Annotated in this window: 100 protein-coding genes (2 of these 100 cut by a window edge); 60 read left to right on the top strand and 40 right to left on the bottom strand. The window is 39.8% G+C overall.

The features are described 5' to 3' along the window. On the bottom strand, positions 1-912 hold the 5' portion of the coding sequence (locus EMK97_RS08690) for a BamA/TamA family outer membrane protein (protein WP_211342289.1). It extends 798 nt beyond the left edge of the window; the window shows 912 of its 1,710 coding nt (coding positions 1-912); the start codon lies at positions 910-912; its stop codon lies beyond the left edge, outside the window. A gap of 361 nt (positions 913-1,273) precedes the next feature. Then, the gene (locus EMK97_RS08685) at positions 1,274-2,854 is read right to left on the bottom strand and encodes an amidohydrolase family protein (RefSeq protein ID WP_130601298.1); all 1,581 of its coding nucleotides are present in this window, start codon (positions 2,852-2,854) and stop codon (positions 1,274-1,276) included. A 98-nt stretch (positions 2,855-2,952) separates the two neighbouring features. On the opposite strand from EMK97_RS08685, the gene EMK97_RS08680 reads away from it, so the two are divergent. The 6 genes from EMK97_RS08680 to EMK97_RS08655 all read left to right on the top strand — a co-directional run bounded on the left by EMK97_RS08680 (position 2,953) and on the right by EMK97_RS08655 (position 10,088). After that, complete coding sequence (locus EMK97_RS08680; RefSeq protein ID WP_130601296.1) at positions 2,953-3,351, top strand: acyl-CoA thioesterase; 399 nt, start codon at positions 2,953-2,955, stop codon at positions 3,349-3,351. Between the two features lie 236 nt (positions 3,352-3,587). Further along, positions 3,588-4,262 (top strand): single-stranded DNA-binding protein, encoded by a 675-nt coding sequence (gene ssb / locus EMK97_RS08675; protein ID WP_281274967.1) that lies wholly within the window; start codon positions 3,588-3,590, stop codon positions 4,260-4,262. Positions 4,263-4,411: 149 nt separating this feature from the next. Beyond that, complete coding sequence (locus EMK97_RS08670) at positions 4,412-5,755, top strand: tyrosine-type recombinase/integrase (RefSeq protein WP_130601292.1); 1,344 nt, start codon at positions 4,412-4,414, stop codon at positions 5,753-5,755. Beyond that, entirely contained in the window at positions 5,745-7,352 is a 1,608-nt protein-coding gene (locus EMK97_RS08665) for a site-specific integrase (protein ID WP_130601290.1), read from the top strand. The genes EMK97_RS08670 and EMK97_RS08665 overlap by 11 nt, the downstream gene beginning before the upstream one ends. Beyond that, on the top strand, positions 7,345-9,591 hold the full coding sequence (locus EMK97_RS08660) for a hypothetical protein (protein ID WP_130601288.1): 2,247 nt from the start codon (positions 7,345-7,347) through the stop codon (positions 9,589-9,591). Before EMK97_RS08665 ends, EMK97_RS08660 begins: the two co-directional genes overlap by 8 nt. After that, positions 9,591-10,088, top strand: coding sequence for a hypothetical protein (locus EMK97_RS08655; protein WP_130601286.1), 498 nt, complete (start codon positions 9,591-9,593; stop codon positions 10,086-10,088). Before EMK97_RS08660 ends, EMK97_RS08655 begins: the two co-directional genes overlap by 1 nt. A gap of 113 nt (positions 10,089-10,201) precedes the next feature. Here EMK97_RS08655 and EMK97_RS08650 read toward each other — a convergent pair whose 3' ends face one another. Next, positions 10,202-12,877 (bottom strand): PKD domain-containing protein, encoded by a 2,676-nt coding sequence (locus EMK97_RS08650; RefSeq protein ID WP_130601284.1) that lies wholly within the window; start codon positions 12,875-12,877, stop codon positions 10,202-10,204. Positions 12,878-13,051: 174 nt separating this feature from the next. Here EMK97_RS08650 and EMK97_RS08645 point away from each other — a divergent pair, with 174 nt between their 5' ends. Genes EMK97_RS08645 through EMK97_RS08635 form a run of 3 tightly spaced genes read left to right on the top strand, consistent with a single transcriptional unit; the run spans position 13,052 to position 16,230 of the window. Continuing rightward, entirely contained in the window at positions 13,052-13,615 is a 564-nt protein-coding gene (locus tag EMK97_RS08645; RefSeq protein ID WP_130601282.1) for a recombinase family protein, read from the top strand. Positions 13,616-13,618: 3 nt separating this feature from the next. Then, positions 13,619-14,059, top strand: coding sequence for a hypothetical protein (locus tag EMK97_RS08640; RefSeq protein WP_130601280.1), 441 nt, complete (start codon positions 13,619-13,621; stop codon positions 14,057-14,059). Further along, positions 14,056-16,230 (top strand): ATP-dependent DNA helicase, encoded by a 2,175-nt coding sequence (locus EMK97_RS08635; protein WP_145963107.1) that lies wholly within the window; start codon positions 14,056-14,058, stop codon positions 16,228-16,230. Before EMK97_RS08640 ends, EMK97_RS08635 begins: the two co-directional genes overlap by 4 nt. Positions 16,231-16,514: 284 nt before the next feature. Here EMK97_RS08635 and EMK97_RS08630 read toward each other — a convergent pair whose 3' ends face one another. Then, complete coding sequence (locus EMK97_RS08630; protein WP_130601276.1) at positions 16,515-17,411, bottom strand: LysR family transcriptional regulator; 897 nt, start codon at positions 17,409-17,411, stop codon at positions 16,515-16,517. 104 nt (positions 17,412-17,515) lie between these two features. Here EMK97_RS08630 and EMK97_RS08625 point away from each other — a divergent pair, with 104 nt between their 5' ends. From EMK97_RS08625 to EMK97_RS08610, 4 genes are all read left to right on the top strand, one after another. Beyond that, complete coding sequence (locus tag EMK97_RS08625; protein ID WP_130601274.1) at positions 17,516-18,124, top strand: glutathione S-transferase family protein; 609 nt, start codon at positions 17,516-17,518, stop codon at positions 18,122-18,124. 209 nt (positions 18,125-18,333) lie between these two features. Next, a complete protein-coding gene (locus EMK97_RS08620) occupies positions 18,334-19,461 on the top strand; it encodes an efflux RND transporter periplasmic adaptor subunit (protein ID WP_130601272.1) in 1,128 nt (375 codons plus the stop codon). A gap of 344 nt (positions 19,462-19,805) precedes the next feature. Then, the gene (locus EMK97_RS08615; protein WP_130601270.1) at positions 19,806-23,075 is read left to right on the top strand and encodes an efflux RND transporter permease subunit; all 3,270 of its coding nucleotides are present in this window, start codon (positions 19,806-19,808) and stop codon (positions 23,073-23,075) included. Between the two features lie 7 nt (positions 23,076-23,082). Beyond that, entirely contained in the window at positions 23,083-26,163 is a 3,081-nt protein-coding gene (locus tag EMK97_RS08610; RefSeq protein WP_170176819.1) for an efflux RND transporter permease subunit, read from the top strand. A gap of 76 nt (positions 26,164-26,239) precedes the next feature. Here the strand turns inward: EMK97_RS08610 and EMK97_RS08605 are convergent, their stop codons facing one another. The 6 genes from EMK97_RS08605 to aroQ all read right to left on the bottom strand — a co-directional run bounded on the left by EMK97_RS08605 (position 26,240) and on the right by aroQ (position 30,089). Continuing rightward, positions 26,240-26,503, bottom strand: a complete 264-nt coding sequence (locus EMK97_RS08605; RefSeq protein ID WP_130601266.1) for a hypothetical protein — start codon at positions 26,501-26,503, stop codon at positions 26,240-26,242. Positions 26,504-26,686: 183 nt separating this feature from the next. Further along, complete coding sequence (locus EMK97_RS08600) at positions 26,687-27,313, bottom strand: hypothetical protein (RefSeq protein WP_130601264.1); 627 nt, start codon at positions 27,311-27,313, stop codon at positions 26,687-26,689. Positions 27,314-27,405: 92 nt separating this feature from the next. Continuing rightward, on the bottom strand, positions 27,406-27,582 hold the full coding sequence (locus EMK97_RS08595; protein ID WP_130601262.1) for an oxidoreductase-like domain-containing protein: 177 nt from the start codon (positions 27,580-27,582) through the stop codon (positions 27,406-27,408). 154 nt (positions 27,583-27,736) lie between these two features. After that, positions 27,737-29,083: an acetyl-CoA carboxylase biotin carboxylase subunit gene (gene accC / locus EMK97_RS08590; protein WP_130601260.1), complete on the bottom strand. Its 1,347-nt coding sequence runs from the start codon at positions 29,081-29,083 to the stop codon at positions 27,737-27,739. A 22-nt stretch (positions 29,084-29,105) separates the two neighbouring features. Then, on the bottom strand, positions 29,106-29,567 hold the full coding sequence (accB, locus tag EMK97_RS08585) for an acetyl-CoA carboxylase biotin carboxyl carrier protein (RefSeq protein WP_130601258.1): 462 nt from the start codon (positions 29,565-29,567) through the stop codon (positions 29,106-29,108). A gap of 75 nt (positions 29,568-29,642) precedes the next feature. Beyond that, entirely contained in the window at positions 29,643-30,089 is a 447-nt protein-coding gene (gene aroQ, locus EMK97_RS08580) for a type II 3-dehydroquinate dehydratase (RefSeq protein ID WP_130601256.1), read from the bottom strand. A 334-nt stretch (positions 30,090-30,423) separates the two neighbouring features. On the opposite strand from aroQ, the gene EMK97_RS08575 reads away from it, so the two are divergent. Genes EMK97_RS08575 through EMK97_RS08565 form a run of 3 tightly spaced genes read left to right on the top strand, consistent with a single transcriptional unit; the run spans position 30,424 to position 34,519 of the window. Then, the gene (locus EMK97_RS08575; protein WP_211342288.1) at positions 30,424-30,822 is read left to right on the top strand and encodes a hypothetical protein; all 399 of its coding nucleotides are present in this window, start codon (positions 30,424-30,426) and stop codon (positions 30,820-30,822) included. After that, positions 30,800-32,044 (top strand): TonB-dependent receptor, encoded by a 1,245-nt coding sequence (locus tag EMK97_RS08570; protein WP_211342287.1) that lies wholly within the window; start codon positions 30,800-30,802, stop codon positions 32,042-32,044. Before EMK97_RS08575 ends, EMK97_RS08570 begins: the two co-directional genes overlap by 23 nt. A 15-nt stretch (positions 32,045-32,059) precedes the next feature. Further along, positions 32,060-34,519: a putative bifunctional diguanylate cyclase/phosphodiesterase gene (locus EMK97_RS08565; RefSeq protein ID WP_130601252.1), complete on the top strand. Its 2,460-nt coding sequence runs from the start codon at positions 32,060-32,062 to the stop codon at positions 34,517-34,519. 49 nt (positions 34,520-34,568) lie between these two features. On the opposite strand, the gene EMK97_RS08560 is transcribed toward EMK97_RS08565, so the two are convergent. Together EMK97_RS08560 and cutA are read right to left on the bottom strand one after the other, a co-directional pair. Next, positions 34,569-36,422: a protein-disulfide reductase DsbD gene (locus EMK97_RS08560; RefSeq protein WP_130601250.1), complete on the bottom strand. Its 1,854-nt coding sequence runs from the start codon at positions 36,420-36,422 to the stop codon at positions 34,569-34,571. 5 nt (positions 36,423-36,427) lie between these two features. Beyond that, positions 36,428-36,739, bottom strand: a complete 312-nt coding sequence (gene cutA / locus EMK97_RS08555) for a divalent-cation tolerance protein CutA (RefSeq protein ID WP_130601248.1) — start codon at positions 36,737-36,739, stop codon at positions 36,428-36,430. Positions 36,740-36,949: 210 nt separating this feature from the next. Between cutA and EMK97_RS08550 the strand changes: the two genes are divergently transcribed. The 3 genes from EMK97_RS08550 (at position 36,950) to groL (ending at position 39,728) form a co-directional block, all read left to right on the top strand. Continuing rightward, complete coding sequence (locus tag EMK97_RS08550; protein ID WP_130601246.1) at positions 36,950-37,450, top strand: FxsA family protein; 501 nt, start codon at positions 36,950-36,952, stop codon at positions 37,448-37,450. Positions 37,451-37,604: 154 nt separating this feature from the next. Beyond that, positions 37,605-37,895, top strand: a complete 291-nt coding sequence (locus EMK97_RS08545; RefSeq protein ID WP_130601244.1) for a co-chaperone GroES — start codon at positions 37,605-37,607, stop codon at positions 37,893-37,895. Positions 37,896-38,078: 183 nt separating this feature from the next. After that, a complete protein-coding gene (groL, locus tag EMK97_RS08540) occupies positions 38,079-39,728 on the top strand; it encodes a chaperonin GroEL (protein ID WP_130601242.1) in 1,650 nt (549 codons plus the stop codon). 637 nt (positions 39,729-40,365) lie between these two features. Here groL and EMK97_RS08535 read toward each other — a convergent pair. Further along, on the bottom strand, positions 40,366-41,664 hold the full coding sequence (locus tag EMK97_RS08535) for an Ig-like domain-containing protein (protein WP_130601240.1): 1,299 nt from the start codon (positions 41,662-41,664) through the stop codon (positions 40,366-40,368). 52 nt (positions 41,665-41,716) lie between these two features. Then, complete coding sequence (locus EMK97_RS08530) at positions 41,717-42,247, bottom strand: outer membrane beta-barrel protein (RefSeq protein ID WP_130601238.1); 531 nt, start codon at positions 42,245-42,247, stop codon at positions 41,717-41,719. 374 nt (positions 42,248-42,621) lie between these two features. Here EMK97_RS08530 and panP point away from each other — a divergent pair, with 374 nt between their 5' ends. Further along, positions 42,622-44,256 carry a pyridoxal-dependent aspartate 1-decarboxylase PanP gene (panP, locus tag EMK97_RS08525; RefSeq protein ID WP_130601236.1) on the top strand — a complete coding sequence of 545 codons (1,635 nt, stop codon included), beginning with the start codon at positions 42,622-42,624 and terminating at the stop codon, positions 44,254-44,256. Positions 44,257-44,336: 80 nt separating this feature from the next. Here the strand turns inward: panP and panC are convergent, their stop codons facing one another. Genes panC through pcnB form a run of 4 tightly spaced genes read right to left on the bottom strand, consistent with a single transcriptional unit; the run spans position 44,337 to position 47,868 of the window. Beyond that, positions 44,337-45,209 (bottom strand): pantoate--beta-alanine ligase, encoded by an 873-nt coding sequence (gene panC, locus EMK97_RS08520; RefSeq protein WP_130601234.1) that lies wholly within the window; start codon positions 45,207-45,209, stop codon positions 44,337-44,339. Between the two features lie 14 nt (positions 45,210-45,223). After that, positions 45,224-46,018 (bottom strand): 3-methyl-2-oxobutanoate hydroxymethyltransferase, encoded by a 795-nt coding sequence (gene panB, locus EMK97_RS08515; RefSeq protein WP_130601232.1) that lies wholly within the window; start codon positions 46,016-46,018, stop codon positions 45,224-45,226. 59 nt (positions 46,019-46,077) lie between these two features. After that, positions 46,078-46,572: a 2-amino-4-hydroxy-6-hydroxymethyldihydropteridine diphosphokinase gene (folK, locus tag EMK97_RS08510; protein ID WP_130601230.1), complete on the bottom strand. Its 495-nt coding sequence runs from the start codon at positions 46,570-46,572 to the stop codon at positions 46,078-46,080. A 6-nt stretch (positions 46,573-46,578) separates the two neighbouring features. Then, complete coding sequence (gene pcnB, locus EMK97_RS08505; RefSeq protein WP_246028937.1) at positions 46,579-47,868, bottom strand: polynucleotide adenylyltransferase PcnB; 1,290 nt, start codon at positions 47,866-47,868, stop codon at positions 46,579-46,581. 390 nt (positions 47,869-48,258) lie between these two features. On the opposite strand from pcnB, the gene EMK97_RS08500 reads away from it, so the two are divergent. Further along, positions 48,259-50,028, top strand: a complete 1,770-nt coding sequence (locus EMK97_RS08500; protein ID WP_130601226.1) for a GGDEF domain-containing protein — start codon at positions 48,259-48,261, stop codon at positions 50,026-50,028. 43 nt (positions 50,029-50,071) lie between these two features. Here the strand turns inward: EMK97_RS08500 and EMK97_RS08495 are convergent, their stop codons facing one another. The 7 genes from EMK97_RS08495 to EMK97_RS08465 form a co-directional block, all read right to left on the bottom strand. Next, complete coding sequence (locus EMK97_RS08495) at positions 50,072-50,737, bottom strand: SDR family oxidoreductase (RefSeq protein ID WP_130601224.1); 666 nt, start codon at positions 50,735-50,737, stop codon at positions 50,072-50,074. Between the two features lie 22 nt (positions 50,738-50,759). Further along, positions 50,760-51,674 (bottom strand): tRNA glutamyl-Q(34) synthetase GluQRS, encoded by a 915-nt coding sequence (gene gluQRS / locus EMK97_RS08490; RefSeq protein WP_130601222.1) that lies wholly within the window; start codon positions 51,672-51,674, stop codon positions 50,760-50,762. 25 nt (positions 51,675-51,699) lie between these two features. Further along, positions 51,700-52,146 (bottom strand): RNA polymerase-binding protein DksA, encoded by a 447-nt coding sequence (gene dksA, locus EMK97_RS08485; RefSeq protein WP_130601220.1) that lies wholly within the window; start codon positions 52,144-52,146, stop codon positions 51,700-51,702. Positions 52,147-52,446: 300 nt separating this feature from the next. Then, positions 52,447-53,184: a DNA/RNA nuclease SfsA gene (gene sfsA, locus EMK97_RS08480; RefSeq protein WP_130601218.1), complete on the bottom strand. Its 738-nt coding sequence runs from the start codon at positions 53,182-53,184 to the stop codon at positions 52,447-52,449. 52 nt (positions 53,185-53,236) lie between these two features. Next, positions 53,237-53,686 (bottom strand): hypothetical protein, encoded by a 450-nt coding sequence (locus tag EMK97_RS08475; protein ID WP_130601216.1) that lies wholly within the window; start codon positions 53,684-53,686, stop codon positions 53,237-53,239. A gap of 129 nt (positions 53,687-53,815) precedes the next feature. After that, on the bottom strand, positions 53,816-54,349 hold the full coding sequence (gene thpR / locus EMK97_RS08470) for an RNA 2',3'-cyclic phosphodiesterase (protein ID WP_130601214.1): 534 nt from the start codon (positions 54,347-54,349) through the stop codon (positions 53,816-53,818). Next, on the bottom strand, positions 54,346-54,831 hold the full coding sequence (locus tag EMK97_RS08465; protein WP_130604432.1) for an acyl-CoA thioesterase: 486 nt from the start codon (positions 54,829-54,831) through the stop codon (positions 54,346-54,348). Before EMK97_RS08465 ends, thpR begins: the two co-directional genes overlap by 4 nt. Positions 54,832-54,990: 159 nt before the next feature. Here EMK97_RS08465 and hrpB point away from each other — a divergent pair, with 159 nt between their 5' ends. Together hrpB and mrcB are read left to right on the top strand one after the other, a co-directional pair. After that, positions 54,991-57,564, top strand: coding sequence for an ATP-dependent helicase HrpB (gene hrpB, locus EMK97_RS08460; RefSeq protein WP_130601212.1), 2,574 nt, complete (start codon positions 54,991-54,993; stop codon positions 57,562-57,564). Positions 57,565-57,573: 9 nt separating this feature from the next. After that, positions 57,574-59,886 carry a penicillin-binding protein 1B gene (gene mrcB / locus EMK97_RS08455; RefSeq protein ID WP_130601210.1) on the top strand — a complete coding sequence of 771 codons (2,313 nt, stop codon included), beginning with the start codon at positions 57,574-57,576 and terminating at the stop codon, positions 59,884-59,886. A 98-nt stretch (positions 59,887-59,984) separates the two neighbouring features. Here mrcB and EMK97_RS08450 read toward each other — a convergent pair whose 3' ends face one another. Then, entirely contained in the window at positions 59,985-60,329 is a 345-nt protein-coding gene (locus EMK97_RS08450) for a DUF3718 domain-containing protein (protein WP_130601208.1), read from the bottom strand. Positions 60,330-60,697: 368 nt separating this feature from the next. Next, positions 60,698-61,042 carry a DUF3718 domain-containing protein gene (locus tag EMK97_RS08445; RefSeq protein ID WP_130601206.1) on the bottom strand — a complete coding sequence of 115 codons (345 nt, stop codon included), beginning with the start codon at positions 61,040-61,042 and terminating at the stop codon, positions 60,698-60,700. Between the two features lie 459 nt (positions 61,043-61,501). On the opposite strand from EMK97_RS08445, the gene EMK97_RS08440 reads away from it, so the two are divergent. From EMK97_RS08440 to EMK97_RS08395, 10 genes are all read left to right on the top strand, one after another. Further along, on the top strand, positions 61,502-61,858 hold the full coding sequence (locus tag EMK97_RS08440) for a YebG family protein (RefSeq protein WP_130601204.1): 357 nt from the start codon (positions 61,502-61,504) through the stop codon (positions 61,856-61,858). Positions 61,859-61,869: 11 nt separating this feature from the next. After that, on the top strand, positions 61,870-62,589 hold the full coding sequence (locus tag EMK97_RS08435) for a M48 family metallopeptidase (RefSeq protein WP_130601202.1): 720 nt from the start codon (positions 61,870-61,872) through the stop codon (positions 62,587-62,589). Positions 62,590-62,986: 397 nt separating this feature from the next. Continuing rightward, entirely contained in the window at positions 62,987-63,352 is a 366-nt protein-coding gene (locus tag EMK97_RS08430; RefSeq protein ID WP_130601200.1) for a response regulator, read from the top strand. Beyond that, the gene (locus EMK97_RS08425; protein ID WP_130601198.1) at positions 63,349-63,957 is read left to right on the top strand and encodes a chemotaxis protein; all 609 of its coding nucleotides are present in this window, start codon (positions 63,349-63,351) and stop codon (positions 63,955-63,957) included. The genes EMK97_RS08430 and EMK97_RS08425 overlap by 4 nt, the downstream gene beginning before the upstream one ends. Then, positions 63,957-64,949 carry a GGDEF domain-containing protein gene (locus tag EMK97_RS08420; protein WP_130601196.1) on the top strand — a complete coding sequence of 331 codons (993 nt, stop codon included), beginning with the start codon at positions 63,957-63,959 and terminating at the stop codon, positions 64,947-64,949. Before EMK97_RS08425 ends, EMK97_RS08420 begins: the two co-directional genes overlap by 1 nt. Before the next feature lie 301 nt (positions 64,950-65,250). Beyond that, a complete protein-coding gene (gene thrA, locus EMK97_RS08415) occupies positions 65,251-67,737 on the top strand; it encodes a bifunctional aspartate kinase/homoserine dehydrogenase I (RefSeq protein WP_130601194.1) in 2,487 nt (828 codons plus the stop codon). Further along, positions 67,719-68,732 carry a homoserine kinase gene (gene thrB, locus EMK97_RS08410; protein WP_246028915.1) on the top strand — a complete coding sequence of 338 codons (1,014 nt, stop codon included), beginning with the start codon at positions 67,719-67,721 and terminating at the stop codon, positions 68,730-68,732. Before thrA ends, thrB begins: the two co-directional genes overlap by 19 nt. Before the next feature lie 30 nt (positions 68,733-68,762). After that, on the top strand, positions 68,763-70,079 hold the full coding sequence (gene thrC / locus EMK97_RS08405; protein WP_130601192.1) for a threonine synthase: 1,317 nt from the start codon (positions 68,763-68,765) through the stop codon (positions 70,077-70,079). 6 nt (positions 70,080-70,085) lie between these two features. Further along, on the top strand, positions 70,086-70,769 hold the full coding sequence (gene ung, locus EMK97_RS08400) for a uracil-DNA glycosylase (protein ID WP_130601190.1): 684 nt from the start codon (positions 70,086-70,088) through the stop codon (positions 70,767-70,769). A 76-nt stretch (positions 70,770-70,845) separates the two neighbouring features. Continuing rightward, the gene (locus EMK97_RS08395) at positions 70,846-71,145 is read left to right on the top strand and encodes a hypothetical protein (RefSeq protein ID WP_246028914.1); all 300 of its coding nucleotides are present in this window, start codon (positions 70,846-70,848) and stop codon (positions 71,143-71,145) included. 51 nt (positions 71,146-71,196) lie between these two features. Here the strand turns inward: EMK97_RS08395 and EMK97_RS08390 are convergent, their stop codons facing one another. The 5 genes from EMK97_RS08390 to trxA form a co-directional block, all read right to left on the bottom strand. Beyond that, positions 71,197-71,772, bottom strand: a complete 576-nt coding sequence (locus EMK97_RS08390) for a GNAT family N-acetyltransferase (RefSeq protein WP_130601188.1) — start codon at positions 71,770-71,772, stop codon at positions 71,197-71,199. Between the two features lie 41 nt (positions 71,773-71,813). Then, entirely contained in the window at positions 71,814-74,282 is a 2,469-nt protein-coding gene (locus tag EMK97_RS08385; RefSeq protein WP_130601186.1) for an Ig-like domain-containing protein, read from the bottom strand. 119 nt (positions 74,283-74,401) lie between these two features. Continuing rightward, positions 74,402-75,364: a D-2-hydroxyacid dehydrogenase gene (locus EMK97_RS08380; protein ID WP_130601184.1), complete on the bottom strand. Its 963-nt coding sequence runs from the start codon at positions 75,362-75,364 to the stop codon at positions 74,402-74,404. A 137-nt stretch (positions 75,365-75,501) separates the two neighbouring features. Then, positions 75,502-76,707 (bottom strand): NnrS family protein, encoded by a 1,206-nt coding sequence (locus EMK97_RS08375; protein WP_130601182.1) that lies wholly within the window; start codon positions 76,705-76,707, stop codon positions 75,502-75,504. Between the two features lie 154 nt (positions 76,708-76,861). Further along, positions 76,862-77,176 (bottom strand): thioredoxin, encoded by a 315-nt coding sequence (gene trxA, locus EMK97_RS08370; protein WP_130601180.1) that lies wholly within the window; start codon positions 77,174-77,176, stop codon positions 76,862-76,864. Positions 77,177-77,320: 144 nt separating this feature from the next. On the opposite strand from trxA, the gene EMK97_RS08365 reads away from it, so the two are divergent. Together EMK97_RS08365 and EMK97_RS08360 are read left to right on the top strand one after the other, a co-directional pair. Next, entirely contained in the window at positions 77,321-78,241 is a 921-nt protein-coding gene (locus EMK97_RS08365; protein WP_130601178.1) for a LysR family transcriptional regulator, read from the top strand. 52 nt (positions 78,242-78,293) lie between these two features. Beyond that, the gene (locus EMK97_RS08360; protein WP_130601176.1) at positions 78,294-79,187 is read left to right on the top strand and encodes an SEL1-like repeat protein; all 894 of its coding nucleotides are present in this window, start codon (positions 78,294-78,296) and stop codon (positions 79,185-79,187) included. A gap of 4 nt (positions 79,188-79,191) precedes the next feature. On the opposite strand, the gene EMK97_RS08355 is transcribed toward EMK97_RS08360, so the two are convergent. The 3 genes from EMK97_RS08355 to EMK97_RS08345 are packed head-to-tail and all read right to left on the bottom strand — an operon-like array spanning position 79,192 to position 82,594. Next, a complete protein-coding gene (locus EMK97_RS08355) occupies positions 79,192-80,553 on the bottom strand; it encodes a sigma 54-interacting transcriptional regulator (protein ID WP_130601174.1) in 1,362 nt (453 codons plus the stop codon). A gap of 9 nt (positions 80,554-80,562) precedes the next feature. Then, positions 80,563-81,105, bottom strand: coding sequence for a hypothetical protein (locus EMK97_RS08350; RefSeq protein WP_130601172.1), 543 nt, complete (start codon positions 81,103-81,105; stop codon positions 80,563-80,565). Position 81,106: 1 nt separating this feature from the next. Continuing rightward, on the bottom strand, positions 81,107-82,594 hold the full coding sequence (locus EMK97_RS08345) for a HAMP domain-containing sensor histidine kinase (RefSeq protein WP_130601170.1): 1,488 nt from the start codon (positions 82,592-82,594) through the stop codon (positions 81,107-81,109). Positions 82,595-82,977: 383 nt separating this feature from the next. Between EMK97_RS08345 and EMK97_RS08340 the strand changes: the two genes are divergently transcribed. Next, positions 82,978-83,298: an EF-hand domain-containing protein gene (locus EMK97_RS08340; RefSeq protein ID WP_130601168.1), complete on the top strand. Its 321-nt coding sequence runs from the start codon at positions 82,978-82,980 to the stop codon at positions 83,296-83,298. A gap of 382 nt (positions 83,299-83,680) precedes the next feature. Beyond that, positions 83,681-85,861 carry a M3 family metallopeptidase gene (locus EMK97_RS08335; RefSeq protein ID WP_130601166.1) on the top strand — a complete coding sequence of 727 codons (2,181 nt, stop codon included), beginning with the start codon at positions 83,681-83,683 and terminating at the stop codon, positions 85,859-85,861. Between the two features lie 78 nt (positions 85,862-85,939). On the opposite strand, the gene EMK97_RS08330 is transcribed toward EMK97_RS08335, so the two are convergent. Next, entirely contained in the window at positions 85,940-86,197 is a 258-nt protein-coding gene (locus EMK97_RS08330) for a DUF2164 domain-containing protein (RefSeq protein ID WP_130601164.1), read from the bottom strand. 175 nt (positions 86,198-86,372) lie between these two features. Between EMK97_RS08330 and yegD the strand changes: the two genes are divergently transcribed. The 4 genes from yegD (at position 86,373) to EMK97_RS08310 (ending at position 89,691) form a co-directional block, all read left to right on the top strand. Then, on the top strand, positions 86,373-87,731 hold the full coding sequence (gene yegD, locus EMK97_RS08325) for a molecular chaperone (RefSeq protein WP_130601162.1): 1,359 nt from the start codon (positions 86,373-86,375) through the stop codon (positions 87,729-87,731). A gap of 137 nt (positions 87,732-87,868) precedes the next feature. Continuing rightward, entirely contained in the window at positions 87,869-88,813 is a 945-nt protein-coding gene (locus EMK97_RS08320; RefSeq protein ID WP_170176737.1) for a putative porin, read from the top strand. A gap of 114 nt (positions 88,814-88,927) precedes the next feature. Continuing rightward, positions 88,928-89,332, top strand: a complete 405-nt coding sequence (locus EMK97_RS08315) for a hypothetical protein (RefSeq protein ID WP_130601158.1) — start codon at positions 88,928-88,930, stop codon at positions 89,330-89,332. A 68-nt stretch (positions 89,333-89,400) separates the two neighbouring features. Next, positions 89,401-89,691 carry an NTF2 fold immunity protein gene (locus tag EMK97_RS08310; protein WP_130601156.1) on the top strand — a complete coding sequence of 97 codons (291 nt, stop codon included), beginning with the start codon at positions 89,401-89,403 and terminating at the stop codon, positions 89,689-89,691. 221 nt (positions 89,692-89,912) lie between these two features. On the opposite strand, the gene EMK97_RS08305 is transcribed toward EMK97_RS08310, so the two are convergent. Continuing rightward, positions 89,913-90,365 (bottom strand): hypothetical protein, encoded by a 453-nt coding sequence (locus EMK97_RS08305; RefSeq protein WP_130601154.1) that lies wholly within the window; start codon positions 90,363-90,365, stop codon positions 89,913-89,915. A gap of 595 nt (positions 90,366-90,960) precedes the next feature. Between EMK97_RS08305 and EMK97_RS08300 the strand changes: the two genes are divergently transcribed. Beyond that, positions 90,961-91,698 (top strand): DUF2189 domain-containing protein, encoded by a 738-nt coding sequence (locus tag EMK97_RS08300; RefSeq protein WP_130601152.1) that lies wholly within the window; start codon positions 90,961-90,963, stop codon positions 91,696-91,698. Between the two features lie 259 nt (positions 91,699-91,957). Here the strand turns inward: EMK97_RS08300 and EMK97_RS08295 are convergent, their stop codons facing one another. Continuing rightward, a complete protein-coding gene (locus EMK97_RS08295) occupies positions 91,958-93,586 on the bottom strand; it encodes a cytochrome-c peroxidase (protein ID WP_130601150.1) in 1,629 nt (542 codons plus the stop codon). A 183-nt stretch (positions 93,587-93,769) separates the two neighbouring features. Here EMK97_RS08295 and EMK97_RS08290 point away from each other — a divergent pair, with 183 nt between their 5' ends. Both EMK97_RS08290 and EMK97_RS08285 read left to right on the top strand, forming a co-directional pair. Beyond that, positions 93,770-95,275, top strand: coding sequence for an ATP-binding protein (locus tag EMK97_RS08290; RefSeq protein ID WP_130601148.1), 1,506 nt, complete (start codon positions 93,770-93,772; stop codon positions 95,273-95,275). 22 nt (positions 95,276-95,297) lie between these two features. Continuing rightward, a complete protein-coding gene (locus tag EMK97_RS08285; RefSeq protein ID WP_130601146.1) occupies positions 95,298-95,978 on the top strand; it encodes a response regulator in 681 nt (226 codons plus the stop codon). A 5-nt stretch (positions 95,979-95,983) separates the two neighbouring features. Here the strand turns inward: EMK97_RS08285 and EMK97_RS08280 are convergent, their stop codons facing one another. After that, entirely contained in the window at positions 95,984-96,442 is a 459-nt protein-coding gene (locus tag EMK97_RS08280) for an Lrp/AsnC family transcriptional regulator (RefSeq protein ID WP_130601144.1), read from the bottom strand. Positions 96,443-96,607: 165 nt separating this feature from the next. On the opposite strand from EMK97_RS08280, the gene cysK reads away from it, so the two are divergent. The 15 genes from cysK (at position 96,608) to EMK97_RS08205 (ending at position 113,461) form a co-directional block, all read left to right on the top strand. After that, positions 96,608-97,582, top strand: a complete 975-nt coding sequence (gene cysK / locus EMK97_RS08275) for a cysteine synthase A (protein WP_130601142.1) — start codon at positions 96,608-96,610, stop codon at positions 97,580-97,582. Between the two features lie 344 nt (positions 97,583-97,926). Next, the gene (iscX, locus tag EMK97_RS08270; protein ID WP_130601140.1) at positions 97,927-98,133 is read left to right on the top strand and encodes a Fe-S cluster assembly protein IscX; all 207 of its coding nucleotides are present in this window, start codon (positions 97,927-97,929) and stop codon (positions 98,131-98,133) included. Positions 98,134-98,550: 417 nt separating this feature from the next. Continuing rightward, positions 98,551-100,239 (top strand): NAD-dependent malic enzyme, encoded by a 1,689-nt coding sequence (locus EMK97_RS08265; RefSeq protein ID WP_130601138.1) that lies wholly within the window; start codon positions 98,551-98,553, stop codon positions 100,237-100,239. A 35-nt stretch (positions 100,240-100,274) separates the two neighbouring features. After that, the gene (locus EMK97_RS08260; RefSeq protein WP_130601136.1) at positions 100,275-100,511 is read left to right on the top strand and encodes a hypothetical protein; all 237 of its coding nucleotides are present in this window, start codon (positions 100,275-100,277) and stop codon (positions 100,509-100,511) included. Positions 100,512-100,711: 200 nt separating this feature from the next. Further along, positions 100,712-101,143 carry a nucleoside-diphosphate kinase gene (gene ndk, locus EMK97_RS08255; protein WP_130601134.1) on the top strand — a complete coding sequence of 144 codons (432 nt, stop codon included), beginning with the start codon at positions 100,712-100,714 and terminating at the stop codon, positions 101,141-101,143. A 328-nt stretch (positions 101,144-101,471) separates the two neighbouring features. Beyond that, complete coding sequence (gene rlmN / locus EMK97_RS08250) at positions 101,472-102,608, top strand: dual-specificity RNA methyltransferase RlmN (protein ID WP_130601132.1); 1,137 nt, start codon at positions 101,472-101,474, stop codon at positions 102,606-102,608. Between the two features lie 55 nt (positions 102,609-102,663). Next, positions 102,664-104,736, top strand: coding sequence for a type IV pilus biogenesis/stability protein PilW (gene pilW / locus EMK97_RS08245; protein WP_130601130.1), 2,073 nt, complete (start codon positions 102,664-102,666; stop codon positions 104,734-104,736). 10 nt (positions 104,737-104,746) lie between these two features. After that, positions 104,747-105,736 carry a RodZ domain-containing protein gene (locus tag EMK97_RS08240; RefSeq protein WP_130601128.1) on the top strand — a complete coding sequence of 330 codons (990 nt, stop codon included), beginning with the start codon at positions 104,747-104,749 and terminating at the stop codon, positions 105,734-105,736. Between the two features lie 39 nt (positions 105,737-105,775). After that, on the top strand, positions 105,776-106,894 hold the full coding sequence (ispG, locus tag EMK97_RS08235; RefSeq protein WP_130601126.1) for a flavodoxin-dependent (E)-4-hydroxy-3-methylbut-2-enyl-diphosphate synthase: 1,119 nt from the start codon (positions 105,776-105,778) through the stop codon (positions 106,892-106,894). Between the two features lie 163 nt (positions 106,895-107,057). Then, positions 107,058-108,302 carry a histidine--tRNA ligase gene (gene hisS / locus EMK97_RS08230; protein ID WP_425462191.1) on the top strand — a complete coding sequence of 415 codons (1,245 nt, stop codon included), beginning with the start codon at positions 107,058-107,060 and terminating at the stop codon, positions 108,300-108,302. A gap of 23 nt (positions 108,303-108,325) precedes the next feature. Beyond that, the gene (locus tag EMK97_RS08225; protein ID WP_130601122.1) at positions 108,326-108,982 is read left to right on the top strand and encodes a YfgM family protein; all 657 of its coding nucleotides are present in this window, start codon (positions 108,326-108,328) and stop codon (positions 108,980-108,982) included. Positions 108,983-108,993: 11 nt separating this feature from the next. Continuing rightward, entirely contained in the window at positions 108,994-110,235 is a 1,242-nt protein-coding gene (gene bamB / locus EMK97_RS08220; RefSeq protein ID WP_130601120.1) for an outer membrane protein assembly factor BamB, read from the top strand. A gap of 99 nt (positions 110,236-110,334) precedes the next feature. Then, complete coding sequence (gene der / locus EMK97_RS08215) at positions 110,335-111,804, top strand: ribosome biogenesis GTPase Der (protein WP_130601118.1); 1,470 nt, start codon at positions 110,335-110,337, stop codon at positions 111,802-111,804. 134 nt (positions 111,805-111,938) lie between these two features. Continuing rightward, on the top strand, positions 111,939-112,622 hold the full coding sequence (locus EMK97_RS08210; protein WP_130601116.1) for a PilZ domain-containing protein: 684 nt from the start codon (positions 111,939-111,941) through the stop codon (positions 112,620-112,622). Positions 112,623-112,792: 170 nt separating this feature from the next. Then, positions 112,793-113,461 (top strand): PA14 domain-containing protein, encoded by a 669-nt coding sequence (locus EMK97_RS08205; RefSeq protein WP_170176736.1) that lies wholly within the window; start codon positions 112,793-112,795, stop codon positions 113,459-113,461. A gap of 89 nt (positions 113,462-113,550) precedes the next feature. On the opposite strand, the gene xseA is transcribed toward EMK97_RS08205, so the two are convergent. Then, positions 113,551-114,891: an exodeoxyribonuclease VII large subunit gene (gene xseA / locus EMK97_RS08200; RefSeq protein ID WP_130604428.1), complete on the bottom strand. Its 1,341-nt coding sequence runs from the start codon at positions 114,889-114,891 to the stop codon at positions 113,551-113,553. A 190-nt stretch (positions 114,892-115,081) separates the two neighbouring features. Between xseA and guaB the strand changes: the two genes are divergently transcribed. Next, positions 115,082-115,343, top strand: partial view of an IMP dehydrogenase gene (gene guaB, locus EMK97_RS08195; RefSeq protein ID WP_130601114.1) — the 5' portion only. Its footprint extends 1,211 nt past the window's final position; 262 of the gene's 1,473 nt are visible here — the first part of the coding sequence; it begins with the start codon at positions 115,082-115,084; the stop codon falls past the right edge of the window.

The raw sequence follows: 115,343 nt of genomic DNA, 5'->3' as shown, positions 1-115,343 counted from the left end.
GTGCTTATCTTGGGTGATACCAAAAGTATACCTGAGTAGTCGCTCATCATTGTTAAAGTTGAGCCAGCCATAGTTGGCTTCTAAATAATTAATATCATGAGCGAAAATGCTTTGCTCATCGCCGTTTTGAAAAATTGTGTCATCGCGTGAGTCGTCATTAAAGCCGACTTTATAAGCATAAGGAATATGAAAGCCAGCAAAGCTTTTTTCTAGAAATAGTGCTCTTTGTTGACCGTCATCGTTATCAGCAAAGCGTAATTTTAAATCGGTATTTTGCTTTTGAAAAAGCGGAATGGTACTGACTAGCTTATAACCAGAGCGTTGCGAATTTTTATACGATTCAATTTCAGCATCAATGCCTAAGCCAAGTAAATTACGCTCTTTTATACCGAAGCTGTAGGTATTTACACCGCCTTTTCGACCAAAGCTGATTGTTGGCATTAAAGACCAATTGTCCCATGTGGTTACGGTGATTTTTTCCATATTGTCATCTGCGCTGACATTGGCATCTCGAATATATTTTTTACTGCGTAAATGCCGCTCAAGCTCAGCCATATCAGCGCGGGTTTTGGTGCATTTATTTAAAAAGAATGCCGCTTCATTTTCTAGGGTAATGACCTTAGTATCAATATGAATTGCATTGGCCCAACGATGTAGAAAGACAATGCCGTCTTCGCTTTCATCGAAAATGCTTTGTGGATTAAATATCACTTCAGGTTGTTCGAACAGACAAGGTTGGTCATGCAGGTTAGCTGTTGTATTCACTGTTTTATTGGTGTGGTTATTTATTTCATCGGCAGTAACAACTAAAGAGGCTAATAATAAAATACAAGCCGAAAGCAGCTTTTGACCAAAAAAAGGCTTTTTGGCTAAACGAGGTAGCTGAATTTTTGTTGTTATTATTGAGAGCAAGAGTACTACACGCCTTTTGTTTTTAATGGCAATAAAGCAGGTGAAACAGATACGTTATCTTTTTTAACCTTACTTTAACTATAGCGCTAACTTTTAACTATTGTTGAGTTTTTTTAAAGGCTTTACTCAATTTATTAAGATGAATTATCGAATATCATACTGTGACGTTAGCTAGATTGCATGGTCTCGAAAAATGGCTGAGGATACGCTAGGTTGGCTGTTCTTTATTAAAGGAAAAAGTTAAAGGAAAAAGTTGAAGGAAAAGGTGGCAGGAAAAAGTTGAAGGAAAAGGTGGCAGGAAAAACAGCGCACTGAGTTTTTGCTTGATGTACGCTGTTATTGTGTATTAACTTGTTTGACTTTAGTGGTTATCAGCCTTGTTACTTTCAGCTTGCTTAGCCTGTTTAACCATGTCGCGTACTTCGGCTAATAATGCTTTAGCATCATAAACAATTCCGTCTTTAATGGTGTAATTAACACCACCAACACGTGTTGGTTTATTATCATCACTTAAACGAAAATGTCCTGTACCATACAAAACTTTAAAGTTACGTAGCGGGTTTTCATTAACGATAACTAAATCAGCCTTTTTACCAACGCGAATTGAGCCTATCTCATCACTTACACCCAGCGCCTCAGCACCATTAATGGTTGCCGCTTGAATCACTTCTAAGGCATTAAAGCCAGCTTCTCTTAATAGCTCTAGTTCGCGTATGTAGCTAAAACCATAGATTTTAAAAATATAACCAGAATCTGAGCCAGCGGTGACACGGCCACCTTGGTTTTTATAATCATTAATAAAGGTCATCCATTGTTGGTAATTTTTCTTCCAAGCAATTTCATCATCTGTGGTCCAGTCGAACCAGTATGAACCATGAGCATAGCGGCTAGGTTGGAAGAAGTTCCATAAGGTAGGTAAGGTGTAGTCTTTATGCCAATCGGCATTCATATCACGCATTAAATCTCGGCTTGCTTCATAAATGGTGAAAGTAGGGCTTAAGGTGAAATCAAGCGCGAGTAATTCATCTCTAACAGTTAACCATTTTTCGCTACCTTGTTTGGCTGCTTGTTGCCATAATCTGCCCGCTTCACCAAATCGGTCTTGTTCATTATTGTAGTTATACTCTGGTGAGTAATTTTGAATATGCTGATGCTCAAATAGCGCTTCTGGCAAACCGTACCAATGCTCCATTGAGGTTAAGCCTAATCTTGCTGAGTCAACAACATTCATATTAGTCACTTCTAACTGGGCGTGATGCATCATGCTGCCTAAGCCTTGTTTTTTGGCCTCGGTTAATGCCGCTGTCATGATCTCGAGTGTAGCGCCAAAGAACTTAATGCCTTTTGCGCCTTTTTTCGCAATAGATTTCACCCATTTTTTCGCCTGTTTTGCTGTGGTGATATCGTCATCTAATCCTAAGCCAAAAACGAAATAAGGAAATATTCTTGGTGCGGCAATGGTGTTTTTCGCACTACGTTGAGTGTGATCCATAACCCAGTCTATACCGTTAAAGCTACCTGCTTCTCGCACTGTGGTGATGCCGTGCGCTAACCAGAGTTTAAACACGTATTCAGCAGGGATATTTGGCGCGCTGCCGCCAATATGGGCGTGCATATCAATAAAGCCGGGTAAAATATATTGCCCTTCAACGTTCAGCTCAATATCACCTTCTTTGGCTACTGGTCTTTTGTTAGGTTTAATTGGTACGCCGGGGTGGCCAACACTGACTATTTTTACGATACGATCATTCTCAATAACAATATCCATTGGCCCTCTAGCAGGTGCACCTTCACCTGATACAACAATACCGCCGCGCAAAATTAAACGTTTATAGGGGCCATCACCAACACTTCGTTCAGGTGCGCTAGCATCGGCCAAAACAGAGGTGTTTGCTATTAAAGCACTCAAAAGCAGAGTAAAAAAGAATGAACGTAGTAGCATGATAGTGTCTCGATTAGGCTGTTATTGATTTAACATACTATAGCCTTGATTAGATTGGTATATGATAATGCGTTATTCATTTTAATAAGAGAAGCGCCATGTTTAGTGAAGTAATTAACCCCAGATTTAGCGATACCGATGCATTAGGTCATATAAATAACACCCGCGTAGCGGCTTGGTTTGAAGGTGGCAGGGAAGGTATATTTCGATTTTTTACGCCTGACTTAGATCCAAAAAAGTGGCGCTTAATTATTGCGAAAGTTGAAATTTCTTATCATGGGCAATTATTCTATGGGCAGCCAATAGAGATGCGTACCTTTATTAAACGTATTGGTGGCGCGTCTTTTGAAGTCTATCAAGAGCTTTGGCAGCATGAGCAAATGTGCGTATCTGGCATCGCAACTATGGTGCACTTTTGTTACCAAGAGCAAAGCTCGGTAAAAATTCCTGACGATATTAGAGCGCAATTAGCAGAGCATATGTTAGCTGCAACATAAGCGTTATCGAGTTAAGATCAATAGAATCAATAAGCTAAAATTACTATTATTTAGTCTTGTTTTTTCAATGTGATTTTTAATTAATCGCTTAGTTAAAATAATTGGGAAATTACCAAAAAATCGCTCGAAAACTTTCGCTAGTCGCTATAGAATTGCCCTCTTAACTTAATTTCTCAAACGAGGCCGATTACCGTTGCGTAACAGGCGCTCATTTGCACAATCAATAGGATATTTTCATGGCAGGTGTAAATAAAGTAATTCTTGTAGGTAACTTAGGTAAAGATCCTGAGGTACGTTTTATGCCAAATGGTGGCGCAGTAGCTAATATTACTGTGGCAACGTCTGATTCATGGAAAGACAAGCAAACGGGTGAGCAGAAAGAGAAAACTGAATGGCACCGTGTGGCAATATTTGGCAAGTTAGCTGAAATTGCCGGCGAATACCTTAAAAAGGGCTCAAAGGTTTATATTGAAGGTCAATTACAAACACGTAAATGGCAAAACCAGCAAGGTCAAGACCAATATACAACTGAAGTGGTTGTACAAGGCTTTAATGGCACAATGCAAATGTTAGATGGCCGTAATCAAGGTGGTCAACAAGCAGGTGGCTTCGCTAATCAAGGTCAACAACAAGGTGGTTTCCAGCAGCAAGCTCCTCAACAGCAGGGCGGCTTCCAGCAACAGGCTCCACAACAACAAGGTGGCTTCCAGCAGCAAGCTCCTCAGCAAGGTTTTAATAAGCCACAACAGCAAGGTGGTTTCTCTAACCAAGGTCAACAGCAAGGTGGTTTCGCGCCTCAGCAACAGCAAGCACCTCAACAAGGTGGTTTCGCGCCTCAGCAACAACAGCAAGCACCTAAAGTGAACCCGCAAGAACCATCAATTGACTTTGATGATGATATTCCGTTTTAACCAAAGACAAAAATAAGAATGTTGAAAAATTCTCTAGAAAGCCGCTAATAAGCGGCTTTTTTAGTTTTATTAGAAAATTAATGTTGAAAAGTTAAAAATATCCATTATATTACTTTATAACAAATATAAATGTTTATTAGTGGGTGTTCATGAAAGTTGCTGTAAAGAAATTTAAAAGTGGAGAGCGCTACGCCTTTTTATTAGGAGAAGATGGCGTTCCCGATTTTTGGGTCACTCATTTTGTTACGCAAAAACTGCGAATGACTAAAGCTGCAACATCAATTGAGCAATACCTGAAAGACATTAAACATTTGAAACGCTGGGAGGAGATTAACGGTAGGGATCTGCTTGAGGAAATATATAACGGTAAAGTACCTAACCTTGATGATATTAATAAACTTAAAGAGCACTGCTCATATCAGGCTAAGGTGGTTAAAGATAAACCAGTAAGTAATGTGGTTGATATGGGAAAGTTTCATTTATCAAAATCACAAGATAAACCGACTATTGGTAAATCTCAATATATATCCCGTATAGCTCACATTGCAGAGTTTCTTCACTTTATAGGGCAAGAAAGAGTCAAGCATAAGCCAGCAGCCGAAGAACTTCTGGAGGCGCTGGATAAGATGAAAACTCGACTTAAGAGTGGTAAGCCAAAAGGAAAATCGAAGAAAGTTTCCTTAGATAAATCTGGTATTCCAGATGATGTATTTGATGACTTTGTTGAGGTAGCTAAGCCTGATTCACATTACAACCTGTTTAAAAACCCTGTTGTAAAGTTTAGAAACTATCTAATCGTACAAGTGTTATATGAGACTGGATTTCGATGTGCCGAGTTATTAGCGCTTCGGATCAGCGATATTGGAACAGATATTGACAATCCAACATTGTCAGTTGTTAGAAGACATGACAGTAAGGATGATCCTAGGTTGAAAGAGCCAACAGCAAAGACCCTCGGCAGAGCTGTTTCTATTACAAAAGAGCTAAGAGACTTGTTAAATACTTATATAAAGGTTCATCGTGCGGATACGAAAGTAGCGAAAACACACCCATTTATTTTTGTTTCTCACAAAGATAAGGAGGGACATTACCAGTCTGGACAACCGCTCATTCAACAAACAATTAACGATGTATTTAAAAGCATTAAAGGTGTGAACCCTGAGCGTTTCTGGGCTATTACACCTCATTCTTATAGGCATTATTTTAATGATCAACTGTCAGATCAGATTGATGAGGAAAGAAGGGCTGTCAGGCAAGAAGTAAAACGATTGGAACAGGCGGGGTTGCATCAAGCTGCAAAGCAATATGCAGACGAAAATAAGATTACAAAGCAGCGAGAGCTGGAGATAAGAGCTGAATTAAATGGACATTCATCTCTTAAATCAGGTGAGATTTATCTCAAGCGAACTGCAAGAAAACAGGCACAAAGGATACGCCAAAGAATGCAATCGCGGATGAAGCACAAAACAGACGAGGGTTATCATGGTAGCTAAAGCAAAAAAATTACACGGCTCAAAAAGCGCTAGAACAAAATCGGATAAGCGATACAGTAAAGCTAACTATGAATTTGATGTGTATGACGATCTTTGGCAATTAGATGCAAATAAGTCACTGAATTTTGATTTACTGGCCCCTCTAAATTTAGACCCAAAGTTCGAAATTAACTTCAAACTAGCCTTGGCTGACTATGCTTCAGAATTTTCGTCTTCTTATGCGTTGAATATATTCATGTTTAGCCGATTGCTTTTTGCAATTGGCGTGAGTGATGCTGTTCGAGAACAGCATATAGTGAATTTCAAAGCGACCCTGACTAAAAGCACTGAATACAAGCTTGGTTATATTCGTGCATTTTTACTGGACTGGCACGACAAAGAGATCAAAGGAGTTGATAAAAAGGCGGTTGAGTTACTTAACTCACTTAAACTTTCTGGTAATGAAAAAGGAAAAGCTGTTGCTTTAGGCTGCCCTTTTAGCGGAGCGTATTCATTTGAAGAACAGACAGCCTTTATAAACTGGTACGTGGATGCCTTTACTGAAAAGCTGATCTCGTTGACTGATTACGCCTTTATCATGGCACTCCAACAAACGGGTGCCCGTCCTGTTCAACTCACTTATCTTTACTATGGAGATTTAATAACAAGGATTGAAGAAGGTGTTGAGCATTTTGATTTACAACTCCCAAATGCTAAAAAACGTGATGAACATTTTAGAGGCTCTTTTCAACTCAAGAAGGACACTGGTGAAGATTTAATGCTGGTGCTAACAACGCAGGCAAATCAATCCATCAAGGCTGTTGAAACACAATTTGATATTAAATTGAAATCCAGCCAAAAGAACCAAATTCCTATTTTCCTCAATACACGAGAAATGTCTAAACTCGCTAGTTTTGATGAATTTGAACAGCTACAACAAAAAACGCCTGACTTATTGTGTATACGGATGAAAGGAGCAAATCCTTCTATTGGTGAAATGATCAGGCGTTTGTCTCGACTTTGCCCTTTAAAAACAACACGGATTAAGTTAGATGATGGGTTTGGTGATTTGCATATCAATCCCAGACGATTCCGCTATACCCATGCAACCAATATGGCAATGTTAGGAGCAAGCGATTATGCAATAGCCGAAGAACTAGGCCAGTCGGATACCCAACAAGTAAAAGTCTACACTGAGTTCAACGAAGAAATGGCCGACAGAATTGATGAAGCATTGGCATCTGATTTAACGCCATTAGCGCAGGCATTTTCAGGTACTTTAATAGATAGCGAAAAAGACGCAATTCGAGCCAATGATCCTCGTAGCCGAATTAATAACAATGATGGCAATCCTGTCGGAAATTGTGGCAAGTTTGGCTTTTGTGCTAATGGCACAATTCATTGTTACACCTGCAATAAATTTCAACCTTGGCTGAATGCCCCCCATGCTGAAGTCCTGAAAAGTGTTATTTCTGAACGTGATCGAAAGCGTAAAATGGGTGCAAGTGAGTTTGTGTTACAAGGCCATAATCGCAGTATTAATGCAATCAAAGTAGTCATTCAAAAGTGTCATGTTAGAAGGCAAGAGCTAGAAAAAGAAGGAGCGTTAAATGTCTGATGTATTGGTATTTACACCGAAGCATAAGCTCGATTACCAGAAAAACTATGCGGACTTCATAGCATTCGCAAAAAATGACTTAACACTTTTTGGTGATCATGAGTTTAAAGCTCCTCTAGGAACTCAGAAAGGATGGGAATGCGATAAATGGTCTTGGGACACAGCAAGAAGCAAGAAATTAACCATCGTATTTGGAAACAGTGTAAACCATTCCAAATATATACCATTCAAACAGCCATTTGCTGACTTTGCCAAAGCCTATGTACGTTATGAGCAGTCACTGAATCATAAAGATTCAACCGCTTGGGCTTCATCTTTAGTGTGGATCTATAATGCGCTAGAAGAAAGCGCGGCTCAAAATGATAGAGCTGATGTTGATATTATGCACCTCAATAACACAGTGATAAATCGTGTTGAGGAACAGATTAAGAACAGTAAATTAGGTGCTGGAGCAAAGCGCAATATAGGTCTGTCATTTGAAAAAGTATTGAAGTTTATTAAGGACAAGCGATTCAAGCTAGACTTACAAGACTGGTTAAATCCTTTCCCTCGTCCATCCGATTCCAGAATTAAACTTGATGAAGACAGTCGTAAAGAAGAAGTGGAGAAATGTCCTTCTGACTATCAAATGCTTCAAGTGGCGGATGCCTTTCATAAAGCTAAAACACCTCGTCAAAAATACTTCTCCAGTCTATGTGTAATGTTGATGTGCCAGCCGAGCAGAAATACAGAACTTAATGGTTTAACCATAAACTCACTACAAAGAAGTGAAAAGGGACGTTTATATCTAATGTGGCATCCTGCAAAAGGTGGAGATCCCGTTAAAAAGTGGGTGCCTAAACTACTAGAGGATGTCGTACAGCAGGGATTTGACAGACTCATTGATATTTCCGAACCCGCACGAACTGCTGCGAAATTTGCTTTTGAAAATCCCAACATTTTCATGATGCATGACAAGTGCATTACACCTACTGATTTCCCGCAAGACAAACCGTTAACATATAATCAATTTGCAAAAGCAATATGCTTTAAGACTGGTCTGGATTCCAATGGCACGCAGATGAGTTGGACACATAATGGTTCAATAAAATGGTTACGTAATTTAATAAGCCAAATCAATCATGTGGCAGACTGGAAAAAGGATTTATTGAATGGGTGTAAAGTTTCGCAGGACAACGAAATACTGACCAAACACACTCATAACCCTACAGGGATTAGTATAAAATTCCCTAGTTATAGAGATCTTCGCTCTGTTGTTGACCAAAAATATAAAACAAAAGACTTTCCCAATTATGGTGATGTGAAGCTTTGGGATTGCATTACCTTAGTTCGTGAGAATGAGTTTCACAAAGAATTTGATGTTAAGCCGTTTTCTTGGGTAATGGTCGGTCATGGACCTGTGAGTGATGCTTTGGGTTCAGATCGCCCTTCAGGAGAAGAAACAATCGAGTCAATCTTTGATGAATTGGCAATCACAGACGAAGATGGCACTAGGTTACAATTGAATACACACCAGCCCCGGCATTGGTTAAATACTAAGTTGAAACTGGCAGGTGAAGAAGATTGGTTGATTGCCAAGTGGTCAGGTCGCGCGGATATAGAGCAAAACAAAGCTTACGATGGCAGAACTCAAGAGCAAAAGTCACGGTTAACTAAGCGTATAGGCCATGTTGCAAATGGTGAAGGTGTCATGACGGTTGCTCAAGCTAATCAGTTTTTATTGCCATACACATCAGAGTCGCCACCTCCTGCAATTGTGTTGCATGATTTGGGCTTACCAGTCTCTCTCAAGTCACTTGGAATTAATCGCTCAGGTGTCGCTCAGTTCACAGGGTTAGGTTATTGTGTTCACAATTATGCAGAAAGCCCGTGTGTTAAAAATGGCGATTGTGCGGTCTGTAGCGACCATGAATGCCTTAAGGGGCTGCCAAACACTCTAGAAGAGCTTAAAAACCTTGAGAAGCTTAATGAGGAGCAATTAGAGGATGCAATCGTCAAAGCAGGAGATAAAGTTTTCGGTGCTGATCGTTGGGTAACTGCCTCAGGCTTTAGATTATCAAAGATTAAAACCATTATTGCTATGATGGAAGATCCAAACAGACCTGATGGTACACCCATCAGAATTCCTGACGAATTAGACCCTTCTCCTGTTAAACGTTCACTCAATATTGATGAGCAAAATGTTATACCAATCTTCGACCTTACTGCCTTGGCACTATCTGATATGGAGGAGTCATAATGGCTTTTGTAACAGACAACAAAGAAACGATTCTAGCGATCATTGATGGTTGGAGCGGTAAACTTACATATGATCTTCTTTCAGAAAGGCTTCAATCAGAGTTGGGCTTAAAACGTCCCCCATCAAGGCACACCTACACAAAGCATGATGAAATAAAACATGCATTTGACTTAAAGAAAGAAGAGCTTAGATCTAAAAAATCTGCTGCAATCGAAGAAGCCAAATCGCTATTTGATAGCTCTGATAAATTAAGCCAGCTATTGGAAAACTTGGACAATGATGATGCAACTATTGCCGAACTTATAAAGCGAGTTGAAAAGCTTGAAAACGAGAATGAAAGGCTAACCTCGGAGAACAACAGGTTAAGTACCCATAATGACATGTTGCTTGAAAGGTTTGCTAGGTGGCAACATAATCTTCAGAAGATGGATGGTGTTGATTTGAATAAGCTTGCTACAACTATTGATAGTGGGTTACCTGCCAAAAATCGAGATTAAGTGTATAAGGTTACTAATCTAGGTAGCGTTAATCATCCCCAAAAAAAGGGGGAGCAAACATTACGTTTCTCCCCGACTAATCTGCGCCCGGCCTTTTCGGACACTCATATATTTTATTTATTAGTAGCTATTGATACCCAACCACACGATGTGCAAAGTGACGGAATATTGGTTCTATTTAACTGCTCACCATTTAAGTTTAGTTCGTACAGATCGCCCGTATCTTTATCTAAAACTCTTATTACGTCATTGGTGTCGATATCAATATCATGCACATTAATATTTGGAGTAATAGTGGCTACAAACGTTGTTACACCTGTATCGGTATTTATTGTAACTAGCTGTCTGCTTGTAAATCCAATACCATACAAAGTGCCATCTGATGAATAGTCGATACCAAAAATAACATCTTCGTGACCACTAAAATCAAGTTCACTTAGCACGGTTCCATCTTTTTCCAAGTGATAAAGTTTAGTCCTTTGGTTACCAGATGTTATTAAATCAGATGTTCCCCAAAATTTTCCATTACTATCGATTGCTAAGCCATGCATTTTCCTAGGCTGAGGGCCTTGTTCGATACATAACGGTTGGCTTGGATCTACAGCTTGGATTGCCTGTGACTGCACTGTACTGACAGAATAAAGAATACCCTCTTCATCAATATCTAAAGCTCCCACATACCAACAAGCAGTTGTTTGAGCTTGCAACACCTCATCATAATTACTGCCAGAAAAACCATGATACTTAGATCCAGCCACAATGATTAAGTCGATATTTTCTGATATTGGATTTACGCCTTCAACCACATTAAGAGTAATTGATGAAGGTTCACTGTCTTCTGTCCCATCATTTACGACAAGTGAAATGAGGTACTCGCCAGCCTTATCCACCTTAATACTTGGTGTCGCTGTTGTCGCATTGTTTAAAGATGCAAAACTAGTAAATGGCTTAGAATCCAACGACCAGATATAAGTCAATTGATCGCCATCATCATCATAGCTGCTAGTACCGTCTAATTGTACGGTACTACCTGTATTTATGGATTGGTCTTGACCTGCATCTGCAACAGGTAACGCTGTAGGTGGAATATTATCTGCTAGAGTAACGGTAATATTTTTTTCTGTTTGAGCGCCATATTGGTCAGTTGCATAAGCCGTTAAAGCATATTCTCCTGCGGCTTGGTCTGTGTCGATTGAGGTTTGACCACTCAATGTAACTGTGTGCCCCTCAGGATCGGATACATCACTCTGTTCAACGAGAGTTATAATGCCTTGATTCGTATTCAATGAAATTGAATTTGGTACTTCAACACTAAAAGCGGGTGCTTGATTTTTTACTATTTGATAAGACTGAGATTGATTGACTACGCTATTGTCTGAGCCATCAGTAACGGTTTGAGTTACATGGTAACTACCCTCAATGTTTTTTAGTTCTAGACAGTATTGATTTGCGTCATTCTTTTGTCCAAAAGCAATGTTTTCAGCCAATCCATCACTGGAAGTTAGTTCAAGCGCTTCTGATACGTAGCCGCTATTATCTTCAACCGTAGTGGAAACACAGATATTCCCAACATCTAATCCACCATTATCATAAGGGACTGAGAAAGATATTTCATTAATAGACCCTACAGGATCTAATGCATCAATTATAACTTTTTCGCCTGCAATCTTACCAATCAGGCTAGAGTTGAACGTTGTACCTTCAAATTCAACGGTTCGTGAACATTCCAGAGTAAATTTATTGTTATCATCAATCAGTTCATCAATATCATTAACTATTTCATCCACATTTAGCAAATAAGTCGAGTTTGTTTTTGATAAGGTGTAATTGCCACATATCACATCATGCATATTTCCTTCTAATGTGATTCCAGATCCTGTTGATGTGGATGAGACAGTAGTCCCATCAACAGTCGTTTTAATTGTGACCGTAATATTCTGCGCTGTATATTCTAAGTTGGAGGTCGCGCTTGAATAGCTTGAAATTGCTGTTTGAGCTTTTAATAATTTTTTATTGACGCTTTTTGCTTGAGTGGTAGTAAAACATTCCATTGGATATACTACGTCTGAGCTAGGTACGGTTACTCCTGAAGTATCTTTTTGAACTTCTAAAAGCTTGTGTGGGACAGAAGATCCACATACGCCATAAGGGGATTCGTTTTGAGCTAATTGTTTGTCATTTAGTGGAATGTCTAGGTAACCAAGGTTGACATTACTTGCACTTGTTGAAATACCAAGTAGTTCAGTACCTTCGTAGCTACCGCCACTGACGAATCCGCTAACGCTATTTTCTAAATGAGAGATAACATCTTCGGTGTTTGGCAGAACACTTAAGTCAACATTAGATGTTGTTGAAGCTCCTTTGCTGTCATTAGCTTTAACTGAAACCTTATAGTCACCTGCTTCAGGTGCAACAAAGCTAGCTTGATGGGTGAAATTAAGCTCACCAGAGTATTTTTCAAGGTTTACTTCTACATTGCCCAATTCGGCAGTCCCAGATATAGAATCACCATCACTATCTATTATTGTTAATAAGACTGTAAAATTATCGTTTCTTTCAATAGCTGTGCTATTTGCTTCATCAACGACAGAGCTTGTTGGGCTTATTACAGGAGCTTGGTTTACAGGAGGAGTTGTTACTTCTTCATTTCCTCCAGAACTACCACCGCCACACGCAGTTATATTAAGAATAGCTAATGAAATTGCTAATTTTGGGAATGCCGACTTCATAATTAACTTCCTTATTGATTGTTGATTCCATTGTGAAATCTTAAATTTTTTATCACTCATTATTTAACCATGAAAAAGTCTGCTTGCATAGTTAGCAAATCCACTGAGTCTGAGGTGAACTAAAAAAATAACTATAAAAAAGTACATGAACTAAATTTATATTGACTATTTAAGTGCAAATTATAATAAAGTTGAACTAAACTTATAACTTAGGTTCATGTTAAGAGGCTGGAGATGGCGTTAATAGGGTATGCAAGAGTTAGCACGCAAGAACAAGATCTAGAAGCTCAAGTTGATGCATTAGAGCGTCATGGCTGCGAGAAGGTATTCTCTGGCAAGCAAGGCGGTAACTCTTTGGATAATGTAAAAAAACTAGACGACCTTCTCGATTACATCCGTGAAGGTGATGTTGTATGCGTTACAAAGCTTGACCGTTTGGGCAGAAGTCTTAAAGGGATCATGACTACAATTGATGGTATTCATTCAAAAGGCGCTGCTCTTACAACACTTGATGGAGTTATTAACAGTGCTGATGATTCGCCCTTTGGAAAAGCTGTTCTTCATGTTATTGCTGTTTTTGCTGAGCTAAACAAGAGCCTGATCATCAAAAATACCACTGAAGGCCGTGAACGGGCTATTGCTCAGGGGAAGCATATGGGCAGGCCAAAGACTATTCCTGACTCTGATAGGAAAAAGATCCGTAAGTTAGTGCAATTAAAGCAGAAATCTCAGAACCAACTCTCAAAGGAGTATGGCGTTAGCAGGACTACGATAAAACGCATCGTGGAGGGGAGTTAATATATGAGTAAAGAAAGAGGTCAACGTAACAGAGACTTATTCCTTGGCTGGGTGGCTGAAATGAAATCAAAAGAGTCGCCTAACTGGTTGGATTATTGGCATGGCGATACGTTAAGTCCCAAAAAAATTGCTGATGAGCTTGGTTTTGATTCCTCTGCATTTAAGGAAAAAAGAAATAAAAAGCTCTTTGATTTGTTGCAAGAACTTAAACAAGAACTTGCTACCTCAGGTGTGTACCAGCAACGTAAGAAAAACCTACCTCTCGATAAAGAGATCATTGATGTATCAAAAGAAACTGACGAAGACATCAAAGATAGCGCTAGAGTCAGAGACCTAAAAAGAACAAACCGAAGACTACAAAACGAAAATGCTAAGTTAGCTGCCGAAGTTGCCAAGCTATCTGAATTTAAAGATGTACTGATTGGAATGGGCTTGTGGAAATGAAGAGTAGTGCTTATCTGGTAAGGATCACCAGAATATACCAGTACCACCCGGATAATGTCCGGCTGGGAGCTGTTTTTGTTAACCACAAAGCAGGTGCGCATCGTATTGAGATTCTGACTACTCAAGACAAGTTAAATATTGATCCGAAAGTCGGGCAGCAATGGAAAATTCTCAAAGAACAAAATTTCAGCATTAGGCAGCAACAAGTCAGTACGGGTGGTTATGTTGATGTCTGGCGCTTTATGGAGCCGACACTGAAATGTGTTATGCCTGATAATGGCCTTGGCTTTGTAACCTTTTTAAGCACTGAGAAAGCGTTTGAAGGCATTGGTAAGGTAAGCGCACAATTTCTTTGGAATGAATTTAGAAGCGATATATTTAACATACTTGAATGTGATAAATATGCGCCATACAAACAAGACCAGTCAATAACGAATTTTCAAGCTGTTAGGAATGTTCTGCTTGGTGATAAAGCCGTGCATGGATTATGGGATGGCTATAAAGAGTATTCCAACTTAAAACACTCAGCTCAATTGGTTGAGTGGGAAATAGAAGCCCCTATCCAGCGCCAGTTGTTCAGATTTGCAGATCAGGATGCGATCAATTTTCTTACACAGAACCCATACCGCTTATTTTCACTGGGGATGCGATTTAACAAGGTAGACGCTATTGCTCAAAAACATTTCGGTATCAAACAGGATGATGAAGTCAGACTGATAGCAATCGTTGAACAAGCATTGAGATTATGGAGCGATCAAGGCAATACGGTTGCAGATTGGCAAGATATTGAATCGTCTGTTTCTAAGCTGTTGAACAAAGACCAACGGCTAGTTGCAAGGGCAAGTGAGCTAGATGGCGATATCGTTGGGTTTTTTAAGCAAAACAACCAATATTTTGTTTCAGGCAATTATATATTTGAGAAAACGATAGCCAAACGTTTTGGTAACCTCAGAAAATCACACAACCGTTGGTCGAGCGAGTTAGAAGAGGCATTTATAACCTCATTCCCTGCCGATTGGCCCATTGAAAAAGCACAAGAACGTGCCGTAAGGACAGCATTAGTCAGCCATGTCTTCGCCCTAACTGGCGGAGCTGGAACAGGCAAAACAACGACTACTAAGCTGATTGTAAATGCTTATCAAAAACTAGGTTATACGATATACCCCGTTGCGCTATCAGGAAAGGCAGCCCGTAGACTTCAACAATCAATCGGTAGTGAAACGAAGACGATTGCAAAACTGTTGCGAGAAACTGATCTTGATACAGATAAGGCTGTATTGCTTGTGGATGAAGCTTCCATGTTGGATGCATATACCATGTGGCGTTTAGTTACTTTGTTTTCTGATAAAGTTCGAATCTTGTTAATTGGTGATCCTTATCAGCTTCCACCGATTAATGCAGGTTTCATTTTAAATGATGTCATTAAAAGCGGTGTAATAAACCATGTGGAACTTGATGTCGTGAAACGACAGGGAGTAGATAGTAGTGTACCTACATATTCCAATGCTATACGGCACGGCATAATGCCAGAGTCATTAACTACCGCTGACATTAAGTTCCAAGAATCAACAGGCGATATTCTGCAAGACGCAGTTACTGCGTATTCTGAGTATGACAAGGCCATGATAGTCGCCCCTACCAATGACACGGTAAGAAAAGCCAACATCATACTGCAAGGTGTTGTGAACCCTAATGGCAAGCTTCTTGACCTTACGGATATGCCAATTACCAAAGGAAGCTATGACTTCAGAGAAGGTGACCCGATTGTCATTACCTTAACCAGTTATAAACACAATGTTCAGAATGGTACTCTGGGGATCATAAAGAGTGCAGAACCTACTGATGAGTATGCTTGCGTAATTGAACTTGAAGACCTTGATGAAAAAGGTAACAAACGTCTGTTAGAAGTCGATTGGCAATTATTTGAATATATCGATCTCGCTTACTGCTTAACCTTGCATAAATTGCAGGGGTCACAAGCTCCTAATGTGATTGTTTTGCTTGAACGAGGAAGGTTGCTTGATCGTAGTTGGTTGTATACGTCTGTGACAAGAGCAGAAGATAAAGTACATATTATTGGCAAGGAAACGGATTTTCGTTATGGTGTTAACAAACAAGGCGCAGTTGATACTCGTAAAACCGCCTTGGCAGAAATGTTGAGAAATGTTTAAATTTAACCGTAATTGGTAGAAAATAGCGCAGTTTATCTACATTTTCATATTTTAATGTTTAAAAGTAAATTAGGGTCACTTGGTGAAAGCTATTACCAGTAAAGGATGTTGCCACTGTACTGCCCCTGAATTCATGTGTTTTGTCTTAGATAACCTTTCTAAGCAAAACAAATTTAAAAATGTTGAGTGAAATTATCAAGGGTCTGTATTTACAGGCCCTTTTTATTTTCTATGACAACACTAAATAGATAATAAAGTAGCTGGTTATGCTGTAACTATCACAGCTAGTTGATAGGTCCTTGCCAATAATGTGAGGACTGCCCAGAAAAAGCACTGGCATACTTTGTTAAGTGCTCAATTAAAAAATCTTTAACCACCGTTACTTTTGCGGCTGATTTTAGATCAGAATGATAAAGTAGCCACAGGTTCCAAATGGAAGGTTTTAACGGTAAATCTAGACGATATAGCGTTGATGAGCTGTCATTATCAATGAGGCCACAGGGTAATTTCGCAATACCTAAGCCATTTTTTGTCGCAGTAATTAACGGCCCTAGTTGATCAAACTTTGCTACCACCTCAGTTGCTGCGAAACAGTTTGAGTACCAGTTTGGATCAAATTCTAATTGCCATAATAGTAATCTGTGCTGTTTTGGCAATTGCTGTAAATAAGCCGCGCTGGCATACACTCCCCAGTTAGAGCTAAATAATTTTTTGCCGATTAAATCACCTTGCGTAGGTGTCGGGGTAAATCTTAAGGCAATATCAGCTTCTCGCGCATAAAGATCTTTATGGTGAGAGTCCATGAGCAAGTTAATCTGAATATTGGGATAACGAAAGTTGAGTTCATTTAAGGCCGGTATAACATAGTCATTCGCTAACTCAGGTGTCAGCGTTAAATTCACTTCGCCGCTAAGCTGGTTATCGTGACCAGCAAGTTTTCGCTCAATATTAAGCTGTTGTTCTTTTAATAGGCTAATGTCAGGTAAGACACTGAGACCAGCCGAGGTTAATTGGTAGCCTTTAGGCACACGTTCAAACAGTTTAACATTAAAGCGTGCCTCGAATGCCTGAATACGCCTGGCAACTGTGGTGTGATTAACATTAAGTTGACGCGCTGCGGCAGACAAACTTCCTGTTTCACTCAAGGCTAAAATGTATTGATAATCATCTTCTATGCTCATCGGTGCATTATTGCACAGTTAAATTGCAAACATCACTAATTTATTTTCTATAGATATTTCGTACAGTTATAGCAACTTTTAAACACGTTAAAGGAAATAGCATTATGTACACCTTATATCACTTTCCAATTAGTTGCTCGAATGTCGTTAAAATTGCCTTAGAGCTGATTGATGTTGAACACCAAGCGGTTATTGTTGATTTATTTCAAGGCGAGCAACAAACGCCTGAGTTTCTGCGCTTGAACCCTTTAGGCAAAGTCCCTGTACTTGTTGAAGGAGATCAGGTGATGACTCAGGGGGCAGCGATATTAATTCATTTAGCCCAGAAATATCCTGCGGCTAAGTTAATGCCTGAGTTAGCATCACCTGCAGGTATGACAGCATTACAATGGTTTGATTTTATTGCCAGCAGTTTGCATGGAAACTTTGAAAAATTATTTCATCCAGAGCGTATCGCCAATGAAGCAGAAACGGTTAAAGCCAATGCTGAAGAGCTACTGGTGAAGCAATTTACTTATATAGAAGATAGACTATTTGAAAGTCAGTTTTTAGCTGGCGAGCAACCTTCACTTGCTGATTATTACTTTGTCGTTATGCTTGGCTGGGGACAAGTATTAAGTTTTGATTTATTTGCGCGTTATCCTGCCTTTGCTAAGTTTAAGGCGAGATTAAAAGCGGTTAGTGTTGGCTCTCAATCATTACAGGATCTGTGATTTTAAGTTGGCATTATAGTGATGCTGATAGAAGTTGGTTAATTTTACAAAATTACTTAATCAAATTAACCAACCTCTTAGTCAATATCACTAATCATTTTAGGTTTAAATATGTAACTTTTCTGTAACTTGTTGTTACACATGCAAAATAACCGATTGGCATAGCCTGTGCTATTTTTAATGCAATGTTAAAAATATAGATATGTCCAATGCTTAATTTAAACAAGAACTTATTAATTACCTCAGTTATTGCAGCCAGCCTTATGTTAACTGGTTGTTCAGAGCCACAAGCAAAACAAGAAGAGAAAAAAGAAGCGGAATATGCCATTCCAGTAACTGTTGCCAGTATTGAGCGCGGTAATGTTTCTTCAAACTTTCATACCACAGCGACATTAGAGTCTCGTAATGAGGCAGATATTATTACTCGTGTTACAGGTATTGTTGAGCAGTTAACAGTTGAAGAAGGCGACTTTGTTGAAAAGGGACAAGTCTTAGCCAAAATTGATCCGCGTCGTTATCAGTTAGCATTAGATAAAGCCAATGCCGAATTAGCAGGTATTGAGCAAGAATTGCAGCGACTTTCACAAATGGCTGAAAAGCAGCTTGTCAGTGCACAGGCGTCAGACAAATTAAAGTATCAATATCAAGCGGCACAAGCAGCACGTGAGTTAGCCGCGTTAGATTTAAAAGATAGCCAAATTGTTGCACCAATTTCAGGTTATATCTCAAAACGCTATGTTAAAGCCGGTCACTTTACTCAAGGTTATCAAAAGCTATTTCATATTGTTGACCAATCAAGCTTACAAGCCGTGGTCTACTTACCTGAACATCAGCTAGGCAATATTGAATTAGAGCAAGCAGCAACAATGCACTTTACTGCACGTAAAGGGCAAACGTTTGCGGCGCAAGTACGTTCAATTTCGCCCATTGTTGATAGTCGTAGTGGTACATTCAAAGTGATTTTATCATTAGAAAATGACAACTTGCAGTTAAAGCCGGGCATGTTTGCGCAAATTGCTTTGACTTTTGATACCCATGAAAACACGTTAACCATTCCAAGTGATGCCATTATCACTTTAGATAATCAAAGTAAGGTGTACTTAGTAAAAGATAATAAAGCGGTAGAAGTACTGATTGATAAAGGTTATGTGCAAGAGCAACTAACGGAAGTAAGTGGCGAACTGGCAGAAGGCGATATGGTGGTTATTAACGGCCATCACAATCTAAAAGCTGATTCATTGGTGGAAGTACTAAATGCTGAGCCAAGCCTTGATGAAGTATTATCTGATGATGAAGTGTCAACAGATAAGAAAACAGCTATTGCTAAGAATCATTAGTGAGTAATTGAATGAACACTATAAAGTCATTTTTAACTCAATGGGTGTATCGATCAGCCGTGACGCTAATGTGCACCTTTTCAGCAGTATTAATCAGTATTGTCAATACGGTAGGAGCATTCTCATGAACTTAACAGATTTTGCTATTAAGCACCCAAGTGCAGTACTTGTAAGCGCATGGTTATTTACCTTTAGCGTTATGTTTGTCAGCTTTATGGGAGTTATTTCATGAACTTAAACATGAGCTTAACAGAATTTGCCATAAAGAACCCTAGTGTTGTCCGTGTAGGAGTTTGGATGTTTACCTTTGCTGTAATGTTTGTCAGCTTTAGTGGAGTTAGCGCATGAGTTTAGTAGATACCGCGATTAGAAGACCTGTCACAGTTTGGATGTTTACCTTCGCCGTTATGCTATTTGGCTTGGTTGGTTTATCAAGATTAGCGGTGAACTTATTACCTGAGCTGTTTTATCCGACCTTAACGGTAAGAACCAATTATACTGGTGCAGCGCCTGCTGAGGTCGAGCAATTAATTACTAAGCCGATTGAAGAGGCGGTGGGTGTTGTAAAAGGTCTGCGTAAGATTAGCTCTATTTCAAAAGCCGGTCAGTCTGATGTGCTACTAGAGTTTGAATGGGATGTTGCTATGGACATCACCAGCTTAGAAGTACGCGAGAAATTAGATCTGATAAGCTTGCCTTTAGATGTACAAAAGCCACTGATTTTAAAATTTAATCCATCGTTAGATCCTATTATTCGTCTTGGTTTACAAACCAAAGACAACTCAGTTACTGGGCTTACTAAACTAAGAACCTTTGCAGAATACGATATTAAGCGCCAATTGGAGTCTTTATTAGGCGTAGCTTCTGTGAAACTAGGTGGTGGTTTAGAGCAAGAGTATCAAGTACTGATTGATCAATATAAACTGGCGCAGTTAAATTTAAGCAGCCAAGAAATTATTAATCGCATTAATGCGGAGAATATCAATGTTTCTGCGGGTAAGCTTATTGAAGGAAATACCCAATATTTAGTGCGTACGCTAAATCAATTTACCGATATCAAGCAAATTGGTGAGCTAGTGGTTTATCGTGAAAATGAGCAAATTGTCACTTTAAATGATATTGCCACCATAGTTGATGGTTATAAAGAGCGTACCGATGTAACCCGTATTAATGCCCAAGAAGCGGTAGAGCTAGCCATATATAAAGAAGGCGATGCCAATACAGTGCAAGTAGCGGGCTTGGTTAAATCGCAACTAGATAATATTCGCAAACTGGTTGGCGATAAGTACCAGCTAACTGTGGTTTATGATCAGTCTACTTTTATTAGTAATGCCATTAGTGAAGTGAAATCTGCGGCTATTGTTGGTGGTTTATTGGCTATGGTGGTGCTGTTCTTATTCTTACGCTCCATTGTGCCAACCTTGATCATCTCGTTATCTATTCCTGTGTCAGTGATTGCCACCTTCAACATGATGTATGGCAATGATATTAGCTTAAATATTATGTCACTTGGCGGTGTTGCTCTGGCAACTGGCTTATTGGTTGATAATGCCATTGTTGTACTGGAAAACATTGCTCGCTATAAAGAGCAAGGCTTAGGAGTGGTTGAAGCGGCGCGTAAAGGTACTAAGGAAGTAAGCGGTGCTATCGTTGCTTCGACGTTAACAACACTCGCTGTGTTTGTGCCGTTAATTTTTATTGAAGGGGTTGCAGGCCAGCTGTTTGCCGATCAAGCGATGACGGTGGCTTTTGCTTTAGTTGCCTCATTATTTGTTGCTTTAACCTTAATTCCTATGTTGGCATCGCGGCAAATGCGTAAGCTAGCGCCGGAAGAGCAAAGTAAAACTGAAAAAACTTCATTTAAGTCATTAACATGGCAAAAGAAAATTGGTTTTGTTCTAAGCTTGCCGTTTAAAGTGCTATTTGTTTGGTTGCCTATGTTAGTGGTTCGTCTAGTGCTGGTGCTATTTCATGCGCTAACTAAGTTGATGTCGTTAGTAATGAAACCAATAACAGCAGGCTTTAACTACTTATTTGATCAGTTAACCAAACTTTATCAATGGTGTTTATCGGCATCACTTAAACATAGTATTTTAACCTTGCTTGTCAGCTTTGGCTTTGCCAGCTCTGCCGTGTTTATTTTACCTAAAATTGGTGTCGAATTATTACCGCCGCTATCGCAAGGTGAGTTTTACTTCGATTTAGAATTAGCACCGGGCACGCCGCTAGCAGTTACTGATAAAACCATTAATCAAATCGCGCAAACGCTAAAAGATGATAAGCGCGTGAAAAGCACCTATTCATTAACAGGTCGTGGTAGTTTGATGACTAGCAGTGCCGATAAAGGTGGCGAACATCAAGCACGCTTACAAGTCATGTTGCATGATGCCTCTGATGAAGCGGCAGTAATGAATGATATCAGACAGCAAGCAAAGCGTTTAGTTGGTGCGACTACTCAGTTAAATCAACCGGAATTATTTACTTTTAGCAAGCCGATGAGTATTGAGCTAGCAAGTTATGATTTAGGCTTATTGGCTAAGTACAGTAAACAACTGACTGAGCTAATGGAGCAAGATAGTCAATTTGTTGATGTCGCCAATAGTCAACGTAAAGGTCAGCCAGAGTTAGCGATTCACTTTAATCAACAGAAGATTGCCCAACTTGGCTTAAGTGCGCCAGAAGTGGCTAAGTTACTAGCGGTGAAAATTGGCGGTAACATTGCCAGTAAATATACCTTGTTTGATCGCAAGATTGATATTTTAGTGCGCAGTGGCGAAGAGCAACGCAACTCTATTGATGACTTACGTGAGTTGGTGATTAATCCAAATAGTGATTATCCGATTACCTTAGCCAGTATTAGCGATATTGTTGAAACGGTCGGCCCTGCGCAAATTAATCGTATTAACCAACAACGGGTTGCGGTGATCAGCGCCAATATTACTTCGGGTGATCAAAATATTGCTATTGCGCAAGCAAAAGCATTAATCGAGCAAATGAACTTGCCGTTATCTGTGGTTGCTAGTTTTGGTGGTCAAAGTGAAGAGATGCAACAATCATTTGATTCTATGATCATGGCGTTAACCTTGGCAGTTTTCTTAGTTTACTTAGTCATGGCGTCACAATTTGAATCTTTGTTACAGCCATTTCTAATTCTATTTAGTGTGCCGCTAGCCGGTGTTGGTTCTATTTATGGTTTATACCTATTTGGTACCAATATCAGCGTGATTGTCTTTATTGGCTTGATAATGCTGGCCGGTATTGTTGTTAATAATGCCATTGTTCTACTGGATAGAATTAACCAGTTACGTAGTAAAGGTATTGATAAGTTAGCGGCCATAGAGCAAGCAGCACAATCTCGTTTACGTCCAATTATTATGACTACCTTAACAACGGCGCTAGGTTTATTACCTATGGCGATTGGTTTAGGCGAAGGGGCAGAGCTGAGAGCGCCGATGGCGATAACTGTTATTAGCGGCTTAGTGTGCTCAACCTTGCTGACGTTAATTGTTTTACCTTCGTTGTATTTGCTATTTGATAGAAAACAGTTTGAAGATGTTGTGACAGAGGCATCTACTGATGAGTCATTAGCTTTGTCGGAGCCGCAAAATGTCTAAAAAACGGATTAACTTAACGGCACTGGCAATTAAAAAGCCAGTGACGACCATGATGTTGTGTTTGACCATGCTGATGATGGGCATTGCCGCAAGCCAACTATTACCGCTAGAGAAGTGGCCTGGTATTGATATCCCTGAAATGGTGGTGAATGCCCCGTATCAAGCATCAACGCCAGCAGAAGTTGAACGTTTGGTAACTAAGCCTTTAGAAGAAGCATTATCAACTATGGGCGGTATTCAGCGGTTAAGCTCGCACTCGACAGAGCATGGCGTTGAGATAGGTATTGAAGTGGCTTGGGAGACTAGTTTAACGGGTAAGGCAATTGAGGCGCGTGAAAAAATAGATGCTATTCGCCATCTGCTACCAGATGACTTGAAACGTATTTTTGTTCGTCAGTTCTCAACCGCTGATATGCCAGTACTGACATTACGTATTTCAAGCGAGCGAGAGCTTAAAAATAGTTATCAATTATTGAATAATTATTTGAAAAAACCACTGGAGCGCTTACAAGGTGTATCTAAGGTTGAGTTGTACGGTGTTGATCCAAAGCAGATCTCTATTCGTTTACTAAGCGATCGTATGGCTGCGCATAATATTGATGTGCAAGCGTTAACTTTCATCCTTGAACAGCATAACTTTACTATCAATGCTGGCGCATTGCGTTCAATCTCAAATACCATTCGCGTTAGCCCGAAAGGGGAGTTTACCAATTTAAATGATATTCGAGCGATTCGCGTTAGCGATAATGTTTATGTCGGTGATATTGCGGAAATTGGTTTTGAACAACCAGAGCGTGTTGATGGCAGACACTTAGATCGCACCTACGCTATTGGCGTTAATGTTTTTAAAGAGTCGAGTGCGAACTTAGTTGAAGTCGCTGGCCGTGTGATTACTTTAGTTAACGAAATATCTGACAGTCCTCAGTTTAATGGCATTAATATTTTTATGATGGAAGATCAGGCTAAAGGGGTGACTGACTCTTTATCTGATTTACTTATGGCTGGTGCTATTGGCGCGTTATTATCTTTTATCGTGCTGTACCTGTTTGTGCGCAATACCACGGCAACCTTGTTGGTGGTTGCCTCAGTACCCTTTTCTATTTGTATTACCTTAGCGGTAATGTACTTCTTAGATTATTCACTTAATGTACTTTCAATGATGGGCTTATTGCTTGCTGTTGGTATGCTAGTTGATAACTCTGTGGTTATTACCGAATCAATCGCCGCACAGCAGCAAAAAACACCGGCAAGTGATAAACAGGGCAAAATCAGCAATATTTTATTGGGCGTTGATAAAGTCTCGCTGGCGGTAATGACAGGCACCTTGACCACCATGATAGTGTTTATGCCTAATATTATTGGTGAAAAGGTACAGTTAACCGTGTTTTTAGAGCATGTTGCTATTGCTATTTGTATTTCGCTGGCTGCGTCATTGTTAATTGCGAAAACACTATTACCTTTATTGCTTAGTAAAATATCGTTAGATGATATTGGCGCCAAAAAAGCCGCTAAGCAGTCAGCTAATAAGCCAGAGGCAAAGGCTAAAACCCGTTATAAGAAAAGTTTATCTTGGGTATTAGCGCACCCGAAAACTACTGGCTTTGTCGCCTTATTAATACTGGCAAGTACGGCAATTCCTATGGGGGTTATTACTTCTGATAATAATGATAACCAAGATGGTACGCGCTTGTTTATGCGTTATCACGTGGAAGGGCAATTTCCACTGGAGCATGTTGAGGCTATGGTTGATCGCATGGAAGAGTATTTGTATCAACACAAGGAAGAGTTCTATATCGACTCAGTTTATAGTTATTACAATGGCGAGCGCGCTTCATCAACCTTATTGCTAAAAGAAGATAGAGATATCTCGATGAACGCTTTAAAAGAACGTATTCGTAAAAATATGCCGAGTTTTGCTGAAGCAAAGCCTGATTTTGGCTGGCAAAGTGCAAAAAGCGGTGGCGTTTCTATTACTTTACTAGGGCCAGCAACCGAAAGGCTAATGCAGTTATCTGAGCAAATTGTGCCACTACTTGCTCATGTTGATGGTTTGGCTGATGTTAAAAGTGATGTATCTCAACACCAAAAAGAAATGGTTATTGTAATTGATCGCTTTAAAGCCAACCAATTGGGCTTAGACTCACGTCAAGTGGCACAAATTGTTGGTACTGCGCTTAGAGGAGTGGAGTTAAGAAGTTTTCGCCATGATCCTAATGGCGAAGTTGATATTCGTTTACTCTATGATGAGGATTTAAAGTATTCCTTAACCCAGTTGCAGAAGTTACCTATCACGCAAATTGATGGTCAAATCATTACCTTGGAAAGTGTTGCTCGCTTTGATACTCAGCCTAGGTTAGCTGCTATTTATCGAGAAAATAGGCAAACCGCTTTAACCATAGGTGCCAACTTAAATGATATTACTATGGAACAGGCAAGAGAGCGCATTAAGCAAGTGATGGATAAATTGGACTTTCCTTCAGGCTACAAATGGAAACTTGGTCAAGGCTTTGATAGGCAACAACAAGAGCAAAACATTATGTTGGTCAATATGCTATTGGCAATTGCCATGATTTATATTGTTATGGCGGCGCTGTTTGAGTCTTTATTATTGCCTGCCGCCATTATTAGCTCGATTATTTACTCGATTGTTGGTGTATTTTGGTTCTTTTTAATTACCGGAACCAGTATGTCGGTTATGGGCATGATAGGCATTTTGATTTTAATGGGCATAGTGGTTAATAACGGCATTGTCTTAATTGATCAAATTAACCAGATGTCGCCGAAAATTGATGAATTAGAGCAAGTAATTGCCGATATTTGTGTTACCCGTTTGCGCCCTGTCTTAATGACAGTAGCCACAACTGTTTTAGGCATGGTGCCTTTAGCCCTAGGTTCAACGCAAATTGGTGGTGATGGTCCATCGTATTCGCCACTGGCTATCGCGATTATTGGCGGCTTAGTCTTCTCAACGGTGACTAGCTTGTACTTGGTGCCATGGTGTTATTTGATGCTGACTAAGTTAGCGCGCAACAGTAGTATTGGTTTTGCCAAAGCTAACCTATTTGCTAGGCGCATTATTAAAGTCTAAATTTCATATGGGCTAGCACGTTATTGCTAGCCCATATTTCAATGGCGTAACTTTAATGGCTTTTAATGGCGCAACTTTAGTGTCGAAGGGAAATATTTGGCGTTACGTTAATTAAGCCTTCTTCGTTGATGGTCGCTACTTTATCGTCAAGGGTTAAAATGGCTAAGCATCTATCATTGATTTGACGAACATAGTTGAGCATATAGCCAAATTGCCCTAAGCTACAAACGGAAAATTGCTGGCTTAGGTTGAGTTTATCCCACAGCTCTTCTAGGTGGTAGTTTTGTTTTCTTTGTTCTACAACGTCTGTCGCTAGATGGCTTTGTCTTAGTTCGAACATAACTCGTACCTCGCTAATTTCATCGGTTTACTTATCAAACTTGATGAAATAGTACTCGGTGTAAAGAAAAGATACTGTGCTGTTATGTAAGTAGGATGTAATAGTTTGTATGGGGGGATAAAAACCAATGCTGGAAATTAAAAAGCCAGCTGTTAAAGCTGGCTTTTCTTGAATTCTGGTAAATTATTTAATGACTTTTACCAGCTCACCTTTGTCATTGAATTCAAGGATGTGCCTAACCCAACGATTGATCCAGTAAGTCCATAAATCGCCTTCTAAGTCAGGTGTGGCATGAATTGGTGGGCGACCCATAGCAAGTAAAACACCTTCTTTTGTCATGCCTACAATTGGCTTACCACGTTTGATGCCTTTTTGATCAACTTCACTAAGTGTTTTTACTTTAGCTTTAGCTTCGTCACATGATTCACCGAAGAATAACATAAAGTTCTCTTCTAGTGATTGGCCTGCTTTTTTGGTGTGTCCATCCCATACATAATCATACTCTAAACCTTTATAGGTTAACTCGATTACCTTAGTGCTGATATCTTGAATAACAAACTCACTACAAATAGGTAGCATTTTAGGCAATTGGTAGTTCATTGCATAAAGCTTGTTTTTTGGTGAATCTGAATGCAAGTTTACAATGGCATAAACTTTAGCACCTTCAGCAAAGCCTTGAGCTGGTACTGCTGAGTTAGTGTCGGCTGCTGCCGAGCTAGTACCTGATGAACTAGTCATATTACAGCCAGATAATGCCGCTGTAGCGACAACAACTGCAGAAGCAGTAAGCATAGTTTTGATAGCTTTCATTATTGTTATTCCTTTGTCCTTAAAATGATCGTGTGATTGTTTTACTGCATGATTTTGACAATAAATAGCCGTAAAGGCAACACGTTAGCGTTTTACTGTGATGGTTTTTCTTCGTTGTTTTGTTGTTCTTCTTCACGAAGTTGGGCTTGCTCTATGCGCCACTTTTGCAAACGGGCATAATAGTTGTCCCATACGCAAGGGTTACAGGCGCCGCCACCGCAGCAGTCATCATCAGCAGGGGGCGTTGGTTTTTTTAATGGTCTAGGCATCAAACATCTTATCTTAAAGGTTGAGTCATCTTCATTTTACTGCAATCAAGGTGAAATGAGCAAGCATAGTGGGGCAGTGTACAAAAAAGGGTGGGGCAGGTACAAAAAAGGCCCACCATGTGAGCCTTTAAATTATTTGAACATTGAGCTGTGATTATTCAATTTCAGCTAGTTTATGCTCTAAGTAGTGAATGTTAGCGCCACCGTTAACAAAACCTTGGTCATTTAAAATATCTTGATGCAAGGTGATGTTGGTTTTAATACCATCAATAACTAATTCAGACAGTGCATTGCGCATACGAGCAATGGCTACATCTCTGTTGTCACCCCAAGTGATAAGCTTGCCTATCATAGAGTCATAATGTGGTGGTACTGAGTAATCAGCGTAAATATGAGAATCCCAACGTACACCTAAACCACCTGGTGGGTGGAAGCGTGTAATTTTACCCGGTGAAGGAATAAAAGTACGTGGATCTTCAGCATTAATACGACACTCAATAGAGTGACCTGATATCTTGATGTCTTCTTGTGTGCAAGAAAGCGGTAAACCCGCAGCAACACGTAATTGTTCTTTAATTAAGTCGATACCTGTGATCATTTCTGTAACAGGGTGCTCAACTTGAATACGGGTATTCATCTCAATGAAGTAGAACTCACCGTTTTCATATAAGAACTCGAAAGTACCGGCACCGCGGTAGTTAATTTCGATACAGGCATTACAACAACGCTCACCAATTTTAGCACGCATTTCTGGCGTGATACCTGGTGCTGGTGCTTCTTCAACAACTTTTTGGTGACGACGTTGCATTGAACAGTCACGCTCACCTAAGTGAATTGCGCCACCTTGACCGTCAGCAACAATTTGAATTTCAACGTGACGCGGGTTTTCAAGGAACTTCTCCATGTAAACCATTTCATTCTTAAAGAAGGCACCGGCTTCTTTCTTGGTAAGGTTGATTGAATCAATCAACTCTTCTTCAGAGCGAACAACACGCATACCACGGCCACCACCGCCACCAGCAGCTTTAACAATTACTGGATAACCAATACGTTTGGCGTGTGCTTTATTTAGCTCATCATCATCGGTTAATGGACCATCAGATCCAGGCACGCACGGTACGCCTGCTGCTTTCATCGCTTTAATGGCAGATACCTTGTCACCCATGATGCGAATGCTTTCAGCTTTAGGGCCAATAAAGGCAAAGCCTGATTTTTCTACTTGCTCGGCAAAGTCAGCGTTTTCCGCTAAAAAGCCATAACCTGGGTGAATAGCAACAGCATTGGTTACTTCAGCAGCAGTAATGATTGAAGGAATGTTTAAGTAACTTTCCATCGCCGGCGCTTTACCAATACAGATGGTTTCATCTGCTAGTAATACGTGCTTAAGGTTTTTATCAGCTGTTGAATGTACCGCAACTGTTTTAATCCCTAGCTCTTTACATGCGCGTAAAATTCTTAGCGCAATTTCGCCACGGTTGGCGATAACAACTTTATCTAACATGGAATTACCCTCTAAGCTGGGCTTATTCAATGATGAATAGCGGTTGGTCAAATTCAATAGCGTCTTCGTTTTGCGCTAAGATTTCTTTAATAACACCAGACTTGTCAGCTTCAATTTGGTTCATCATTTTCATTGCTTCAACAATACATAAAGTATCGCCAGCGTTTACGTGTTGACCAACTTCAACAAATGCTGGTGCATCAGGTGAAGCTGAAGAGTAGAACGTTCCAACCATTGGAGAACGAACAACGTGACCAGATAACGCTGGCGCAGCTGCATCAGTTGTTGGTGCTGCAGCCGCAGGAGCTGGCGCAGCAGCTGGTGCTGAAACGGCAACTGGCGCTGATTGCATAACTGGTGCAGTTGCTACGACTGAACCGCCACGGCTAATGCGTACTGATTCTTCACCTTCAGCAATTTCTAATTCATTGATGCCAGACTCTTCAACTAGTTCGATTAATTTTTTGATTTTACGAATATCCATTTGAACACCTTAATTTATAATACTATTTCGGTTAATACTAAGTTAGCGAACGACAACTAACTGTTAAAATTTGTTTTACTTTTGCAAATAACTTGCTGCAGAGCTCAAGGCATAGCTATAACCTTGTGCACCTAAACCACATATCACGCCCACCGCTTTATCTGATAAGTAAGAGTGCTGTCTAAATGATTCTCTAGCGTGTACATTTGATAAATGCACCTCGATAAAAGGAATATCAACAGACAATAGTGCATCTCTTAAGGCAACGCTTGTATGTGTAAACGCTGCTGGGTTGATAATGATAAAATCTACGGTTTGATATGCTTGATGGATTGCATCAATTAATTGGTGCTCTGCATTAGATTGCACATGCGATAATTCTATTTGGTGTTTTTTCGCTTCTTCAGTTAACTGTTCAATAATGTCAGTTAAGCTTTGGCTACCATAAATGCCTGGTTCACGCTTACCTAGCATATTTAAATTAGGGCCATTAAGTACTAAAATCTTTAAATTTGCACTCATCTTCTTTAAAAACACCGTTAAAGTTAAATAAAGCATCATACTTACACAAAAATTCAGTTCTGTGAAATAAAATATAAACTTTTTTCAACTTGTTTCAATTTTGCCGAATATTATAGTGTTTTCGCAGAATATAGCAGCAAAATACTGGTCTAATCACTTGGTGGAATAGTTTGACTGGCATTTTTTTTAATATTGTCTACAATTGAATTAATAAATTAGCTGTATTATTTATTTGATTTTTAAGGTTATTTGAATTGTTTGGGCTGTTGTTCTTTTCTGTTACAGGGATCGTATTATCAAAAAATTCCATTTAGCATGCATTTTTGTCACCACTTTGGCACTCTCATTTACAGTATTAGCTGTGGATGTTATTGCGCACGCCTCAGTGAAAGAGCAAACATTAACGGCGTCTCAGTTACGGCGCATTTATACTATGCGACAACTGCGTTGGTCTGACAATTCTACTATTACTGTGTTTGTTTTACCTAGTCAACATCAGCTGCATCAACGTTTTTCTAAAGAAACATTACAAATATTTCCTTATCAGTTAAATCGAATTTGGCACAAGCTGACCTATTCAGGTCTTGGCGTGGCCCCCATTATTGTTCAAACCCCACAGGCACTGATAGAAGCAGTAAATTCAACTCCAGGGGCGATTGGTTATGCAGAAGGCGATGCAGTAAAAGGTAGTGAAAATGAAGGAGCAGTGCATGTTGTTAAAATTGAAAAGTGATACTAAGGCCTATATTAGTACACTGTTATTAGCCTTTGCTGTTTTACTGTTATCTGGTCGTGCTTATGGCAAAACCAATGATGACTATTTTAATGCTAAAAATTTACAACTGCATGGCTTTATTGCCCAAGGTATTATTGATGTAAATGGTAGTGACTTTGTTAATGATGACGGCGAGTTATCAACAGAGTTAACTGAAATTGGTGTTAATGCTTCTTATCAGCTGAGCTCAAATTTTAGGCTTGCTGGGCAAGTAGTATATCTTGATGGTGGTAATCGCTATGAAAAAGGTGTTCGGGTAGATTATGCGCTATTGGATTGGACGGCTTACGCAGATGAAAACTGGCAATTGAATTTGTATTTTGGTCGTTTTAAAAATAACCATTGGTTGTACTCTAGTTCGCGCACGGTTCCTTTTGCTCGACCTTCGATAATCTTACCGCAATCGGTTTACTTTGATGGCTTTAGGGATATTGCCGTTGGCAGTGATGGTGGGGCATTAAAGCTCAGTCATAGTGACGATGAATATGGTAATTTTGATTTCAACCTAAGTTATGGCAGTTCACCTATTTCAGATGAGCAGGCCAAAAACCTGCTGAGTGAGTTTGCTACCGGTACGGCTGAGCAGGACTATGATTTGCAATCTAGCTTTTACTGGCAACCAGCCTTTTCACAATGGCGTTTTGGTCTATCTTTATTAGACTCTGATTTTACTTATTACAGCGCAAGGCCAGAAAAGCCAGATGCGTTTTTTGATGCAGAATTCTCTTTCCAGTTTTATACCGTTAATGCTTTATATGAGGGAGAATTTTGGGAATTTAGCGGTGAAATTTATCAGTCTCGATTTTTGACTGAAGGCTTTTATGTACCCCAGTATCATAGTGACAATATTGCACGCGGCTTTTATGTGCAGTCTCGCTATAAAGTCACTTCAGATATGACCTTACTTGCTCGCTATGAGGACTTTTATCTTAACAAGGATGATAAAGATGGCAAAAAGCTCGAGGAAAATAGCGGTGGTTTAATTCCTGCCTATTTTGCTTTCCATAAAGACATAACGCTAGGTTTGAACTACGATTTTACCAGTAACTTTAGTTTACGGTTAGAGTATCACTGGGTTAAAGGTACAGGGCGTTTAACACCGGTGGTTGTGCCAAACCCGCAAATTAACGACTCTGAATACTGGCAAATGTGGGCTGCTCAGCTTATGTACTGGTTTTAGGAAGGTAGAGATAATATGGCTAAGAAGTTTGTTGGCGTTCCTACCCAGCTATTAGTGCTTATTATAACCACGCTGTTGTTATTAGCAGTTGGCTTTAGCAGTTTGTCTTTATGGCGGCTCCAGCAGGATTATCATCAGTTCCGCCAAAATGCTTTAGAGCAAGGGCGCGTTCAGGTGGAACTGCATAATAATATTTTACGTACTAAGCTGACCTTGTGGATAGAGTCTTTTACCGATTTAATTAAACTGTCGCAACAAGATGATTTTTCATTATTTACTCAGCAATTAGAGCAGCAATTTGATGCACTGCAATTACACCTTAATGTTGAAAATGTTTGGCTAGTAGATAGCAATAAAGAAATCATGATGGCGACGAACAGCTTCCCTATTGTGGTGCAGGAAAATATTGCTCGAGTGTTTGAAACGCAAGAGCCTAGTGACAGGATTTATTGCTTAGAAAGTTGCCAGCTATTGTTGAGCTTGCCAGTGTTAAATAGGCAAGGGGATATGGTGGTGGTTACTATGAGCGCATCTTTAGTCGATACCTTATTTGCCATTAAAACCTCACTAAATCGAGAAGTTGCTGTGGTGAGTTTCTCTTCGAAAAATGCACAAACACTTGAGTTTGGTATGGGAGAAATTGTCTCGGCCTCTGACAGGGCATTAACGCAAATGTTATTTAATGCTCAAGCTAATCAAACATCGGTAGATTCTGTACTCACTCAAGGCTTACAAGTTGATCAGCAACAAGCAAGTTATTTATCCAACTTACTCTTGTTGGCCAAAACCAAGCATAAAGACTTTTACTTACTCTTGATTGATGATGTTACCGAATATAGAGATAAAAACGTCACCTATAGATGGCATTTCTTATTGTCTATGAGTGGTATTTTTATTGGTTTAGCTATTTTGGTCTATATTATCTCCAGTCCGTTTACCAAGCGTTTGTTACAGCTATCTAATGCGCTGCCGCTTTTATCGCATAAGAAGTTTGATCAATTTCGACAGGTGAAATTTAATGGTCAACGTATTTTTGCTGATGAGTTGGATATATTATCTGACTCAGCTGTTAAGTTAAGCTTTGAATTAGAACAGCTTAACCTTGAAGTAGAACAAAAAACCAAAGAGCTTGAAAATATTGCCATGTTTGACCTGCTAACAGGCTTACCGAACCGTAATATGCTCAATTACCAACTGCGTAAGTCCATTGCTAATATTGCCCGCCATCATGGCGGTGTTGCCGTGTTGTTTTTAGACCTTGATGACTTTAAAAAAGTTAATGATAGTAATGGTCATAATATCGGCGATAAGTTATTAATGCAGGCGTCAGAACGGGTCAGGTTAAGTATTGGTGATATTGATATTGCCTGTCGTTTCGGTGGTGATGAATTTGTTGTGGTATTAAGTCATTTAACCGTTGTTGAAGAAGCCATTGATGTTGCGGAAAAAATACTTAAGCAATTTAAAGATCCTATTAAGTTAGATTCAAGTATTTTCTACGTTTCTACAAGTATCGGTATTGCATATACTGAGTTAGCTACTGAAAAGGCTGATGATTTGGTCAGTCATGCTGATATCGCCATGTACGAAGCTAAAGAAAATGGCGGTAGTCAATACCATGTCTACCATCAAGAAATGTTCCAACGAGTTGCGCACCGAGTCTTATTGGAAGGCGAAGTAAGACAAGCGTTAGCACGCGAGCAGTTTAGCATGAGCTTACAGCCACAGCTTTGTGCTAAGTCGAAAAAATTGTATGGCTTTGAAGCCTTAATTCGCTGGAAGCACCCTGAACGCGGTATGATTTCACCAGAAGACTTTATTCCAATTTTGGAAAACTCTCAGCATATGATTGAGTTAGGTTATTGGATTATTCGCCGCTGTTTTGAAACCGCTGTAGCACTAAAAGACTATGGTTTAGAAGATGTACGTATAGCAATTAATTTATCTGCAGGGCAATTTGTTGATGCCAATTTGCCACACTTTTTACAGTCACTGTTAGCTGAGTTTTCTTTAGACGCGCAGAATTTTGAACTAGAGCTAACAGAGCAAACCTTAGTGAAAGATATTGACCATACCATTGCTATGATGGAAGCTTTAAAAGTCTTAGGCTTTAGTTTTGCTATTGATGATTTTGGTACCGGCTATTCTTCGTTAGCTTATCTTAAAAGGTTACCGGTTGATGTTATTAAGATAGATAAGAGTTTTGTTTTTGGTATGTTAGAAAATCATTCAGATTATCAGATTATCAAATCAACTATCGCCATGGTGAAAAACTTAGGGTTAACAGTAGTGGCTGAAGGGGTTGAAACGCAAGCGCAATTGTTGAGTTTGACGGAAAATGATTGTGATTATATCCAAGGCTACTATTACTCTAAACCTGTGCCTGATGTGGATTTATTTACCTTTATTGATAAGCATATTAGCAACGGCCATTGGAAAGTTAGAGCAGAAACAGGCTCGATTAAATCAGCTTGAGTATGTAGCGATATAGCTTTTGCTACATACTCAATTTAACCGCAATTAGTTAAAAGAATGAGTTGATATGGGCAGCAAACTCTTTTGCTCCCATAAAACCTGTGGTTCTTTGTTTAGTTAACTCATTACCTTGTAAATCAAAGAACAAAATAGATGGTAAGCCGAGAATGGTATAGTACTTGGCTATTTCATCGTTTGCTGGTGAGTCAAACTCAGTCATATCGATTTGTACCCATAAAGTATTGCTTAGCGCTTGTTGCACCTCTGGCTCGACAAAAGTATATTTTTCAAATTCTTTACAGGCAATACACCAGTCGGCGTATAAGTCCACCATCACAGTTTGACCATTTTCGTTGGCGCGAGCAACAACCGACTTTAACTGTGCCAGAGTTGAGACTTGCTCAAATTCTGGGTGAGCCTTGCTGCTAGTTGATGTTGATGCATGGTTTTCTGGCATGATTGATTGATAAGCGAATGTTGCACCAAAGAATAGCATTAAGAAAATAACGAGCGAGCGAATGCCGTACCAAAAGCCTTTATTGTTGGTAGAGTTCTGGTTGGCGACATAGAAGTATGTTGCGCTAGCTAGTAGCAAAGCTGCCCATAGCAGCTGACTTACTAGTTCAGGGATCAATCGCTCGAGTAGGAAAATTGGCACGGCGAGTAACAATAAGCCAAATATATTTTTGATAACGTTCATCCAAGCGCCTGCTTTTGGTAGTAATTTACCGCCTGAGCTACCTAACACTAATAAAGGTAAGCCCATACCTAAACTTAACGCGTACAGAGCTGAAGCGCCTAACACTAGATCGCCAGTTTGCGATATATAAAGCAATGCGCCTGTTAGTGGCGCAGTGGTGCAAGGTGAAGCGACTAAACCTGAGATCACGCCCATCATAAGAACTCCAGTAATTGAACCGCCTTTTTGTTTGTTGCTCAAATTATTCAATTTATTTTGCCAGCTTGCAGGCAAGGCTAGGTTGAAAACACCAAACATAGATAAGGCAAGAAATATAAATAATACGCTTAAGCTAATCAGTACAGCTGGATGCTGAAAAGCCGCTTGAAATTTAGCACCAGCAAGAGCTACCACCACACCTAATAAGGTGTAGGTAATTGCCATACCCTGAACATAAATAAAAGATAAGCTGAAGGCTTTTTTATTGGTTAATTGCTTGCCTTGACCAACAATGATCCCCGTTAAGATTGGGTACATAGGAAAGACACATGGCGTAAATGATAACAGTAAACCACCAACAAAAAATGCTGCTAGCGTTAACCATAGGCTATCTTGCTTGAGCATCTCAACCAATTGATGCTGTTCACTTTTTGGAACTTGGCTTTGGCTCAGGTTAGTTGCTAGGCTATCAGTTGAGTTTTCGTTTTCTGGCTCACTGCCTAGCGCCGTTAATACATTGGCGTTTGTACTGCTATTTTTGCTAACTTGGCTTAGCTCAATTGATTTGCTTTCAGGCGGGTAACATAAGCCTTTCTTGGCACAACCTTGATAACGTACCGTAAAGGTTGCCCCTTCTTCAGCTTCAATAATATTGACAGTAAAGTTAAGCTGTTCGGTATAAATTTGTTGTACACCAAAAAACTCGTCTTCATGCTCTATGCCTTGTGGTAGTTCAAGCTCAGAAAATGTCGCGCCTTTGCCTGAAATCTTAAACTGATGACGGTACAGATAATAACCCGGCTCGACATCAAAGGTAATGTTAAGTGCATTACCTTGTTGATGGAAATTAAAAATAAAGGCTTCGTCTACTTTTAAAAACTCATCGTCATTACTAAACAGAGAGCTGCTTGAAATATCGAAAATTGAGTTCTGTGCCATTACTTTGGCAGGCAAAGAAAACAGGCTAATTACCGTGATTAGGTAAAGGGAAATAAGTTTTTTCATTAAGTTTACTTCAACGTTTCTGATATCCAGTTCAAGTAATGCTTATCACCTTGCTGGATGTTCAAGGCAATAATTTCAACCACTTCATAAGGATGTAACTGATTTATTTTTTCATTTAATTCAGTAAATTTGTCTTGGGTTGTTTTAATTAATAATTGTACTTCTGTGCCGATCTGCATTTCACCTTGCCAGCTATAAATCGAGGTAAGGTTAGGCACTATATTGACACACGCGGCTAACTGGCTTGAAACTAATTGCTTCGCTAGCTCTTTAGCAAAGGTTTCATCTGGGCAGGTTGTTAATACTAATTGATACAAAATTGTTACCTAAGAATGAATTAATCGCTGCTATTATAGCCTGAGACCTTAGCAAAATTTAAGGCTTATGTGAGGCTGAGGTTAGCTAGATCAAGATGTCGTCATCTACTAAGCGTCGCCTTGCCTGTTGAAAAAGACCTGCAAGACCCAATATAAGTTTCATCTGTAGTCGAAAAACTCTGTTTTGGACTACACCAGCAAGGAAATTTTATGTTTCAAGTATTATTTGTTTTATTTATTTTGGTGCCAATTATAGAAATTACCGTCATTATGCAAGTTGGTGCGTTACTTGGTGTTTGGCCCACCGTGGCTATCGTGATTTTAAGTGCTTGGTTGGGGGCAAAATATGTGCGCCAACAAGGTTTGGCAACATTACAATCAGTGCAAACTAAGATGGCGCAAGGGGAAATGCCATCAAGCGAGATTGTGACTGGCTTAATGTTACTTGTCGCTGGGGTCTTATTAGTTACACCTGGCTTTGTCACCGATATTTTTGGCTTGTCTTTACTTATACCTGCTGTGCGTAAAGCCATAGCTGAGAGCGTACAAAAGCATATGGTAGTAAAGCAATTTTCAGCGGGTGCTAGTTATACTCATACCACAAAGGGGAATGTTTATGAGCATGAAGCAGACCCTTTTACCGCTGAGCAAAAAACAATGTCGCACCATCAAGGGGATACAATTGAAGGTGAATTTCAACGTAAAGAGTAGTCTAGTTGTTTAGCTGATGAGAAAAAAATAAACAAAAGACTTGTGAAGTCCGTTTTAATCCCCATTAATCAAACAAGAGAATTTTTAGATGCTGTGCTTACCTTGTATTCACAGCTAAATATATTTGTAAACCAGAGATCTCAGGAGAGAATAAATGAGCATTCGTCCACTACACGATCGTGTAATTATTAAACGTAAAGAAGTTGAGTCAAAGTCTGCTGGCGGCATTGTATTAACAGGTAGTGCAGCGGAAAAATCAACGCGCGGTGAAGTAGTTGCTGTAGGTAAAGGCCGTATTCTAGAGAACGGTGAAGTTCGTGCTCTTGATGTACAAGTTGGCGACCAAGTAATTTTCAGTGAAGGTTACGGCGTGAAAACTGAAAAAATTGATGGTGAAGAAGTGTTGATTCTTTCTGAGTCTGACATCTTAGCGATCGTAGAATAATTTTTTAGATTTGCTTGTCGCTATTTCATCTTAATAGCGACACCTAAAGTGCTCACTTACTCAGGTAAGTTCAGCCCTTTCTTTACTCTTGAGCTGTCTCGCTTAAGGTAAAGTCTTAATAGATAACTTAGTTAACATTGTTTTAAAAACGGTGTAATAAACAAAATTATAGGAATAAATAACATGGCTGCAAAAGACGTATTATTTGGTAATGACGCACGCGTAAAAATGCTAAACGGTGTAAATATTTTAGCGGACGCGGTAAAAGTAACTTTAGGCCCTAAAGGTCGTAATGTAGTATTGGATAAATCTTTTGGTGGTCCAACAATCACTAAAGATGGTGTTAGTGTTGCTAAAGAAATCGAACTTGAAGACAAGTTTGAAAACATGGGCGCACAAATGGTGAAAGAAGTTGCCTCTAAAGCCAATGATGAAGCAGGTGACGGTACAACAACTGCAACTGTTTTAGCGCAAGCGATTGTTACAGAAGGTTTAAAATCAATTGCTGCGGGTATGAACCCAATGGATCTTAAGCGTGGTATCGATAAAGCTGTTGTTGCTGCGGTAGAAGAGTTAAAAGGTCTTTCACAAAAATGTGCAGACAACAAAGCAATTGAACAAGTAGGTACTATTTCTGCCAACTCTGATGAAACTGTAGGTCAAATCATTGCTACAGCAATGGATAAAGTAGGCACTGAAGGTGTTATCACTGTTGAAGAAGGTCAAGCATTAACAGACGAATTAGACGTAGTTGAAGGTATGCAATTTGATCGCGGCTACTTATCGCCTTACTTCATCAACAATCAAGAAAGTGGTGCGGTAGAGTTAGAAAACCCATTCATTTTATTAGTTGATAAAAAAGTTTCAAATATTCGTGAATTGTTAACAACGTTAGAAGGCGTTGCTAAAGCAGGTAAGCCGTTATTAATTATCGCTGAAGATGTTGAAGGTGAAGCACTAGCAACATTAGTAGTGAATAACATGCGTGGTATTGTAAAAGTTGCTGCTGTTAAAGCGCCTGGTTTTGGTGATCGTCGTAAAGCTATGCTTCAAGATATCGCGACATTAACAGCGGGTACTGTGATCTCAGAAGAGATTGGTATGGAGCTTGAAAAAGCGACTTTAGAAGATTTAGGCCAAGCTAAGCGCGTTGTAATCTCAAAAGATAACACCACTATAATCGATGGTATCGGTGAGCAAGCTGACATTGAAGCTCGTGTAGCGCAAATTCGTGGTCAAATTGAAGAGTCTTCTTCTGACTATGATAAAGAAAAGCTGCAAGAGCGTTTAGCTAAGCTTGCTGGCGGTGTTGCAGTAATTAAAGTCGGTGCTGCGACTGAAGTTGAAATGAAAGAGAAAAAAGCACGTGTTGAAGATGCATTACATGCAACGCGCGCGGCAGTAGAAGAAGGTGTTGTTGCCGGTGGTGGTACTGCTCTTGTTCGCGTTGCTGATGCAATCAAGAACTTAGAAGGTATCAACGAAGACCAAACTCACGGTATCAATGTTGCAATTCGCGCTATGGAAGCACCACTTCGTCAAATCGTAACTAACTGTGGTGATGAAGCGTCAGTTGTACTAAATGAAGTACGTAACGGTACAGGTAACTTTGGTTACAATGCAGGTAACAGCACATACGGTGACATGTTAGAAATGGGTATTTTAGATCCAACTAAAGTAACACGTAGCGCATTACAATTTGCCGCATCTGTAGCTGGCTTAATGTTAACAACAGAAGCTATGGTTACTGATGCACCACAAGATGCAGCAGCTCCTGCTATGCCTGATATGGGCGGCATGGGTGGTATGGGCGGCATGGGTGGTATGATGTAATTTATGCTTGCCTAAATGCACGATAGCTACGTTATGGCTGCGCTCGCATAAGAACAAACTATGCGTCGCTAGCCAAGCCTTGCTCTAGTGCATTTATTCTGCGCATAAAGCATTCGCTTCTTAGCTTATACAGATAGAAAACTCGTTTCGGCGAGTTTTTTTGTGCCAGTTATTAGAGTAAGTAACTATTTGTTAGGTTGTATAAATGCGTTTATATAGTAGCTTTAACGGAGCCAGAATATGGCTGGCTTTTCGCAATATAAACAAATTATACCAATTTGATTAAATATTTAGTCACTTAGAGTTACAAGAATAGCATTAGAACAAACAAGATTTATGAAGATATAGTCGTTCTACATCAAATAAATATTGTGTAGTTATCATGTTATTCTTGAACTCCCAAAGGGCGAGTTTAAAAGGCATATATGCAGCGTTGCTAATTTTAACAAGGGAATAACCATTCTTTGCAATTAGCGCCTTGCCTATAAGCCTTTTAATTCTCGCTAAATGATCAAATACTTAATCAATTTGGTATTATTATTGAAAAGCGGGCTAGTGTAATTTAGTGCTTATTGATGGTAAAAAACCGCCGAAATGGCGGTTTTATCATGGGAGTGTAGCAAATTTTAGTCAGTGATTACTGAATTACTATTTTTACCGTAGTAGTAATATCGTCATAAATAGCAGAGACAATAAACTCTCCTGTGACATCATCGGCAGCGGTTACTTTTAAGCTTGCTTGATTTGTGCCATGGTCAATAATTTCAGCCGTTGCAAGTGAGCTGCCTTTTAAGCTCCAGTTGGCGAACTCAGAAACGTTTAAGCTAGATATGCTGGAATCTTCATCATAATGAGCAACAAGCTTTAATTCTACATCACCACCTTGAGCGATATTAATAACATCGTCACCATCATTAATTTTCATTTCTGTTAGGGTATTATCGCCTTTCACTTCAATGGTGGCTGTTGCCTCTTTTCCGCCACAGTTAGCTTGCAAAATAGTTACGCCGTTTTCTAAGCCGACAATAGTACCTTTATTCTCACCAAGGTTGGTGACACCAATTAAAGCAAGCTCTCTCTCTTGCCAGTTAACACTGTTATCAATGCCATATTCTTTCGTTGATACTTCAGGTAGTAACGTTGCTTGTGAATTAAATTGCACACGCTGGCCGGTGTTGATGGTGATGATATTCGTTATTTGTTCATCGTTTAATAAAATATCGATATCGTCAAGATTACTTGGGTCGGCAATAACCGTTAATTCATCCGATACCGTATCAATTTTACCTGTAACGGAAATAGTCTCTATTGATGCTCTTGAAGTATAAAGTGTGCCAGTGTCAGTTATGTTAGCCGTGTCTGAGGCTGGAATTGAAAAATCAATATTGTAAACAGTATTTAAGGAAACATAACCATCAGCATAAGTAACATCACCCGTAATGTTAGCATCAATACAGGTGAATATATTGCCTGACTCAGGGAAGCTTTGCTTTAAGGCAACTGAGCTTGCCGAAATATCACTAACAGACATTTCTGCATCGCCAGTAATATCATTGATGGTTGTGCCAGTAATGGTGATAATGCCTTGGTTGACATCAGAATTGGCAACACCTGTAACTAAGCCTTTACTGCTTACTTTTGCTATGCTGGTATCGCTAGAGCTCCAAGTAATCTCAGAGGTAATGTCACGAGTATCACCATTGCTATCTAATCCTGTTGCGGTTAACTGGTGTGTTTCACCTTTTTTAATACGTGTTTGTCCACCGTTAATGGTAACTACTTCTATGATGGTGCCATTTTGACGTTGTTTTTCTAATTCAACAGCTTTGGCAAGTTCAGCAGAGTCACCATCTGAGCCGCATGCAGAAAGTAAGCTAACAGCGGTAAGCATGGTAGCAATTGCTGCGGGTTTGAATGTTTTTTTATATATGTTCATAGCATATGCCTTTAACTTAGCTGAATTAGCTCAACTAAGTGCAATGAGTAATTTAAAATTGATAAGTAAGACCAAGCGCAATACCGGAAATATCGAAGTCGTCATTTTTAAATAACGACTGATAAGCAAGCCTTACTTGGGTGTTAGGAATAAAGGGAATCTCTTGTTGAATGGAAATGTTCCAAGAAAAACCGCTGTATTTTTCAGTGCCATTGTAGGTGAATTCTGGCCCAGTAACCGCCAATTCATTTTCGGCATAACCTAAGGCAACATCAAAGTGAAAGCCTTGCATAGTGTCAGATTGCATCACTAGATACAGCGCTTTGCTGTTCTCTAAGTCAAACTCCATGCGGTAGATGTTGTCAGTTTTGTTTGATATTAAGTATTGCGCTTCAAAGGCAATATTATTGTTGCTTGCGCCAAACCTTATGCCTGTCATGCCAGGTTTAGCGTTTTCGCCAGATATGTCGATATCTGTCAGCATATAGTCAACACCGACATAATATGTGTCAGCAGTATAGCTATTGGCAGCACTTGAAAATGATGTGCTAAGCATTAGTAAAGGGATGAGAATTTTGTGCATGGTAAGTCACTACTATCCATATAAAAAACCAGAGGCAGCAAGCATAACCATGCTGTATATAACAGTCAAGGAAGTACCTAAAAGCAGCGTATTTATGTTAAATAAATGGCTCATGTTTTTTACTATTGTATGTAGTAAGTCTAAAGCTTGTACCTTTTTTGATACAAAAAGGCATGCAGATAGCGCCTGTTTATAGTGAAAATACCGGATGAAAGGTTAAAAAGAGAAGACTTTTACTTCATTTTTTATTAAAGTGCTGAGCTTATTCCCTAGGGTATTTTCTTCAATGGAGTAAGAGAACTTACCGCTAATAGTAAGCTAACCATAGCGCCTTCAAGGTGTTCAAATAGAGTTAGCCGTGAAAGTGAACCATTATGAGAGCAGCTAAGCGTACAGCACAAGCAACGCAAGAATCTTTACATCGTATTTTTACTATCGCCGAAGCGCCGGATTCTACTTTAGGCCGAATTGAACAAGAAATGTCGCAAAATCTTGCTGGCTTTCTTGGGAATCACATTGTTGCCACTAAAAATGCCTTATCTGATATAGAGCAAGACTTTATTAATGCACAAATTCCTGAGCAACCGGAGTTTGTTTCTGATCATATGCAGCACTTGCTTGATAAGTTAGTTGCGCAATCTGTTCACACTTCAAGCGCTAGCTTTATTGGTCATATGACCTCAGCTTTACCTTCTTTTATCTTACCTTTATCTAAGCTGATGATAGGCTTGAATCAAAACTTGGTAAAAGTTGAAACATCAAAAGCTTTTACACCGTTAGAGCGTCAAGTATTAGGCATGATGCATAATTTAGTGTATCAGCAACAAGATGAGTTTTATCAAGCTTGGATGCACAGTGCTCAACATTCACTTGGTGCTTTTTGCTCAGGTGGTACCGTTGCTAATATTACCGCGCTATGGGTGGCACGAAATAAATTATTACGACCTGATGGTGACTTTAAAGGCGTTGCGCGCTCAGGCTTATATGCTGCATTGCAACATTATGGCTATAAGGGGTTGGCTATTCTAGTGTCCGAACGTGGTCATTATTCACTGAAGAAATCGGCTGATATTTTAGGTATAGGTCAAGATAGTGTTATTGCCATTGCAACGGATGAAAATAACAAAATAGACTGTCAGCAACTTAAAGCGAAATGTGAGCAATTAGCAAAAGAAAATATCAAAGTACTCGCTATTGTTGGTGTTGCCGGTACAACTGAAACGGGCAATATTGACCCGCTAGATAAGATGGCAGCTATAGCTGAACAATATCAGTGTCATTTCCATGTGGATGCTGCTTGGGGCGGTGCTACCTTGTTATCAAACAAGTATCGTTCACTGCTTAAAGGGATAGAAGGCGCAGATTCAGTAACTATAGATGCGCATAAGCAAATGTATGTACCTATGGGTGCAGGCTTAGTAATCTTTAAAGATCCTGAGTCGGTAGCGGCGATTGAACACCATGCCGAATATATCTTACGTAAAGGCTCAAAAGATTTAGGTAGTCATACCCTTGAAGGTTCTCGCCCTGGTATGGCGATGTTAGTCTACTCTAGCTTGCATATTATCAGTCGCCCTGGTTATGAAATGCTAATTAACCAAGGTATTGAAAAGGCACAGTATTTTGCTGATTTAATTAATCAACATGAAGACTTTGAGCTGATCACTAAGCCTGAGCTGTGCTTATTAACCTATCGTTATGCGCCAAAAGCGGTACAAGAGCTGCTAGCACGTAGCGATGAAAAAACACAAGCTGAACTTAACCTAACTTTAGGCAAACTGACTAAGTTTATTCAAAAGCGTCAGCGTGAAGACGGTCGTTCGTTTGTATCTCGTACTCGAATTGAAGTGGCCCGTTATGGTGGCGAGAAGATTATTGTTTTTAGAGTTGTTTTAGCTAACCCGCTAACCAGTCAGGCCATCTTGCAAGATATCCTGCACGAGCAAACTCAACTTGCCCAAGAAAGTGAGAACTTTCTGCCGCAGCTGTTAGAAGCGGCGAAAGCTTAATAAACTTTAGGTTTGTATAAAACAAAGGCCTGCATTAGCAGGCCTTTGCAATTCTCTAGTAAAGTGTCAGTTTAGTCTGGTTAGGCCAGGCTAAGCTGTAAATTATCAATTAATCTTGCTTTACCACATTGCGCTGCGGCGAGAATGACGAGTTCTTTATCGTCTTCACTGGCAGGTTGTAAGGTATGTGCATGGCTAACATGAATATAGTCGGTTTTCATGCCAGTTGCATCGATTGCCGCCGCGGCTTTTTTCGCTAAACCAATAAAGTCAGGGCTATGATCTGGACTGGTTTTTCGACTGTATTGAATTTCTTGTGCTAGCCATTGCAGGTTTTGCTGTAATGCCGGAGCAATCGCTTTTTCTTCGGCAGATAAGTAACCATTGCGAGAGCTTAAGGCTAAGCCGCTGGCTTCACGTACTGTTGGTACAGGTACAATGTCAATCGGCATAGATAAGTCATCTACCATAGTCTGAATAACTTGTACTTGTTGATAATCTTTTAAGCCAAAGCAGGCAACATCAGGTTGCACTAGGTTAAATAGTTTACACACTACGGTAGCGACACCCCTAAAATGTCCCGGGCGGCTTTCACCACAATAACCATCAGAAACATTTGGCACTTCAACATAGCTTTGTTTAGCTAAACCTTTTGGGTAAATAATTTCTGGTGTCGGCGTAAACAGTAAATCTGTACCAGCTTCAATTAGCTGACGTTTGTCGTTATCCATAGTGCGTGGGTAGCTATCAATATCTTCATTTTCGCCAAATTGCATTGGATTAACAAAGATGCTGGCGACGATTTTATCAGCATGTTTGTGCGCTTCTTCAACAAGGGAAATATGACCTGCGTGTAAATTCCCCATAGTGGGTACAAAGGCAATTTTTAGCCCTTGTTGGCGCCAGTCTTTTACTTGCTGTCTTAAATCTGAAATATTGGTTACTGTTTTCATCGCTTGTACCTAGCCTACTTGAAAATATGCTCTTCACCTGGAAAGTTGCCAAGTGCTACTTCACTGATATAAAGCTCAACGGCTTTTTTAATGTCGCCAGTGTCTTTTAAAAAGTTGCGGGAGAATTTAGGCATATAGCTACAGGAAATGCCTAAGGCATCATGCATCACTAAGATTTGTCCGTCGGTATCTTTACCTGCACCTATGCCAATGGTTGGGATAGTGATTGCTTCTGATATCGCTTTGCCTAAATCACTTGGTATACACTCAAGTACTAATAATTGTGCGCCAGCAGCTTCAAGTAATTTAGCATCTTCAATCATTTGCTTGGCTTTGTCTGCATCTCTGCCTTGTACCTTAAAACCGCCAAAGACATTGACCGATTGTGGTGTTAAACCAAGGTGCGCACAAACGGGAATGCCGCGTTCTACTAAGGCTGAAATGGTATCATTTAACCAAGCACCACCTTCCATTTTTACCATGCTAGCACCGGCTTGCATTAGCTTAGTGGCATTGCTTAGTGCCTGATCTTTATTGGCGTAGGTCATAAAAGGCATATCAGCAATAATCAGGGTGTCAGTCACGCCACGTTTTACGCATTGGGTATGGTAGGCCATTTCTTCAATGGTAACTGGCAAGGTATCGTCTTGACCTTGCAATACCATGCCCAGCGAGTCACCAATTAAAATGGCGTGAATACCTGCTTGATCAAATAATTTAGCAAAGCTGGCATCATATGCGGTAATCGTTGAGATTTTTTCACCTTGTTGCTTCATTTTGAGCAAACTTGCTGTTGTTATTTTTGCCATATCACTTCCCAAATTATTTTAGCTAGTTTTGTTGTCGTTTATTTTTCTGCGGTAATTGTTTAATAGCTTAACTTGCCTTGTTTAATCATGCCATTAGTAGCAATGCCTTGAGCAAGTGAATTAACACTCTCGCCACTTGGCAGATATAAATCTTCGGTTATTTCAGCTAAAGGTAATAAAACAAACTCACGCTCTTTCATGCCATAGTGTGGCACGGTTAAACGTTCATTTTCGATAACTTCATTACCATAAAGAATAATATCGAGATCTAGTATACGTGCACCCCAGCGGTTTTCTTTGCGTACTCTACCTGCGCTATTTTCAATGCTTTGCAAGGTATCTAAAAGCTCAATGGCACTTAGCTTAGTTTCAAGGGCAAGGACAGCATTGATATAGTCGTCTTGATCTTGTGGCCCCATTGGTTTGCTTAAATAAACAGATGAAACACTTTGAATCTGGCTGTTTGCTATGTTACTTATCGCTGCTACCGCTTGCTGTACCTGTTTGGCAGGCTCAGATAAATTACTACCTAAGCCAATATAGGCAATGGTCATGATTACTTACTCTTGTGGTGCTTTTTTAGCGGCTGGTTTTCTACGCTTTCTTGGCGTTCTGCGTTTTGTGCCTGAGCCGCGTACGCTTTTTACCATTTGTGCTCGGGCATCATTTGAGACATTCTGAAAGTCTGTCCACCAGTTAGCTAGCTCAGTTAATGCGCTATTATCTTTTTCGATTTCAGCGCGTAATAATAAAAAGTCATAACCGGCTCTAAATTTAGGATGCTCAAAGCATTTAAAGGCGCGCTTTCCTTCTCGTCGGCTTAGCTTGTCTTGCAAGATCCAAATATCTTTGATTACTGCTTGAAAACGTTTCGGTATCGCTATACTACGTTGTTGCTCTGGCATTACTTCATTTAAGGCGGCAAAAAAGGCATCCTGCGCCGGCATATTCGCGGTTTCATTGATGCGCTTAATATAATTTTGCAAAGGATACCAAAGCATGGCAGCAAATAAGAAGGCAGGTGTCACACGCTGATCGTTATTGATGCGTTTATCAGTATTGGCAAGTGCTAGCTCAATAAAGTCGGTTAAATATGGGTAATCAGCTATTTCACTTGTTAAGGCTTGCTCAACAGCAGGGAAAAAGAATACAAACAAGTTATAGGCACGTAATTCGTGATAGTTAGCAACCGCTTTCCCTGAAATAAACATTTTCAAGAATTCTTCAAACATTCGTGCTGGCGGAATGTTTGCCATTAAAGGGGCTAACTCTTTGATAGGTGCTTTGGTTTCATCGCTAATATGCATATCTAGCTTAGTGGCAAAGCGAATAGCGCGTAGCATACGCACAGGGTCTTCTCGATAGCGGGTTTCAGGATCGCCAATTAAGCGGATACTGCGCTCCTCAATATCTTTTACACCGTTAGCAAAGTCGTATACTTTAAAGTCTTTGCTTGAGTAATATAATGCATTGATGGTGAAGTCTCTGCGCTGGGCATCTTCTTCTATGCTACCGTAGATATTATCTCTTAGCAGCATGCCGTGTTCACTCTGCTTTGAGGTTTTCTTACAGCTCTTTTCTTTTTCTGAGGCGCTATCGTGGTGACCCCTAAAGGTTGCCACTTCAATAATTTCTCGGCCAAAGACAATATGAGCTAAGCGAAATCTTCTGCCAATTAATCTACAGTTGCGAAACAATGCTTTAATTTGCTCTGGTGTCGCATTGGTAGCAATATCAAAATCTTTTGGTTCTAAACCGAGTAAAATATCACGAACGCCACCACCAACAAGGTAAGCGTCATAGCCGCCTTTATTGAGCCGATAAAGTACCTTTAAAGCATTCGGGCTAATAAATTGACGAGAAACCGGGTGTTGATCACGTGTTAATACGCTAGGTTGCTGTGTTGAACTAACCTGTGCTGTTGACTTTTTGGCACGAGCTTTAGTTCCCAATACTTTTTTGCAGAGATTGATAACGCGTTTGATAGCTTTTTACCTTAGGGCGAAAACAAAAAAATTTATCGCGCAATGATATAACACAGCGGCGCAAAAGAGAACAACAATGCCGGTAAAACACCTGCTATTTCCGCTTTTTCGACGCATATGTATAGTGTTTTTAACATCTTGTTGAAGATATATGAAAGCGTCTTTAACGGCAATGCTGGCTGAGCGTTGATAATGTCACGGAACTGTCATATTGCTTTATTAAACTAATATGAAAGCAAATAGCTCTCAATCACTATGAATCTTAAGTCAGCGCTCGTCGATATTATTGTAAACGAAGAATTAACGGCATTCTTTCAACCCATTTTTTCAACCTCAGCCAATGAGATTTTAGGTTATGAAGCTCTGATCAGAGGGCCATCTGATAGCCCGCTACATAGCCCAAAGGCGCTGTTTGATAAAGCATTAGAATATTCACTTTTATCAGAGCTGGAACTTGTTTGTCGCCGTATTTCAATTGCCAGATTTGTAGATTTAAATCTTAAAGGCAAGTTGTTTTTAAATATTAGCCCTATGCTATTTTTGCAGTCAGATCATCCTGAAGGTAAAACACTGTCTTATTTGCAAGAGTTTCAATTACAACCAGAACAAGTTGTTATCGAGCTGAGTGAAAAGTACCCGATAGATGCGCCTGAATTACTACAAAAAGCGCTGATACATTATAAAACCTTAGGCTTTCAAATTGCGGTAGATGATTTGGGCTCTGGTTATGCGGGTTTAAAACTGTGGTCAGAAATAAAACCAGATTTTGTTAAAATAGATCGTTATTTTATCAATCAGTGTCATCAAGACCCGATAAAAAGAGAGTTTATTAAGGGGATTCTAAATTTAGGGCAAAGCATTAATGCGCAAGTGATTGCTGAAGGGATTGAAACAGAGCAGGAGTTTCAGCAACTAGAAGAATTAGGTTTGAGCTTATATCAAGGCTTTTTGTTTGCTCGCCCTGAGCCATTCCCTATGACGGAAATTCCGTTAATTATTGATAATAATGCCAGGCTTAAAAACTTCCCAATTCATTTAGAGCGCAGCGCATCTTCATTGTTGCAGTACGTACAGCCTTTAGCGAGTAGTGAGCTGACTAAAGATGTAGTTGAGCATTTTCATAAACACCCCAGCATACACTCAATCCCAGTTGTTGAAGCGGGGAAACCTGTGGGTATGGTATTACGCGATCATATTTTAGAGTTGTTCTCAACGCCGTATGGGCGAGCATTAAATGAGCGTAAAGCCATAAAAGAGAATATGATGACGACGCCCGTGGTAGTAGATTCCGCCACTCAGTTAGATGAGGTGGCGCAACTGGTTACCTCTGAACATGATGAAAAGCTGCTATGGCACTTTATTATTACCGATAGAGGCCGCTATATTGGTATTGCGTCAGTGCGCGATTTATTAAGGCATTTAACGCAGCAACAATTACAACATGCTCGTTATGCCAACCCACTTTCCTTATTGCCGGGCAATGTACCAATTTATCGACAAGTGGATGAGTTAATTAAGCAGCAGCGCAAATTTAACTTTGCTTACTTTGATCTTAATAATTTTAAGCCATTTAATGATATTTATGGTTATGCCAAAGGTGATCAGGTCATTCAGTTAGTGGCGAGTCTTTTACAAAAACACTGTCAAAACCAAGACTTTTTAGGACATATAGGCGGAGATGATTTTGTCGTGATTTTTCAGCACGCACAGTGGCGAGCGTGTTGTGAAAAGATCATTGCTGATTTTGATGAGCAAATTAAATCATTTTATAGTGATGAAGATGTACAAGCAGGTGGCATAGAGGCTAAATCTAGAAGTGGTGAAATTCAGTTTTATTCATTGCTCAGTTTAGCTATTGGGGTTGTAGAGCCTAAGCTTACGATTTGCCACTCACATCATGATGTTGCCGAGCTGGCTAGTGACGCTAAAAAGCAAGCTAAACAATTTAGCCACTCAGCAATTTTTCATTGTCGACGCGGCGGGCCGTCACCAAGTAAAGAGGTAAGCGAACAACTAGCCAGTTAGTGACTGGCTAGTTGTTCCCAGGTAATTATTTCACTTGCTATTGCTACCAAGGCAATACTTGGCCATTTGAATGCTTAAATACACCTGATTCAGCCAGTGTAAGTGAGTGCATTAAAGCAAGTAAGCGCTCTGCTGCTAAATCACTACTGATATCACCATTGTGATTTACCATATCGGTTTGTACATAACCTGGATGGTAAATGCCGACGGCGATCTCATCTTTAGCTAAGTCTTGGGCTAATGACATGCCAGCAATATTGAGTGCTGCTTTAGACATGCGATACCCATATCGACCGCCTGAAGTGTTATCTTTAATTGAGCCCATACGAGAAGTGATTAATGCCACTTTACTGCCTGCACTTAAGTTGCCTAATAAAGTTTGAGTTAAACAAAGTGGTGCTAAGGCATTGACCTTAAACTGTTCTTCAATGGTGTCGATATTTAAATTGCTCAGGCTCTCGTCACGTAAAATGCCTGCATTGTTAATGAGTAAGTCAATTTTAACGCCGTTAAGTGCTTGTTTAGCAAGCTCTCTACCTGCTTCTTGTGCAACATCGACACCGGTTATCACCTTAACATTAAGCTGTTCTAATTCAGCAGAAGACTGACGACACAGTGCATAAACTGTGTTGCCTGCTTGGCTTGATAATTTGGCCATAGCTAAACCTATGCCGCGGTTTGCTCCGGTGATCACAATTGTTTTTGACATGTTTAGTCCTTAAGTTTTTGGGTTAGTCTATGATTATTTCGCTTTGCTTTGGCACTAAGGCACGTTGCCAATACTTGGTGGCCCAGCTGATAATTTCTTCCACGCTAGCGAGCTCAAGATCAGTAGGTGGCTTTTGTCCTAAAAAGTTTAGCGCAGCAAGTAAAGAAGGCTGTGGTTTTTTATCATCAATTGCTGGTGCTTTATTTTGTTTACTTAGTTTATAGCCTTCAGATGTTACCGCTAAAGGTACATGACCATATTGCGGGGCAGGGCATGCGAGTGTTTTAAAAAATGTTAATTGTCGTGCCGTTGGCTCTAATAGGTCGCAGCCACGGACAACATGATTGATTTGTTGCTCGATATCATCTACCACAACAGCAAGCTGGTAGGCAAATAAGCCATCTTTTCTATGAATGATAAAATCTTCTTGTGCAAGTTGTTTATTACAAAGAGTTTGCCCTTGGAAAATATCGTTAAACTGATGAATGCCATAAGTATTTTTAAGGCGAATAGCGCTATTTTTTTCTTCAAGATTTAATGAGCGACAATGCCCTTGGTATATGCCGCCAATGGCTTTAATTTGCGCCCGTGTGCATTGGCAAAAGTAGCTTAGCTCTTGCTGTTGTAATTGGTGTAGTACCTCACGATAGCTATTGCTTTGCTTACTTTGGTAGAGAACTTGCTCATCCCAGTGAAGACCATATGCCTCTAGCGTTGTCAGTATCGCTTTACTTGCGCCTTTTAGTTCTCTGGGGGGATCAATATCTTCAATTCTAACAAGCCACTTGCCGTGGTGATGCTTAGCATCTAAATAACTTGCTAATGCGGCAATTAAGGAGCCAAAGTGAAGTAAACCGGAAGGAGAGGGAGCAAAGCGACCACGGTATTGATTAGCTTGTTCGCTAATGTGTGGTCGCCTAGCTTGCAGAGTATTCATACGTTAATAAAAGTTAACGTTTGATTTAGCCTGCCATTTGACGTTCTTTAATTTCTGCTAGTGTTTTACACTCAATACAAAGATCGGCTGTAGGGCGTGCTTCTAAGCGACGAATGCCAATTTCAATGCCACATGAGTTACAGAAACCAAAATCGTCTTCTTCAATAAGCTGAAGAGTTTTTTCAATTTTCTTAATTAATTTGCGTTCGCGATCTCGGGTACGTAATTCAAGGCTGAACTCTTCTTCTTGCGCTGCTCTATCAACAGGATCAGGAAAGTTTGCTGCTTCATCTTGCATATGTGTTACGGTGCGATCAACTTCTTCGCGTAATTGAACTCGCCACGCATCTAAAATCTTTTTGAAATGCTCTTGTTGAGCTTCATTCATGTATTCTTCACCAGCTTTTTCTTGATATGGCTCAACGCCAGCTAGTGCTAATATACCTAATGCTTTGTTTTTACTGTTTGGCATGCTTAATCTCCTAATGCTACATAGACCAAGACTTATTATAAATATATCACACTTTTCACTGGTGATAGATCTTGGTTGTAAGTGCCAATATTTTATATAGACCTAATTAATTTGCTTTATATTGTGCTGTTGAAGATAAAAATCAATGGCTGTTGATAAATAAATTTTTATTTCTTATTAATCAGTCTGTTATATATGCTTTATGCTAAATGAACTAATACATCATTATTTATGAGCAAGCTTTTTTAGCAAGTTTTACTAGGGTTCGTCAATATTTATCTGTGGATATTTAGTCTTAACTTAACTGAATGTCACTGGAATTGCTTCTTTAAATTCAATGGTGACGCTATTGTCAGTTAAGGCAAAGTTTGCCTTATATGCTAAGACCTTTACGCCAGCATCATGTGCTTGAGTTAATAGTTGCGCATAAGTGTTATCTATATGCTTTGCAGCACTTACGGTATTAATTCCACTATGGAGCACGCCAAAGAGTAAAGCTGCCTCGCTTTGGCTTAGCTTGGCAAGCTCTGTTAATTCTCTTAAATGTTTTTGTCCGCGTGCTGTCACCGCATCAGGGAAGTGGCCTTGCCCTAAGTTATTATCATGGTTAGCTGATAGCAAGGTAACGCTTTTTACTTCAAGGTAGAGCGCTTGCTGGTTGTTATTGGTTAATAAAAAGTCTATTTTTGAGTTTTCATTACCGTATTTTACTTCACGCTTAATGGTGTTAAAGCCTGCTAACTCTTTAATAACTTTAGCTTGAAGCGCTTCTTCAACTAGCTGATTTGCCCTGATGGTGTTTACGCAGATTAAGTGATTACCTTGTTTGCTTTGGGTAAGCTCCCAGCTATGTGGGTATTTGCGCTTTGGGTTATCAGATGTGCTGTACCACACAGTATCGCCTGGCTCAGCGCAACCTGTCATAGCGCCTGTGTTAGCACAGTGAATGGTTATTTCATTTCCGTTAGGTAATTTAACATCGGCGAGAAAGCGCTTATAGCGCTTAATTAAGGTAGCAGGTTGTAAATCAAGTTTCATGAATGTTTGATGAGTAACTAAGTTTTGCTTATGTTAACTCATCTGTTTTTTTCTATTGAAACTTTTTTCGTCTGTTTTTCTCCTTGAGTGACTTTTCTAAAACAGTTTGCTCTATGTAGCCATCAAGCCATTGCTTGGCACTAGCAACGTCGCTGAAAACGTGAAAGCTAATGTTACAGTCTTGATAAATACGTTGTAATTGCATTTGTTGCATATCTGCATAGGCGCTGTTAAGGATTACGACGGCAATGGCGATCATGCCTTTTTGAATGCGATAATGAGTGGTTTCTTTTAGTTGTTCTTCAGCATCAGGTGTAAAAACACTGTTACCTCTAAAGGTAATAAGCGAGCCCCAGGGTTCGCCTGTCATCTGCTCGGTAATTTCTTCAATATCTTTATGATATTGAGCGGCAGTTATATCATTAAAAGGGCCTTGAGCATCAACAAGTAAAATATTATTTTGCTGTTCAATTGCATAACGTCCGTGTGCTGAATATTGCATGTTCTTACACCTTTTTTGCTTGCGGGAACTTTCACTAATAGCAGGCTTTTTATAGCTTGCCAAGTAAGCATATTTTTACGGGAATGCAAGTTTTTTACCCAAAAACTGACATGCTGCTTTTATCGCTAACTATATCGGCCAGCTGGCGATTGGGGTGTATTGCACGCCATTACTGTGTGACATTGATTGATATAGACTAAATGAAGGAGCGCTTATTTGAATGTTCGGATTGCTTAAATCAATTGCGAGATTTTTCGCTTTTCGAAATAAACTGATATGCGGTAGGTAAGCTCTTTCTTCTATTGGCAGTTGTTCTTTATGTGCAAGATTGTTGACTTGCGCATGAAGCGTAACTAAGGCTTTAGGGATCTCAGTATTGGCTATATATAGCACTTGTGGTTTTTTAAATAACCCAATTTGATTTAAGGTTAAAGGCAAAGATCCTGATAATTCGGCTTGTTGTCGTAATTGCGTCATGTTTGTGATGAGTCTGTTTTGTTGACTGCTATCGACTAAGCCAAGAAAAGCTAAGGTGATATGAAAGTTATCTTGAGGGATAGTTTTACTTTGTTGATAACTAGAGGTTAAATGGTGAGCACGCCATTTAGCAATGACTGCTTTGTCGTGCTCTGATATATCCAAGGCGAAAAATAATCGCTTCATTTCCAACCTAATTGTTTTTCGAAGTCTTGATCTAACTGTATGGCAAAGTCTTTTGCATGCATAGCCACTTGTTCGAGTTTCTTTTCTTCTTCTGACTCAGGGGTGAATTTTGCCACTTTAACTGGGTAGCCACTTTCATCTGTTGCCATAAAGGTGATAAAGCAGCGGTTGGTCACTACATAGTTGTGATCTTTAGGATCGCAAGCGCGAACAACCACGTAAATATGCATACTACTTTTGCCTGTATGGACAATGCGAGCGCAAACCGTAATCATCTGACCAACTAAAATAGGTCTGATAAAGCGAATACCATTGGCCGATATAGTCACACTATAGCGTTTACTCCATTTTGCTGCGCAGGCGTAAGAAGCTTGATCTATCCATTTCATCACCATACCACCATGAACTTTACCGCCAAAATTAACGTCGGTAGGCTCAGCTAAAAAACAAAATTCAACGCAGTTATCAGAACTCTTTTTCATCATTTTATCGCCCTAAATAGTGGTAGTTTGACTTGTGCTGATTTAATTATAGGCAAAGTCAACAGCTTAGCGACTTTGCTCAGCTAAAATATTGGGCTTTAATGGGAAAATTGCTACACTGGCGTTTTGTCGCCTACTGCAAATATTCCTTCGTTGTATATGTCTAATTCTGCATGTTTACCTATTGAAGCAATCAAATCATCGTTTTGCCAAGCGCTTGTAGAGCACAATAGCTTAATTTTATCTGCGCCACCTGGGGCGGGTAAATCTACGCAGCTACCCTTATGGTTATTAGCGCTAGCAGAGCTTAAACAACAGAAAATTTATTTATTACAGCCAAGGCGTTTAGCGGTAAAAAATATTGCCAGCTATTTAGCCCAGCAGCTTGGGGAAAGTGTTGGTCAAACCGTGGGTTATCGACTTCGCAATGAAAGTAAAGTGTCAGAGTCGACACGATTAGAAGTTATCACTGAAGGTATATTGACCAAGATTATTCAACAAGATGCTGAGCTTGCAGGCACAGGTTTAATTGTTTTTGATGAATTTCATGAGCGCAGTTTACACGGTGATTTAGCTTTTGCGCTTGCGCGCGAAGTGCAGCAAGCTTTGCGTGAAGATTTAAAACTCGTTTTGATGTCGGCGACATTAGATGTTGCTGTGCTGACCGAGCATTTACCTGAAGCTGTTTATATTCAAAGTGAAGGGCGAAGTTATCCTGTTGATATTACTTATCAGGCGGTAAGTGCTCAGCAAACTTGGCAGGAGCATGCGCTCGCTGTAATTAAGCAAAAATTAGCGACTCATCAAGGCTCTATCTTAGTTTTTTTACCCGGCATTGCTGATATTCGTTATTTACATGAGCGCCTTATTGACCTGATGCCTAGTGATTGTTTGCTATCGCAACTTTATGGTGAGTTATCCTTAAGTGCACAGCAACAAGCTATTCTGCCTGTTGCGCAAGGGCAACGGAAGTTGGTACTGACAACGAATATTGCCGAAACATCATTAACGATTGATGGTATTAACTTGGTCATTGACTGTGGTTTAGAAAAAGTCGCGATTTATGATAATGCCAAGTTGATCAATACCTTAACTCAACGACAAATAGCTAAAGCCTCGGCAATTCAACGAGCAGGGCGAGCTGGACGATTAATGCCTGGGCAATGTATTCGTTTATTTGCCAAAGATGATTTTGACCGCCGGCCAGAACAGAGCGTAAATGAAATTCAGCAAGCCGATTTATTGCCTACGCTAATTGAAGCAGCTCGCTGGGGCGTCACTAAGTTGGCTGACTTACCTATGTTAGAGCTACCTAAAGCGACACAAGAGCAAAAAGCATGGCAGGAGCTACAGGCTTTAGCCATAGTTGATGAAAATCGAGCTTTAACTAAGCATGGCGAGCAAATATCAAGCTTGTCTTGTCACCCAAGATTTGCTCATATGATAGTTGCTGCGTTAGCAATTGAGAAAAGTCACGCAAAAGCTATCGCTTCTTTAGCGTGTATTCTTGCTGCTTTATTAGAAGAGCGAGATATATTACCTCGGCAAAAAGGCGGTGATAGCGCCAGTTTACAATTAAGGGTGGAGTTATTAGCAAGTGCTAAGTTGGCAAATCAGCCGAAAGCTGCGCGTATTATTAAGCAGGCAAAAAATTTAGCGCGCTCTGCGAAGATAGATATGACATGGCAAAATCTGCCGTTAGATATGATCGGGGTATTATTGGCCTTTGCTTACCCAGAGCGAATAGCTAAAGCCCGAGGTGCTTATGGTGAGTTTGTTTGCGCCAATGGCTCAGGAGTGAGTTTAAGAGAAGATGAACCCTTAGCACAACACAGCTACCTTGTTGTTGCTGCGCTGATGCAAGTAAAGTCGCGCACTTTTGCTAACTTGGTGGCGCCAATTTCTTTAGAGCAAATTGAAACCTTCTTTATCAAGGATATTCGCTGTGCTGATGTGCTGTTGTACGATAATAAACTCGCTAAAGTGGTGGCAAGAAGGCAAAGAAGGCTAGCGTCGTTGCTGCTTGAAGAACAGGTATTATCTAGCGGTATTAATGACAGTGAGGTTGTTAATGTATGGCGAGACGTTTTACAAAAGCATGGGCTTAAATTTTTAAATTGGCAAGACAACGATTTAGCCTTGCTGGCCCGTTGGCAATGGCTGAGTAAGGAACAGCAAAATGTTAGCGATGCCAGTGTCTGTTTGCCAGTCATTGATGACGCTTATTTACTGGAGAATCTAGCACTTTGGTTTGAGCCTTATGTGGCTGGCATTACGGCTAAGGCAAAGTTAGATAAATTAGACTTATCAGCCATGTTATTGTCTTTATTAGATTATCAGCAGCAACAAATACTCAATCAAGCCGCACCGAGACACTATGTTGGCCCTACGGGGAGGCACTGCAAAATATCGTACCAGCAAGGGGAGAAACCTAAAGTTTCATTGCCTATGCAAGAAGTTTATGGTTTAAGTGAAACCCCTGTTATTGGCTTATATCAAGGGCAAAGTGTTGTCGCAAAAGCTTGCGGTGTCCCTTTATTGCTTGAGCTGCTTTCTCCGGCACAGCGGCCAATTCAAGTCACTCAAGATTTAGTGCAGTTTTGGCAAGGCAGTTATGCTCAAGTTCAAAAAGATATGAAGAGCAAATATCCGAAACATTTTTGGCCTGATGATCCGGCCAATGCGCAGCCAACCAACAAGACTAAGCGTCATATGCAATCATTAACGAAGTAGATTCAAAGCATGACAAAAAAGACAACAAAAGCACAAAAAGAGCAATCAACTGGTTCTGTCGGTAAGGCATGGTTTCGCTGGTGTGTTACTACGCTTGGCAAACTTATGCTTGCTTTATTATTTGCCTTAACCATTTTTCTTATTTATTTGGATGCTAAGGTTGTTAAAACGTTTGAGGGCCAACGTTGGCAAGTACCCGCACAGGTGTATGGTCAGGTGCCAATGCTGACCATTAATGATCAAGCCGCTATTACGGCGATAGCAAATGATTTAAAGCTTAATGGTTATAAAAAAGTTGCCAAGGTCAGAGAAGCGGGAGAGTTTGCCCAATCAGCAAGGCGTCTTATTGTGTATCGCAGAGCTTTTGATTTTCCAAGTGGCTTTAGTGATGAGGCAAAAATAACCATTGATGTAGAAAAGCAACGAATTGCAGATTTATGGTTAGATGGTTTGCCTGTAGATAATGTTCAGCTTGAGCCTAAATTACTTGCGCGATTAGTGCCGAATAATAAAGAAGATCGCGTGTTAGTGTCATTAGAGCAAGTGCCGAGTTTACTTATTGATACTTTACTTTTGGTTGAAGATCGAGATTTTTATCATCACCATGGTGTTTCACCGCTAGCAATAATTCGCGCATTATATCGAAACTTACAAGCAGGCCGAACGGTGCAGGGGGGCAGTACTTTAACGCAGCAACTGGCGAAAAATATGTTTCTGACTCGCGAGCGTAGTCTTACTCGTAAGCTACAAGAAGCATTTATGGCAATTATTTTAGAGTTGCGCTATAGCAAAGATCAGCTGTTAGAAGCCTATATTAACGAGGTTTATTTAGGGCAGCATTATGCTAATGGTATTTACGGCTTTGGTTTAGCCGCGAACTTTTATTTTGGCAAAGAGTTACCTGAGTTAACAGGCGCTGATATTGCCTTGTTAGTTGGTCAAGCGAAAGGCCCAAGTTATTATGATCCTTGGAAGCATGGTAAGCGTGCTAAGCAAAGGCGAGATCTCATTCTCAAGTTAATGTTTGAGCAAAATTTATTATCTAAAAATCACTATATTGCTGCCATTGAATCGCCGTTAACGGTGCGAGAAAATCGTCGTTTTAATCAGCAAAATTACCCCGCTTACTTGCAGTTAGTTAAGCAAGAGCTAAACGAGCTACTTGATACCAGCGTGCAAAGAGCAGGCATTAGAGTATTTACCGGCTTTTCACATTCAAGTCAGCAGCAGCTTGAGCAAGCGGTTGCTAAACAGTTGCCTACGTTAGAGAAAAACTATAAACAAGCAAACCTACAAGCCGCCATGGTGGTAACTGATATTGCAAGTGGCGAAGTAAGAGCATTATTAGGTAGTAGAGAAAGTGGCTATGCTGGCTTTAATCGTGCTATGCATGCCAAAAGGCCTATTGGCTCGTTGATCAAGCCAGCGATTTATCTGGCTGCATTGGAGCGTTATGAGCAATATAATTTTGCTACTGTGTTAGCCGATAAGCCGGTCACTTTTAAAAATGACAGTGGCGATAAATGGCAGCCGAAAAATTATGATGGCAAATATCGTCAACAGGTATCACTGTATTCTGCCTTGATTAACTCGCTTAATATCCCGACGGTGAATTTAGGTATGGATTTAGGTTTAGAGCAAATTGCTGAAGTGATGCAGGTGCTTGGTTATGAGCAAGAATTTACAATCAGGCCATCCATGTTACTTGGTGCGATAAATATGTCACCTTTAGAAGTTAATCAGTTGTATTTGCCCTTAGCAGATCAAGGTAACTACAAAGCAAGTCATAGTGTTGTCAGTATACATACCCTTTCAGGGGAAACACTTTGGCAATACCAGCAAGTAAGTGAGCAGCGTTTGTCAAAGCATGCCGCCTATTTACTTGATTATGCGCTAACAGCAGTAACCAAAGAAGGCACAGCTAAGTCGCTAACTTGGCGAGTACCGGATGGACAGTTAGCAGGTAAAACGGGGACGAGTAATCAGCTTAGAGATAGTTGGTTTGTTGGTTATGACGATAAGCATTTAGTCACGACTTGGATTGGCAAAGATGATAACAAGCCTACTGGTTTAACAGGCAGTAGTGGTGCGCTGGTACTGTTTGCCGACTTTATCAAGCGAGAAGGGGTTGTTGATCACCAAAGTGTTGCACCTGACTCAATTGCCACTGTGTTATTTGAACAACAAACCGGTCGTGCAGTTAAGGCTAACTGTGACAATACCGCGGCTTATCCTGCTGTTGCAGCTGGCATCAAGATTGAAGAAGGTTGTTTACAGGAAAAACCAAAAATGTCTTGGCTTGAAAGGATATTTGGTGACTAGGTCGGGCTGATAATGTGGCTTAAACGTGAGCACTCAATAATGCTTGATTTGAGTGCTATCGTTTTATCGGCTTCATGCTGACCTCTAATGAATTTGGCTTAGAAAGTTACACTGACTTTAGATAATGCGGCGATATCAGTGATATCAACTGAACCGATACTTTTTTGCAATTTGGCTGCGGTTTTATCTGCACCATAACTTTCAGCAAAGCTAATAACATCTTCGCCGTTGCAAACAAGCTTTAAAGCGACAGTTTTAGTTTTTAACCTATACTCTTTGGTTGTTTTATTTAACATGTGTACTTTATTGCTAATAGCGGCTTTACAAACATTGATTAAGGCATTTTCCATATACGGGGTCATTGCTGCTTGGCTTGGCATGCTGATAGCTAATGCGGGCACTGCTGTTGCGATTGCGATTAATGCTACTCTTAACTTTTTCATGGTATTCTCCTTAGCGTTTAAAGTCGAAGCAAATTGCTTCACTCAAACTAATAGTGGCGCAATTTCAAAAAATAGCTGTAAAGCTTTGTATGACGAATGTAACGAAAAAACTGCGTTAAATACTCTTTAAAGAGACTAAGTAACTGATAGTCTTTTTGTTGTTTGAAATTTAATCAGTCGATGTTGAAACTATTCCTTACATTTGTAGATATTTAGACATACGAAAATGTTAGTAGGGTTTGTCTAATCCTGTGGGGAATTACTTTAGTTGTTAAATGAAATGTTAATAAGTCATAGGCTTGAAATAACAAAAAAAGCCACGCAGGCAGGAATACTCAGCGTAGCTTTTTGGTGAAATTGAGCTTGAATTAAAAACGTATTCTCAATTTTGAATTTGCTGCTAAATCGGTGATTTGTACTTCACTAATGCTTTGTTGTAGATGAGCTGCGGTTTTATCTGCGCTATGGCTTTCAGCAAAGCTGATAATATCTTCACCGTTGCAGACAACCTTAAGTGCAACCGCTTTCTTTTTTAAACGAAATGCTTTAGTTGTTTTATTGAAATGATGAACCTTATTGCTTTTCGCTGCTTTACAGACGCTAATAAGTGCATGTTCCATGTGCTCACTCATGGCGGCTTGGCTAGGTAAGCTTATGGCTAATAGTGATAATGTTGTGGTAATACCTAATACTGCTGCTTTAACTGTTTTCATGATTAATTCCTTGCGCTCAAATAATAAATAACTAACGAGTGGTCTTGCCTTGCTCAAGTTAATAGTGGCGTGTTTCTGTAGAAAAGTTGTATGAGAATTCTTGCTAGATGTAACGAAACATTCCTTTGTTACAGAATTGTAATTTCAGTAAGTGCATGAATATTGTCTGTTTAGCTTTGTTATTTGGATTTTGTATACAATCTTTTTTTTACATTTGTAGGTATTTAGACATAAGAAATGACCATTGAGTGTGATTAATCGCACGATAAAATGCAGAGAAAACCAGCTTGAATTGTATTAATTTTGATATAAAACAGGTTTTTTACTGTTGTTATATACAGTTTTATGGTGAGCTGTGTTACAGTGAGTACAAATATAAAAGATAAAACTTGATTATCTTGAGCTTTTAATTCAAGAGTAGGCATTGTGCGTACCACTTGAGGTGAATAAGGAAAACTAATGGCAGTTGAAAGTCGATTTGTTGTAATTAGACACGGGGTAGAGGCAAAAACATTTATGGATAAGAAGTCAGCAGATGAATATGACAAAATGTTGGATATGGCTGATAACTTAGCTGAAGTATTTGCCCAGGCTCCAATTGAATTATCAGATAGTGCTACTGAAGAACTTAGTATTTACCTAGCTCAGCATAGAGAAGATGTGCTTGTGGCTTTATTGGCAAAAAAAGCAGCCAAAAAGCCGGTAACTAAGCCTGAGTTAACAGAAGTTTCTGTTGATGATGTTAAAGAAAAGCCGGCCAAGGCGACGAAGGCAAGCAAAGCCAAAAGCAAAGCTGATTTAAGTGAAGCTAGTTAAAAGCTATAGCCTTGAATTATCGTTTAATTCGCAGTAAGCGTAAAAGTATTAGTTTACAGGTTAAAGCGGGTCAGGTTATTGTTCGCGCTCCTGTGAGTGTTGCAAAGTCAACCATTGATGGCTTTGTGCAGCAAAAGAGCGCTTGGCTCACTGCAACCTTAGATAAACAATTAATACTAAAACAAGACGCTTGTAACTTTATGGCAGGTGACCATGTTTTGTATTTAGGAAAGCCTTGTCTTATCCAGGTTAACTTTAGTAAAAAAACAGCCGTTGATGTATATGCTACTGATGCTAATGACACTGCAATGCTAGTTTCGCTAAGTGAACGAATGCAAGTGAAATGTCAAAGTGATGCTGAAAAGGCTAAACAGGTTAAAAAGCAATTGGAATGCTTTTTTAAAGAGCAAGCACAAACGTTATTTAATCAGCGTGTCGAATACTGGTGTCAACTTACGCAACTATTTCCTACTAGTTTGAATATTAGGCAGTACAAGGCTCGGTGGGGTAGCTGCAATAGCCGCAGCGAAATCAGCCTAAATTATTTACTTATTATGGCTCCTGTGTGGGTTATTGATTACGTTATTGTTCATGAGCTTTGTCATTTAAAGCACTTAAATCATTCCGCACAATTTTGGCAACTGGTTGCTAAATATTACCCCGACTTTAAAAAAGCTAAACAGTGGTTTAAAGATAATCAAGCAAAATTGGTTTGGCAGCTTACATCTTAATACTATGCGTTGACAAATGTTAACAGCGCAACATCTTACAGTCTTTCATAATCATCGTATCTAGTTTTAATATACTCTAACGGGTATGAGGGATAAGCGATGAAAATTACCTCTTACAATATCAAAATGATAACCTTATATAGCTTATCAGCAGTGATCTCGATACAAATCTTAAGCTTTATACTTTAGCCTTTGAGATGCTCTAAATAAGATATTGCTACATCTATCTATTTTTTGGCCCCAAATTGTACTGACAGGTTTTAGAGCAATTAGTCTCATAATGTAAAACTTTGCTTGAATAATTTGTTAAAAACTTGCAATTGGTCATTAACAATTCAACTGATTTAGGGTAAATTATCAGCATTAAAATAATAATAGTGCAAGGATTTCCCTTCTTATGAGCCCATCGGTGCTTATTTGCGATGATTCAAACATGGCGCGAAAGCAAGTGCTTAAAAGCCTTCCAGAGCAGTGGCGTGATAACGTGCAAACTGCAACAAATGGTGCTGAAGCGCTAACTATCTTGCGTGGTAACACCATAGATGTTCTTTTTCTTGATTTAACTATGCCGGGTATCGATGGTGTTGGTGTTTTACAAGGAATAGAAAAACTTAACGTAAACTGTAATGTTTTTGTTATTTCTGCGGATATTCAACCTGAGATGCAAAGTAAGGTATTAAACCTTGGTGCAAAGGAGTTTATACGTAAGCCGGTAAAACCAGATGTGTTACAAAACCACCTGCAAGAGCACGGTTTATTATGAACCCATTTCAATTAACAGAAGATCAGCAAGACTGCTTACAAGAGCTTATTAATGTCGCTATGGGGCAAGCAAGTGATCAACTCGCTCGTTATTTAGATACCTTTGTTTATCTAAAAGTACCAAGCATTGAAAGTGTTAACGCTGATAATTTATCTCGCTCTATCGACCAACATCAAGCAACGGTTGCTGTAGTAAGCCAAGGCTTTTTTGGTTATGAAGGTATTCGGGGTGAGGCCTTACTGATTTATCAAGATGAGGATTCAGAGCGCATTGCTGATTTATTGGGTTATGAACCTGATGAGTTATCACAAGATGAGCAACTTATTGATATTAGTTCAATACTCACGACGACGTTTTTGAATGTCTTTGCTAGTCAAATTGATAACCAGATGTCTTACAGTGCGCCTAAGTTATTACCTAGCTCGCAAAATAGTTTATCAACCCACCTTGAGCAAATGACCTTTAGTTGGGATTTGGCGCTGAAAGTAAATATTCACTATCAAGTAACAGATTATTCTTTTAACTGTAATATGGTGTTGTTAATTCCTGAAACGGCCATTAACAATATTAAAGTGGTTTTAGACAGGATTTTGGAAGAGTTCTAATGAGCAGTATTGAAAATGACTTTCTAAAGAAGCTATCTGAACAGGCCTCAAGTCAAATAACAGACCAGCTCAATACTGGTATTCTGATTTTAGATAGTCAGTTTAATATTGTCATGTGGAATCGCTTTTTACAGGTTCATTCTGATAAGGCGGTAGCTGCTAATATTGGCAAGTCGGTCTTTGAGGTTTTTTTAGAGCTACCACAGCGTTGGTTAACGCGCAAACTAACCAGTGTGCTACAACTGAAAACGCCTAACTTTTGCTCTTGGCAGCAACGTCATCATCTATTTGAATTACCGCATACCCGCCCAATTACCACAGACAGTGAGTTTATGGCGCAAAATTGTACTTTTTTGCCGATGGAAACTGACGGTGAGGTAGAGCATGTTTGTATTTTAATTGAAGATGTTACCGATGTTTGTCATTACCAAGGGCAATTGCAACAAGCGCTCGACAAGTTAGCCATGATCAGCCGTATCGATGGTTTAACTCAAATTTATAATCGTAAGCATTGGCAAGAGTCGTTAGCGCAAGAGTTTGCTAAAGCTAAACGTCATGACAAACAAGTGTCTTTGATCATGTTTGATCTTGATAACTTTAAGCACCTTAATGATCACTATGGCCATCAAGGTGGCGATAAAGTATTAATTGATGTCAGCGATACTGTCAGTAACTTACTGCGTGTTGAAGATATTTTCGGCCGCTATGGCGGTGAAGAATTTGCCATTGTTTTACCTGAGACTAATTTAGCGGGGGCACAAGAGTTAGCTCAACGTATTTGTAAAACCTTAGCTGTTACGCCAATGCATTATAAAGACTCAGTATTTAATATTTCTGTTAGTGTTGGTGTGGCGGAGTTAAAAGACTCTGATACTGATTATGAGAGTCTCATTTCAGTGGCTGACAGTGCTTTGTATTTGGCTAAGTCAAATGGTCGAAACCAAGTTTGTACGGAATTAGATCTCGATTCGACGCAGCAAAAGTCTGCATAAAACGCTCAAATCAGTATATTTTTTCACTTTAGTAAAGTTATAGTGAATAAACTATAACTTTTTATTCGCTTTTATTTATCATTAATTGTTGACACTTAACCACGCATAAGGCATTTTAGAGTAATGAAACTAATTAAGCGCCAGATTACCATTATTATTACAACCACCACCCGAATTCGGATGGCGGTCGCTGGCTAACGTGTAAAAAAAGTTTATTTTATTCAAGCCCGTGACCTGCAAAGGTGACGGGCTTTTTGTTTTGTACGATTTAAAAATTCTACTTTAAGAAAAGGGAAACATAATGCGTGTATTAAAATTTGGTGGTTCATCTCTTGCCTCGGCTGAACGATTTCGTCAAGTTGCAGATATCATCAAAGAAAAATCAACCGAGTCAAACCTAGCTGTTGTGGTTTCAGCTCCGCAAGGCGTAACCAATCACTTAGTGGCTATGGCTGAAAACATTAGCGATGAAGCTAAATTAGTCACCGATTTAGGCCATTTTAAACGCGCAATTACTACCATTATTGAAGATTTATCAGCGAGTATTAATAACTTTAATCATCAGCACTGTGAGCAGGCGCTAACTAACTATGAACATCAGTTAGAACGCTATATGCAAGGGGCAACTATGTTGTCTTATTGCCCAGATCATATTCGTGCACGCATTATCAGTACCGGTGAACGTTTAAGTGTTGCTATTTTAGATGCCGTATTACAAGCATCTGGTTTGCAAGTTTCACTGATATCACCAGAAAAGTTTCTATTTACCAATGACTCATCACTCAATGCAGTCGCAGATTTAGTGCTATCAAAAGAGAAGTTTGCTAAGCAGTACGACAAGTTAAGCTCAGTGGCGCTAATGCCAGGTTTTATCGGTGTTAATGCTGAATCTAGTAGTGAAAACCCTGAAGTAACTACACTAGGTCGCAATGGCTCTGATTACTCTGCGGCGGTATTAGCTGTATGTGCTGAGGCTCAGTGTTGTGAGATTTGGACAGATGTTGATGGCGTTTATAATGCTGACCCGCGTATGATCAAAGAAGCTAAATTATTAGATTACTTATCGTACCAAGAAGCGATGGAGCTTTCATACTTTGGCGCAAGCGTACTGCACCCGAAAACAATTGGCCCAATTGCGCAATATCATATTCCTTGCTTAATCAAAAATACCAGTAACCCAGCCGCACCTGGTACGCTTATTTCAAATGAAAGTGATCAACAAAAGCGCGTCAAAGCCATTTCTAATCTTGATGATTTAACTATGGTTAATGTTTCTGGCCCTGGCATGAAAGGTATGGTGGGTATGGCGAGTCGTGTCTTTGCCACCATGAGTCGTGAAAATATTTCTTTGGTGTTGATCAGTCAGTCTTCTAGTGAATACTGCATTAGTTTTTGCATTTACTCACGTGATGCCGAACGAGCTAAACAAAGCTTACAGGAAGAATTTGAACTTGAATTACTTAACGGTTTATTAGAGCCAGTGGTATTGCAGGATAATTTATCTATTGTTTCACTTGTTGGTGATGGTATGCATCATCAGCGTGGTGTTGCAGCTAAATTCTTTAGCTCGTTAGCACAAGCACGAGTGAATGTTGTTGCCATTGCGCAGGATTCATCAGAGCGCAGTATTTCAGTGGTGATTGAGCAAAGAAAATGTACTGATGCCATGAAAGTGAGCCATCAGAACTTTTTCTCACATAAACCAACCATTGATGTCTTTTTAGTTGGTTGCGGTGTTGTTGGTAGTGAATTGATTGCGCAAATTTCAAGACAACAAGCCAGTTTAAAAGAGCAAAACATCGCCTTAAAAGTTTATGGTTTAGCTAATAGTAAAGGTATGGTTTTTGATAAAAACGGTATCGAGTTAGACAACTGGCAAGCCGCTATGGAGCAAGGCATTGAAGAGGGTAAGGCAGTGCCAGTGACAGTGGAGAATTTAAAAGCCTTTGTTCGTGATAATCATTTAATCAACCCAGTGTTTGTTGATTCAACCTCTAATGAAGCCTTAGCCATGAGTTATGTTGATTATTTAGCAGAAGGTTTTCATGTAGTGACACCAAATAAAAAGGCGAATACCGATTCATGGCAATATTATCAAGCCTTGCGTGAAGCGGCGCAGCAAACTAATCGTCGCTTTTTATATGAAACAACTGTTGGCGCTGGTTTACCGGTTATCGATACTTTGCAAAGCCTAATCAAAGCAGGTGATGAACTACAGCGCTTTGAAGGTATTTTATCAGGCTCATTATCTTATATCTTTGGTAAATTAGATGAAGGCATGGCGTTATCAGAAGCTACTGCTATCGCGAAAGAAAATGGTTTTACCGAGCCAGATCCGCGTGATGATTTAAGCGGTATGGATGTTGCGCGTAAGTTACTGATTATGGCGCGTGAAGCTGGTATGCAGTTAGAGCTTTCAGATATCACTATCGAATCAGTGTTACCAAATGATTTTGATGCCAGCGGTGATGTCAGTGAATTTATGGCGAACCTGAGTAAAATTGATGGTGCTTTTAGTGAGCGTATTGCCAAAGCAAAAGCAGAAGGAAAAGTACTGCGTTATATAGGTAATATTATCGATGGTAAGTGTCAGGTTGCTATTGAAGCCGTTGGGCCAGAGCACCCGCTTTACAGTATAAAAGATGGTGAAAATGCCTTAGCCATTCACAGTCGTTATTACCAACCATTACCTTTTGTTTTACGTGGTTATGGTGCTGGTGCAGCTGTTACCGCTGCTGGCGTATTTGGCGACTTATTAAGAACTTTAGCATGGGAGCAACAGCACTAATGTCAGTGAGTAGTAATAGTGTTTCGGTTTTTGCACCGGCATCAATTGGAAATGTGAGTGTAGGTTTTGATGTTTTAGGCCTTGCTGTTAAACCCGTTGATGGCACCTTATTAGGTGATGTAGTTACGGTTACTCAGGTAGATGAAGAAAGCAGCTTAACTGTGCTTGGTCGTTTTGCTGATAAATTACCGAGTAACAAAGAAGATAATATTGTTTGGTCATGTTTAATACTGTTCAATCAAGCTTTAGAGCAGGCCAATCAGCAAGTGGTTAATGTTGCCCTAACTTTAGATAAGAAGATGCCCGTAGGTAGCGGTTTAGGCTCGAGTGCTTGCTCTGTGGTTGCTGCATTAGCAGGGCTTAATGCCTTTTATCAAAATCATCATAATTTTAGCTTTAGCAAAGAGCAGATGTTAAAAATGATGGGGCAGATGGAAGCGCAAATTAGTGGTAGCCTGCATTATGATAATGTTGCACCGTGCTATTATGGCGGCTTGCAATTGATGGTGCCAGATGAAGAGATAATTTCGCGTGCACTACCAAGTTTTGATGATTGCTATTATGTAATGGCTTACCCAGGTATTGAAGTTTCTACCAAAGCGGCAAGAGATGTTTTGCCTGTGCAATATAGTCGCGCTGATGTTATTCGCTATGGTCAAAATCTGGCAACCTTTGTTGATGCTTGCCATCGTCAAAATAAAGCACAAGCCTTTTCAGTACTTACCGATGTAGTGGCGGAGCCTTATCGCAAGGAATTATTGCCTAAGTATGAACAAGCCCATGATTATTTAACATCTCAAGGTGCGCTTGCTGTCGGGATATCTGGCTCAGGGCCAACGCTATTTTGCGTTGTCGATGATAAGCAGCAAGCTGAAACCTTTGCTCAATGGCTAAACGAACATTATCTACAAGAAGTAGACGGGCAAAGTCATGGCTTTGTTCATGTTTGTAAAGCCGATAACACAGGTGCTGCAGAGCTTTTGGCAGACTCGTAAAGAATAAAAATCCGAATAGGAAAACAACTAGTGAAATTTTATAACTTAAAAGAAAATGATGAACAGGTAAGCTTTGCTGGTGCGGTTAAGCAAGGCTTAGGTAAAAACCAAGGTTTATTTTTCCCACAATCAATGCCTAGCTTTGATGAGCAAACCATAAATAAACTATTAGCAATGCCATTTGTAGAAAGAAGCGTACAGGTGTTGCACCCGTTTGTGGAAGAAGATTTATCAAAAGCTGAGTTAACAGAAATTGTTACTGATGCTTTTAACTTTCCTGCTTTGTTGCAGCCTATTAGTACTGATCGGGCAATATTGGAACTATTTCATGGGCCAACTTTAGCATTTAAAGACTTTGGTGGCCGTTTTATGGCTAAGTGCTTACAAGCATTTTGCGCTAAAGAAAGTGAAAAAACCGGTGTAGAGAAAAAGTTAACCATATTAACAGCAACATCAGGTGATACTGGGGCGGCGGTTGCTCATGCCTTTCACGGTATAGAAAATATTCGTGTTGTTATTATGTACCCTAAAGGCAAGATCAGTCTGCTGCAAGAGAAAATGTTTACTACCTTAGGTGGTAATATTGAAACCTTAGCCGTTGATGGTAGTTTTGATGATTGCCAAGCCATGGTAAAACAAGCTTTTGATGATAAAGAACTTGCCGATACCATTGGCTTAAACTCAGCTAACTCTATCAATATCAGCCGCTTATTAGCACAGGTTTGTTACTATTTTGAAGCCGTAGCTCAGCTGTCACGTGTTAAATCCGATTTAAGCCAAATTGTCTTTTCAGTGCCAAGTGGTAACTTTGGTAATTTAACCGCAGGTTTATTTGCTAAGGCGATGGGCTTACCGATTAAACGTTTTATAGCGGCAACTAATGCTAATGATACCGTACCTCGTTATTTAGAAACGGGTGAATGGCAACCGCATGATACGGTAGCAACAATTTCTAATGCCATGGATGTGAGTAATCCAAATAACTGGCCGCGCGTTGAGCATATGCTTAAATCAGGCTTAGTTGCACAAGATTGTGTTTCATCTGTATCAATCGATGAAGAACAAACGCAATCAACTGTCATTCAATTAACTAAGCTTGGTTATATCAGTGAACCACACGCCGCGGTTGCTTATAAAGCCTTGCAATATAGCGTACAAGAAGGTGAGTTTGGTGTCTTCTTAGGTACAGCGCACCCGGCTAAATTTAAAGAAGTCGTGGAAAGTATTATTGGTCAACCAATTAGTTTACCTAAAGAGTTAGCTGATTGTGCAGGTGAGCCGATTTTATCTAAAGATATGGCGTCTGATTTTGGCCAGTTACGTGATTACTTATTAGCTGCGGTTTAATGTTTAATGACCATTAAAGCAAGTTGGCAGCAGCTGATAGCTGAGCAAAAGTCGCAAGATTACTTTGCTCAGCTGCAAGATGAAATCGCATCTCGTCGAGGGCAAGGTATTACCGTCTTTCCAGCAGAGCAAGATGTTTTTAATGCCTTTAGCTTTTGTGAGTTAGCTGAGGTTAAGGTGGTGATTTTGGGGCAAGATCCTTATCATGGCCAAGATAAGGGCATCACTCAAGCACACGGTTTGGCCTTTTCAGTACAAAAAGGCGTAAAACCGCCACCTTCACTGGTAAATATCTATAAAGAGCTTGTCACTGATATTGACGATTTTACCGTCCCTGAACATGGCGATTTAACTGCGTGGGCTGAGCAAGGTGTTATGTTGTTAAATACTGTGCTAACAGTTGAGCAAGGTCATGCTCATTCCCATGCCAAGTTAGGTTGGCAACACTTTACCGATGCTGTTATTCAAACCATTAACAGTCAGAATTCAGGCTGCGTGTTTATTTTATGGGGAGCGCACGCCCAGAAAAAAGCCAAGATGATAGATCAAAATAAGCATTTAGTGCTTGAGGGGCCACACCCTTCGCCACTATCAGCATATCGAGGCTTTTTTGGTTGTCAGCACTTTTCTAAAGCTAATGACTGGCTGCGAGCTCGTGATAAAGCGCCGGTAAGTTGGTTACTTGAATAACATACCATAAAGGCTTGTTTTGTTCGTTTTTGTGCTATGTTTAAGGTGTGATGATTTTTTACTTTTAGGATACTAGATGATGGCTATGGATGTTGATTTTACCCGCTTTGATGAATCGGTTCAGGCCATATTTACATGTTTGCTTGCAAACTACCCTGTCGCTAGTCCAATAGGCTTTGCTGATGTATTCCCTCAAGAGCAAGCTGACACAGAAAAAAGAGAAGCACACATAGGCGTTATTGCTTATTTAAAGCATGAAAACTTAATTGCCCATGAAACGGGCAGTGCTTCTTCTTTTATCCTGACAAAAAGTGGTTTGGCATTAATTGGTAAAGATATGGATAGTCACATTTGGAATTTATTAAATGACGACTAAGTTGGAATTTCACTTTAAGTCTAAAACCTAACTAAGCACAACTAAGCAAAATTAAGCAAAGTAAATAATCATTTCTGCCGCTTCACACTGGCAATCAAAGCCACATAAAATACAGTTATAGCCTTGCTTACTTTCTTCATTCCATTTACCTGCATGTGACGCTACATGCTGAGCACCACAGCGAGTAAAATAGTTTACCGCGCTGTTATTCGGGCTTTGTTTCCATAAGTGACTAATGCCAGCTTTTGCCCCTTGCTTTTTCGCCGCTTCAATGGCTAATTGTAAGAGTTTTTTCCCTATGCCCAGGCCACGGTAGTTTTCATCAACAGTATTGCATTTAAAGTAGCAACAGCTAGCGGCGGGCACTTGCCAAAGAGCAGGGCTGCACCATTTATCAATAGGCCAGTTGTTAGCGGCAAAGGTAATGCGAAAACCAACCAGTTGGCCATCGAGGTAAGCGACAAAGCTAGTATTAACTTCTTCACCGTTTTGTGAGCTAATACCTTTACTTGTCCATTGACGAATTTTCTCATCGGTTAAGTAACCATCGCCATGAACTTGGTTGCCTAGCTTAATAACCGCGGAAAAATCTTCAACGGTTAGTGGCTGGTAAATTACTTCACTCATAGAAAGAACACTGCCTCACTCACCTGCACCTTTCTTACTTATTATAGCAAGTTGGCACTGGTCGTTAGGCTCGTTACTAAGCCTTTAGGAGAGGCTACTTTAATGGTAATAATAGCCAAGTCTGCATTACCACCGGCTTCATTAATTAACCAGAATTTCATAGATGCGCTACCTTGGCGATTATTGTTGCCTACGGTGTAAGTGGTATCACCTTGTAGCTCACCTGCGCTTGCCTCTACTGTGACTGTGGTACCAAAAGGCATAGTCTGACTAGGGATACCAGTATCAGCAAAGTTAAAAGTAAATTGCTGGAAACTACCGTCAGCAATATCAGGAATATCAACACTTGGCTGACCAGAGTTATTCGCATAAACCTCGCTGCCATCATCATTGGTTAAGCTATAGATAGAACCTGAGCTAGCCATAATTAGGACCAGAGACTTTCTTACATGAATAGAGCGCTTATCTTCTTGGGCACACTTTGAGCCTTGACATTGCGGGCCATTAAATAAGTTGTCTTCGTTATCGAAGCGTTTATCATTATCGAAATCAATAAACTTTTCACCGACTTCATACAGGCAGTTTTCATTATCATCACGCCATGCTTCTGACATATCTAAAAAGCCAGAGGCTTGTGCTGGATATGTACCAAAGCCTGAGGCGACATTGAAGGTGCCATAGCCTTCATCATGGCGGCATTCGTCATTGTTAATAATGGCGCTGCCATCGGCATCATCAAAGGTGTTGCTACCATTGGTATCAAAGAAGGTTTCATGCCCTAATGCGGTCGCTAAAATAGTAACACGGTGGTTAGCTACTCTTGGTTCGGCACTTTCCCATTCAACAGAGCAGCTACCGTTGCTTGTTTGACAACTTGGCTCAATTAAGCCACCTTCAGTAGTAAAGTTGATGGTGGTGCCATCAGGTACTGGGTTATTAAAGTTATCGGTTAACCAAGCTGTGATTGTTGATGTTTCACCATTGTAGCTATGCGCTTCAGGGTTTAACACACTGGCGGCGATTGTCATTGAACGCTGCTCTGGTAAGCCTGTGTTGATAGATAATAAATCTGACTGACTTTTTACTGAGATCTCTTCACCTGCAACTGTCATATTAGCAACTGCAGTAACCCTAACGGCAGTCGGCACCGAGCCTGCGGCAACTTGTGTGGTAATTAAGCCTTGGCTATTGGTAAAGCCCGATTCGCGGCTAAGTGTTATGCCACCAGCTGTGGTACTTAGGGTAAAAAATACTTCTTGCTGGGCGAGCACATTGCCTAAATCGCTTTTCACTCTAAAGGTTAGGGTAGAGGTTTCTTGCTTATTTTGTCCGCCTGTACCTTGTAGCACAATTGAGGCCGGCTCAGCAGAAACAAACTCAATAGAGCCTAGCTGCTCGCCGCCTATAGTAATGGTTTCACTGGCAGTATTAGTAATGCCATTGACTGCAACCGATGCTAGCATGACATCGTCTGTGCCTGTTGTACCAGCACAGCTGATATCTTCAAAAGTTGAGTTTGCTGTGCCGTTAATGCTTAACACTGACTCATCTATGGTGGCGTTGCCATTTTGTACACAATTTGAAGTAAAGGTAACCGGAATCGGTGTGGTAATTATTGTGCCGGTTTCATCGACAAGATCAACGCTTAACCCTAATGTACCACCAGCGCTGATGGAGTTATCGGCAACGGATAAGGCAATTTTACCTTCGATAAAGTTATTGTTGTCATCAAAGTAGCCAAGTCGAATATCGCTATCAACAACTGAATCTGCGGGCAAAATTTGATAATTAAGAGCGTTACTGATGGCGGTATTGCCACCAGTTGAGTTACTGATGATATAGCTTGAAGTGATAACACCTGCGCCTATAGCCTCGTTTTCACTCAAAAGGGTTACATTGGCAATGCCCTGAGCATTAGTTAATGCGGTTGCTGTGGTTAAGGTGCCAATATCTGCGGTAAAGGTGACAAGTTGATTAGCAATTCCCAGCCCTTGTTCATCTTTTAAAGTGCTGATCACTTGTACTTGTTGGTCGGCTTTAAATTGATTAACTAACTGACCATTTAACATCATGGTTGTGCTAATCGATGGTGGTATTTCAGGCGTGGCATTGTTGACGTACTCAAAATCAATGGCTTGGCCTGTGAGCTCTCCGATACTAGCATTGGCACTGCCTGCACCTAAGGTTAAGTTGTCGTTGGTAAGATAAACTACGGCAATACCTTCGCTATTACTGAGCTTTGCTGAGACTTCAAGCGTACCTATGGTTGAGGTGAAATTAACCGATTTATTGGCAACGGCATTGTTGTTTTCATCAAGCAGCTTAGCTTGTAAGGTGATGGTATCACTTTTATCAAAGCTGCGGGTATTATTACCTTGGCTATCTAAAAGTGAGAATTGAATGCTAGTAACTGTTTTGGGAGCGGTGCTGTCACCACTATCACTGTGCCCGTTACAACCAGAAAGAACAGCTAGACAAACAGAGAACAATACAACGAAAAGCTTTTTCATGCTTTTATTTCCTAAGCTAAGTAATAAAATAACTCGATACTAGCAAGAATAAAGCGCTAGAAAATAAAAGTCCACGATTAACCACTATGTAATTGAAAAGACGCTAATTACCCTATGACTTAATCGAGTAAATCTAGTCGATTTAAGCTTTGCTGGTTGTTAAATGCAGCAATATTGTTAGCTAATAAAGTAATTAAGCGTTGTTGTGCCTCACTACTCGCCCAAGCAATGTGTGCGCTAATCACTAAATTATCCAGGTTTGCTTGAAGTAATGGGTGTTCATTTGCTGGTGGCTCTTGTTCGAGTACGTCGAGCGCCGCAAAGGCAATGTGTTTATTTTTTAATGCATGAAGTAAGTCTTCACTATTGACTAATGCACCGCGCGCTGTGTTAATGAGCATGGCAGTACTTTTCATTTCTAGTAATACGTCGGCATTGATTAAGTTTTCAGTTTCAGGTGTTTGTGGGCAATGTAAGCTAATAATATCAGCTTTTTTAATGGCTTCATGAAAGCTGGTTCGACCGTCGCGAATAGTGCTTGCTGACGGACGCTCGCTGATCATTACTTTCATGGCAAATGCTTTGGCAATGTTTTCCACTGCTTTGCCTAAATTTCCATAGCCAATAATGGCTAAGGTTTTACCAGCAAGCTCTGTTATGGCGTTACCATGTAAGCAGAAAGTGGCGCTTTTCTGCCATAAGCCTTGTTTAGTATTGTTATTATGGCTTTGAATGTTTTGATAATAATTTAATATTTGCGCAAACACGTATTGAGCGACTGATTGTCCGGCATAACCACTGACATTCGTTACAGCAATACCCAGTTCTTTTGCGGCATTGATATCGATATTGTTATAGCCAGTTGCGGCAATGCAAATAAGCTTTAATTTCGGTAGCTGTGTAAGTATGTTTTGATCAAGCACGACTTTATTGGTAATGATGATTTCGGCATGTTGGCAACGGCTAATGACTTGTTCAGCTGGGGTTGTTGGATAGCAAACAAGTTCACTTACCTCGGCTTTGATGGCGTCAAAGGAAATAGTGTCACTAAAGGTTTGTTGATCTAGAAATACCGCTTGCATGTTAACCTCAAATTGTTTGCAAAGAAAAAGCTTCAAAGTGGTTACGCTTTGAAGCTTTCTTATGAACTAAGCCTATAGTAATTTAACTCTTGCTAGATGAGCAAATAGTTAATTTAATCGCAATAAAACAATAGCTGTTAACCTGGACGACCATCAGCGCGAGGTGCCGTGAGCATAGGCGCATATTTTATGGCAAAAATAGCAAAGGCTGCTATCCAACAGGTGCCGCTAATATCGATAAACATTAAGGTTTTTTCTGGCAAACCCCACGGGCCAAATACACGTACTAAGGTTGCGATACTAATGAGTAGGTAAGCAAGCGTCATGGATTTAGGTGGCTGTAAAGGTCGTCCGGTGTGACCTAGAGAGACACGTGAGATCATAGCTAAAATTAAGCCACCCATACCGCCAATAGTGAGTAAATGCCAAGCATGATTACTGGGTATTTCAGCGGTTAAATAGCTAGCGCCTAATACAATCAAACCAAAACAAATAAACTTGATAGAAACATGAATTGACCACAGTAATGGAATCGTTAATGTGATCCATGGGCGCCACCTTAACCAACGCATGGTTTGGAAAATACCAGCAATAATAAGCAATGCGCCAAAAAATGTTGCATTAAAGCCTAATACTGGCTGAAACACTAAATAAAACATCGCGATAGCAAGTGAGCCGTTACAGATATTGTCTAGCCATGGCGCAGGTGTTGCTTTTTGCGTTTTCGTGCCATTGGCAGTGAACATAGGCGTTACTCGACCTGCCATTACCGACATTAAGAAGGTGACTAGCATAACACCAGCATAACCGGCATAAACAATTGAGAAGGTTTGCGGGTAGTATATCGCCATATGCATTTCTAGGTTTGCTATGGTTAACAGTAATAATAATGGTGCGAAAAACAAATTACGGTATTGTTTGATGGCGATAATGGGTTTAGCTAACACATAAGCGACAGCGGGTAAAAAGCTTAAATCTACTAGGGTTGTTAACACATCGCCTAATAAATTTGGCATCAGCACTACGACACGGCCTGCTAACCAGAGTATAAAAAGTACCAGTAAACTAGTACCTTGCGCGCCGCGCATACCTGTCCAGTTTTGCACTGCCGTTAATAAGAAACCGGCAATAATTGCTCCGCCAAAAGCGAAAATCATTTCATGAATATGCCACCAGTAGCCACCACCTAATGGCGAAAAGCTCACTACGCCACGATACATTAGTAACCATAAAGCGATAGCAAAAACACTAAAAATAGCGCCACTGAGAAAAAATGGTCTAAAACCTAAACGAAGTAAGGGGGTAATTTTTTGTTCTTTTTGCAGATCCGTTATTTGCATCATACAGGTACCTTAGAAGAGATAACAACGGCGCTATTGTAATCAATAGCGCCTAAAGATGCTCGGATTAGATCAATAAATTAATGGTTATTGCGCACGGGTTAATTGACCTTTGCTGAAAATAGCAGAAAGGTCAGCACACTTTAGGCTGTGACTGTTATTGGCTTATAAAGGTATTGGTTTGTGCCAGCGTTGCCGCCCCCACTTGAGTTGCTATGACTTCACCTTCGTTGACTAATAACAGTGTTGGAATACCTCGAATGCCAAACTGAGCCATTAATGCTTGGTTGTTATCGGCATTAACTTTGACGACTTTTAGCTCAGGGTTTTCCTGGGCGACTTGTTCAATAATCGGGGCAATCATTTTACATGGGCCACACCAAGGCGCGTAAAAGTCTACTAAAACTTTGTTGTTTGCTTGGTTTACTTCATGTTCAAATTCGTCAGCGTTTATCTCTTTGACAATACTCATATCTCTTCCTTAGTTCTGTAGTTCAGTAAGTGAACGCTATGGTAATTGAACTTGGTATTGTTGATTAGATGTTTTATGTATGATTCACTGTTCTATATATGAAACAATGGTAGTGGTTAAGTTACTGATGGAAAGTGTTGGCGTATGTTAAATAAAATCAAACAGCTTGATGATTTATTGCTTTTTGTCACTTTAGTGCAAGCTGGCTCATTTACTCAAGCCGCGATTAAGTTAAATATGGCAAAGTCTAAATTGAGCCGACGACTGCGCGAGCTGGAACAAGCACTTGGCTGTGACTTATTGCATAGAACCACGCGCAAGCAGGAGCTTACCCAAAGTGGCCGCTTACTATATGCTGCTTGCCAAACTCATATTGATGCTTTAACTCAAGTTGAAGAGCAGTTTTTACAAGGCACTAATAGTGTTACAGGACGCATTAGTCTTTTATTGCCGTTAGAGTTTTTTAATACGGTTGTTAGTAGCTTGTTGGCCGAGTTTTTATTACGTTATCCAGAAATTGATATTCACTGTCAGCATTACTCTGGCGCAGTGCCAGCGTTTGATCCGCAATTTGATCTTTGCTTTGTTCTTCATGAGCAAACACTGCCGCACTCTAACTGGATTGGCAAAGAGCTACTGAGTTTTCCACAATCAGTTTACTTTGCTAGCAAAGCGTGCCAAACATTTGCACAGCAGTTACCAATTGAGGCAACGGCTTCGCTAATACCTGAGCAGCTACTTGATTATCAGTGTATTTTATCTGATGAAAGTTCACCTTGGCTTTTTAGGCAACAGGGCAGTGCTCAAGCTGTGTATGTTAAAGGGCGAGCCAATTTAGCCAGCCCAGAAATGCGCTTGCAGGCCTGTAAGCAAGGTTTAGGTATTGCAAAACTGCCTGACTATGTGGTTTCTCAAGATAGCGAAGCGCATTGTTTAAAGCGATTAGACGTAGCTCCTGCACCTGTTGCCCAAAGGTTAACTGTGCTTTATCAAAGCCGAAATATTGCCTTGCGAACACGTACTTTTTTAGATTTCTTTCAAAGTAATGTTGCGAAATTTCTTTAATATCATGCTAGGCTGTAAGTCAAATGATTAAGTGCAAAGGGATGTTTTCATTATGGATAATTCAATCAATGCTTCCGCTAGTTTTAGTCTCTTTAGTAAGTGGCTAAATAAGGCTAAGAAGCTATTTTTTTCCTTCAACATTATCCATATTATGGTGTTAGCAGCGATTGCTTTTACCGTATATAAGCAATGGCAGCATGCAACACAAGAATCATCAGAAACTTTAGCCTTTCTCGAACAACCTAAAATTGGTGATATCTATTTTTTAGATAGAAGAAAATTAACGCAAGATTACCGAAGCAAAGAAAAGTATCGACTAGCACAGCTTGTCGATATAACCGGAGATATTGTTACCTTGCGTTATGGTAATATGTTCTATTTTACTGAGCAAGCTGCCATTGATGGCATTCGTTATGGTCAGTTAAGATATAGCGATTACCTTGAGCCAAAACGTTATGATTATTCGCCAGACGAATTAGCCAAGCTGTTAGCTAGCAGTGCAATCATAAAGATTAAACGCCCTAAACATAATAGCTTGTATGGTAATTATACCAGTCCAGATACCGCGGCAATTAAAACATCAGCATCTGATATGTATGTGCCAGGTAAACGTGAGCATATCGCAGCGCTTTCATTACTTAACAACATGTATAATGAAGATAATATCGAACGCGGTTTGTCATTATTAAGCCAATCGGCTCAGTTAGGCTTTGCCCCTGCACAGGTGAGCCTTGGTGAGTTTTATTTACAACCCTCGTTTTATGATAGTGAGCAAGCACTTTATTGGTTCAAGCAGGCTGGCTTGCAAAGTCATAAGCCAGGAATATTAAAGTACGTTACCATTTGCAAGCGCCAGCAGGGCTGTAGCGAAATTAACTTTTACCAGCAACTCTATGATGCTGGCGTTAATATCAAAGTTAGGCAGTTTGACTTTGAATTACAGTAATTTTTTAGCTCTCTCGATAACTCTCTGCAACTAAATGGTGCTTATTTAATAATTTATAGAATTCAGTACGATTTCTTTGCGCAATACGAGCTGCTTGAGAAACATTACCTGCTGTTATTTTGAGTAGTTTAGCGAGGTAATCTCGCTCAAAATGATCTCTGGCTTGAGCAAACGAAGGGAACTGCGTGGTTTTATCGCGCAGGGCATTTTTAACTAAGGTTGCGCTGATTAAGTTTTCTGATGATAGTGCGATACTTTGCTCGACAACATTTTGTAGTTGTCTGATGTTGCCCGGCCAATCAGCACTGATTAATAATTCCATCGCCTCTTGGCTAAAACTTTTTACTCGATTGTTCGAGTCTTTTACGGCATTTTCTAAGAAGTGTTGCACTAGCAGTGGAATATCTTCTCTGCGCTCAGCTAATGGCGGCAGCTCGAGTTCAACTACGTTTAATCGATAATATAAATCTTCACGAAAGGTGTTGTTTTTAATGGCATGTTGCAAGTTTTTGTGAGTGGCTGAAATAACGCGCACATCAACTTTGATTGATTGCGTACTACCGACAGGGCGTACTTCTTTTTCTTGTAATACTCGTAATAGCTTAACTTGAAAACTTGCTGGCATATCACCTATTTCATCTAGAAATAGCGTGCCACCGTCAGTTGCTTGAAATAAACCTTGATGATCTTTTTGTGCGCCAGTAAAGGCACCTTTGCTATGACCAAAAAGCTCAGATTCTAACAGTTGTTCGGGTACTGCAGCACAGTTAATAGCGGTAAAAGGTTTATCTTTTCTATTGCTGGCAAGATGAATAGCTTTTGCTAATAACTCTTTACCTGTACCGCTTTGGCTGTGAATAAGCAGGCTAAAATCACTCATAGCAACTTGTTTTGCTTGCTGTAGTAGAGACTCCATTACGGTACTTCGGCTAATGATATTACTGCGCCAGTTATCCTTTTCTAAGGCATCGTGACTAGCAGGCTGTAGTTTTATTGCTTGCTGCACAGTATCAAGTAATTCTTGGCTTTCAAATGGTTTAGTGAGAAAGCTAAAAACACCTAATTTAGTGGCATTGATGGCATCAGGAATAGTGCCATGAGCGGTCATGATCACCACAGGTAAATTGGGTTGTTGGCTGCGTATTTGCTCAAACAGTGCCATACCGTCCATGCCTTCCATACGTAAATCACTGATCACTAATTGAGGTTGGTAATTTTGCAATATACCGAGTGCTATTTTGGCGTTGGCTGCTGATTCAACTAAATAGCCGGCCGCACTTAGCCTGATGGTTAATAAGCGTAATAAGCTTGGGTCATCATCAACAATGAGAATTTTGGCTTGTTGTGAAGGTGTTTCTGTTGTCATGGTTTGCTCTTATTGTTGGTTGATGCTTTGTTCAATCTTCTTTAATTGTTCAAGCTGTTGTTCTAGCAAGTTAATTTGTTGCTGAAATTGGCTTATTGCCTGCTTATCTTTGTCTGTTTGCCGTTGATGTTTCTCAATCAGTAAAAGTTGTGCGTTTAATAAATCTTTAATTAGCAGCATAAAGGCTAAATTTTGTTCAGAATTAAATTGGCTTGCTGACAAAGGCACTTGGTTAAGCAGTGTTTTGGCTTTGTATGGTTGATATTCAGGAGAGCTTGGCAGCGTATGTAACAGTAATAATTTTACTTTGGTTTGTTGGCTCTCTTGGCTGTTTAACGCCTGTTTCTGTTGTGCTAGTTCAGTAACTAATTCTTCAGCATTGAGTGTTTTTAACCATAAATAATATTGACTATAGCTAAAGCTTGCAGGTGCTTGAGGAGTGATTTGGCACGCAGATAAGTTAGTTAGCAACAAGGTGATAACAGCGAATGTGTAGCCGCGCTTTAAGCTTGAGGTAAATGTAGCTAGTTTTGTTAGCAATTTAGTTTCCATGTTAGTTGCTCGTTTGAGATTGAGTTAGATCTTCAGTGACATGACTGTTAGTTGATTGTTCAAAGCTGATAACAAAGCTGGCACCTGTTTTGCCATTTGCAATTGTAATTGCTGCCTGTAGGCGAGATAGCAACTCTTTTACTATGGTTAAGCCTAATCCGGAGCCTTTAATTTGGCTGTTTTCGGGTTGCGGCCCTTGATAAAAAGCATCGAAAATTTTCTCCGTGATTTCTTTACTTATGCCTGGGCCTTGATCGCTAATGGTTAAAGTGACTTTATTGTTAATCTCTTGTGCGCAGATAGTGATCTTGCCCTGCTCAGGTGAGAACTTAATGGCATTTGATAACAAGTTTTCAATAATGACGCTTAATTGGGTTGCATTGGTAAATAAGCTCAAATTCGCCAGATTTTTCTCAATGCTTAATGACTTACGTTTTATATCTAATTGCCGCTGAGCAATAACCTTGTCAATTAATGGCGCTAACGGAGTTATTTTGGTCTCTTGCAAACTGGTGGAGTCGAGCACAATATTGAAATCGAGTAAGTCTTCAATAAGTGTTTGTAAACGGCTAACGCTAGCTTTAATAATGTCGCATATTTCTTGCTGCTCTGGGTTTAAATCGCCAACACTGTGATCATAAATTAATTCTGTGCCTTCACGTATTGCTGCTAGTGGAGTTTTCAGCTCGTGAGATATATGACGAATAAAGCTGGTTTTTTGCAGTTCAAGTTCATGTAATCTTTGCCTCATTGTTTCTAGCGCTAAGGCAATCTCTTCGTATTCACTAGAGCCGCTAAAATTGATTTTAGCTTTGAAGTTACCTTGTTCTAGCTGCTTTATTTCATCAATCAAACGTTTTAAAGGTTTAGTGATTAATAAAATAAAGACAATGGCAATAATCAGGGTAATAGGGATTATCGCTAAACTCGTTAATAAATTTGCCCGCGCTTGTTCACTTGATTGATAAATATGGTTAGCCTGCTGGTTAATGATGTTATTGGTATGCTGTTTTAATTGTATTTTATTGCTATTTAGCTGCTTAAATAGTTGTTGAATATCTTCTAGGCTTATATCGTGCTTATCTACTTGTTGTAGGAGTTTAGCGATAGTTTGGCTGCTTTGTTGAAGATCTGTCAGTAGCTTACTAATACTTTGATTAGGCTGTTCATTAATCGCCTGCTCAATTACTTGATGTAAAGCGCGGTGCTGTTTCAAGTAACGCTGTTTGGTATCGGCATCATTGAGTACGATAAATTGACTGGCAGAGCGTTCAACCTTGGTTAGGTAATCGGCTATATCTGTATTGAGACGAATAAGTTTAGCGACGGTAAAAATACTGCTGGTACTTTGTTCAGCAAGTTGGCTCAGTTTATTGGCGGCAAACAGTAAAGTCGCTACCAATGGAATAGCAACTAGGGAAAAACCTAACAGGGTTAAGTTTCTTAAGGACAACCTATCAATAGAAAGTCGGGTTAATTTTGTCAACATTGCCTTTAATGCTCTTTTATAACAAGCAGTCTTTGTAAGCTAAATCTAGCATAAAAACAATGCTGTCTCCTACTGGCGACAGTGAGCTTTTGTGTTGAATGTGTTTTTAGTTCTTTGTTTTTAAGGGGGTTTTCTTATTTTTCTGCTTGGCTTGACAGTAAGTTGAGTGAAAAATTTAATAACCTGTTGTTATTTGGCGACAGTATTGTGCTTGCTAAGCCCTTGATTACTTGTCAAACCCTTTTAAATTCAACTGGTTAAGTGTTTTGGCACGAGCCATGCATTGCTGTAATTGATTTGAAGGCAAAACGTCTGCATTCGTTTTGTTCGTTTTGTTAGATCATGTTCAATAAACAGTTAAAGAACTTTTTTAAGGAGTTAAAATGAGAAACATCAGTCTATTAAAATTAAGCGCAGTGGTTGTGAGTGCAAGTATGGCATCATTTTTTGTTAGCGCAGATGAAGTTAGCATAACAAGTGCTGATAAAAAGCCTGCACAAGTCCAAGCACAAGAAAAGTCAGGCGTTGAAAAAATTGCCTTTAGTGCATTAGATACTAATAAAGATGGCAAGCTAAGCAAACAAGAAGTTAGCGTAAGTCAAAATCAATTACTTGCTCAAGCATTTAGTAAAATAGATTTAAATGCTGATGATGAGCTAACTCAAGATGAATTAGACAGCTACATCGTTGCAGCAAATAAATAATATTTGCATTAATTACCCCCTACCTTTGTAGTTTTTTGGGGAGCTCCCAACCAACAAACTCCCCTTTTTTAAGCCGGCCGCTTCGTTGAAGTTGTCGGTCTTTTTTTTGGGCTAACTAATAATTATGCAGAAAGGTATATTGTATCCCTGTGTGTTGCAAACAAATAATGAAAACTTTAGTCGTTAACTGGCATTTTGCTTAAATGCGTTAAATTGTTTTTAAATAGCGTTGAGTAGCAGGTTCAAGGCTGTGGTTTATTATTGTAAATTGTTAATATAGTGTTATGAGGCGAATAGCGTGCAAGAAATAAATAAAAAAAGAGTCTGCATGGTTTTTCGTTTGTTTAAAATATTCATTCAATTACAACCGTTGAGATAACCAATGAAACAACAATTTCTTAAAGCCTTTTTAGTATCGAGTGTACTTATGGGCTGTAGTGCTAACGAAAGCACAACAAATGAAGCAGTTAACTCATCTGCTAAAGTCGCAGTTGAAGCAAGTCAAGTTGAGCAATCAAAAGCCTTATTATTGGCGAAATGGCAAGGGCCATTTCAGGGTGTACCTGCTTTTGATAAAGTGACTATTGATGGTGTCATTCCTGCCATGGAGCAAGCAATGGCAACTAATTTAGCTGAAATTGAGCTAATAGCTAATAACCCAGAAGCGGCTAACTTTGAAAATACCATAGTGGCTATGGAAAAAACCGGCAAAGATCTTAATAGACTGTATGCTTACTATGGTATTTGGCGCTCAAATCGTTCAACACCTGAATTTAGAAAAATCCAAGCGGAAATGGCACCTAAGCTGTCAGCGTTTTATTCAAAAATTAGCCAAAACGACAAGCTTTTTAAACGCATTGAAAGCGTTTATCACTCAGATGAAGTGAAAGGCTTATCACCTGAAAAGCAGCGCCTGGTGTTGTTAACCTATAATCGCTTCGCTCGTAACGGTGCAACATTAAATGCCCAAGATAAAAAGCGTTATGCTGAAATCAACCAGCGCTTAGCTCAATTACATACTAAGTTTAGTAACAATGTGTTAGCTGATGAAGAAAACTATGTTGTTTATTTAACGGATAAGCAGTTAGGTGGTTTACCAGAGTCTATTGTTGCTGTGGCAGCATCTGCAGCAAAAGAGCGCGGTAAAGCAGGGCAATATGCTATTACTAATACACGTTCATCTATGGATCCTTTCTTAACTTACTCAACCGAGCGTGAATTGCGTAAGCAAGTTTGGAATAACTATTATAGCCGTGGTGATAACGGTGATGAGTTCGATAATAATGCCATTATCGCGGAAATTTTACAGCTACGTCATGAACGCGTTGGTTTGTTAGGTTATAAAAACTATGCCTCGTGGCGTTTAGAAGATCGCATGGCAAAATCACCAGAAAATGCCATTGCACTAATGGAAGCAGTATGGCCAGCAGCAATTGCTCGTGTTGATGAAGAAGTGGCTGATATGTTGGCTATTGGTAAGAAACAAGATGGCATCGATAAGATTGAGCCATGGGATTACCGCTATTACGCAGAAAAAGTGCGTCAAGATAAGTACAGCTTAGATTCTGATGAAGTGAAACAATACCTACAATTAGATAACTTGCGCGAAGCTATGTTCTATGTTGCAGGTCGTTTATTCAACTTCGCTTTTGCTGAAGTAACTGATGGCTCTGTGCCTGTTTTCCATGAAGATGTTCGCGTTTGGGAAGTAACAGATAAAACCTCTGGTGAACATATTGGTTTATGGTATTTAGACCCATTTGCGCGTAAAGGTAAGCGCTCTGGTGCTTGGGCGACTACTTATCGCAGCCATACTACCTTTGAAGGTAAGAAAAACGTTTTATCATCAAATAACTCAAACTTTAGTAAAGGTGAGCCGGGTAAACCAACACTAATTTCTTGGTCTGATGCTGAAACTTACTTCCATGAGTTTGGTCATGCGTTGCATTTCTTAGCATCTAATGTTGAATACCCAACCTTAAACAGTGGCGTACGTGATTACACTGAATTTCAATCGCAATTATTAGAGCGCTGGTTAACAACCGATGAAGTGATTGATAATTACCTTATACACTATAAAACTGGTAAGCCAATACCAGCAGATTTAGTGAAAAAGATTAAAGCGGCGGCGACTTTCAATCAAGGTTTTAAAACCACAGAATACCTAGCGTCTGCCTTAGTTGATATGAAATTCCATACCGTAGATCCAACGGGTATTGATGCGGATAAATTCGAGCGTGAAACCTTAGCTGCGCTAAATATGCCTGAGCAAATTGTTATGCGTCATCGCAGCCCGCACTTTGGTCATGTATTTAGTGGTGAAGGTTACTCTTCAAGTTACTATGGTTACATGTGGGCAGAGGTATTAACCTCAGATGCAGCGGAAGCTTTTGCTAATGCACCTGGTGGTTTCTACGATAAAGATGTTGCTGCTAAGCTAGTTGAGCATTTATTTAGCGTAAGAAATGCGGTTGATCCTGCCGATGCTTATCGCGCCTTTAGAGGACGTGATGCCCAAGTTGAAGCGCTTATGCGTGATCGCGGTTTTCCGGTAACTAAATAATTACTAAGTGTAATTATCCTTTATAAAAAACTCGCTACGGCGAGTTTTTTATTGGGGTATTTTTACAAGATGGGAGGATTATTTCACTGGCTTTTCAATTTGATAAAGTGCATCGTTAATATCTTCACTGACATTATCTAGCTTATTTCTAACAATTTCTTGTGCGTCAAATAAGCCGCGATTATAAAAATAACCGCCTACCTCTTTGGCAAAAAAATCCAATAAAAATTCAGCATCAAATTGACCGATATCTTGGTCTAGTTCATCAACAAAGTAGTCTTGTATTTTTGTTACTAGTTGTTCTTTTTCTTGTGTGGAAAATTCAATTTTTGTCATGGTATGTATAAGTGGCTATTTAATAGAAAATTTGGCAATAAGGGTAAAGGAAAATAGACACTAATAGCAATGTCATTCCATAAGAATCCCATAAGCTAGCTACTTGCATGATGGTGTTGTTATGCGTATGCTACGCGACCTTTTTTCGTTGTCGTAAATGTGGTGAGGTATAAAAATGATAGGCTTTGATTATGGTACGTCAAATTGTGCTGTTGGTACTATGGTTGACTCGAAACCAGAGTTGTTATCGCTAGCAGGTCATGGCCAGTATATTCCTTCAACTTTATACGCGCCGAGTAGGGAAGTGATTGTTAACTGGCTTTATCAGCAGTTATCAGAAACTGAACAAGTTAATTTTAAATCGCAACGCTTAAGGCAGTTACAAAAAGGGCAAAGCATGCTGCGTGAGTTAGCACTTGATGGTATTGATGGTGACTTAGCCTTTGGTCAAGCGGCGCTTAGTGCTTATTTAGATGAGCCAGATGAAGGCTATTACATTAAATCGCCTAAATCTTTTTTAGGGGCTAGTGGTTTAATGCCACAGCAAATTGCGCTATTTGAAGATGTCGTGGCGGCCATGATGGCCAATGTTAAACAACTTGCTGAGCAGTCGCTACAACGTGAAATTGAACAAGCTGTTATTGGTAGACCGATTAACTTTCAAGGGCTGCGTGGTGAAGAAAGCAATCGCCAAGCCATTGAAGTATTAACTAATGCCGCCAAACGTGTCGGCTTTAAGCACGTTGAATTTCAGTTTGAGCCTGTTGCTGCCGGTTTTGAATATGAAAGTTGTTTAGCTAAAGAAACTAAGGTCTTAGTAGTTGATATAGGTGGCGGTACAACCGATTGTTCTATGCTGCTTATGGGGCCAGAGTATACAAAACTTACAGATAGGTCAGCTCATTTATTGGGCCATAGTGGTGTGCGGGTTGGTGGTAATGATTTTGATATTCAGTTAGCGCTAAAAGGGCTTATGCCGAGCTTTGGCTTAGATTCACTATTAAAATCAGGCAAACCTATGCCGAGTAATAGCTTTTGGCAGGCAATGGCGATTAATAATATAAATGAGCAGACTGAATTTTATAGTAGTAGTAATTATCGCTACCTTGAGCAGCTACAGCGCGATGCTCAGCAACCTGAATTAATCGCAAGGCTACTAAACTTGCATGAAAATAAGCTCAGCTATCGTATTGTTAATGGTGCTGAACAAGGAAAAATAGCCTTAACCGATAATGAGCAAACTCAAGTTGAACTCTTTGATATTGATGAGCAGCTGATGGTTGAATTAAAGCGCAGTTTGATTTTAACCTCAGCGCACCGAGAGCTACAAAATATTACTGAGGTTATGCATGAGGCTATTGAGCAGGCACAATGTCAGCCTGATGTCGTGTTTGTAACAGGCGGTACAGCAAAATCGCCAGTGTTAAGCCAATTCTTAAAACAACAAATGCCAAATAGCCGATTAGTGGTGGGCGATCATTTTGGCAGTGTTACCGCAGGCTTAACCCGTTGGGCACAGCGCTTATTCTCTTAATCGTTTGATTTAAAATAACCTAAGTGTAAGAAAGTGTAAGTTGCTGTTTAATAACTGTTTGTACTTCGCTATAGTGTTCGACAATTGCATTGTGCTTTGTATAATGCACACTTTTAAACCTCACAAGGATGTTTTCTATGAGACTATCATTAGTTGCAGCAGCTATGGCTGCTAGTTCTGTTTTTGCTTTTTCAGCGGCTCACGCTGAAGACAGCTTTCAATCGTTTTCTTCTATTAACTACCAAACGCAAGATCAACGTAATGGGAATTTAGACTGGTTTAGCTTAAATAGTCGCTACTACTTTGATGCTAGAACGGCTTTAGGGCCGCTGAATGAATTTGATTATATCAATTCAATTAGTAATCTTGGCGTGTCATATTCTTATATGAAATCAGAGTATGATAAAGTGCTTGTCGTAGATCAAGATGGGACTATTGTGGATTTTGAGGCTAGCTCTAAAAATCAGATAATTCATGTTGATGGTGAATGGTTTATTGGTAATTTTTTGTTAGGTGGTGGTGCAAGTTACATTGATAGCAGTTCTAGCAGTAATTTTATGGCGCTCTCACCGAGTGGAGTTGTAACTCAAAGCGGTCATAATAGTGATGATCAAGATACATATTATAGGGCGGATTTAGGTTACTTGATTACTCAGAATCTCATTATAAAAGCTAGCTACCATGACATTAATAATTTCCTCAGCTATACCGTGAGCTATAACTTTGATTTCAATGATAGCGATTATATAGGCTTTAGTTATAACACGGATGAAGATTTTGACACGCATAGCTTATCAACCAAGTATTTTGCTAATATTTCAACAACAAGTTATTTAGTACTGGGTGCTGCCTATTGGTATTATGGTAGTTCAAGTGTCTTGGATAATGATTACTGGTCGATTTATTCAAGTTACTACTTTAATAAATTTAGTTCTGTCTCGGCTAGCTATGGTGAGAATGATAACTACTCGGTCAGTGTAAACCACTATTTCACCGACAACTTTGCCTTAGGTGCTTTTTATTCCGATCAAAAAGATAGTAATGATGAAAACTGGGGCGTGAACTTTACCGCTCAGTTTTAATACCAATTGAAATAACAAATAACCAACAAGTTATTGTTAGTTAAAACTTCTTCATTTATGTTAATTGCCAAGGTATTTTGCCTTGGCTTTTTTATTTAAGAAATAGAGGGTGCTATGTTCAGTATTGTTCGTTTAGTGGTTGTATTATTTTTGTTTATCTGTAGCAGTAGTTTTGCCAATCATTTTGATGGTGCTTGGCAGCTGGTAAAAGGGGAGTACGTTAACGGCGAAGGCAAGTTGGTGAATTATGCTGATGCCAAAATGAATGCTATTAAAACACTCTCACAAGGTCACTATACTTTTATCTCAATGTCAGGTGATAAGTTCTGGGCTGCTGGTGCAGGTAGCTATAGCTTCACCGATGATAAATATACGGAAACACCTATTCATACCTCCTATCAATCTACAGCAGGAGGGAAATATCAGTTTAGTTATCAAATAAAAGGCGACTATTGGCACAATAGTCGCTTTAAAGACGGCAAGCGTGTTGAATATGAAGTATGGCTGAGATTAAAGTGATAGAAACAGAGCCCTTTGCTGGTTTGAATATATAAAGGTTTATTTATTTTGCTTTTAGGGGGACTATAGTGAAATTTATTTTAATTAGTATATTAGCGCTTTTTATATCAATTAAAGCTACAGCCTCTGATATATCTAAAAGTAAGCGTAATAAAATTATATATATTGCTGAAACAGTTATTAAGGATAATTACCCAAACTCATACAAGAAAAGAATGGAGCACCAGTACAAAATAACGGATAAAGGTAGCAGCTGGAGAGTTAGTTGGGAAATTAGAGCTGGAGTTGCAGAAGGAGCCCCGGTAATCTTCATTTCTAAAGAGGACTTTTCAGTAATTAGACATATGCATTATCAATAGCAAAAATGCCTTATACGGATAAATGTAATGCTTTAAATGTATTTTTATTCCTTAGATAAGATTAAGTAAATCAGTTTTGTGCTCAATGACTTGATGGCTAATATACAAGTTGAGAGTTACCCTTTTGTTAGTTTTGATTAAAGATTTAACTCTTTTGTCAAAAACGGATAACCCCCAATTTTTCAAATATAAATGTCAGATCTTGTCTGTACTAATTTATATTAAGGCTCTCCAGAACAGCGTCTGTTTGAATCACATGGAACCCATACGCGGGTCATGCGGCATGAACCTTCAATTACACGTGTTTCTTGGTGCGAATCATAGCTATGTGATTCATCGGTAAGTGGAATATTTCCTCGGTAATCTACAAACCTCCAAACACCGTCATCTACTTCTACTTTCATAACGCGAGAAACGGTTTTTTCTGCTGGGCAAGATACATGTCCATCAAGCTTGTCAGTGCTTGATACATAGAGAGGACGCGGTGTAGAGCGGTCATCAGCATAAATTGAGCCACTATACGAACAGTGCGTAATAGGGTCGTTCACCGTAATGGTTTCATATTCACAAACTTTACGGTACTCCCAGTAGCCACCACCAGCATATGCGGCTGTTGCAACTGCAAGTAAAGATACTGCGCTAAGTCCAAGCTTCTTCATTATTGTTTTTTTCATTTCTTATATCCTTGTTTCCTTGAAATAAATTATTTTTTTGCGCATATTGTATGCAAAAATAATAGTAGCGCTATTAATGCAATTGCATAACTCTGTAAGTCATTATTTTTTATATTTTTTGGTTATATCTTAGATTTTACTTTTGTCGTAAGAAATTAACTAGCCTGCTACCGTTAATTGATAAAAGATTGGCCTTTTACCTAGCTAGATGACGAGTCATAAGAAGAGGGCATTGAGTTGAAACATAGTTTGCCTATGGGCGTGTGCATTGTGGTTAGCATCGCAGCTTCGCTGTATATGAATAAAGATTTGCTAATAGGCTTACTGGTTTGGATGGTGGCGACTGTATGTAGCTTCTGTGTAGATAAATACATTGCCAAAGAAAGCTAAAAAAGGCTAAAGGACCTGGTTATGTAAAAATAGCCGCTTTAAAGACGGCAAGCGCGTTGAATATGAAGTGTGGCAGAGGTTGAAGTAAGTATACCCATAGCTAAAAGCAGTTTTTATGGTGCTTTGCTGTTTTGCATCAAACTAATTTGTCCGGCAATTTATTAAGCTAGCGAAAGAGACTATAAAATCATGTTAGGTAATATTCATGTCAAATGTTCAGCCTACACCTTCGGTAATGAGCTGGTTAGCATTCGGGTGGCACGCTTTTAGTGAAACTAAAACCATAAGCATACTCTTTAGTAGTTTTTTTTGTTTAATAGGGCTGGTGTTATATTGGGCTTTACTTGGCGTTGATGCTGCTTTAGCTATTATGCCATTTGTGGCCGGATTTTTTCTTATTGCTCCTTTGCTTATTATTGGCTTTCAACAAGCTGGCGCCTTGATTAAGCAAAATAAACAACCTAGCTTTAGTGACCTAATTCGCATTAAAGGGGAAAAGCGTAGCGGTATTTGGTTTTTAGTGTTTATTTTATGTCTTTGCTATTTTATCTGGATAACTGATGCCTTAGTGATTTACGGCCTTTATTTTGGTATTGAACCTATCCCGCTGGATGATAAATTTTTCACTGATCCCGCTATGCGAGATGCCTTGCTTTCTTACTTAATGCATAGCGGCTTAGTGGGGATTGTTATGGCGATTATTGGCTTTTTGCTGGGGGTATTCTCCATTCCGCTGATCATTCATCAGCAAATGAACTTTGTTGCGGCGGTGAATTTAAGTGTGAAAACTGTCTTTCAATATAAGTGGTTAATGTTAAAGTGGGCCGCCACGTTAGTGACCATTATGGCGCTAACCTTAGTGATTGCTTTGCCGTTATTAGTGGTGGTGTTGCCTATTTTAGGTTATGCCAGTTATGCGGTATACGCACAGTTTTTTGAATAGTCCGCCTCTAATATTTTGCGATAAGCACTAAATAACCTGATCTCGGCTTAATAAATAGCTCTCTAGCAGCTATTTTTACTAACTTCTGCGTTAAATTTACTTGCAATAGGCTAGCTATTGACGCGAAATTTGCCTTGAATTAAGTAAAAATATCAAGCTAGAGAGTACATGTGTAGATTAATTATTGATATTTCAAACTGTTAACTTATCTCTTAAACCGAGTTCAGGTTAAATACACAGTGCTTATCACGATTTGCTGTTATAGGGCATTACCCAAATGGTCGATGGCGATCAGTGCTTTATTATCAGGAAAGCTTGCCTCATCATTCTCATCAATAATCCAAGGGGCTAAACAGTCTCTATTTTCAACACAAGGATCTGTTAGGCTGTGTAAGAAGGCGACAATATCTTCTACATCCTGCGCAGATAAGTTTAATCGTGCTCTAAATGCTGCTCGGGTGGCAATAGCACCAGCTCTGGCATTTTGCAGGTAATTGATAACCTCCAGCGAATTTTCATAAGCGTTAGGAAATACTTGCTCACAGCTTTGATTATTTTTATCCATTAACGCAGCTATTTGCGGCAATTGACAATAAGGCGCAATGCCATTGCTAAATGGCTGACCACCTTGGGCGGCAAAAAGATTATCTATTGCTTGTGTTGGGTTATTGTAATGTTGTACAACTTGCGCCAATGTTTGATAGGCACCAGTGTGACCATAAGGTGCTGAACTAGCAATATTGAGTAAGCTAGGTGTTCTAAAATGAAATCTATCTAGGTTATCTTGGCTGACATTTTCTCGGCCAAAATCTTGACTTGTTGCCGTGCTACTTTCATTACCTGTACCTAAGCCAATTTGTGGGTAGCCAGTTAAATGATGTCTTTCATTAGAAAAGTTATCACCACGATGACAGGCATGACAACCAGCACCTCGTTCACGTGCTGGCGTGAAAAATAACAGCGCGCCGCGTTTTTGCTGTGTTGTTAAGGCTTGAGTATTGCCACTTAGGTATGCTTGCCAAGGGTTATTGATAAACACCATGGAACGTTGATATTCGCCAATGGCCTCGAATATTCTATCAAGGGTTACCTGATTATCACCATAAGCTATGGCAAACTCTTCAGGCCAAGTAGTGTTTATCCCCTCGACCTCATTGTTTAGCCGCGCGACTAGCTCATTGCGTAAGCTTTGGTTATCAGCTTGTGCGGCAAATTCACCGCGCATTTCTTCTGGTGAGGTTACCGGAAACCTTGCCTGTGCATCGGCTAAGGTGGCAGTATTAGGTAAGTTAGCATCAGGACGACGTCGATTCTGCTCATCTATAATGGAATCAGGTGTTGCTATGCCACCATTTCTTAAACGCTCAACACGGCTATCCCAAAATAAACCGCGCTCAAATAAGGCTAGGTTAAATACAGTGGGCGCGTTTCGGGGAATAACTGGCACATCGCTATCACCAGTAAAACGCATATGTCCTAGTAAATCTTCGCTGCTAATATCCAGTTCATCGACGGGATTTATACCGACTGATAATGAAGTAGCATCTGCGCCACCTAAACTTGGGTGATGACAGCTAGCACAAGCGACACTTTGCATTCCGCCAAGGTTTTTGGCAAAGAATAGCTTTTTACCCAGTTGTGCTTTTTCATCGGTAATTGCCGGTATATTGAGTCGCGTCAGGTTAGCGGGCTGAATAGCCTCTAGCCTGATAATTTCTTGTAAATGTAGCTCTATTTCTTGCGCTGTTAAGGCTGGTTGTGTCGGTGGCGCAGGCGGCGGATTAACCGGTGGGTTAATCGGTGGTCTGGGAGGCGCATTTTGAGCAAAGGTTGAGGCTAACATTAGGCTGTTAAGTAGAAATATTGTTATTGCAAATCTGACTGTCATAGCTATTCCTTAATTTTAATATCTCGGCTAGGCATCTGTTTAGATTAACGGGCGAATGTGCAAACAATGTGCAAATAAAATGCAAATAATGTGGTTGTCAGCTAAGCGCTTTGTCTTTAGTGAAGGGACATAGTAAGGTGATAAATAGCCGCTGATAGTTAGCATTTTTATAATGATGATTTAATGAAAATACATAATAAACTTTTTTTAACCCTGCTTTTGTTTGGCATTACCTTAGTGATCGCCATCGTCAGCTTTATGCAGTGGAGTCTCGATAAGGGCATGGTTAATTATGTTAATAAACGAGAAATTAACGCCTTAGCGCCAGTCGTTACGCAATTAGCTCAGTCATATCAGCAACGAGGGAGTTGGCATTTTATTCGTTTTGACGATAGACGATTTCAGCGGTTAATTCGACAAGCCTTAAGTGATACTGAGTTTACTTTGCCACGGCCTGAACACAGACCGCCTCCACAGCATAGAGAGCGAAGGGCAGGGGAAAAAATGCCCGGCAAGCCAGATAAAGCACCAGTAAAGGCGCTAAGAAGACCACCACAGAAACCTAAGCATGATCGATATGCCGTGCTAGATGCAGATAAGCGCTTAGTTGTTGGTCATTATAATGAGCAACACGATTATAGTATGACGGAAATTTTTGTCGCCGATAGCCTTATTGGCTACTTTGCTGTGGTGAAACGACATAGATTAACCTCGGGCTACGAATTGGACTTTATTGAGCAGCAACGTAGCTACTTATGGCTTATTTCATTAGCTATTATGTGCTTAGTTGTGCTGATTAGCTTGCCTTTGGCTAGTCATATTGTCGCCCCCATTAGAGCGCTCGCTAAAGGAATGCATCAATTAACCCAAGGCCAGTATCAAAGTCGCTTGTCAATTGAACGAAAGGATGAGTTTGCCCAATTAACACGTGATTTTAATGAATTGGCGAAAACCTTACTTGCTAATGAAAGTGCCAGAAAGCGTTGGCTCGCCAATATTTCTCATGAACTAAGAACACCACTTGCGGTTTTAAAGGCAGAGCTGGAAGCCGTTATCGATGGCGTGCGAGTATTATCAATGGGGCATGTGCAATCGACTCACCAAGAAGTACTGCACCTAGAGCGACTGATTGCTGATTTGCATGCCCTGACCAGTGCAGATATTGGTGGTATGAGTTATCGAAAAGAGCCTGTAGATTTAGTGGCCTTTATTGACAATTGTGCTAAGCAATATCAGAGTTATTTAAGTGATGCGGGTTATACTTTGCAGTTATGTAACTATTGTAAGGGTAACTATAGTAAGGGTAACGATAGTAACGACAGTGATGAGTTGCTCATTTTTGCTGATAAAACGCGTTTGTCTCAGTTGTTAGAGAATCTCTTTAGTAATACAGTAAAATATGCTGAAAACGGCACTATCGTTAAACTCACCCTAGCTAAAAATTCAACTAAGAACAGTGCCATAATTCGATTTGAAGATAATGGTCAAGGTGTTGCTAATGAGCACTTAGCACATTTATTTGAGCATTTGTATCGAGTTGATGATTCTCGCAGTAGAGCAACGGGGGGGAGCGGTTTAGGGCTTTCTATTTGTGCCCATATTGTTAATGGTCATCAAGGCAAAATAGAGGCGCAATCTTCTCAACTTGGCGGTTTAGCCATTGTGATTGAATTACCCCTGATAAATTAACGGCAAATAAGGGAAAAATTTTATGTCTGATCTGGTATTGATTGTTGAAGATGAGCAGAAACTGGCTGAGCTATTAGCTGATTACTTTATTGCCGCGCAATATCAGTGCCACTGTTTGTATTCAGGTGGCAAGGTTGTTGACTGGGTTAAGCATAATCACCCTGATATTATTTTGCTAGATATTATGCTACCAGAAAAAGATGGCATGCAATTGTGCCGAGAAATTCGTCAGCTTAGCCAAGTGCCTATTATTATGGTTACCGCTAAAGTGGAAGAAGTTGACAAGTTACTTGGTTTGGAATTAGGGGCAGATGACTATATTTGTAAGCCATTTAGCCCAAGAGAAGTGGTTGCTCGGGTAAAAGCCGTGCTGCGAAGAACCCAGCATGGCGGACAAAATCAGCCCGTCGCATCTACAGGTATTTTTCTCGATAAAGCGCGCAATGAGGTGAGCTATCAAGGTAATACGCTCGCGTTAACGGCTGTGGAGTTTAATTTATTGGCACCGCTAGTAAGCGAGCCAGGGCGTATTTATAGCCGTGCGCAACTGATGGATACCATGTACTGTGATAGCCGCGTAGTAAGTGATAGAACCATAGATAGCCATATTAAAAAATTACGAAAAAAAATTGCTCAGATCTGTCCAGAGCAAGAGCTTATCCAGTCTGTATATGGCTTAGGTTATCGATTAATACTTGATTGACTGTTTTACAAATAACTCACGGGTAGTGCTGTGGTGTATTTTATTTCTTCCATGGCAAAGCTTGAGCTAATATCGGCAAAGTCTGTTTTAGTAATCAGCTTTTTATAGAAGTTATCGTATGCTTTCATATCTGGCACTACCACGCGCAGTAGATAATCTACCGCACCACTCATACGATAAAACTCAACAATTTCTTCAAATTCATCAGCAATTTCCGCAAAGGTTGCCAGCCAGTTAGGGTTATGTTGATTGGTTTTTACCATCACGAATATAGTTAAGCCAACATTGAGCTTTTCTGGATCAGCCAAAGCGACTCGCGCTTTAATGACACCAGATTTTTCCATCGCTTGAATGCGACGCCAACAAGGGGTAGTTGATAAACCAACCTGCTCTGCGATTTCACTGGTTGATAAGGTGCTGTCTTTTTGTAATAGGCTTAAAATATGTTTATCAAAAGAGTCCATAATACTCAAATAAATACGCTATTTTTAATTTTTTTCTAAATAAATGCTTTTTATTGGAATACTATTCTACTTTTTCTCGATTTTGTCTAGTGAAAAGCACAAATTTTTCTTGATGTCTGTGGAATAATTTATTCAGTGAAATGCACAGGCGTATAGGAAATTTAGATGAGTAACTTAGCACAAAACCAACAACAAGATATCGTTTATGGTCGTGGTGTTATCTATGATGATATTACCCAAACTATCGGTAATACGCCGTTAGTACGTTTAAGTCGCTTTACTAAGGCGCTTGATGTGCCAGCTAATATTCTTGCTAAAATTGAATTTTTTAACCCCGCAGGCTCAATCAAAGATCGTCCAGCCCTTGCCATGATTGAGGCTATGATTGCTGATGGCCGCATTGGTGCTAATACTGAAATTATCGAAGCTACTTCAGGTAATAATGGCGTTGCCTGTGCGTGGATTTGCGCAATGAAGAAGATTCCGTTAACGATTGTTATTCCTGAGCATATGTCGATAGAACGTCGTAAGTTAATTAAACACTATGGCGCTAAAGTTGTGCTAACGCCAAAAGAGCTTGGTACTAAAGGTGCTATCGATAAAGCCAAAGCTATGATTGCTGAGAATGATAATGCCGTTATGCTAGATCAATTTGGTAACCAAGCAAATTCTGCTATGCATGCAAAAACCACCGCACAAGAAATTTGGCATGATACCCAAGGTAAAGTTGATGTCTTAGTTGCGGGTGTCGGTACGGGCGGTACTTTATCAGGCATAGCACAAACCTTAAAAGCACTAAACCCTAATCTTAAAGTTATTGCCGTTGAGCCTGCCTCTTGTCCGGTTTTATCGGAAGGAAAGTCGGGCGTACATAAAATTCAAGGCTTAAGCTCAGGCCATGTGCCAGCTATTTTACGTACTGATTTAATTGATGACATAGTGACGGTATCGAATGAAGATGCCGTTAGTTTTGCTCAAGATATTGCCTGTTTAGAAAGCTTACCTGTAGGCATTTCATCAGGTGCAGCGTTAAAAGCCGCTATGGTTATTGGTCAGCGCCCAGACTTTAAAGGCAAAAATATCGTCACTATTTTAGCTGACAATGCCGAACGTTATTTCAGCACAGAGCTATTCGCATAATTTAACCTGATTTACCCACTTACTTGCTCAAGCCTTGATCGGCTTTTTGGCCAGTGCCTTATGCACTGGCCTTTTTTTATTTAACGATTACAAATCAACAATAAAGTTACCTCGAAAGATCATACTCACCTTGATAAACTTAATATCATAGAAAACTTTATTGGCTCTATTGTGGATAATGAATGTGTTGTTAAAACAATTAAAAAGCTGGTGGCATACAGAGTGTCAGTTTTGTCGGCGGGCACGATTTATTCTATTGTGGTTATTAATCATGCTTTTAGTGGATTATTTTTACTTCCAGCTTATATTTAGATAATAAGCATATAAAAAAGCTGGAGAGAATAATGGCAGGCGGGCTTAAATGGACAGATTCATTAGAAATTGCCTTAGACTTGATTGAACAACATCAAGATGTTGATCCTTACAAGCTACATTTTACCGAATTAAGGGAGTGGGTACTGGCATTAGAACGTTTTGATGATGATCCTAACCATTGTGGTGAACGTGTGCTTGAAGCGATTCAATTAGCCTGGATGGATGAAGTTGATTAAGACAATTAATACCAATTGAATTAACTATTTGAGCATTCAGCGAGAGTTAAAAGGTTTATAGGCAAGGCATTGATTGCAGAGAATGGTTATTCCCTTGTCAAAATCAATAACACAGCATATAAGCCTTTTAAACTCGCCCTTGGGAGCTTGTCAGGAAGATGATAATTTAACAAATTTCTTTGCTGGAGAATGACTACAGCAGCACAAATTTGTTTTATTCTCACCACCCTGACATAGCTCTGAACTGTCCAAATAATTATTTCACTTGGTATGAAGTGCATATTAATGCAAATTTATGGTTTGTTTTTGCATTTTTTGCCCCTGGTTGGCTTTGCTAGTTTCATCAGATCTATTATACTCTTGCGACATAAATTATATCTATTTCCAACATTCACCAAACACATAAGTTGCAAGTACATGACTCAAACTAAGCGCCCACTTTATATTCCGTATGCAGGCCCAGCTTTACTCGAAACACCGCTATTAAATAAAGGCAGCGCCTTTAGCCAAGAAGAACGTGATAGTTTTAATTTAGCCGGCCTTTTACCGCCACGTTTTGAAACAATTGAAGAGCAAGCCGATCGCGCTTATCGTCAGTACAGTAGCTTTCACACCAATATTAATAAGCATATTTATTTACGTGCCATTCATGATAATAATGAAACGTTATTCTTTAAATTAGTACAAGAACATTTGGCTGAAATGCTGCCCATTATTTACACACCAACAGTGGGCGATGCTTGTGAACAGTTTTCAGATATTTATCGCAGCTCACGTGGTTTGTTTATCTCTTATGAAGACAGATATAACATTGATGATATCTTGCGTAATGCTACGAAAAATAAAGTTAAAGTGATTGTTGTTACCGATGGTGAACGTATCTTAGGCTTAGGCGACCAAGGTATTGGTGGTATGGGTATTCCTATCGGTAAGTTATCTTTGTATACCGCTTGTGGTGGTATCAGCCCTGCGTATACCTTACCGGTTATGTTAGATGTGGGTACTAACAATCAAAAACTGCTTGATGATCCTATGTATATGGGCTCGCGCCATAAGCGTATTGATCAAGACTCTTATGATGAATTTTTAGAGTTGTTTATTAGCGCGGTTAAACGTCGCTGGCCACATGTGATGTTGCAGTTTGAAGACTTTGCTCAGCCAAATGCTATGCCGCTGCTTGAGCGTTATCGAAATAAAATTTGTTGTTTTAATGATGATATTCAAGGTACCGCCTCAGTAACGGTTGGAACTTTATTAGCTGCATGTCGTAGAAAAGGCGTCAAGCTGTCTCAGTTAAAAGTTGCTTTTGTTGGCGCCGGCTCTGCTGGTTGCGGTATTGCCGAGCAGATTATTACCCAAATGATCAGCGAAGGTATCTCACCTATGCAAGCGCGTAGCCAAGTGTACATGGTGGATAGATATGGCTTATTAACCCAAGGTATGGAAGGTTTAAGAGATTTCCAAGAAAGGTTAGTACAAAATAAAATAGCCATTGAACACTGGGATATTCAAGGAGATTACGCATCATTAGTTGAGGTCATGCATGGCGCTAAACCAGATGTGTTAATAGGGGTTTCTGGGCAAGCAGGTTTATTTACCGAGGAAGTGATCACTGCCATGCAATCCCATTGTCCTGTGCCGATTATTTTTCCATTAAGTAATCCATCACGCCAAGTTGAAGCAACGCCAACACAAGTTATTAACTGGACTCAAGGTAAAGCGGTTGTTGCCACGGGCAGCCCTTTTGAGCCTGTAGAGTACGAAGGTAAGCGCTATCCAATTGCACAATGTAATAATAGTTATATATTCCCTGGCATAGGTTTAGGTGTTGTTTCTGCCAACATTAATCGTATTACAGATGAAATGTTACTGGTTGCCAGTGAAACCTTAGCGGCGGCTTCTCCTGTTGCCAATAATGAAGGTGAAGACTTACTACCGCCACTGACGGGTATTGCTCAGCTAAGTAAAGATATCGCTTTTGCTATAGCTAAGGTCGCTTTTAAGCAAAACTTAGCCTTAGAAATTGCTGATGATGAGCTGAAAGCGAAAATTGAACGAAACTTTTGGAAGCCAGAATATCGTCAATATCGTCGAACCAGTGTTTAATGGTGTTAACTAACGAGTGTTAAAGTGAGGTTGTTATGAATGCTAATAATGATGAAATCATTTCTCAAGCAGATTTAGACGAGTTATTACGAATTAATGAGTTTATTGAATCTCACGATGAGCACTCTCTAGTTGCCGAGTTAAAACAAGCCATTTTGGATTCTGGCAAGCTTGAACTGTCACAATGGCAAGGTTTACGAGAGCAAATTAGAGAAATTGAACAACTCATTCCGCATATTGACTTGATCATTAAGTTAAAACAAGAAAGTTAGTTTTGAGTTAACAGACCTTTAAAAGCCTCTTTTACCAGTAAATTATCTACTTGTTAAAGAGGCTTTTTTAATCGCGCTTGCTTTCACATTAATATCATTAGGCTTTTGCCGATAATTCGTCTATAATCGCGCCCAAAATTTATACCGCACTAGTTTAGTGCGAATTTTTATTAACTTATTTTGACAACAGAGGGCTTATAATGGCTATCGAACGTACTTTTTCTATCGTAAAACCAGATGCAGTTGCTAAAAACGTAATTGGTCAAATCTACAACCGTTTTGAAACAGCTGGCTTAAAAATCATTGCTTCTAAAATGGTTCACTTAAGCAAAGAAAAAGCTGAAGGTTTTTACGCTGAGCACAGCGAGCGTCCTTTCTTTGGTGCTTTAGTTGAGTTCATGACTTCAGGTCCAGTTATGGTGCAAGTATTAGAAGGCGAAAACGCTGTTCTTAAAAACCGTGAAATCATGGGTGCTACTAACCCAGCTGAAGCTTTAGCTGGTACTTTACGTGCTGACTACGCTAATTCAATCGATGAGAACGCTGTTCACGGCTCTGACGCTTTAGAATCAGCTGCACGTGAAATTGCTTACTTCTTCTCAGATGAAGAGATTTGCCCACGTACTCGTTAATTAGCATTTTAACTTCACACTTTAACTAATTTTTGCGTCGAAAGTGCTCACCTACACTTGTAGGCTCCGCGCTTATCTCCTTAAACTAAGTTAAATTGTTTTGTTTAAATATTAATTAATTACAGAATTACATTCTGTGAAAGGATTTTACCTAAGCTTTGGTAAAATCCTTTTTGTATTTAATAGCCGGGTATATTTGCCTTGCTAGATACAATGATAAATTGCGATTTTTGTGTGAAAAGTGTACAATTCGCGCCCTTGTAAATTAGACCAGTGTTTTAATTAACTGGTTGTGTTGTCCTGTTTTGCCTTGTTGAGATCTTGCTGTATGACTAAAGTAAATTTATTAAATTTCGATCACCAAAGTATGCGTGAGTACTTTGACTCTATTGGGGAGAAGCCTTTTAGAGCCGATCAGATAATGAAATGGATTTATCACTTTGGTTATAGTGACTTTGAGCAAATGACTAACTTAAATAAAAAGTTACGCGAAAAATTACAGCGAAATTGTGAAATTAAAGCCCCTGAAATCTCACAAAAGCAAGTATCAAACGATGGCACCATTAAATACGCGTTAAAACTTGAAGGCGGCCAAGAAGTGGAAACCGTGTGGATCCCTGAAAATGATCGCGCTACTTTATGTGTTTCATCTCAAGTGGGCTGTGCCTTAGAGTGTACTTTTTGTGCCACTGCGCAACAAGGTTTTAACCGTAACTTGTCTATGGCAGAAATTATCGGTCAAGTGTGGCGTGTCGCTAATGATATTGGCGCAACGCGTATTGCTGGTAAGCGACCTATCACTAACATTGTTATGATGGGCATGGGTGAGCCGTTACTTAATATGAAAAACCTGATCCCAGCGCTTGATACCATGTTAAATGATTTAGGTTATGGTTTATCTAAACGTCGTGTAACGGTAAGTACTTCAGGTGTTGTACCAGCACTTGATATGCTGAAAGAGAAAATTGACTGTGCCTTAGCTATTTCAGTACATGCGCCGAATAATGAATTACGCGATGAGCTTGTACCATTAAATAAAAAGTACCCATTAGAAGACTTTTTAAAAGCAGCAGCGCGTTATGTTGATGGCTCTAAAGCCAATAAGCAGGCAACGATTGAATATGTCATGTTAGATCATGTTAATGACAGTACAGATCAAGCCCATGAGCTAGCGCATGCCTTAAAAGATTTACCTAGTAAAATTAACCTAATTCCATTTAACCCATACCCGGGTTCTCCATATAAACGCTCTAGCAATTCACGTATTGATCGTTTTGATAAAGTGTTGCAAAGTTATGGTTTAACCGTGATTACTCGCAGAACGCGTGGTGATGATATTGATGCCGCTTGTGGGCAGTTAGCTGGTGATGTTCTTGATAGAACTAAACGTACGGCAGCTATTGCAGAAGCTAGTGCACTGAAAAATCAAACTAAAGCTGACACAATTGCAATAAAAGCGGTATAGTGGCTAGCTAATACATACACTATAACAATAAGAGACGTTTAACGTATTGCTCATTATGGATAAAACTTTCGCAAAATCATTATTCGCAAATCTTGTTATTGCCAGCTCAGTACTTGGGTTATCAGGCTGTGTAACACAAAACTTTGAAAATGATGAACCTGTGGTAGAGAACCAAGCCAATCGGGATGATATGGCTGCCACACGGATTTCATTAGGCTTAGGTTATTTGAAAATGGGCAATATGCCGCAAGCTAAGCTTAATTTAGAAAAAGCGAAACGTTTTGCCCCAGATATGGTGCAAGTATATACCGCCTTTGCTCATTATTATGAGACGGTTGGTGAATTTGAACTAACTGAAGAGTCATATAAAAAGGCATTGTCACTAAAAAGTGATGATGGCGATACGTTAAATAACTACGGCGTATTTTTATGTCGACAAGATAAAATAACCGAAGCGGAAAAGCAGTTTTTAAAGGCGATTGCTGTGCCAAGTTATTTATTAGTGGCACAAAGTTATCAAAACTTATCAGCGTGCTTTTTACAAGAGGATGACTTTGATAAAGCTGAGCATTATTTAGAAAAAGCCATATTGCACAGTCCAAATAGTTCAGCTGCCTTGTTTCAAATGGTGCGTTTGCAATACGCTAAAGCTAACTATGCAAGAGCTAAGTATTTTCAGCAGAAATTTGAAAAGAATACTCGCCGTTTTAGTGCGGAATCATTGGCGCTTGCCTATAAAGTGCATGTTAAGTTAGCTAATCCTCGCGTGGCAAAAAATTACGGCACTATGCTAGTTAAAATGTTTCCACAGTCTTGGGAAGCAAAGCAGTACTTGTTAAATGAGTTAGAGGTTATTGACGCTGATAATTTAGCGAAAAGATATCAATTGACTCAGCATAAAACTAAGGCGCAATCAGGCTCACAAAAACGTGTTGTCAGGTTATCGCCTAATCGTAAAGCACCGATTAGCTCAAGCAAGAAGAAACAAGCAAGCTTAGCTAAAACAAATAGCCAAGCGACAAGTCAAGCGACTGAACAAGTAAACACTAAAACTACTCAAACTGTGGCAGTAGCACGAAAAGTCGCCCCTGAGGCTGTTGCTGCCCCTGTGGTTGTCGCTGCAAATTCATCATCGGCGCAAAACACCGCTCATGTGCTAAGTTCAGCACACGATTCGACTAATGTTACTGCTAGTACTACAAATGCTGTTGCAGCTGAGCCAGTTAATGAAGAGGTAACAGCGATAAACTCAGCGACAGCGGCCACTGATAGTCAAGGCGTTGTTGCTACTTCAAATGATGCTGTGGCAAGTGACGTTGAACAGTCTAGTTCGACTGCAAGTCAAGCCGCGCAAGAAGACCTGATAGCAAGTGACAGCAATGGCGTTACTAAGAATCCTGATACTAAGAATTCTGTTACTGAGAATACGGCCGCGAATATTAGCGCTACTGACAATACGCCAACAGACAATGCGCCAATAGATGAAGTCGTTACTGAGCTTGCCGCTGAAAGCGCAGCAGAGAAAACAAGCGCTGTAGTTGATAACATGTCAGTTAGTGATGCTGAACCGACCTTTACTCAGCCGGTACCAGCAAAACGCGATCAGCCATTACCTGAAGCGGTTATTGAAAGCCCTACGCCGCGAGAACAAGTTGACTCAGAAGCGTCAATTGCTGCAGCAATACAAGAAAAAGAGCAACAGTTATCAGCTATGCTGGCAGAGCAAGAAAATTTAACACCACAAGCTGAGCAAGCGCCCAATTTAACTGAGCAAGCTGAGCAAAATAGTCGTAGCAATGATGTTACAGCAGCAACAGCAGTTAAAGAGCCTACTAGTGAACCAGTAACACAAGAAGTGGCTACAGAAGATAGTAAGCAGATTGCACCTGCCAACGAGCCGGTAGACTCAACAGCAGTAGTTGAGCAAGCAAACGATGAGATTGAAGAAAAAGTAGAGCAAGTTGAGCAAGAGCAGTTAACGCACAAAGTTTCTGCTGGCGAGACCTTGTTTGCTATTTCAGTAAAATATAATGTTAAAATTAAAGCGCTACGAGAGTGGAATGATATCTCGGCCAATAATAAATTACGTATTGGCCAAAAACTTGTAGTGGCTGATCCTAACCAGTGATTAAGAATTAATGAGAAAAGATAAAAAGGCTAAGCCTGAAGTAGACGAGCTTAGCGAAGATATGGAAATGATAGGCCCTGGCGCTATGCTAGCTGAGGCGAGAAAGAAACTATCATTGAGCCAAGAAGAAATAGCACAACGACTAAACTTTCGCTTAACCTTAGTGGAAGAAATTGAACAAGATCGCTTTGATCAAACCCTGCCAGCAACCTTTACCCGTGGCTATTTATGTAGCTACGCCAAAGTGGTTGGCATTGATAGTGAAGATGTACTTGCAAGTTATGATGCGCTTGGCGCTGCCAATATTCAACGCAGTGAAATGCAAAGTTTTTCCAAAGAAACGGCTAAACAAGCTGAACACAGTAGATTAATGTGGATCAGTTACTTTATTGTTGCGCTATTAATTGGTTTAACTGTGATGTGGTGGTTACAAGAAAGTCGACAAAACCCTTCAGTACCAGAGGTTATTGACTCGACTACTGTGACCAGCTCAGCTGATTTACCTACAGAGAATGCGCAAGAGTTAGCAAAAGCTACCCCAGTGACTTCGCCTATTAGTGACAGCGCGCAGCCAGAAACTAGCACAGAGCAAGCTGACGACAGCGTTGCCACAACTAAAGAGCAGGCGATAGCTGCTGAAAATGCACAAGAAGTGAATGAGATTGCTGAAGCTGCGCAATTAACTACTGATAACGCTGTAATCACTGATAAGGGTCAAGCTGAATCTCAGCTAGATACAAGCAGTGAAACAGGTGTTAGTACGGCAGTTTTTACCTTTTCAGGCGATTGTTGGGTAAATATTTATGATGCCACGGGAGAGCGCGTTGCTTGGGGTGTTAAGAAAACCGGCTATGTTATGACAATTACCGGACAAGCGCCGTTTAAAGTTACCTTAGGAAAACCTGAGCTAGCCAAGATTGTTTTTAATGAGCAGCTGGTTGATACTTCAACCTTTAATAAAGGTAATATCGCTAAATTTACCTTGCCATTAACTGAATAATTTTACCTTTACTTGCCAACCAAAGTTTAAGAAAAAGCTATGTTTAAAGAATCTCCAATCATTCGCCGTAAATCTCGCCAAATCATGGTGGGCAATGTGCCTGTTGGTGGCGGTGCTCCTATTTCTGTTCAGTCAATGACTAATACCTTGACTACTGATGTCGCCGCAACTGTTGCGCAAATTAAATCACTGGAAGCTGTTGGTGCCGATATAGTGCGTGTTAGTGTGCCAACGATGGATGCTGCTGAGGCTTTTAGAGAAATTAAAAAGCAGGTTAATGTACCTTTAGTTGCTGACATTCATTTTGATTATCGCATCGCCTTAAAAGTGGCTGAATACGGTGTTGATTGTTTGCGTATTAACCCAGGCAATATAGGCCGTGAAGACAGGGTTCGCGCTGTGGTTGATTGTGCGCGCGATAACAATATCCCAATTCGTATTGGCGTTAATGGTGGCTCTTTAGAAAAAGATATTCAGGAGCGTTATACCGAGCCAACGCCAGAAGCCTTGCTTGAGTCGGCAATGCGCCACGTTGATATTTTAGATAGATTAGATTTCCAAGAATTTAAGGTCAGTGTCAAAGCATCAGACGTGTTCTTGGCGGTTGACTCGTACAGGTTATTAGCTAAGCAAATTGATAATCCACTGCATTTAGGTATTACTGAAGCAGGTGGCTTGCGCTCTGGGGCGGTTAAATCATCGGTTGGTTTAGGCATGTTATTGTCTCAAGGTATTGGTGATACCTTGCGCGTGTCTTTATCAGCGGATCCCGTTGAAGAAGTTAAAGTCGGTTTTGATATTTTAAAATCATTGAAATTACGTAGTCGTGGTATCAATTTGATTTCTTGCCCAAGTTGCTCAAGACAAGAGTTTGATGTCGTGGCAACCGTTAATGCGTTAGAGCAACGCATTGAAGATATTATGACACCAATGGATGTTTCAATCATTGGCTGTATTGTCAATGGCCCAGGTGAAGCTATGGTGTCAGATTTAGGCTTAACAGGCAGTAGCAAGAAAAGTGGCTTTTATTTAGATGGCATTCGTCAAAAAGAACGTTTTGATAACAATAATTTGGTTGACCAGCTAGAACAACGTATTCGCGCGAAAGCCAAAATGCTTGATGAAAAAAGCAAAATAGACGTGAAAGAAATCGAATAGCAGCACAAACGCTGACTATTTGGGTATTGCTTATATTTTGCGTATAATGCCCGGCATTATTTACAGTATATTTTACAATCTAGTGGTTTATTAACCCTATGTTGGTCTGAGTTAAAGAGAGAATTAAGTGTCTAAAAACAAGGCTCTACAAGCAATTCGTGGTATGAACGATTGCTTACCAAGTGAAACAAATATTTGGCAAATGGTGGAATCTGTGCTGCGCCGCGTGGCCAGTAATTATGGTTTTGCTGAAATTCGTATGCCCATTGTTGAGTCAACCGCATTATTTAAACGCTCTATTGGTGAAGTAACCGATATTGTTGAAAAAGAAATGTATACCTTTGACGATAGAAATGGTGATAGTTTAACGCTTCGCCCTGAAGGTACGGCAAGTTGTGTTCGTGCAGGAAACCAGCATGGTCTGTTATATAACCAAGAGCAACGCTTATGGTATATGGGACCAATGTTTCGTCACGAGCGTCCGCAAAAAGGTCGCTATCGTCAATTTCACCAATTTGGTCTAGAAGCCTTTGGTATTGCAACACCAGACATAGATGCAGAAATTATTTTACTTACTGCACGTTTATGGCGGGAACTTGGCATCAATGAATTTGTCACACTAGAGTTGAATTCATTAGGTTCAAATGAAGAACGTGCCGAATATCGTGATGCATTAGTGGCTTATTTAACTGAACGTGAACATCAGTTAGATGAAGACTCTAAGCGTAGAATGCACACCAATCCATTACGGGTATTAGATAGTAAGAATCCACAAGTACAAGAAGCACTTGTTGATGCACCTAAGTTATCAGACTATTTTGGTGAAGAAACTAAAGCGCATTTTGATGGTTTGTGCCAGCGCCTAGATGCCGCAGGTATCAAGTATGTACTTAACGAGCGTTTAGTACGTGGTTTAGATTATTACAACCGCACTGTATTTGAGTGGGTAACGTCAAGCTTAGGTGCACAAGGTACAATTTGTGCGGGTGGCCGTTATGACGGTTTAGTTGAGCAGCTAGGCGGTAAAGCAACACCAGCATTTGGCTTTGCTTTAGGCATTGAGCGTTTAGTATTAATGTTAACTAGTTTAGACAAGGTTAATAATGTTCGCCCACAAGTAGATGCTTATATTGTTGCACTCGGTGATGATGCGCAAATACAAGCGAATATGCTCGCTGAACAATGGCGCGATCAAGTGCCAGAAAGTCGCATTCAGTGTCACTGCGGTGGTGGCAATATGAAAAAACAATTAAAGCGCGCTGATAAATCGGGTGCTCAAGTAGCACTAATTTTAGGCGACAATGAAATTGCTGAGCAAAAAGTAATGGTGAAATACTTACGCGGGCAACAAGAACAACAAAGCTTGGCATTTGAGCAAATTCCAAGTTTATTAGCAGAATTAATTTAACGGCGTTAAGCCAAGGTGATGTAGTGGAAGTTTATCAAACTGAAGAACAACAAGTAGAAGCGATTAAGGGTTACTGGAGAGATCATGGCAATACTATTGTTGCCGGAATCGTTTTAGGTTTTGCTGGTTTTATCGGCTTTAATCTTTATCAAGATAACAAACTAGAGCAAGAATTAGCCTTATCTGACAGCTACCAAACCTTGATGGAAAGTAGCGCAACCGATAAAGCGGCTTTTACAGCTAATGCTGAAAAATTTATTAGCGATAATGCCAATACTAGCTATGTATCCTTAACGGCATTAGCTTTAGCTAAAGAAGCGGCAAGCCATCAAGATTGGCAGGGCGTACAAAAGCAGTTAAATGTGGCTATTAGCAATGCACCTAGCGAAGGTATTAAAGCGATTGCTAGTTTGCGTTTAGCGCGCGTTCAGGTTCAATTAGAACAATATACTGAGGCTTTAGCGACATTAGCACAGCCAATGCCAGAATCATTTACGGCAGCAAAAGAAGAAATTAAAGGTGATACTTACCTACAGCAAGGCAAAGCAGAATTGGCGCGTACAGCCTATCAAGCCGCTATTGCTGCTGATGGTTTAGCAACCAATCCTTCGTTGCAAATGAAGTTAGATGATCTAGCTGAAGCAACTAACTTAGCTGCTGCAAGCGATACAGCTAATTAATAAGGGTTTTCATGCGCTTTTTTAAATCAAATATAACCGCATCTAGCGCGACGAAAATTTTAGCAGCGATCCTGTTATCTTCTAGCTTAGTTGCTTGTTCATCAAACGATGACGAAGATCCTAGCTTAAAAGTTGCTGAATTAACGGAAATCAATGAAGCATTTCAAGTAAATGTTTTATGGGATGCTAGTGTTGGTGATGGCGTTGGCCATTATTTTTCTCGCATCAAGCCCATTGTTGCTTATAACAAGACTATTTCAGCGAGTCGCATGGGTGATGTCATCGCCTTTGATCAAGCGACAGGTGAAGAGCTTTGGCAAACCGACTTAAGCGATATTAACAATGAGCGTAGCTTTTGGGATAGTCGCGTTTCAGCCCTAGTTGCTGGTGGCCCTATCGCAGGCATGAATAAAGTTTTTCTTGGCACTGAAAACGGTAAAGTGTTTGCCCTAGATGCCGAAACGGGTGAGCTAGTATGGCAAGGGGATGTCAAGGGTGAAATTATTACTCCGCCAGCTATTGATGAAGGCATTTTAGTCGTTAACTCGGCATCTGGTATTTTAAAAGCATTTAACGCTGAAACAGGTGAAGAGCTTTGGAAAGCACAGCAAGATGTGCCAGCCTTAACTCTACGTGGTATCAGTGCGCCTGTCATTGCTTCTGGCGGTGTACTTATTGGTACAGGTAAAGGTGATGTTTCTGTCTATATTTTAGATAAAGGTCAACAGGGCTGGGCGACTGAAATTGGTGAACCAACTGGCTCTACCGAGTTAGAACGTGTTATTGATGTCGATGCGGCGCCAGTTATTTTTGGTGATAAAATTTACGCGATTTCATCACGTGGTAACTTAGCGGCAATTGATTTGCAGTCTGGTCGTATTCTATGGAAGCGTCAATTCTCTTCTTATCGTCAAATCTCAGTGCATCGTAACGATATCTACATAACCAACAATCGTGGTCACGTATATGCGATTAACCGTAATAATGGTATCGAGCGCTGGAGTAACTTAAGTTTGGCAAACCGTGGTGTTACAGGCCCAGTTGTTGTTGATGATTACATTGTTGTTGGTGACTTTGAAGGTTACCTACATTGGTTAAACCAAGAAACTGGTGAAATAGTGGCTCGACATTATGTTGATGGCAGTGGTATTCACTCAACGCCAACGGTTGTTGATAATATCTTGTACACTCAATCACGTGATGGTGATTTAGAAGCTATCGAAACACCTAAGATAGTAACTGCTGAGCAGTAATAGGCTAACAGCCTATATACGCTAAAATTTATTACGGCTCCTGTGCTATAAGTATAGGAGCCGTTACTTGTTTTTATACGAATATTTTTTGAGGTTTTCATGCTTCCTGTTGTAGCCCTAGTTGGGCGTCCTAATGTAGGTAAATCAACTCTATTTAACCGCCTTACGCGCAGTAGGGATGCGCTCGTTGCTGACTACCCAGGGCTAACTCGAGACCGTCAATATGGTCAAGCAGAGGTGGAAGAGCATCCATTTATTGTTATTGATACCGGTGGTATTAATGGTGATGAGGAAGGTATTGATTTAAAAATGGCTGAGCAATCGCTAATGGCAGTTGAAGAGGCTGATGCGATTTTATTTTTAGTTGATGCGCGCGATGGCTTAACTGCGGCTGATCATGGTATTGCTGAATACCTAAGAAAGCAGGATAAAAAGGTTTTTCTTGTTGCCAATAAAATTGATGGTATTGATGGTGATTCAGCCGTTGCTGAGTTTTACTCTTTAGGCTTAGGTGAGCAAGTGCATCAAATTGCTGCCGCGCATGGTCGTGGTGTTACCCAATTATTAACTTTGGCGCTTACACCTCACATTGAAGCGCTAGCTGAGCCTAAAGTTGAGCAAGAAGAAAATGATGAATTTGCTTTTGATGAAGATGATATTGACTATGAAGAAAATATCGCCGAAGCACCAGAAGAGAATGACACCATTAAGCTGGCGATTATTGGTAAGCCAAATGTAGGTAAATCAACGCTTACCAACCGTATTTTAGGCGAAGAGCGTGTTGTTGTTTATGACATGCCAGGTACTACCCGTGATAGTGTTTATATTCCGATGGAGCATGATGGTCGCTCTTATACCTTAATTGACACTGCCGGTATTCGTCGTCGTAAAAATGTTACTGATGTCGTAGAAAAATATTCTGTGATTAAAACCTTGCGAGCAATTGAAGATGCCAATGTTTGTTTACTGATTATTGATGCTAGAGATGGTATAAGCGATCAAGATTTAAGCTTATTAGGCTTTATTCTTGAAGCAGGTCGCTCTTTAGTATTGGCGGTTAATAAATGGGATGGCATGGAAGAGCATGATAAAGAGCGCGTTAAAAGCGAGTTAGATCGTCGTCTTGGCTTTATTGATTTTGCTCGAATTCACTTTATTTCTGCTTTACATGGTACTGGTGTTGGACACTTATATGAATCAGTTGAAGAAGCATTTGTTTCAGCAACTAAGCGTATTTCTACCGCTATGGTGACTAAGATCTTAGATATGGCAGTATTTGATCATCAGCCGCCGATGCATCAAGGACGTCGTATTAAGTTAAAATATGCGCATGCTGGTGGTTATAACCCACCAATTATTGTCATTCATGGTAACCAGGCGAAGAAATTACCACATTCTTATAAGCGTTATTTGATGAATTACTATCGTAAGTCATTAAAGATTATGGGCACACCAATTCGTATTGAATTTAAAGAAACGTCAAACCCGTTTGCTGGTAAAAAGAAGCTAACTTACACTCAGCAAAAGAAAATTGCTCGTGCCACCCAAGGCTATAAAAAAGACGAGTAGTAGTCAGCTAATGCATTGCTTGCTTAGGTCAAAGGTAAGATTGGTTGCAATTTGCCTTTGACTTGGCTAAGGTCAAGTAATGACCTTTAATAAACAAAACCTGTTTATTTTCATTTCTTTATCTGGCAAACATTATGGCTGACAAACCGAGTAAAATTGAAACAGCATCGCGGTTAAGCCGAAATTTAGCACTATTACATGCTGGCTCTACCGTTACTATTGATATTGCCACGCCTGCCGGACAAAAAAATAAATTTAGAACTACCTTTATTGGTTATTTACCAAAACATTATGTGCTAATCCAATTTCCTGACTCTAGTAAGTTGGGTAACTTCTCTCAATATATTAAACAAGGTGCAGCCATTACCGTTCGGGGCTTAATTGAAGGTCATGAAGGGGCGGTTGTCGCTTTTGTTAGTTGTGTTAAGCAGACCATTCAAATGCCATCACGTATTATGGTATTAGACTTTCCCCACTCAGTATCACTACAGCACTTACGCTCCTCTATGCGTATAGATACCAATATCGTTGCCAAAGTAAAGGTGGACGATTCCTATTGGAATACCACCATTACTGATTTGTCTATTTCTGGCTGTCACCTAGATATTAGTAATGGTGAAAAATTGGTATTAGCGGATAATAAAGTGGTTGAAATAGTTATTGAAGGCGAGGGAGGCGCTGCCAATGTTAAGTTGCCTGCGACAATTTGTAACCTAAAAAAATCTATTTCTGGTGTTTCCTTTGGCGTTAAATTTAGCGAACAAAGTAAAGAGCAAGTGATGGAGCTTTTACAAGCCGCTATTCAAGGTGAGCAATAGAATAATTGTCAATTTTCTTTACATCTAAATTTATTTAATTTTATTTCTTATTATAACTGTTTGAAAAACAGTGCTTTATTGTTTGTGGTTTATATTTTGCATTGGTGCGGCAGTATCACTGCAGCTATGCAGTTAAATAGATTTAACTTATTGAAAAAATGAGAATAAAAATGAAGTTTGTTGGTTTAAAAGTTGTGGCGGCAACAGCGTTAATCGCCTTATCGAGTTTCGCAAACGCGAGTCTTTTATTGGTAGAGCAGTATGATGATTTTTGGTCTACTGATGTTAATCAATTAATTAGCTATGCAAATAATAACAATGCTAGCTCATCGGCATATTGGGGTGAGATAGACTTTACCGATGATCCGCGTGGTTTTGCTGGTGATATTCCTGGTAGTAATCCATGGCCTTCTGCGGCAAACGCTGGCGCATCAGGAACAGGCCATGCTTTAAATCAAACGTTTTTTGCTCGCATTACCGGTGAGTTTTTAACAACAGTCGCAGACAATTACTTTTTCAGAACCTTTAACGATGATGGTGTATTTGTTTATATTGACGGTGAATTAGTGATAAACGACCCAAGTTTACATGCTGAAAGACGTTTTGAAGGTTCAAAATCGTTAGCAGCTGGAACGCATAGTATTGAAGTGTACTTTTTTGAAAATGGCGGCGAAGCATCTTTAGAGCTTTCAGTCGCTAACTCTTCACGTATTTTTACGCACTTTAATGATGTTAATAGTCCTGTATCATTAACGGCTAAAATTCCAGAGCCAACTACATTAGCTATATTTTCTCTTGGCTTATTAGGCTTAGCTGCTCGTACAAGAAAATCTAAATAGCTTTTATTAAAGAGCTTTGATTTAGGTCGAAGTCCATTGAAAGCCGTGCTATAAGCGCGGCTTTTTCATTACAGTAGAGGAATAAGCGATTAACGATTTGATGTAGTGCTTAAAACTTTGGCTTGGATTGAGCCGTCAGTTACTTCAATTGCGATACTGTCATTTTCTTTCGCCTGAGTTATCGACTTAATTAAAGCCCCTTGCTCATTTCTTGTAATGCTATAACCGCGGGCAATGGTGGCTAATGGGCTTACCATGTGAAGCTGCTCAACAAGGTGAGCAAACGCTTCTCCCTTATTCTGTAATTTAGATTGCATTGCTTTTTTGAGTTGCGTACTAAGCTGAGTTACTTGCTCTTGATTAAAGTGTATGCGCTTTTGTGGAGAGGCTTGCAACAAACGTTGATGTAAATATAAAGGCGCATCGCCAATATGTTGCATTTTATTTTTAAATGCTTGCTGTAAACGTAAGTTCAGCTCATCAACTCTCTGTTGTTGTAATTGTAATTGCTGCTCAGGGTGAACTTGGCTAAGCCTGTGCTGGCTATGTTTTAATTGTTGCTGATTAAAGCGTATACGTTCAGCTAATGCTTTTGCTAAGCGCTGCTGTAATAGCAATACTCGTTCGGTTAACTCACTCGCATCTGTTGAAACCAGCTCTGCCGCAGCAGATGGCGTCGCTGCTCTAACATCAGCAACATAATCACTTAAGGTAGTATCAATTTCATGACCAACGGCACTAATGACTGGGATGTGACTTTGAAAGATAGCATTAACAACACTTTCTTCGTTAAAAGACCATAAGTCTTCTAGTGAGCCGCCACCGCGACCAACAATCAGCACTTGGCATTCATTACGCAGGTTGGCGGCCTTAATTGCGTAGCAAATATCATTTTCGGCGAGTTCACCTTGAACAAGGGCAGGGTAAATAATGACATTGATGTTTGGGTTACGTCTTTTTAGCACCGAAAGTATATCTTTTACTGCAGCACCTGTCGGGGAAGTTACGACACCAACAGTTTGAATGTGCGAAGGAAGGCTTTTTTTGTGTTCAATACTGAAAACACCTTGCGCATGCAGTTTGTTTTTAAGTTGCTGGTATCTTTGCCTAAGTAAGCCTTCACCAGCATCTTCCATTTGCTCTATGATAAGTTGAAAATCGCCCCTTGGCTCATATAAGGAGACTTTCGCTCTTACCAAAACTTGCTGGCCGTTGGTAGGTGTTAGTCTCACTCGACGATTACTACCTTTGAACATGGCACATTTTACTTGTGATTTACTGTCTTTTAGCGATAAATACCAATGACCTGAGCTGGCGGCAATAAAGTTAGAAATTTCGCCTGTTAACCAAACTGTATTCAGCTCGCTTTCTAAAATAAAGCGTACTTTTCTGGTTAATTCACTGACTTGTAAAATATGTTGTTGGCTCATATAAGCTATATTGTTCTTGGGCAAAGGGCGATAATTTGCCGCTATTATTTCTCGAAGTTTCTTGTTATTCAATTTTTTTATTGGTTTCCTGCTTCTTTAGGCAATTTTATGTTTACCTAAACTGAGAAAACGGTTAAAATTCTGCCGCAATATTCACTCCCTAACCACACCTTTTTAGAGAGATGTTGCGATGCTAAGAATTGCCCAAGAAGCACTAACCTTTGACGATGTATTACTTGTACCTGCCCATTCAACAGTACTACCACATACAGCGGATACTAGAACTAAATTAACCCGTAAAATTGACCTAAATGTACCTTTGGTTTCTGCGTCAATGGACACAGTAACAGAAGCGCGTTTAGCTATTACCTTAGCTAAAGAAGGCGGTTTAGGTTTTATTCACAAAAACATGACCATTGCTGAGCAAGCAGATAATGTTTTGCAAGTGAAAA

Origin of the sequence: Litorilituus sediminis, assembly GCF_004295665.1 — a bacterium.
Lineage (GTDB): Bacteria > Pseudomonadota > Gammaproteobacteria > Enterobacterales > Alteromonadaceae > Colwellia > Colwellia sediminis.
This window is presented reverse-complemented; position numbering and strand designations above follow the sequence as displayed.

What these genes read in the sequence shown, in the direction of transcription:
- EMK97_RS08385 (WP_130601186.1), bottom strand. Translation starts at nt 74,282, where the DNA reads ATGAAAAAGCTTTTCGTTGTATTGTTCTCTGTTTGTCTAGCTGTTCTT.
- EMK97_RS08340 (WP_130601168.1), top strand. Translation starts at nt 82,978, where the DNA reads ATGAGAAACATCAGTCTATTAAAATTAAGCGCAGTGGTTGTGAGTGCA.
- EMK97_RS08345 (WP_130601170.1), bottom strand. Translation starts at nt 82,594, where the DNA reads ATGTTGACAAAATTAACCCGACTTTCTATTGATAGGTTGTCCTTAAGA.
- EMK97_RS08535 (WP_130601240.1), bottom strand. Translation starts at nt 41,664, where the DNA reads ATGAACATATATAAAAAAACATTCAAACCCGCAGCAATTGCTACCATG.
- EMK97_RS08680 (WP_130601296.1), top strand. Translation starts at nt 2,953, where the DNA reads ATGTTTAGTGAAGTAATTAACCCCAGATTTAGCGATACCGATGCATTA.
- EMK97_RS08305 (WP_130601154.1), bottom strand. Translation starts at nt 90,365, where the DNA reads ATGAAAAAAACAATAATGAAGAAGCTTGGACTTAGCGCAGTATCTTTA.
- EMK97_RS08640 (WP_130601280.1), top strand. Translation starts at nt 13,619, where the DNA reads ATGAGTAAAGAAAGAGGTCAACGTAACAGAGACTTATTCCTTGGCTGG.
- der (WP_130601118.1), top strand. Translation starts at nt 110,335, where the DNA reads ATGCTTCCTGTTGTAGCCCTAGTTGGGCGTCCTAATGTAGGTAAATCA.
- EMK97_RS08320 (WP_170176737.1), top strand. Translation starts at nt 87,869, where the DNA reads ATGAGACTATCATTAGTTGCAGCAGCTATGGCTGCTAGTTCTGTTTTT.
- sfsA (WP_130601218.1), bottom strand. Translation starts at nt 53,184, where the DNA reads ATGAAACTTGATTTACAACCTGCTACCTTAATTAAGCGCTATAAGCGC.
- EMK97_RS08650 (WP_130601284.1), bottom strand. Translation starts at nt 12,877, where the DNA reads ATGAGTGATAAAAAATTTAAGATTTCACAATGGAATCAACAATCAATA.
- cysK (WP_130601142.1), top strand. Translation starts at nt 96,608, where the DNA reads ATGAGTAACTTAGCACAAAACCAACAACAAGATATCGTTTATGGTCGT.
- panB (WP_130601232.1), bottom strand. Translation starts at nt 46,018, where the DNA reads ATGGCAAAAATAACAACAGCAAGTTTGCTCAAAATGAAGCAACAAGGT.
- dksA (WP_130601220.1), bottom strand. Translation starts at nt 52,146, where the DNA reads ATGCCAAACAGTAAAAACAAAGCATTAGGTATATTAGCACTAGCTGGC.
- EMK97_RS08530 (WP_130601238.1), bottom strand. Translation starts at nt 42,247, where the DNA reads ATGCACAAAATTCTCATCCCTTTACTAATGCTTAGCACATCATTTTCA.
- EMK97_RS08375 (WP_130601182.1), bottom strand. Translation starts at nt 76,707, where the DNA reads ATGATGCAAATAACGGATCTGCAAAAAGAACAAAAAATTACCCCCTTA.
- EMK97_RS08475 (WP_130601216.1), bottom strand. Translation starts at nt 53,686, where the DNA reads ATGCAATATTCAGCACACGGACGTTATGCAATTGAACAGCAAAATAAT.
- EMK97_RS08450 (WP_130601208.1), bottom strand. Translation starts at nt 60,329, where the DNA reads ATGAAAAAGTTAAGAGTAGCATTAATCGCAATCGCAACAGCAGTGCCC.
- xseA (WP_130604428.1), bottom strand. Translation starts at nt 114,891, where the DNA reads ATGAGCCAACAACATATTTTACAAGTCAGTGAATTAACCAGAAAAGTA.
- EMK97_RS08210 (WP_130601116.1), top strand. Translation starts at nt 111,939, where the DNA reads ATGGCTGACAAACCGAGTAAAATTGAAACAGCATCGCGGTTAAGCCGA.
- panC (WP_130601234.1), bottom strand. Translation starts at nt 45,209, where the DNA reads ATGAAAACAGTAACCAATATTTCAGATTTAAGACAGCAAGTAAAAGAC.
- EMK97_RS08620 (WP_130601272.1), top strand. Translation starts at nt 18,334, where the DNA reads ATGCTTAATTTAAACAAGAACTTATTAATTACCTCAGTTATTGCAGCC.
- EMK97_RS08500 (WP_130601226.1), top strand. Translation starts at nt 48,259, where the DNA reads ATGAATCTTAAGTCAGCGCTCGTCGATATTATTGTAAACGAAGAATTA.
- EMK97_RS08565 (WP_130601252.1), top strand. Translation starts at nt 32,060, where the DNA reads ATGGCTAAGAAGTTTGTTGGCGTTCCTACCCAGCTATTAGTGCTTATT.
- EMK97_RS08630 (WP_130601276.1), bottom strand. Translation starts at nt 17,411, where the DNA reads ATGAGCATAGAAGATGATTATCAATACATTTTAGCCTTGAGTGAAACA.
- EMK97_RS08395 (WP_246028914.1), top strand. Translation starts at nt 70,846, where the DNA reads ATGATGGCTATGGATGTTGATTTTACCCGCTTTGATGAATCGGTTCAG.
- EMK97_RS08615 (WP_130601270.1), top strand. Translation starts at nt 19,806, where the DNA reads ATGAGTTTAGTAGATACCGCGATTAGAAGACCTGTCACAGTTTGGATG.
- EMK97_RS08600 (WP_130601264.1), bottom strand. Translation starts at nt 27,313, where the DNA reads ATGAAAGCTATCAAAACTATGCTTACTGCTTCTGCAGTTGTTGTCGCT.
- EMK97_RS08285 (WP_130601146.1), top strand. Translation starts at nt 95,298, where the DNA reads ATGTCTGATCTGGTATTGATTGTTGAAGATGAGCAGAAACTGGCTGAG.
- gluQRS (WP_130601222.1), bottom strand. Translation starts at nt 51,674, where the DNA reads ATGAATACTCTGCAAGCTAGGCGACCACACATTAGCGAACAAGCTAAT.
- thpR (WP_130601214.1), bottom strand. Translation starts at nt 54,349, where the DNA reads ATGAAGCGATTATTTTTCGCCTTGGATATATCAGAGCACGACAAAGCA.
- EMK97_RS08425 (WP_130601198.1), top strand. Translation starts at nt 63,349, where the DNA reads ATGAACCCATTTCAATTAACAGAAGATCAGCAAGACTGCTTACAAGAG.
- ispG (WP_130601126.1), top strand. Translation starts at nt 105,776, where the DNA reads ATGTTTAAAGAATCTCCAATCATTCGCCGTAAATCTCGCCAAATCATG.
- EMK97_RS08670 (WP_130601292.1), top strand. Translation starts at nt 4,412, where the DNA reads ATGAAAGTTGCTGTAAAGAAATTTAAAAGTGGAGAGCGCTACGCCTTT.
- EMK97_RS08605 (WP_130601266.1), bottom strand. Translation starts at nt 26,503, where the DNA reads ATGTTCGAACTAAGACAAAGCCATCTAGCGACAGACGTTGTAGAACAA.
- bamB (WP_130601120.1), top strand. Translation starts at nt 108,994, where the DNA reads ATGCGCTTTTTTAAATCAAATATAACCGCATCTAGCGCGACGAAAATT.
- EMK97_RS08420 (WP_130601196.1), top strand. Translation starts at nt 63,957, where the DNA reads ATGAGCAGTATTGAAAATGACTTTCTAAAGAAGCTATCTGAACAGGCC.
- EMK97_RS08360 (WP_130601176.1), top strand. Translation starts at nt 78,294, where the DNA reads ATGGATAATTCAATCAATGCTTCCGCTAGTTTTAGTCTCTTTAGTAAG.
- ndk (WP_130601134.1), top strand. Translation starts at nt 100,712, where the DNA reads ATGGCTATCGAACGTACTTTTTCTATCGTAAAACCAGATGCAGTTGCT.
- EMK97_RS08645 (WP_130601282.1), top strand. Translation starts at nt 13,052, where the DNA reads ATGGCGTTAATAGGGTATGCAAGAGTTAGCACGCAAGAACAAGATCTA.
- EMK97_RS08295 (WP_130601150.1), bottom strand. Translation starts at nt 93,586, where the DNA reads ATGACAGTCAGATTTGCAATAACAATATTTCTACTTAACAGCCTAATG.
- EMK97_RS08240 (WP_130601128.1), top strand. Translation starts at nt 104,747, where the DNA reads ATGAGAAAAGATAAAAAGGCTAAGCCTGAAGTAGACGAGCTTAGCGAA.
- EMK97_RS08430 (WP_130601200.1), top strand. Translation starts at nt 62,987, where the DNA reads ATGAGCCCATCGGTGCTTATTTGCGATGATTCAAACATGGCGCGAAAG.
- EMK97_RS08260 (WP_130601136.1), top strand. Translation starts at nt 100,275, where the DNA reads ATGAATGCTAATAATGATGAAATCATTTCTCAAGCAGATTTAGACGAG.
- EMK97_RS08545 (WP_130601244.1), top strand. Translation starts at nt 37,605, where the DNA reads ATGAGCATTCGTCCACTACACGATCGTGTAATTATTAAACGTAAAGAA.
- EMK97_RS08635 (WP_145963107.1), top strand. Translation starts at nt 14,056, where the DNA reads ATGAAGAGTAGTGCTTATCTGGTAAGGATCACCAGAATATACCAGTAC.
- yegD (WP_130601162.1), top strand. Translation starts at nt 86,373, where the DNA reads ATGATAGGCTTTGATTATGGTACGTCAAATTGTGCTGTTGGTACTATG.
- EMK97_RS08595 (WP_130601262.1), bottom strand. Translation starts at nt 27,582, where the DNA reads ATGCCTAGACCATTAAAAAAACCAACGCCCCCTGCTGATGATGACTGC.
- folK (WP_130601230.1), bottom strand. Translation starts at nt 46,572, where the DNA reads ATGACCATTGCCTATATTGGCTTAGGTAGTAATTTATCTGAGCCTGCC.
- hisS (WP_425462191.1), top strand. Translation starts at nt 107,058, where the DNA reads ATGAACGATTGCTTACCAAGTGAAACAAATATTTGGCAAATGGTGGAA.
- EMK97_RS08380 (WP_130601184.1), bottom strand. Translation starts at nt 75,364, where the DNA reads ATGCAAGCGGTATTTCTAGATCAACAAACCTTTAGTGACACTATTTCC.
- aroQ (WP_130601256.1), bottom strand. Translation starts at nt 30,089, where the DNA reads ATGAGTGCAAATTTAAAGATTTTAGTACTTAATGGCCCTAATTTAAAT.
- EMK97_RS08265 (WP_130601138.1), top strand. Translation starts at nt 98,551, where the DNA reads ATGACTCAAACTAAGCGCCCACTTTATATTCCGTATGCAGGCCCAGCT.
- EMK97_RS08685 (WP_130601298.1), bottom strand. Translation starts at nt 2,854, where the DNA reads ATGCTACTACGTTCATTCTTTTTTACTCTGCTTTTGAGTGCTTTAATA.
- pilW (WP_130601130.1), top strand. Translation starts at nt 102,664, where the DNA reads ATGGATAAAACTTTCGCAAAATCATTATTCGCAAATCTTGTTATTGCC.
- EMK97_RS08290 (WP_130601148.1), top strand. Translation starts at nt 93,770, where the DNA reads ATGAAAATACATAATAAACTTTTTTTAACCCTGCTTTTGTTTGGCATT.
- accC (WP_130601260.1), bottom strand. Translation starts at nt 29,083, where the DNA reads ATGTTAGATAAAGTTGTTATCGCCAACCGTGGCGAAATTGCGCTAAGA.
- EMK97_RS08300 (WP_130601152.1), top strand. Translation starts at nt 90,961, where the DNA reads ATGTCAAATGTTCAGCCTACACCTTCGGTAATGAGCTGGTTAGCATTC.
- EMK97_RS08315 (WP_130601158.1), top strand. Translation starts at nt 88,928, where the DNA reads ATGTTCAGTATTGTTCGTTTAGTGGTTGTATTATTTTTGTTTATCTGT.
- EMK97_RS08495 (WP_130601224.1), bottom strand. Translation starts at nt 50,737, where the DNA reads ATGTCAAAAACAATTGTGATCACCGGAGCAAACCGCGGCATAGGTTTA.
- trxA (WP_130601180.1), bottom strand. Translation starts at nt 77,176, where the DNA reads ATGAGTATTGTCAAAGAGATAAACGCTGACGAATTTGAACATGAAGTA.
- EMK97_RS08350 (WP_130601172.1), bottom strand. Translation starts at nt 81,105, where the DNA reads ATGGAAACTAAATTGCTAACAAAACTAGCTACATTTACCTCAAGCTTA.
- EMK97_RS08625 (WP_130601274.1), top strand. Translation starts at nt 17,516, where the DNA reads ATGTACACCTTATATCACTTTCCAATTAGTTGCTCGAATGTCGTTAAA.
- thrA (WP_130601194.1), top strand. Translation starts at nt 65,251, where the DNA reads ATGCGTGTATTAAAATTTGGTGGTTCATCTCTTGCCTCGGCTGAACGA.
- rlmN (WP_130601132.1), top strand. Translation starts at nt 101,472, where the DNA reads ATGACTAAAGTAAATTTATTAAATTTCGATCACCAAAGTATGCGTGAG.
- EMK97_RS08465 (WP_130604432.1), bottom strand. Translation starts at nt 54,831, where the DNA reads ATGAAAAAGAGTTCTGATAACTGCGTTGAATTTTGTTTTTTAGCTGAG.
- EMK97_RS08355 (WP_130601174.1), bottom strand. Translation starts at nt 80,553, where the DNA reads ATGACAACAGAAACACCTTCACAACAAGCCAAAATTCTCATTGTTGAT.
- mrcB (WP_130601210.1), top strand. Translation starts at nt 57,574, where the DNA reads ATGACAAAAAAGACAACAAAAGCACAAAAAGAGCAATCAACTGGTTCT.
- ssb (WP_281274967.1), top strand. Translation starts at nt 3,588, where the DNA reads ATGGCAGGTGTAAATAAAGTAATTCTTGTAGGTAACTTAGGTAAAGAT.
- EMK97_RS08390 (WP_130601188.1), bottom strand. Translation starts at nt 71,772, where the DNA reads ATGAGTGAAGTAATTTACCAGCCACTAACCGTTGAAGATTTTTCCGCG.
- EMK97_RS08335 (WP_130601166.1), top strand. Translation starts at nt 83,681, where the DNA reads ATGAAACAACAATTTCTTAAAGCCTTTTTAGTATCGAGTGTACTTATG.
- EMK97_RS08205 (WP_170176736.1), top strand. Translation starts at nt 112,793, where the DNA reads ATGAAGTTTGTTGGTTTAAAAGTTGTGGCGGCAACAGCGTTAATCGCC.
- groL (WP_130601242.1), top strand. Translation starts at nt 38,079, where the DNA reads ATGGCTGCAAAAGACGTATTATTTGGTAATGACGCACGCGTAAAAATG.
- EMK97_RS08665 (WP_130601290.1), top strand. Translation starts at nt 5,745, where the DNA reads ATGGTAGCTAAAGCAAAAAAATTACACGGCTCAAAAAGCGCTAGAACA.
- hrpB (WP_130601212.1), top strand. Translation starts at nt 54,991, where the DNA reads ATGTCTAATTCTGCATGTTTACCTATTGAAGCAATCAAATCATCGTTT.
- iscX (WP_130601140.1), top strand. Translation starts at nt 97,927, where the DNA reads ATGGCAGGCGGGCTTAAATGGACAGATTCATTAGAAATTGCCTTAGAC.
- thrB (WP_246028915.1), top strand. Translation starts at nt 67,719, where the DNA reads ATGGGAGCAACAGCACTAATGTCAGTGAGTAGTAATAGTGTTTCGGTT.
- EMK97_RS08445 (WP_130601206.1), bottom strand. Translation starts at nt 61,042, where the DNA reads ATGAAAACAGTTAAAGCAGCAGTATTAGGTATTACCACAACATTATCA.
- EMK97_RS08570 (WP_211342287.1), top strand. Translation starts at nt 30,800, where the DNA reads ATGTTGTTAAAATTGAAAAGTGATACTAAGGCCTATATTAGTACACTG.
- EMK97_RS08560 (WP_130601250.1), bottom strand. Translation starts at nt 36,422, where the DNA reads ATGAAAAAACTTATTTCCCTTTACCTAATCACGGTAATTAGCCTGTTT.
- EMK97_RS08550 (WP_130601246.1), top strand. Translation starts at nt 36,950, where the DNA reads ATGTTTCAAGTATTATTTGTTTTATTTATTTTGGTGCCAATTATAGAA.
- EMK97_RS08660 (WP_130601288.1), top strand. Translation starts at nt 7,345, where the DNA reads ATGTCTGATGTATTGGTATTTACACCGAAGCATAAGCTCGATTACCAG.
- panP (WP_130601236.1), top strand. Translation starts at nt 42,622, where the DNA reads ATGAGAGCAGCTAAGCGTACAGCACAAGCAACGCAAGAATCTTTACAT.
- EMK97_RS08365 (WP_130601178.1), top strand. Translation starts at nt 77,321, where the DNA reads ATGTTAAATAAAATCAAACAGCTTGATGATTTATTGCTTTTTGTCACT.
- accB (WP_130601258.1), bottom strand. Translation starts at nt 29,567, where the DNA reads ATGGATATTCGTAAAATCAAAAAATTAATCGAACTAGTTGAAGAGTCT.
- EMK97_RS08440 (WP_130601204.1), top strand. Translation starts at nt 61,502, where the DNA reads ATGGCAGTTGAAAGTCGATTTGTTGTAATTAGACACGGGGTAGAGGCA.
- EMK97_RS08280 (WP_130601144.1), bottom strand. Translation starts at nt 96,442, where the DNA reads ATGGACTCTTTTGATAAACATATTTTAAGCCTATTACAAAAAGACAGC.
- EMK97_RS08655 (WP_130601286.1), top strand. Translation starts at nt 9,591, where the DNA reads ATGGCTTTTGTAACAGACAACAAAGAAACGATTCTAGCGATCATTGAT.
- ung (WP_130601190.1), top strand. Translation starts at nt 70,086, where the DNA reads ATGACCATTAAAGCAAGTTGGCAGCAGCTGATAGCTGAGCAAAAGTCG.
- EMK97_RS08330 (WP_130601164.1), bottom strand. Translation starts at nt 86,197, where the DNA reads ATGACAAAAATTGAATTTTCCACACAAGAAAAAGAACAACTAGTAACA.